At 66.2% G+C, this 112,727-nt stretch carries 105 protein-coding genes (1 of these 105 running past the window's edge); 50 read left to right on the plus strand and 55 right to left on the minus strand.

The features are described 5' to 3' along the window. Nucleotides 1-3,096, minus strand: the 5' portion of a protein-coding gene (gene putA, locus NV401_RS02250) for a trifunctional transcriptional regulator/proline dehydrogenase/L-glutamate gamma-semialdehyde dehydrogenase (RefSeq protein WP_261292740.1). The gene continues 516 nt to the left of window position 1, outside the view; only the first 3,096 of its 3,612 coding nucleotides appear in the window; its start codon is at nt 3,094-3,096; its stop codon lies off the left edge, out of view. Between the two features lie 103 nt (nt 3,097-3,199). Here putA and NV401_RS02255 point away from each other — a divergent pair, with 103 nt between their 5' ends. From NV401_RS02255 to NV401_RS02265, 3 genes are all read left to right on the plus strand, one after another. Beyond that, nucleotides 3,200-3,676: an Lrp/AsnC family transcriptional regulator gene (locus NV401_RS02255; protein WP_261292741.1), complete on the plus strand. Its 477-nt coding sequence runs from the start codon at nt 3,200-3,202 to the stop codon at nt 3,674-3,676. Between the two features lie 147 nt (nt 3,677-3,823). Beyond that, nucleotides 3,824-4,690, plus strand: coding sequence for a UTP--glucose-1-phosphate uridylyltransferase GalU (gene galU, locus NV401_RS02260; protein WP_261292742.1), 867 nt, complete (start codon nt 3,824-3,826; stop codon nt 4,688-4,690). Nucleotides 4,691-4,717: 27 nt separating this feature from the next. Then, complete coding sequence (locus NV401_RS02265) at nt 4,718-6,031, plus strand: UDP-glucose dehydrogenase family protein (RefSeq protein ID WP_261292743.1); 1,314 nt, start codon at nt 4,718-4,720, stop codon at nt 6,029-6,031. A gap of 18 nt (nt 6,032-6,049) precedes the next feature. Here the strand turns inward: NV401_RS02265 and kynU are convergent, their stop codons facing one another. Further along, nucleotides 6,050-7,282, minus strand: coding sequence for a kynureninase (gene kynU / locus NV401_RS02270; protein WP_261292744.1), 1,233 nt, complete (start codon nt 7,280-7,282; stop codon nt 6,050-6,052). Between the two features lie 201 nt (nt 7,283-7,483). Between kynU and NV401_RS02275 the strand changes: the two genes are divergently transcribed. The 8 genes from NV401_RS02275 (at nt 7,484) to NV401_RS02310 (ending at nt 14,601) form a co-directional block, all read left to right on the plus strand. After that, nucleotides 7,484-8,986: a CoA-acylating methylmalonate-semialdehyde dehydrogenase gene (locus tag NV401_RS02275; protein WP_261292745.1), complete on the plus strand. Its 1,503-nt coding sequence runs from the start codon at nt 7,484-7,486 to the stop codon at nt 8,984-8,986. A gap of 10 nt (nt 8,987-8,996) precedes the next feature. Beyond that, nucleotides 8,997-9,521, plus strand: coding sequence for a hypothetical protein (locus NV401_RS02280; protein ID WP_261292746.1), 525 nt, complete (start codon nt 8,997-8,999; stop codon nt 9,519-9,521). A gap of 55 nt (nt 9,522-9,576) precedes the next feature. Continuing rightward, entirely contained in the window at nt 9,577-10,044 is a 468-nt protein-coding gene (locus NV401_RS02285) for a hypothetical protein (protein WP_261292747.1), read from the plus strand. A gap of 18 nt (nt 10,045-10,062) precedes the next feature. Then, nucleotides 10,063-11,208, plus strand: coding sequence for an acyl-CoA dehydrogenase family protein (locus NV401_RS02290; RefSeq protein ID WP_261292748.1), 1,146 nt, complete (start codon nt 10,063-10,065; stop codon nt 11,206-11,208). A 151-nt stretch (nt 11,209-11,359) separates the two neighbouring features. Further along, nucleotides 11,360-12,400 (plus strand): enoyl-CoA hydratase/isomerase family protein, encoded by a 1,041-nt coding sequence (locus NV401_RS02295; protein WP_261292749.1) that lies wholly within the window; start codon nt 11,360-11,362, stop codon nt 12,398-12,400. Nucleotides 12,401-12,513: 113 nt separating this feature from the next. Next, the gene (locus NV401_RS02300; protein ID WP_261292750.1) at nt 12,514-13,290 is read left to right on the plus strand and encodes an enoyl-CoA hydratase; all 777 of its coding nucleotides are present in this window, start codon (nt 12,514-12,516) and stop codon (nt 13,288-13,290) included. Between the two features lie 120 nt (nt 13,291-13,410). Further along, the gene (gene mmsB / locus NV401_RS02305) at nt 13,411-14,292 is read left to right on the plus strand and encodes a 3-hydroxyisobutyrate dehydrogenase (RefSeq protein WP_261292751.1); all 882 of its coding nucleotides are present in this window, start codon (nt 13,411-13,413) and stop codon (nt 14,290-14,292) included. Nucleotides 14,293-14,337: 45 nt separating this feature from the next. Further along, entirely contained in the window at nt 14,338-14,601 is a 264-nt protein-coding gene (locus NV401_RS02310) for a hypothetical protein (RefSeq protein ID WP_261292752.1), read from the plus strand. A gap of 172 nt (nt 14,602-14,773) precedes the next feature. On the opposite strand, the gene NV401_RS02315 is transcribed toward NV401_RS02310, so the two are convergent. Next, the gene (locus NV401_RS02315) at nt 14,774-15,103 is read right to left on the minus strand and encodes a DMT family transporter (protein ID WP_261292753.1); all 330 of its coding nucleotides are present in this window, start codon (nt 15,101-15,103) and stop codon (nt 14,774-14,776) included. Nucleotides 15,104-15,199: 96 nt separating this feature from the next. Between NV401_RS02315 and NV401_RS02320 the strand changes: the two genes are divergently transcribed. Together NV401_RS02320 and NV401_RS02325 are read left to right on the plus strand one after the other, a co-directional pair. Further along, the gene (locus tag NV401_RS02320; RefSeq protein ID WP_261292754.1) at nt 15,200-16,822 is read left to right on the plus strand and encodes an MFS transporter; all 1,623 of its coding nucleotides are present in this window, start codon (nt 15,200-15,202) and stop codon (nt 16,820-16,822) included. Between the two features lie 33 nt (nt 16,823-16,855). Beyond that, nucleotides 16,856-17,881, plus strand: a complete 1,026-nt coding sequence (locus NV401_RS02325; protein WP_261292755.1) for an alanine racemase — start codon at nt 16,856-16,858, stop codon at nt 17,879-17,881. Here the strand turns inward: NV401_RS02325 and NV401_RS02330 are convergent. The 4 genes from NV401_RS02330 to NV401_RS02345 form a co-directional block, all read right to left on the minus strand. Continuing rightward, nucleotides 17,871-18,851 (minus strand): prolyl hydroxylase family protein, encoded by a 981-nt coding sequence (locus NV401_RS02330; protein ID WP_261292756.1) that lies wholly within the window; start codon nt 18,849-18,851, stop codon nt 17,871-17,873. The genes NV401_RS02325 and NV401_RS02330 overlap by 11 nt on opposite strands. A 63-nt stretch (nt 18,852-18,914) precedes the next feature. Then, nucleotides 18,915-22,160, minus strand: coding sequence for a TonB-dependent receptor domain-containing protein (locus tag NV401_RS02335; RefSeq protein ID WP_261292757.1), 3,246 nt, complete (start codon nt 22,158-22,160; stop codon nt 18,915-18,917). A 214-nt stretch (nt 22,161-22,374) separates the two neighbouring features. Next, entirely contained in the window at nt 22,375-23,547 is a 1,173-nt protein-coding gene (locus NV401_RS02340) for an acetyl-CoA C-acetyltransferase (protein ID WP_261292758.1), read from the minus strand. A gap of 29 nt (nt 23,548-23,576) precedes the next feature. After that, complete coding sequence (locus NV401_RS02345) at nt 23,577-24,572, minus strand: alpha/beta fold hydrolase (protein WP_261292759.1); 996 nt, start codon at nt 24,570-24,572, stop codon at nt 23,577-23,579. A 95-nt stretch (nt 24,573-24,667) separates the two neighbouring features. On the opposite strand from NV401_RS02345, the gene phaR reads away from it, so the two are divergent. Both phaR and NV401_RS02355 read left to right on the plus strand, forming a co-directional pair. Then, complete coding sequence (gene phaR, locus NV401_RS02350) at nt 24,668-25,249, plus strand: polyhydroxyalkanoate synthesis repressor PhaR (protein WP_261292760.1); 582 nt, start codon at nt 24,668-24,670, stop codon at nt 25,247-25,249. 64 nt (nt 25,250-25,313) lie between these two features. Then, on the plus strand, nt 25,314-25,457 hold the full coding sequence (locus NV401_RS02355; RefSeq protein WP_261292761.1) for a hypothetical protein: 144 nt from the start codon (nt 25,314-25,316) through the stop codon (nt 25,455-25,457). 4 nt (nt 25,458-25,461) lie between these two features. On the opposite strand, the gene NV401_RS02360 is transcribed toward NV401_RS02355, so the two are convergent. The 9 genes from NV401_RS02360 to NV401_RS02400 form a co-directional block, all read right to left on the minus strand. Further along, on the minus strand, nt 25,462-26,256 hold the full coding sequence (locus NV401_RS02360; protein ID WP_261292762.1) for a class I SAM-dependent methyltransferase: 795 nt from the start codon (nt 26,254-26,256) through the stop codon (nt 25,462-25,464). Between the two features lie 55 nt (nt 26,257-26,311). Then, on the minus strand, nt 26,312-27,469 hold the full coding sequence (locus NV401_RS02365; protein ID WP_261292763.1) for a retropepsin-like aspartic protease: 1,158 nt from the start codon (nt 27,467-27,469) through the stop codon (nt 26,312-26,314). Nucleotides 27,470-27,590: 121 nt separating this feature from the next. Continuing rightward, complete coding sequence (locus NV401_RS02370; RefSeq protein ID WP_261292764.1) at nt 27,591-28,106, minus strand: hypothetical protein; 516 nt, start codon at nt 28,104-28,106, stop codon at nt 27,591-27,593. 70 nt (nt 28,107-28,176) lie between these two features. Further along, nucleotides 28,177-29,709 carry a CpaF family protein gene (locus NV401_RS02375; RefSeq protein ID WP_261292765.1) on the minus strand — a complete coding sequence of 511 codons (1,533 nt, stop codon included), beginning with the start codon at nt 29,707-29,709 and terminating at the stop codon, nt 28,177-28,179. A 136-nt stretch (nt 29,710-29,845) separates the two neighbouring features. Beyond that, nucleotides 29,846-30,097, minus strand: a complete 252-nt coding sequence (locus tag NV401_RS02380; RefSeq protein ID WP_261292766.1) for an ATP synthase F1 subunit epsilon — start codon at nt 30,095-30,097, stop codon at nt 29,846-29,848. A 116-nt stretch (nt 30,098-30,213) separates the two neighbouring features. After that, complete coding sequence (gene atpD / locus NV401_RS02385) at nt 30,214-31,689, minus strand: F0F1 ATP synthase subunit beta (RefSeq protein ID WP_261292767.1); 1,476 nt, start codon at nt 31,687-31,689, stop codon at nt 30,214-30,216. Nucleotides 31,690-31,710: 21 nt separating this feature from the next. After that, nucleotides 31,711-32,592, minus strand: coding sequence for a F0F1 ATP synthase subunit gamma (locus tag NV401_RS02390; RefSeq protein ID WP_261292768.1), 882 nt, complete (start codon nt 32,590-32,592; stop codon nt 31,711-31,713). Between the two features lie 109 nt (nt 32,593-32,701). Next, a complete protein-coding gene (gene atpA / locus NV401_RS02395) occupies nt 32,702-34,231 on the minus strand; it encodes a F0F1 ATP synthase subunit alpha (protein WP_261292769.1) in 1,530 nt (509 codons plus the stop codon). Between the two features lie 3 nt (nt 34,232-34,234). Continuing rightward, nucleotides 34,235-34,789 (minus strand): F0F1 ATP synthase subunit delta, encoded by a 555-nt coding sequence (locus tag NV401_RS02400; protein ID WP_261292770.1) that lies wholly within the window; start codon nt 34,787-34,789, stop codon nt 34,235-34,237. A gap of 316 nt (nt 34,790-35,105) precedes the next feature. On the opposite strand from NV401_RS02400, the gene NV401_RS02405 reads away from it, so the two are divergent. The 5 genes from NV401_RS02405 (at nt 35,106) to NV401_RS02425 (ending at nt 39,920) form a co-directional block, all read left to right on the plus strand. Next, on the plus strand, nt 35,106-35,537 hold the full coding sequence (locus NV401_RS02405) for a MarR family winged helix-turn-helix transcriptional regulator (RefSeq protein ID WP_261292771.1): 432 nt from the start codon (nt 35,106-35,108) through the stop codon (nt 35,535-35,537). 33 nt (nt 35,538-35,570) lie between these two features. Next, entirely contained in the window at nt 35,571-36,245 is a 675-nt protein-coding gene (locus NV401_RS02410) for a dienelactone hydrolase family protein (protein ID WP_261292772.1), read from the plus strand. A gap of 57 nt (nt 36,246-36,302) precedes the next feature. Beyond that, nucleotides 36,303-37,793, plus strand: coding sequence for a tetratricopeptide repeat protein (locus NV401_RS02415; RefSeq protein WP_261292773.1), 1,491 nt, complete (start codon nt 36,303-36,305; stop codon nt 37,791-37,793). 64 nt (nt 37,794-37,857) lie between these two features. Beyond that, nucleotides 37,858-38,892, plus strand: coding sequence for a bifunctional DNA-binding transcriptional regulator/O6-methylguanine-DNA methyltransferase Ada (gene ada / locus NV401_RS02420; RefSeq protein ID WP_261292774.1), 1,035 nt, complete (start codon nt 37,858-37,860; stop codon nt 38,890-38,892). A gap of 128 nt (nt 38,893-39,020) precedes the next feature. Then, nucleotides 39,021-39,920 (plus strand): CPBP family intramembrane glutamic endopeptidase, encoded by a 900-nt coding sequence (locus tag NV401_RS02425; RefSeq protein WP_261292775.1) that lies wholly within the window; start codon nt 39,021-39,023, stop codon nt 39,918-39,920. On the opposite strand, the gene NV401_RS02430 is transcribed toward NV401_RS02425, so the two are convergent. Continuing rightward, nucleotides 39,896-41,407 carry a trypsin-like peptidase domain-containing protein gene (locus tag NV401_RS02430; protein WP_261292776.1) on the minus strand — a complete coding sequence of 504 codons (1,512 nt, stop codon included), beginning with the start codon at nt 41,405-41,407 and terminating at the stop codon, nt 39,896-39,898. The genes NV401_RS02425 and NV401_RS02430 overlap by 25 nt on opposite strands. A gap of 48 nt (nt 41,408-41,455) precedes the next feature. Next, nucleotides 41,456-43,627 carry a primosomal protein N' gene (locus tag NV401_RS02435; protein ID WP_261292777.1) on the minus strand — a complete coding sequence of 724 codons (2,172 nt, stop codon included), beginning with the start codon at nt 43,625-43,627 and terminating at the stop codon, nt 41,456-41,458. Between the two features lie 59 nt (nt 43,628-43,686). On the opposite strand from NV401_RS02435, the gene NV401_RS02440 reads away from it, so the two are divergent. Continuing rightward, a complete protein-coding gene (locus NV401_RS02440; protein ID WP_261292778.1) occupies nt 43,687-44,163 on the plus strand; it encodes a hypothetical protein in 477 nt (158 codons plus the stop codon). Nucleotides 44,164-44,188: 25 nt separating this feature from the next. On the opposite strand, the gene NV401_RS02445 is transcribed toward NV401_RS02440, so the two are convergent. Continuing rightward, nucleotides 44,189-45,652: a sensor domain-containing diguanylate cyclase gene (locus NV401_RS02445; RefSeq protein WP_261292779.1), complete on the minus strand. Its 1,464-nt coding sequence runs from the start codon at nt 45,650-45,652 to the stop codon at nt 44,189-44,191. A gap of 128 nt (nt 45,653-45,780) precedes the next feature. On the opposite strand from NV401_RS02445, the gene NV401_RS02450 reads away from it, so the two are divergent. Beyond that, on the plus strand, nt 45,781-46,665 hold the full coding sequence (locus NV401_RS02450; protein ID WP_261292780.1) for a tyrosine recombinase XerC: 885 nt from the start codon (nt 45,781-45,783) through the stop codon (nt 46,663-46,665). Nucleotides 46,666-46,865: 200 nt separating this feature from the next. On the opposite strand, the gene NV401_RS02455 is transcribed toward NV401_RS02450, so the two are convergent. The 5 genes from NV401_RS02455 to rsmI all read right to left on the minus strand — a co-directional run bounded on the left by NV401_RS02455 (nt 46,866) and on the right by rsmI (nt 50,595). Next, nucleotides 46,866-47,381, minus strand: coding sequence for a hypothetical protein (locus NV401_RS02455; protein ID WP_261292781.1), 516 nt, complete (start codon nt 47,379-47,381; stop codon nt 46,866-46,868). A gap of 276 nt (nt 47,382-47,657) precedes the next feature. After that, the gene (locus NV401_RS02460; RefSeq protein ID WP_261292782.1) at nt 47,658-48,260 is read right to left on the minus strand and encodes a DedA family protein; all 603 of its coding nucleotides are present in this window, start codon (nt 48,258-48,260) and stop codon (nt 47,658-47,660) included. 148 nt (nt 48,261-48,408) lie between these two features. Continuing rightward, nucleotides 48,409-49,362 carry a glutathione synthase gene (gshB, locus tag NV401_RS02465; protein ID WP_261292783.1) on the minus strand — a complete coding sequence of 318 codons (954 nt, stop codon included), beginning with the start codon at nt 49,360-49,362 and terminating at the stop codon, nt 48,409-48,411. Nucleotides 49,363-49,411: 49 nt separating this feature from the next. Then, nucleotides 49,412-49,765, minus strand: a complete 354-nt coding sequence (locus NV401_RS02470) for a YraN family protein (protein ID WP_261292784.1) — start codon at nt 49,763-49,765, stop codon at nt 49,412-49,414. Then, nucleotides 49,762-50,595 carry a 16S rRNA (cytidine(1402)-2'-O)-methyltransferase gene (gene rsmI / locus NV401_RS02475; RefSeq protein WP_261292785.1) on the minus strand — a complete coding sequence of 278 codons (834 nt, stop codon included), beginning with the start codon at nt 50,593-50,595 and terminating at the stop codon, nt 49,762-49,764. The genes NV401_RS02470 and rsmI overlap by 4 nt, the downstream gene beginning before the upstream one ends. Nucleotides 50,596-50,606: 11 nt before the next feature. Here rsmI and NV401_RS02480 point away from each other — a divergent pair, with 11 nt between their 5' ends. Next, nucleotides 50,607-51,809, plus strand: coding sequence for a penicillin-binding protein activator (locus tag NV401_RS02480; protein WP_261292786.1), 1,203 nt, complete (start codon nt 50,607-50,609; stop codon nt 51,807-51,809). 103 nt (nt 51,810-51,912) lie between these two features. Here the strand turns inward: NV401_RS02480 and hemW are convergent, their stop codons facing one another. After that, nucleotides 51,913-53,082 (minus strand): radical SAM family heme chaperone HemW, encoded by a 1,170-nt coding sequence (gene hemW, locus NV401_RS02485; RefSeq protein ID WP_261292787.1) that lies wholly within the window; start codon nt 53,080-53,082, stop codon nt 51,913-51,915. Between the two features lie 38 nt (nt 53,083-53,120). Here hemW and NV401_RS02490 point away from each other — a divergent pair, with 38 nt between their 5' ends. Beyond that, complete coding sequence (locus tag NV401_RS02490) at nt 53,121-53,663, plus strand: CAP domain-containing protein (protein ID WP_261292788.1); 543 nt, start codon at nt 53,121-53,123, stop codon at nt 53,661-53,663. Nucleotides 53,664-53,721: 58 nt separating this feature from the next. Here NV401_RS02490 and NV401_RS02495 read toward each other — a convergent pair whose 3' ends face one another. The 3 genes from NV401_RS02495 to NV401_RS02505 all read right to left on the minus strand — a co-directional run bounded on the left by NV401_RS02495 (nt 53,722) and on the right by NV401_RS02505 (nt 55,561). After that, nucleotides 53,722-54,117 carry a VOC family protein gene (locus NV401_RS02495; RefSeq protein WP_261292789.1) on the minus strand — a complete coding sequence of 132 codons (396 nt, stop codon included), beginning with the start codon at nt 54,115-54,117 and terminating at the stop codon, nt 53,722-53,724. Next, complete coding sequence (locus NV401_RS02500; protein WP_261292790.1) at nt 54,114-54,653, minus strand: DUF3617 domain-containing protein; 540 nt, start codon at nt 54,651-54,653, stop codon at nt 54,114-54,116. The genes NV401_RS02495 and NV401_RS02500 overlap by 4 nt, the downstream gene beginning before the upstream one ends. Before the next feature lie 89 nt (nt 54,654-54,742). Next, nucleotides 54,743-55,561: a ferredoxin--NADP reductase gene (locus NV401_RS02505; protein ID WP_261292791.1), complete on the minus strand. Its 819-nt coding sequence runs from the start codon at nt 55,559-55,561 to the stop codon at nt 54,743-54,745. Between the two features lie 232 nt (nt 55,562-55,793). Here NV401_RS02505 and uvrB point away from each other — a divergent pair, with 232 nt between their 5' ends. Beyond that, entirely contained in the window at nt 55,794-57,995 is a 2,202-nt protein-coding gene (gene uvrB / locus NV401_RS02510; protein WP_261292792.1) for an excinuclease ABC subunit UvrB, read from the plus strand. Between the two features lie 45 nt (nt 57,996-58,040). On the opposite strand, the gene NV401_RS02515 is transcribed toward uvrB, so the two are convergent. Both NV401_RS02515 and NV401_RS02520 read right to left on the minus strand, forming a co-directional pair. Then, a complete protein-coding gene (locus tag NV401_RS02515; protein ID WP_261292793.1) occupies nt 58,041-58,448 on the minus strand; it encodes a PRC-barrel domain-containing protein in 408 nt (135 codons plus the stop codon). A 12-nt stretch (nt 58,449-58,460) separates the two neighbouring features. Beyond that, nucleotides 58,461-59,765, minus strand: coding sequence for an MFS transporter (locus tag NV401_RS02520; protein ID WP_261292794.1), 1,305 nt, complete (start codon nt 59,763-59,765; stop codon nt 58,461-58,463). Between the two features lie 112 nt (nt 59,766-59,877). On the opposite strand from NV401_RS02520, the gene NV401_RS02525 reads away from it, so the two are divergent. Then, nucleotides 59,878-60,396: a hypothetical protein gene (locus tag NV401_RS02525; protein ID WP_261292795.1), complete on the plus strand. Its 519-nt coding sequence runs from the start codon at nt 59,878-59,880 to the stop codon at nt 60,394-60,396. A 479-nt stretch (nt 60,397-60,875) separates the two neighbouring features. On the opposite strand, the gene NV401_RS02530 is transcribed toward NV401_RS02525, so the two are convergent. Beyond that, nucleotides 60,876-61,337 (minus strand): DUF2721 domain-containing protein, encoded by a 462-nt coding sequence (locus NV401_RS02530; RefSeq protein WP_261292796.1) that lies wholly within the window; start codon nt 61,335-61,337, stop codon nt 60,876-60,878. A 79-nt stretch (nt 61,338-61,416) separates the two neighbouring features. Here NV401_RS02530 and NV401_RS02535 point away from each other — a divergent pair, with 79 nt between their 5' ends. Next, nucleotides 61,417-62,547: a GNAT family N-acetyltransferase gene (locus tag NV401_RS02535; protein ID WP_261292797.1), complete on the plus strand. Its 1,131-nt coding sequence runs from the start codon at nt 61,417-61,419 to the stop codon at nt 62,545-62,547. Here the strand turns inward: NV401_RS02535 and NV401_RS02540 are convergent. Beyond that, nucleotides 62,510-65,041 carry an ABC transporter permease gene (locus tag NV401_RS02540; RefSeq protein ID WP_261292798.1) on the minus strand — a complete coding sequence of 844 codons (2,532 nt, stop codon included), beginning with the start codon at nt 65,039-65,041 and terminating at the stop codon, nt 62,510-62,512. The two genes, NV401_RS02535 and NV401_RS02540, sit on opposite strands and share 38 nt — an antisense overlap. After that, nucleotides 65,038-65,736 carry an ABC transporter ATP-binding protein gene (locus NV401_RS02545; RefSeq protein WP_261292799.1) on the minus strand — a complete coding sequence of 233 codons (699 nt, stop codon included), beginning with the start codon at nt 65,734-65,736 and terminating at the stop codon, nt 65,038-65,040. The genes NV401_RS02540 and NV401_RS02545 overlap by 4 nt, the downstream gene beginning before the upstream one ends. 65 nt (nt 65,737-65,801) lie before the next feature. On the opposite strand from NV401_RS02545, the gene NV401_RS02550 reads away from it, so the two are divergent. Then, a complete protein-coding gene (locus tag NV401_RS02550) occupies nt 65,802-66,473 on the plus strand; it encodes an arylesterase (protein ID WP_261292800.1) in 672 nt (223 codons plus the stop codon). Nucleotides 66,474-66,479: 6 nt separating this feature from the next. Here the strand turns inward: NV401_RS02550 and trmB are convergent, their stop codons facing one another. Further along, nucleotides 66,480-67,160 carry a tRNA (guanosine(46)-N7)-methyltransferase TrmB gene (gene trmB, locus NV401_RS02555; protein WP_261292801.1) on the minus strand — a complete coding sequence of 227 codons (681 nt, stop codon included), beginning with the start codon at nt 67,158-67,160 and terminating at the stop codon, nt 66,480-66,482. 74 nt (nt 67,161-67,234) lie between these two features. Between trmB and NV401_RS02560 the strand changes: the two genes are divergently transcribed. Then, on the plus strand, nt 67,235-67,837 hold the full coding sequence (locus NV401_RS02560) for a phosphatase PAP2 family protein (protein ID WP_261292802.1): 603 nt from the start codon (nt 67,235-67,237) through the stop codon (nt 67,835-67,837). Here NV401_RS02560 and metK read toward each other — a convergent pair. Both metK and lnt read right to left on the minus strand, forming a co-directional pair. After that, complete coding sequence (gene metK, locus NV401_RS02565) at nt 67,818-69,035, minus strand: methionine adenosyltransferase (RefSeq protein ID WP_261292803.1); 1,218 nt, start codon at nt 69,033-69,035, stop codon at nt 67,818-67,820. The genes NV401_RS02560 and metK overlap by 20 nt on opposite strands. Nucleotides 69,036-69,110: 75 nt before the next feature. Continuing rightward, entirely contained in the window at nt 69,111-70,682 is a 1,572-nt protein-coding gene (gene lnt, locus NV401_RS02570) for an apolipoprotein N-acyltransferase (RefSeq protein WP_261292804.1), read from the minus strand. A 221-nt stretch (nt 70,683-70,903) separates the two neighbouring features. Between lnt and NV401_RS02575 the strand changes: the two genes are divergently transcribed. Both NV401_RS02575 and NV401_RS02580 read left to right on the plus strand, forming a co-directional pair. Beyond that, entirely contained in the window at nt 70,904-71,320 is a 417-nt protein-coding gene (locus NV401_RS02575; protein WP_261292805.1) for a VOC family protein, read from the plus strand. Between the two features lie 10 nt (nt 71,321-71,330). Continuing rightward, on the plus strand, nt 71,331-71,633 hold the full coding sequence (locus NV401_RS02580) for a polyhydroxyalkanoic acid system family protein (protein WP_261292806.1): 303 nt from the start codon (nt 71,331-71,333) through the stop codon (nt 71,631-71,633). 92 nt (nt 71,634-71,725) lie between these two features. On the opposite strand, the gene NV401_RS02585 is transcribed toward NV401_RS02580, so the two are convergent. The 14 genes from NV401_RS02585 to NV401_RS02650 all read right to left on the minus strand — a co-directional run bounded on the left by NV401_RS02585 (nt 71,726) and on the right by NV401_RS02650 (nt 84,971). Then, on the minus strand, nt 71,726-73,051 hold the full coding sequence (locus NV401_RS02585; RefSeq protein WP_261292807.1) for a PQQ-dependent sugar dehydrogenase: 1,326 nt from the start codon (nt 73,049-73,051) through the stop codon (nt 71,726-71,728). 89 nt (nt 73,052-73,140) lie between these two features. Next, nucleotides 73,141-75,387, minus strand: a complete 2,247-nt coding sequence (gene katG / locus NV401_RS02590; protein WP_261292808.1) for a catalase/peroxidase HPI — start codon at nt 75,385-75,387, stop codon at nt 73,141-73,143. A 123-nt stretch (nt 75,388-75,510) separates the two neighbouring features. Then, on the minus strand, nt 75,511-76,431 hold the full coding sequence (locus NV401_RS02595; RefSeq protein ID WP_261292809.1) for a hemolysin family protein: 921 nt from the start codon (nt 76,429-76,431) through the stop codon (nt 75,511-75,513). A 9-nt stretch (nt 76,432-76,440) separates the two neighbouring features. Next, nucleotides 76,441-76,953, minus strand: coding sequence for an rRNA maturation RNase YbeY (gene ybeY / locus NV401_RS02600; protein ID WP_261292810.1), 513 nt, complete (start codon nt 76,951-76,953; stop codon nt 76,441-76,443). Continuing rightward, nucleotides 76,946-77,944, minus strand: coding sequence for a PhoH family protein (locus NV401_RS02605; protein WP_261292811.1), 999 nt, complete (start codon nt 77,942-77,944; stop codon nt 76,946-76,948). Before NV401_RS02605 ends, ybeY begins: the two co-directional genes overlap by 8 nt. Before the next feature lie 217 nt (nt 77,945-78,161). Further along, nucleotides 78,162-79,481 carry a tRNA (N6-isopentenyl adenosine(37)-C2)-methylthiotransferase MiaB gene (gene miaB, locus NV401_RS02610; protein WP_261292812.1) on the minus strand — a complete coding sequence of 440 codons (1,320 nt, stop codon included), beginning with the start codon at nt 79,479-79,481 and terminating at the stop codon, nt 78,162-78,164. Nucleotides 79,482-79,590: 109 nt separating this feature from the next. Next, the gene (locus NV401_RS02615; RefSeq protein ID WP_261293063.1) at nt 79,591-80,499 is read right to left on the minus strand and encodes a lysophospholipid acyltransferase family protein; all 909 of its coding nucleotides are present in this window, start codon (nt 80,497-80,499) and stop codon (nt 79,591-79,593) included. Between the two features lie 131 nt (nt 80,500-80,630). Then, on the minus strand, nt 80,631-81,053 hold the full coding sequence (locus NV401_RS02620) for a Fur family transcriptional regulator (protein ID WP_261292813.1): 423 nt from the start codon (nt 81,051-81,053) through the stop codon (nt 80,631-80,633). 167 nt (nt 81,054-81,220) lie between these two features. Next, nucleotides 81,221-81,637, minus strand: coding sequence for a MucR family transcriptional regulator (locus tag NV401_RS02625; RefSeq protein WP_261292814.1), 417 nt, complete (start codon nt 81,635-81,637; stop codon nt 81,221-81,223). A gap of 108 nt (nt 81,638-81,745) precedes the next feature. Then, complete coding sequence (locus tag NV401_RS02630) at nt 81,746-82,222, minus strand: GNAT family N-acetyltransferase (RefSeq protein WP_261292815.1); 477 nt, start codon at nt 82,220-82,222, stop codon at nt 81,746-81,748. Beyond that, nucleotides 82,219-82,857: a tRNA (adenosine(37)-N6)-threonylcarbamoyltransferase complex dimerization subunit type 1 TsaB gene (tsaB, locus tag NV401_RS02635; RefSeq protein ID WP_261292816.1), complete on the minus strand. Its 639-nt coding sequence runs from the start codon at nt 82,855-82,857 to the stop codon at nt 82,219-82,221. Before tsaB ends, NV401_RS02630 begins: the two co-directional genes overlap by 4 nt. A 16-nt stretch (nt 82,858-82,873) precedes the next feature. Next, complete coding sequence (locus NV401_RS02640) at nt 82,874-83,467, minus strand: malonic semialdehyde reductase (protein WP_261292817.1); 594 nt, start codon at nt 83,465-83,467, stop codon at nt 82,874-82,876. A 25-nt stretch (nt 83,468-83,492) separates the two neighbouring features. After that, nucleotides 83,493-84,065 carry a NifU family protein gene (locus NV401_RS02645; protein ID WP_261292818.1) on the minus strand — a complete coding sequence of 191 codons (573 nt, stop codon included), beginning with the start codon at nt 84,063-84,065 and terminating at the stop codon, nt 83,493-83,495. Nucleotides 84,066-84,140: 75 nt separating this feature from the next. Continuing rightward, the gene (locus tag NV401_RS02650; protein WP_261292819.1) at nt 84,141-84,971 is read right to left on the minus strand and encodes an aspartyl/asparaginyl beta-hydroxylase domain-containing protein; all 831 of its coding nucleotides are present in this window, start codon (nt 84,969-84,971) and stop codon (nt 84,141-84,143) included. 173 nt (nt 84,972-85,144) lie between these two features. Here NV401_RS02650 and NV401_RS02655 point away from each other — a divergent pair, with 173 nt between their 5' ends. Further along, nucleotides 85,145-88,126 (plus strand): M16 family metallopeptidase, encoded by a 2,982-nt coding sequence (locus tag NV401_RS02655; RefSeq protein ID WP_261292820.1) that lies wholly within the window; start codon nt 85,145-85,147, stop codon nt 88,124-88,126. Between the two features lie 107 nt (nt 88,127-88,233). Here the strand turns inward: NV401_RS02655 and NV401_RS02660 are convergent, their stop codons facing one another. Then, nucleotides 88,234-90,018 (minus strand): AMP-dependent synthetase/ligase, encoded by a 1,785-nt coding sequence (locus NV401_RS02660; protein WP_261292821.1) that lies wholly within the window; start codon nt 90,016-90,018, stop codon nt 88,234-88,236. A 182-nt stretch (nt 90,019-90,200) separates the two neighbouring features. On the opposite strand from NV401_RS02660, the gene NV401_RS02665 reads away from it, so the two are divergent. After that, entirely contained in the window at nt 90,201-91,943 is a 1,743-nt protein-coding gene (locus tag NV401_RS02665; RefSeq protein ID WP_261292822.1) for a gamma-glutamyltransferase family protein, read from the plus strand. Here NV401_RS02665 and NV401_RS02670 read toward each other — a convergent pair. After that, nucleotides 91,940-92,977 carry a quinone-dependent dihydroorotate dehydrogenase gene (locus NV401_RS02670; RefSeq protein ID WP_261292823.1) on the minus strand — a complete coding sequence of 346 codons (1,038 nt, stop codon included), beginning with the start codon at nt 92,975-92,977 and terminating at the stop codon, nt 91,940-91,942. The genes NV401_RS02665 and NV401_RS02670 overlap by 4 nt on opposite strands. Before the next feature lie 242 nt (nt 92,978-93,219). On the opposite strand from NV401_RS02670, the gene NV401_RS02675 reads away from it, so the two are divergent. The 8 genes from NV401_RS02675 to NV401_RS02710 all read left to right on the plus strand — a co-directional run bounded on the left by NV401_RS02675 (nt 93,220) and on the right by NV401_RS02710 (nt 100,063). Continuing rightward, nucleotides 93,220-94,077: an AraC family transcriptional regulator gene (locus tag NV401_RS02675; RefSeq protein ID WP_261292824.1), complete on the plus strand. Its 858-nt coding sequence runs from the start codon at nt 93,220-93,222 to the stop codon at nt 94,075-94,077. 97 nt (nt 94,078-94,174) lie between these two features. Beyond that, complete coding sequence (locus NV401_RS02680) at nt 94,175-94,681, plus strand: SUF system Fe-S cluster assembly regulator (RefSeq protein WP_261292825.1); 507 nt, start codon at nt 94,175-94,177, stop codon at nt 94,679-94,681. After that, complete coding sequence (gene sufB / locus NV401_RS02685; protein WP_261292826.1) at nt 94,681-96,165, plus strand: Fe-S cluster assembly protein SufB; 1,485 nt, start codon at nt 94,681-94,683, stop codon at nt 96,163-96,165. The genes NV401_RS02680 and sufB overlap by 1 nt, the downstream gene beginning before the upstream one ends. Before the next feature lie 160 nt (nt 96,166-96,325). Continuing rightward, on the plus strand, nt 96,326-97,069 hold the full coding sequence (gene sufC, locus NV401_RS02690; RefSeq protein ID WP_261292827.1) for a Fe-S cluster assembly ATPase SufC: 744 nt from the start codon (nt 96,326-96,328) through the stop codon (nt 97,067-97,069). Between the two features lie 126 nt (nt 97,070-97,195). After that, nucleotides 97,196-97,981, plus strand: coding sequence for a SufD family Fe-S cluster assembly protein (locus tag NV401_RS02695; RefSeq protein ID WP_261292828.1), 786 nt, complete (start codon nt 97,196-97,198; stop codon nt 97,979-97,981). Continuing rightward, nucleotides 97,981-99,240, plus strand: coding sequence for a cysteine desulfurase (locus tag NV401_RS02700; RefSeq protein WP_261292829.1), 1,260 nt, complete (start codon nt 97,981-97,983; stop codon nt 99,238-99,240). The genes NV401_RS02695 and NV401_RS02700 overlap by 1 nt, the downstream gene beginning before the upstream one ends. Continuing rightward, nucleotides 99,237-99,710: an SUF system Fe-S cluster assembly protein gene (locus NV401_RS02705; RefSeq protein ID WP_261292830.1), complete on the plus strand. Its 474-nt coding sequence runs from the start codon at nt 99,237-99,239 to the stop codon at nt 99,708-99,710. The genes NV401_RS02700 and NV401_RS02705 overlap by 4 nt, the downstream gene beginning before the upstream one ends. Continuing rightward, complete coding sequence (locus NV401_RS02710) at nt 99,710-100,063, plus strand: HesB/IscA family protein (protein ID WP_261292831.1); 354 nt, start codon at nt 99,710-99,712, stop codon at nt 100,061-100,063. Before NV401_RS02705 ends, NV401_RS02710 begins: the two co-directional genes overlap by 1 nt. Before the next feature lie 40 nt (nt 100,064-100,103). On the opposite strand, the gene NV401_RS02715 is transcribed toward NV401_RS02710, so the two are convergent. Next, on the minus strand, nt 100,104-100,619 hold the full coding sequence (locus tag NV401_RS02715) for a MucR family transcriptional regulator (protein WP_261292832.1): 516 nt from the start codon (nt 100,617-100,619) through the stop codon (nt 100,104-100,106). Nucleotides 100,620-100,987: 368 nt separating this feature from the next. Here NV401_RS02715 and NV401_RS02720 point away from each other — a divergent pair, with 368 nt between their 5' ends. The 9 genes from NV401_RS02720 to NV401_RS02760 all read left to right on the plus strand — a co-directional run bounded on the left by NV401_RS02720 (nt 100,988) and on the right by NV401_RS02760 (nt 110,838). Further along, complete coding sequence (locus tag NV401_RS02720; protein ID WP_261292833.1) at nt 100,988-102,499, plus strand: hypothetical protein; 1,512 nt, start codon at nt 100,988-100,990, stop codon at nt 102,497-102,499. Nucleotides 102,500-102,849: 350 nt separating this feature from the next. Next, complete coding sequence (locus NV401_RS02725; RefSeq protein ID WP_261292834.1) at nt 102,850-103,635, plus strand: HpcH/HpaI aldolase/citrate lyase family protein; 786 nt, start codon at nt 102,850-102,852, stop codon at nt 103,633-103,635. 31 nt (nt 103,636-103,666) lie between these two features. Then, nucleotides 103,667-104,356 (plus strand): SDR family NAD(P)-dependent oxidoreductase, encoded by a 690-nt coding sequence (locus NV401_RS02730; RefSeq protein ID WP_261292835.1) that lies wholly within the window; start codon nt 103,667-103,669, stop codon nt 104,354-104,356. Then, on the plus strand, nt 104,340-105,491 hold the full coding sequence (locus NV401_RS02735; RefSeq protein WP_261292836.1) for a 3-dehydroquinate synthase: 1,152 nt from the start codon (nt 104,340-104,342) through the stop codon (nt 105,489-105,491). Before NV401_RS02730 ends, NV401_RS02735 begins: the two co-directional genes overlap by 17 nt. Then, nucleotides 105,488-106,528: a glycosyltransferase family 2 protein gene (locus NV401_RS02740; protein WP_261292837.1), complete on the plus strand. Its 1,041-nt coding sequence runs from the start codon at nt 105,488-105,490 to the stop codon at nt 106,526-106,528. Before NV401_RS02735 ends, NV401_RS02740 begins: the two co-directional genes overlap by 4 nt. Before the next feature lie 106 nt (nt 106,529-106,634). Further along, nucleotides 106,635-107,675: an NAD-dependent epimerase/dehydratase family protein gene (locus NV401_RS02745; RefSeq protein ID WP_261292838.1), complete on the plus strand. Its 1,041-nt coding sequence runs from the start codon at nt 106,635-106,637 to the stop codon at nt 107,673-107,675. Then, complete coding sequence (locus NV401_RS02750; RefSeq protein WP_261292839.1) at nt 107,672-109,489, plus strand: thiamine pyrophosphate-binding protein; 1,818 nt, start codon at nt 107,672-107,674, stop codon at nt 109,487-109,489. The genes NV401_RS02745 and NV401_RS02750 overlap by 4 nt, the downstream gene beginning before the upstream one ends. Before the next feature lie 22 nt (nt 109,490-109,511). Further along, on the plus strand, nt 109,512-109,937 hold the full coding sequence (locus NV401_RS02755) for a GtrA family protein (protein ID WP_261292840.1): 426 nt from the start codon (nt 109,512-109,514) through the stop codon (nt 109,935-109,937). Beyond that, nucleotides 109,930-110,838 carry a class I SAM-dependent methyltransferase gene (locus NV401_RS02760; RefSeq protein ID WP_261292841.1) on the plus strand — a complete coding sequence of 303 codons (909 nt, stop codon included), beginning with the start codon at nt 109,930-109,932 and terminating at the stop codon, nt 110,836-110,838. Before NV401_RS02755 ends, NV401_RS02760 begins: the two co-directional genes overlap by 8 nt. Before the next feature lie 10 nt (nt 110,839-110,848). On the opposite strand, the gene rfbG is transcribed toward NV401_RS02760, so the two are convergent. Together rfbG and rfbF are read right to left on the minus strand one after the other, a co-directional pair. Continuing rightward, nucleotides 110,849-111,922, minus strand: a complete 1,074-nt coding sequence (rfbG, locus tag NV401_RS02765; RefSeq protein WP_261292842.1) for a CDP-glucose 4,6-dehydratase — start codon at nt 111,920-111,922, stop codon at nt 110,849-110,851. Next, on the minus strand, nt 111,919-112,689 hold the full coding sequence (rfbF, locus tag NV401_RS02770) for a glucose-1-phosphate cytidylyltransferase (protein ID WP_261292843.1): 771 nt from the start codon (nt 112,687-112,689) through the stop codon (nt 111,919-111,921). Before rfbF ends, rfbG begins: the two co-directional genes overlap by 4 nt. Nucleotides 112,690-112,727: the final 38 nt, after the last annotated feature.

The raw sequence follows: 112,727 nt of genomic DNA on the forward strand, positions 1-112,727 counted from the left end.
GGTGGCAAAGGAGACCAAGGCCGGATCACCGGTGCCGCCCGCCGCGCCGCCATCCCAGCTGTGCGGTGCGACCAGCTTCGAGAGATAGAGCGGCCCGCCGGCCTTGGGTCCGGTGCCGGAAAGGCCCCGCCCACCGAACGGCTGCACGCCGACCACCGCGCCGATGATGTTGCGGTTGACGTAGAGATTGCCCGCCTCGACCTTGCGAGTCACCCGTTCGACCGTCGCATCGAGCCGCGTGTGCAACCCGAAGGTCAGGCCGTAGCCGGTGGCGTTGATCGCCTCGATCAGCGCATCGAGCCCGCCGCTAGGGAAGCGCAGGACGTGCAGCACCGGGCCAAACACTTCGCGTTGCAGCGAATCGATCCGGTCGATCTCGATGATCGTCGGGGCGACGAACGTGCCCCGCGCCGTCTCGCGGCCTAGCGGGGTCTGCACCACCGCATGGCCGGCTGCGCGCATCGCGGCGATATGGGCATCGATCCCGTCACGTGCCTCGGCGGTGATCACCGGGCCGATATCGACGCGCAACTTGTCGGTCACGCCGACCGACAGTTCCGCCACCGCGCCCTGCAGCATCGTCAACGTGCGATCGGCGATGTCCTCCTGCAGGCACAGCAGCCGCAGCGCCGAACAACGCTGCCCGGCGCTGTCGAACGCTGAGGCGATCACATCGGCGACGACCTGTTCCGCGAGCGCCGAGGAATCGACGATCATCGCATTCTGCCCGCCGGTTTCGGCGATCAGAGGTATGGGTTGGCCGTCGGCGGCAAGACGACCGGCGAGCTGGCGCTGGATCAGCCGTGCGACATCGGTCGAGCCGGTGAACATCACGCCGGCGGTGGCGTCCGCGCCGACCAATGCCGCGCCGACGTCGCCCGCGCCGGGGACCAGCCGGAGCACGTCCCGTGGCACGCCCGCTTCGTGCAGGATGCGCACTGCCTCGGCGGCGATCAACGGGGTTTCCTCGGCCGGCTTGGCGAGCACGGGATTGCCCGCCACCAGGGCGGCGGCGACCTGCCCGGTGAAGATCGCCAGCGGGAAGTTCCACGGGCTGATACAGACGATCGGCCCCAGCGGTCTGCCGCTGCCGAGCGTCTGACGCGCCTGCGCCGCATAATAGCGCAGGAAATCGACCGCCTCGCGCACCTCGGCCACCGCATTGGCGGCGGATTTGCCGGCTTCGCGGATGATCAGGCCGAGCAGCAGCGGCATGCGCTGTTCGAGCAGATCCGCGGCGCGCTCCAGGCAGACGGCGCGGGTCGCGACCGGTACGGCGGCCCAGCTTCCGGCCGCCGCCAATGCCGCGGCAACGGCTGCGCGCGCCTCCGCCTCGTTCGCCTCGGCAACTTGGCCGACGACGTCGCGGTGATCCGCGGGGTTCAACACCGGACGGAATTGGCCCGTGCCGGCCGCCCAATCGCGGCGCGTACTTTCGGTCAGCGCGTGGCCGAGCAGCGCCAGCGCGGCCTCGTCGCTCAGGTCCAGCCCGGCCGAATTGCGCCGCGCGCCGTAGATCGCGGCGGGGAGCGCAATCTGCTCGTGCGGCTGGCCGGGGATGCGCATCGCGGCGACGCGCTCGACCGGATCGGCGATCAGCTCGGCGATCGGCACGTCCGGGTCGCCGATCTGGTTGACGAAGGACGAGTTGGCGCCGTTTTCGAGCAGCCGGCGGACCAGATAGGCCAGCAACGTCTCATGCGTGCCGACCGGCGCATAGACGCGACACGGGCGATCGAGCTTGTCCGCCCCGACGACCTGATCGTAGAGCGGCTCGCCCATGCCGTGCAGGCACTGGAATTCGTAATCGCCGATCACGAAATCGGGGCCGGCGAGCGTGTGGATCGTCGCCAGCGTCTGCGCATTGTGCGTGGCGAATTGCGGGAATACCGCATCCTTGGCAGCGAGCAGCTTTCGCGCACAGGCGATATAGGCCACGTCGGTGTAGATCTTGCGCGTGTAGACCGGATAGTCGGCCAGGCCATCGACCTGCGCGCGCTTGATCTCGGCATCCCAATAGGCACCCTTGACCAAGCGGACCATGATCCGCCGGTCGGTCGCCCGGGCGAGCGCAACGATAAAGTCGATCACCAGCGGACAGCGCTTGCCATAGGCCTGCACCACGAAGCCCAGGCCGGCCCAATCGGCGAGCGCCGGATCCTCGGCCAGCGACTGCAGGATATCGAGCGACAGTTCCAGCCGATCGGCTTCTTCAGCGTCGATGTTGAAGCCGATATTGTAGCCGCGCGCGAGGATGGCGAGCCCGCGCACGCGCGGCAGCAATTCGTCCATCACGCGCTGTTGCTGCGCGCGGTTGTAGCGCGGGTGCAGCGCGGAAAGCTTGATGGAGATGCCGGGGCCGGCGAAGATCCCGCGCCCAGCAGAGGCCTGGCCGATGGCGTGGATCGCCTGCTCGTAATCGTTCAAATAACGCGCGGCATCGGCCGCGGTAGTCGCCGCTTCGCCCAGCATGTCGTACGAAAAGGCATAGCCACGCGCTTCGCGGTCGCGCGAGCGCTTGAGCGCCTGGTCGATCGTCTGCCCGGTGACGAACTGCTCGCCCATCATGCGCATCGCGATATCCACACCACGTCGGATCACCGGCTCGCCGACGCGCGCGACCAGACGGGTCAGCGCATGGCCAAGTCCACGATCGTCGGCACGATCGGTCAGCTTGCCCGTGACGACCAGACCCCAGGTCGCGGCATTGACGAACAGCGAGCGACCGTCGCCGAGATGCGATGCCCAGTCGCCGCCGGCAATCTTGTCGCGGATCAGTGCGTCGCGTGTCGCGGTGTCGGGAATCCGCAGCAACGCCTCTGCGAGGCACATCAGGGCGACACCTTCCTGGCTCGACAGCGCATATTCCTGCACCAGCGATTGCACACCGCCGCGCTTGGGCATCGCGCGCAACCGCTCGATCAGGGTGCGCGCTGTGGCTGCCGCAGTAGCGCGCAGGGCAGGGGACAGGGTTGCGGCCTGGACCAGTTTCGGCACGCATTCGGTTTCCGGCGTGCGCGCCGCAGCAGTGATTGCGTGGCGCAGCGCATCGCTGGGCCGCAGCGATGGGGCGAAATCGGCAAAGGAGACGGGCATGCATGATCCTCGGCAAGAAATACGTCCCATATAGGAACTTGCTGCGTGGCGATCTGCCCTAATCGGCTTGACGCGCGACGCACTTTGCCCGCAATTCGACTTCATGCCAGCCAAAGAGCCCGAAAACGACGGTCGTATTGATCGTTTCGACCGCGCCATCCTGCAGGCGCTCGGCGAGGACGGCCGCATGACGGTCACCGATCTGGCCGAACGCGTCGGCCTGTCCAAGACGCCGGCGCAGGTGCGGCTGCGTCGCCTGATCGCCGACGGCTATATTCGCGGTTTCCGCGCCATCATCGATCCTGCGAAGCTCGGCATGGATCATGTCGCGTTCACCGAGGTGAAGCTTTCCGACACGCGCGAAGCGGCGCTGGGCGAGTTCAACGCCGCCGTCCGCCGCATTCCCGAGGTGGAGGAATGCCATATGATCGCCAGCAGCTTCGATTACCTGCTCAAGGTGCGGACGTCGGATATCCGCCGCTACCGGATCGTGCTCGGCGAGAAGATTTCGAGCCTGCCGCACGTTGCCAGCACCTCGACTTTCGTGGCGATGGAAACGGTACGCGACGTTTACAGCTGAGCCGATCAGTACGCTTGGCGTCGTTGCATGATGCAACGCAATAATTGTAAAGTTCCGACTGTGATCGGCCGGCTTTCGGGCCGGGACGCGCCTTGTTTCGCCAAGGTGATGTCGATAGAGCGACCGCAGAATTTGAGGGGTTTTCGAATGATCAAGCGTCTGCGCAAGGCCGTGTTTCCGGTGGGCGGTCTCGGCACGCGCTTCCTGCCCGCCACCAAGGCAATGCCCAAGGAGATGCTTCCGATCGTCGATCGCCCGCTGATCCAGTGCGCTGTCGACGAGGCGCTCGAGGCCGGGATCGAGCAGATGATCTTCGTCACCGGGCGCGGCAAATCGGCGATCGAAGACCATTTCGACATCGCCTATGAGCTCGAGGCGACGATGACGAACCGCGGCAAGTCTCTTGATGTGCTCGACAGCACGCGGCTTCAGCCCGGTGCAGTTGCCTATGTGCGGCAGCAGGAGCCGATGGGGCTCGGCCATGCGGTCTGGTGCGCGCGCGACATCGTCGGCGACGAGCCCTTCGCGGTGTTGCTGGCGGACGATTTCATGCTCGGGACGCCAGGCTGCCTCAAGCAGATGGTCGACGTCTACAACAAGACCGGCGGCAATCTGATCTGCGCGATGGAAGTCGGTGACGATCAGACCGACAAATACGGCATCATCACGCCCGGCGCGCGTGACGGCGCGCTGACCGAAGTCACCGGCCTGGTCGAAAAGCCCAAACGGGGCAGCGCGCCCTCGAACCTGGCGGTGATCGGGCGCTACATCCTGCAACCCGAAGTGATGCGTGTGCTCGAAACGCAGGGCAAGGGCGCCGGGGACGAAATCCAGCTGACCGATGCGATGGCGCGGATGATCGGCGACCAGCCGTTCCACGGCGTGACGTTCGAGGGTACGCGCTACGATTGCGGCGACAAGGCCGGCTATATCCACGCCAATCTCGCCGTCGCGCTGGCCCGCGAGGATATCGGCGCGTCGGTTCGCGCCTTCGCGGTCGATCTGCTGCGCTGATCTTTCAAATCTCTCAAGGATATCTGCATGCGTATTACGATGATCGGTTCGGGCTATGTCGGCCTTGTCTCCGGCGCCTGTTTTTCGGATTTCGGCCATGACGTGATCTGCGTCGACAAGGACGCGAACAAGATCGCCGCGCTGGAAGCCGGCAAGATGCCGATCTTCGAGCCAGGCCTAGACACGCTGGTGGCGACCAATGTCGCCGCCGGCCGGTTGACCTTCACCACCGATCTGAAGAGTGCGGTAGCGGGGGCGGATGCCGTGTTCATCGCGGTCGGCACGCCCTCCAGGCGCGGCGACGGCCATGCCGATCTCAGCTTCGTGTTTGCCGCCAGCAAGGAGATCGCCGCGGCGGTGACCGGGCCGATCGTGATCGTCACCAAATCGACCGTGCCGGTCGGCACCGGTGACAAGGTCGAGGAGATCATGACCGAGGCCAATACCGGCCACGACATCGCGGTCGTCTCCAATCCCGAATTCCTGCGCGAAGGCGCCGCGATCGGCGATTTCAAGCGCCCGGATCGCATCGTCATCGGCACCGAGGACGAGCGCGCCAAGCAGGTGATGCGCGACATCTATCGCCCACTCTACCTCAACGAGAGCCCGATCCTGTTCACCGGACGGCGCACGTCCGAGCTGATCAAATATGCCGCCAACGCGTTTTTGGCGACCAAGATCACGTTCATCAACGAGATTGCCGATCTGTGCGAGGCAGTCGGCGCGAACGTGCAGGATGTCAGCCGCGGTATCGGGCTCGACAACCGCATCGGCTCCAAGTTCCTTCATGCCGGACCTGGCTATGGCGGCTCGTGCTTCCCCAAGGACACGCTGGCGCTGCTCAAGACCTCGGAAGATTACGACACGCCGGTGCGGATCGTCGAAGCGGTGGTGCAGGTCAACGACAACCGCAAGCGTGCGATGGGCCGCAAGGTGATCAAGGCCTTGGGCGGCACCGGCAGCGAGGGCGTCAAGGGTAAGACGGTGGCGGTGCTAGGGCTGACCTTCAAGCCGAACACGGACGACATGCGCGACGCGCCGAGCCTGTCGATCGTGCAGAGCCTGATCGATGCCGGCATCAAGGTCCAGGCGCACGACCCCGAGGGCATGGAAGCGGCGAAGGCAATGATGCCCGACATCGGCTATTGCAACGATGCCTATGAAGCGGTGACTGGTGCCGATGCGGTCGTGATCGTCACCGAATGGGACGTGTATCGCGCGCTCGATCTGAAGCGCGTGGCCAAGGCGATGAACGCGCCGGTGATGGTCGATCTGCGCAACGTCTATCCGCCGTCCGATGCCGAGAAGGCCGGCTTTGCCTATAGCTCGATCGGGCGGTGAACGCTCGCGGCGGTCGCCTCAGGTGACCGCCGCCCGGCGGCGATACGTGTCGCTGTCCCAGCTTTTGCTGGTCAGCACGTCGCGCAGTATTTCGACGGCGCGCCACACATCCTCATAGCCCACGTATAGCGGCGTGAAGCCGAAGCGCAGGATGTCGGGCGCCCGGAAGTCGCCGGTCACGCCGTGCGCGATCAGCGCCTGCATCACGGGATAGGCGTCGCGGTGGGCGAGTGAAATGTGGCTGCCACGCGCCTGCGGGTCGCGCGGCGAGGCGAGGGTCAGGCCCAGCCCGGCGCAGCGTTCCTCCACCAGCTCGACGAACAGCGAACATAGCGCACGCGACTTGGCGAACAGCGCGGTGCGATCCGCCTCGAGGAACAGGTCGATGCCGATCTCCAACGCGGCCATACCGAGGATCGGCGGCGTGCCGCACAGGAAGCGATCCATGCCGGGAGCAGCTTCATAGGCATCGTCGAAGTCGAACGGCGCGGCATGGCCCATCCAGCCGGTCAGCGGCGAGCGCAGGCTTGCCTGGTGGTGCTCGGCGACGAACAGAAAGGCCGGTGCGCCGGGGCCGCCGTTGAGATATTTGTAGCCGCAGCCGACCGCCAGATCGGCGTTGGCAGCGGCGAGATCGAGCGCGACCGCTCCGGCGCTATGGCTCAGATCCCACAGCATCAGCGCGCCCTGCGCCTGCGCCATGCGGGTCACGGCGGGCATGTCGTACATGGCGCCGGTTTTGTAATGGACATGCGTCAGCATGACGACCGCGACATCGGCGTCGATCGCCGCGGCGATTTGCGCGCGCGGCACGGCGCGCACTTCCACGCCGGGAAGATAGGCCGCAACGCCCTGCGCGACATAGAGGTCGGTCGGGAAGTTGCCCTGTTCGGTCACGATGACTCGGCGGTCGGGCTGGGCGGCGCAGGCCGCCGCGAGCAATTTGAACAGGTTGACCGAGGTCGAATCGGCCGCGATCACCTCGGTCGGCGCGGCGCCGATCAGCCGCGCGATCTTTGCGCCGATGCGTTGCGGCGCTCCGATCCATCCGGCCGCGTTCCAGCTGCCGATCAGCCCCTGTCCCCATTCGCGGGTCACCGTATCGGCGAGGCGCGCGGCCGTGGCGCGCGGCAGCGCGCCGAGAGAATTTCCGTCGAGATAGGTCTGCCCATCGGGTAGTACGAAGCGCGCGCGAAATGCGGCCAAGGGGTCGGCGGCGTCCAATTGCCGTACGGTAGCGAGATCGGTCATGGCCCGTCAGTGCCACCGATCGGAGGGCCACGACAATCCCCGCAGTCGCCAACGTTCGGTCTGCCGCCTCATCGTACCGCACTGGCTTGATCGGTGCGACCGGCATGCCGGCCGGTCGTAAGTAGGTGCACGCCCGTCCGCTACATCTTGCCTGCACAGGGCGGGGATGGGATAGGGCCGCAACGATAAACGGAGAGTGATATGCGCGTCATCGACCATCTGATCGCCGGGCACGCCGGCGGTGGCGCCGGTGCGCGCACCGGCGACGTGTTCGATCCCAATACCGGGCAGATCCAGGCGACGGTCAATCTCGGCGACCAGGCGCTGCTCGACACGGCGGTAGCGGCGGCGCTGAAGGCGCAGCCGGGCTGGGCGGCGACCAACCCGCAGCGCCGCGCGCGCGTGATGTTCAACTTCAAGGCGCTGGTCGAGGCGCATATGGACGAACTCGCGGAACTGCTCTCGTCCGAACATGGCAAGGTGATCGCCGATTCGAAGGGCGACATCCAGCGCGGGCTCGAGGTGATCGAATTCTGCTGCGGCATCCCGCATGTGCTCAAGGGCGAATATACCCAGGGCGCGGGCCCCGGTATCGACGTCTATTCGATGCGCCAGCCGCTCGGCATCGGTGCCGGCATCACGCCGTTCAACTTTCCGGCGATGATCCCGCTGTGGATGTCGGGCGTGGCGATCGCCACCGGCAACGCCTTCATCCTGAAACCCTCCGAGCGCGATCCGTCGGTGCCGGTGCGGCTTGCCGAACTGTTCCGCGAAGCAGGCCTGCCCGAGGGCATCCTCCAGGTCGTTCATGGCGACAAGGAAATGGTCGACGCGATCCTCGATCATCCCGCGATCTCGGCGGTCAGCTTCGTCGGCTCGTCCGACATCGCGCATTACGTCTATCGTCGCGGCGTCGCGGCGGGGAAGCGCGTCCAGGCGATGGGCGGCGCCAAGAACCACGGCATCGTCATGCCCGATGCCGATCTCGATCAGGTCGTCGCCGACCTGTCGGGCGCGGCGTTCGGCAGTGCTGGGGAGCGTTGCATGGCGCTGCCGGTGGTCGTGCCGGTCGGCGAGAAAACTGCGGTAGCGTTGCGCGAGAAATTGATCCCGGCGATCGCCGCGCTTCGCGTCGGCGTGTCGACCGACAGTGACGCGCATTATGGCCCGGTGGTCAATGCGGCGCACCGCAGCCGGATCGAGCAGTGGATCAAGACCGGCGTCGACGAAGGCGCCGAGCTCGTTGTCGATGGCCGCGGCTTCGAACTGCAGGGGCATGAGAAGGGCTTCTTCATCGGGCCGTCGCTGTTCGATCACGTCACGCCCGACATGTCGGCGTACAAGGAAGAGATTTTCGGTCCCGTGCTGCAGATCGTGCGCGCCGATGACTTCGAGCACGCATTGCGCCTGCCAAGTGAGCATCAATACGGCAATGGCGTCGCCATCTTCACGCGCAACGGCCACGCCGCGCGCGAATTTGCCGCACGCGTCAATGTCGGGATGGTCGGCATCAACGTGCCGATCCCGGTTCCGGTCGCCTATCATACGTTCGGCGGGTGGAAGCGCTCGGCCTTCGGCGATACCAACCAGCACGGCATGGAAGGCGTCAAGTTCTGGACCAAGGTCAAGACCGTGACGCAGCGCTGGCCCGACGGCGGCGTCGGTGACGGCGCGAACGCGTTCGTCATCCCGACGATGGGCTAGGGGATAGCGTATGAAGATCGTCGCCCTTACCACGCTGGCGCTGACGCTGGCCGCCTGTTCCGGCCCGACCGAACCCCCCAAGGCCAGCAACGAGACGCAGGCCGAGGTCGCGCCGACCGGCGACGTGGGCATCGTCGCACCGACTGGCGTGACCAATGCAACTTTGCCGAGCCCGCGCCCCACGCCGACGCCGTCACCCCAAGCGACCATGACAACGGCGGCGCCACGCACCTTCCCGGTCGCCTTCCGCGGCCGCTGGGGCATGAACGCCAATGATTGCGACCCCAAGCGGGACGACAACAAGGGGCTGATCACCATTTCGGCCGACGCGATCCGGTTCTATGAATCGCGCGCGACGATCGCCAAGCTCGATGTCTCCTCGCCGACGCGGATCGGCACCGATCTGTCGTTCAGCGGCGAGGGGCAGACGTGGCAGAGCCGAAGCGTGTTCGATCTGAGCGGTGGCGGCACGAAACTGGCGCGGACCGAAGAAGAACCGGCCGGCGCGTTTGTTTATGCCCGATGCCCGGCGTGAACCGTTCGCGCCCGGCACGCGTTGCGCTCTCGTAATGTTTACGAAAGGCATCTCGATGCGGCGCTTGGTACCCCTCGGCTTGTTGGCGCTTGGCGCCTGTTCGGGCAGTGATGCGCCTACCGTCAACGAAGCGCAGGCCGCGGCGGCGATCGATACCGTGCAGCAAGCGCCGGAGCGCAACGTCCCCCGCGGATTGCCGATCAGCGAGGAGCGCGCCGCGCCGCCGGGCGCGTTGCCGCCGCAGTTCGAAGGGCGCTGGGGCATCACGCCGGCCGATTGCGATGTCGCGCGCAGCGACACCAAGGGGCTGCTGGTGATCCGCGGCAGCACCCTGACCTTCTATACGGCAAGCGCCGTTGCCAAGGTGATCGGTGGTCCCTCGCGCTACAAGGTCATCGCCGACCTGACCTTTACCGACAAAGGCGTCGCGCCGCGCCGCGACCAGCTCGAACTCACTTCCGCCGGCACCGTGCTGCAGCGGGCCGAGCCGGGCGGCAAGACCTACCGCTACGGACGCTGTTGACCTCAAGACGAGACTATTATGACCAACCAGTTCGACCTGACCGACGAGCAGCGCGAGATCCAGGATCTGGCGCGCAAGTTCACCGCCGATCGCATTACGCCGTTCGCGGGCGAATGGGACGAGAAGCGCCATTATCCCGTCGATGTCTGGAAGGCCGCTGGCGAACTCGGCTTCGGCGCCATCTATGTCGGCGAGGAGAGTGGCGGGATCGGGCTTGGCCGGCTCGAGGCGGCGCTGATCATGGAAGCAATGGCCTATGGCTGCCCGGCGACCAGCGCCTTCATCTCGATCCACAACATGGCGACCTGGATGATCGACCGCTTCGGCGCGCAGCAGATCAAGGATCGCCTGCTGCCGTCGCTGGTCGGGATGGACAAGATCGCCAGCTATTGCCTGACCGAGCCGGGCTCGGGTTCCGACGCTGCCGCGCTGAAGGCCAGCGCGCGGCGTGATGGCGACCATTATGTGCTGAACGGCACCAAGCAGTTCATCTCAGGCGCGGGCTATAACGATCTCTATGTCTGCATGGTGCGGACCAGCGAGGAAAAGTCGAAGGGCATTTCCTGCATCGTGGTCGAGAAGGATACGCCGGGCCTGTCATTCGGTGCGCCCGAGCGGAAACTGGGCTGGAATGCCTCGCCGACCGCGCAGGTAATCTTCGAGGATTGCCGCGTGCCGGTCGAGAATCTCGTCGGCGCGGAAGGTGACGGGTTCCGCTTCGCGATGGCCGGGCTGGACGGCGGGCGGCTCAATATCGGCGCCTGTTCGCTTGGCGGCGCGCAACGCTGCCTCGACGAATCGATCGCCTATACCAAGGAGCGGCAGCAGTTCGGCCAGGCGGTGAGCGACTTCCAGAATACGCAGTTCACGCTCGCCGACATGGCCACCGATCTCGAGGCGGCACGCGCGCTGCTCTACATCGCCGCCGCCAAGGTGACCGCGAATGCGCCGGACAAGTCGCGCTTCTCGGCGATGGCCAAGAGGCTGGCGACGGACAATGGCAGTTCGATCGTCGATCGGGCGCTGCAACTGCATGGCGGGTACGGATATCTGCAGGATTATCCGATCGAGCGCTTCTGGCGCGACCTGCGCGTGCATTCGATCCTCGAGGGCACGAACCAGGTGATGCGGATGATCGTCGGGCGGGAGCTGACGCGGCAATGAGCGACATGCGCTTAAAATCCCTCTCCCGTCGGGAGAGGGAAGGGGCCCGCTGCGAAGCAGTGGGAAGGGTGAGGGCGACTTCGGTTACGCGCATCGGCCTCACCCTTCCGTCGCTTCGCTCCTCCCTCCCTCTCCCAATGGGAGAGGGGATTTGACCGACGTCCTTATCCTTGCCGAAGGCCCCCTCGGCCGCCTCCGCCTCAACCGGCCCAAGGCGCTGCATGCGCTCAATACCGACATGTGCGAGGCAATGCTCGCAGCACTCGACGCCTGGGCGACCGATCCCGCCATCGAGGCGATCCTGATCGATCATGCCGAAGGACGCGGCCTCTGCGCCGGCGGCGACATCCGCATGCTGGCGGAGTCCGGCGCGACCGACGGCGTGGCGGCACGTGCCTTCTTTCATGTCGAATATCGCCTCAACCACCGGCTGTTCAGCTACGCCAAGACGACGGTCGCGTTCATGGACGGGATCACGATGGGCGGCGGCGTCGGCCTGTCGCTGCCGTGCGACTTCCGTATCGCCACCGAGAACACCAAGTTCGCCATGCCCGAAACCGGGATCGGCCTGTTCCCCGACGTCGGGGGCGGCTGGTATCTGTCGCGGCTGCCGGGGCGGACCGGGCAGTATCTGGCGCTGACCGGGCATCGGTTGGATGGCGCCGAGTGTCTGGCTTTGGGGCTGGCGACGCATTATGTGCCGAGCGCGACGCTCGACGAGGCCAAGCGGCGTATCGCCGCGGCACCACAGGATATCGCGGCGATCCTCGATGATCTTGCCGTGCCCGCGCCCGATGCCCGCATCCTCGCCCAGCGTGAGGTGATCGATCGGCTGTTCGCGTCGGATGCGCTGGAGGATATCTATGCCGCGCTTGCTGGCGACGGTGGCGAGTGGGCTGCGCAGCAACTGGCCACACTGCGAACCAAATCGCCGCAGACGATGAAGGTCTCGTTGCGGCTGCTTCACGAAGGGCGGCAGATGGCGACTTTCGAGGACGAGATGCGCCAGGAATATGCCGTCGGCGCGCATGTCGTGCAGCGGCACGATTTCCTCGAAGGCGTACGCGCGGTGATCGTCGACAAGGACAATGCGCCGCGCTGGAGCGCCGATGGCCCCGAGGGGGTAAGTGATCACGTGATCGACCAGATCTTCGCGCCACTGCCCGATGCGGAGGCCTGGACGCCCCACTAAACCCGCCGGCATGCTGAACTCGATTCAGCATCCATCGTGCCGCAATGGCGATGGAACATGTCGCGCGATGCACCCTGAAACAAGTTCAGGGTGACGGAAGAAGGAACATAATCGTGGCAGAATACGAAACCATCCTGGTCGAGCAGCGCGGCCCCGTCACGCTGATCACGCTCAACCGGCCGCAGGCACTTAATGCGCTCAACGCACAGGTGCTCGCCGATCTGCTCGCCGCGCTCGCTGCGTTCGACGCGGATGACGGTCAGGGCTGCGCGGTGCTCACCGGCAGCGAGAAGGCGTTCGCGGCCGGCGCGGACATCAAGGAAATGTCGTCGCAGGGCTTTGCCGAAATGTACGGCACCAACCATTTCGGCGGCTACGAGACGCTCGCCCGTACGCGCAAGCCGATCATCGCCGCGGTCGCCGGCTATGCGCTCGGCGGCGGGTGCGAACTGGCGATGATGTGCGACTTCATCCTCGCCGCCGACACCGCCAAGTTCGGCCAGCCCGAGATCAAGCTTGCGGTCAGCCCGGGCATGGGCGGCTCGCAGCGGCTGACGCGCGCGATCGGCAAGGCCAAGGCGATGGAGATGTGCCTCACCGGGCGGATGATGGGGGCGGAGGAAGCCGAGCGCGCGGGGCTGGTCTCGCGCATCGTGCCCGCCGCCGAGCTGATCGAGGATGCGGTCAAGACCGCGACCACGATCGCCGGCATGGCACCGCTGGCGGTGAAGGCGAACAAGGAAATGGTCGACGCCGCGTTCGAGACTGGCCTCACGATGGGCGTGCAGTTCGAGCGCCGCCTGTTCCACGGTCTGTTCGGGACGGCGGATCAGAAGGAAGGCATGGCCGCGTTCGTCGAGAAGCGCCCGGGGGTGTGGACCGGGAAATAAGCAATCCCCCTCCCGCTTGCGGGAGGGGCTAGGGGAGGGGCTGTTACCCGAAAGTCGTGAGAAACAGGCCCTCCCCCGACCCCTCCCGCAAACGGGAGGGGAGACGCATAGGAGAGAAGAATGGCACGCATCGCCTTTATCGGGCTCGGCAATATGGGCGGCGGGATGGCCGCCAACCTGGCGAAGAAGGGGCATGACGTCCGCGCCTTCGATCTGTCCGCCGAGGCGCTGGCCCGCGCCGAGGCGGCCGGCTGCCTCCCGGCCGAGAGCGCGCTTGCCGCGCTCGACGGCGCCGAAGCGGTGATTACCATGCTGCCCGCGGGCACGCATGTCGAAAGCGTCTATACCGATGCCGTGTTCGCCGCCGCACCGGTCGGGGCGATCCTGATCGATTGCTCGACGATCGACGTCGCCACCGCGCGGCGCGTCGGCGAAGCTGCGCAGGCCAAGGGCTTTACCGCGGTTGACGCGCCGGTCTCGGGCGGGATCGCGGCGGCCAATGCGGGGACGCTGACCTTCATGGTCGGCGGCAGCGCGGAAGGCTTCGATCGCGCGCAGCCGTTCCTCGCCGACATGGGCAAGGCGGTGATCCATGCCGGGTCGGGCGGGAGCGGGCAGGCGGCGAAGATCGTCAACAACATGCTGCTCGGCGTGACGATGGTCGGCACGTGCGAAGCCTTCCTGCTGGCGCAGAAACTGGGGCTCGATCCGCAGACCTTCTTCGATATTTCCAGCGTTTCCTCCGGCCAGAGCTGGTCGATGACGAGCTATGCGCCGCTGCCCGGCGTCGGCCCGGAGACGCCGGCGGACCACGATTATCAGGGCGGCTTCGCGACGGCGCTGATGCTCAAGGACCTGCGGCTGGCGATGGAAGCGGCGGCCGGCGCCCGCGCCGATACGCCGATGGGGATGAAAGCGGCGGAATTGTACGAGCGGTTTGCCGCGGCCGGGCAGGGGGGCACGGATTTTTCGGGCATCATCCGCATGCTGGACGGCCAATGAGCATTCCACAGTGGCGCCGCGCCGCCCGCTCGGTTAGGCGATCGCATGGGTGATCTGGACCGCTTAGTACCGTCGGGCATAATCGAGCAGTGGGTCTTCCATCTGCGCCGCCAGCGTTCGCGCGCGGCGGACGCAATCTGGTTGATCGATCAGGGCTATACGCTGCACGACGGCCGCCATGGCGAGCCGATCGAGGACGCCACGGCACGCTGGCGCGCCGAGCAGGAAACGGTGATCGCCGAGGTCAATGCGTTGCTCGCGCTCTACGACAATATCAATCTCGGCCAGGCGGACTCTGAGACGGTCTGAGCGGCGCGACGGTTACCACCGTCACTCTGAACTGGGTCCAGGATCCATCGTGCAACACGGATGAACCGTGCGGTTCGACCGGCATGGTGGCAATCGCAGGATGGCACGATCGCCGTCGGACCTGCGGCACGATGGATGCTGAACCACGTTCAGCATGACGGCAGCGTGGGGCTCAGTGCCCGCTCACCTTCGACAGGGTGTTCATCACGATCACCCCGGCGACGATCAGCGTCATGCCCGCGATCGCCGCCGCGTCGAGCTTCTGCCCCTGGAAGATCCACGCCACCGCGGCGATCAGGATCACGCCCACGCCCGACCAGATCGCATAGGCGATGCCGGTCGGCACCGTCCGCAGCGTCAGCGACAGGCAGTAGAAGGACAGGGCATAGCCAAAGGCGGTCGCGATCGCGGGCAACGGTCGGGTGAAACCGTCCGATGCCTTGAGGAACGAGGTCGCGCAGACCTCGGCGACGATCGCGATGAGCAGGAAGACATAGGCCATGGCTGAGCGCTAGCCCAAGCGACGCCGGTCCGCCATCGCGCAACCCGCTTGCCGCCCCTCCCAATCGCGTTACACCTGCGCACAGGGGAGACGGGCATGGCGATCACACAGGCGGCAGGCGGCATGGTGGGCGAGGCAGCAAGCCCTCCGACGCGCAAGGAAATCCAGCTCGTCATCACCGCCTCGTCGCTCGGCACCGTGTTCGAATGGTACGACTTCTTCATCTACGGCACGCTCGCCGCTTCCGGTATCATCGGCCGCACCTTCTTTCCCGGCGGCTCGGAAATGTTGCAGACGCTGTTCGCCTGGGCGGGCTTCGCGGTCGGCTTCGGCTTCCGTCCGCTGGGGGCGGTGTTGTTCGGCTTTCTCGGCGATCGGCTGGGCCGCAAATATACGTTTCTCGTCACGATCACGCTGATGGGCATCGCGACCGCCGGCATGGGCCTCGTCCCGTCTGCCGCGTCGATCGGTCTCGCGGCACCGTTGATCCTGATCTTCCTGCGCATTCTGCAGGGTCTGGCGCTGGGCGGCGAATATGGCGGTGCCGCAATCTACGTCGCCGAGCATTCGCCGCCGGGCAAGGCCGGCTATTTCACCAGTTTCATCCAGGCCAGCGTGGTCGGCGGGTTCATCCTCAGCCTGGCCGTCGTGCTGATCACCAAGCTCGCGCTGCCTGGCGGCGTGTGGGACGCATGGGGCTGGCGGCTGCCGTTCCTGTTCTCGCTGCTGTTGCTCTGCGTATCGCTGTATATGCGGCTCAAACTGTCCGAGAGCCCGGTGTTCAAATCGATGAAGGCGGCGGGCGAGACGGCGAAGAATCCGTTCACCGAGAGCTTCACCTATCCGGGCAATCTCAAGCGCCTGTTCGTCGCGTTGTTCGGCATCGCCGCCGGGCTGACGGTGATCTGGTATACGGCGATGTTCACCGTTCTCTCCTTCCTGCAGACGACGATGCGCGTGCAGGAAACCGCGGCGCAGCTGATCGTCGGCGTCGGGGCAGCATCGGGGCTGTTCTGGTTCGTGTTCTTTGGCCGGCTGTCCGACCGCATCGGGCGCAAGACCCCGATCGTGCTGGGGTACGTTGCCACGCTGGTGCTGCTCTTCCCGCTTTTCTGGGTGATGGGTAGCGCCGCCAATCCTGCGCTGGCGGAGGCGGCACGGCGCGCGCCGGTGATCGTGTCCGGCCCGGTCTGCTCCTATGATCCGTTCGCCACCAAGCAGATCGATCGTTGCGGCCAATTGCTCGATTACTTCTCCAAAAAGGGCGTGGAATATACCAAGCAACACACGCCGGCGACGGTGGTGCGGATCGGTGGCCTGGCGGTGACCGACACGACACCGGCCGGGCTCGACACGGCGCTGACCGCGGCTGGCTATCAGCTCGAAAAGATCGTGCCCGCGCCGCTCAACATCGCCGTCATCCTGTTTGCCATCCTGCTGCTCGGCGCGCTTTCCGGCATCACGTTCGGGCCGGTGGCGGCCTTGCTGTCGGAGATGTTCCCGCCGCGCATCCGATACAGTTCGATGTCGATCCCCTATCATATCGGCACGGGCTATTTCGGCGGGTTCCTGCCGTTCATCAGCCAGTATATCGTGGCGCGGACCGGCGATCCCTATGCCGGCCTGTGGTACACGTGGCTCGTGGTGGCGATGGCGCTGGTGGTGACGCTGGTCGGACTGGAGAGCCCGCGTATCGCAGCGGCGGCACGCGCCGACTAGCGCCGCGCGGCGCAGGCCGCTAACCGCACGAGCGTGACCGCACCCTTACGCCTCCGCCTCGATGGCCAAGCCCTGACCGACAATTGGCGCACGCTCGCCCGCATGAGCGGGCGCGCCGCTTGCGGCGCGGCGATCAAGGCCGACGGCTATGGCCTGGGTGCGATCGGCGTGGCGATCCGCCTGGCCGATGCCGGCTGCCGCGACTTCTTCGTCGCGACCTGGGCGGAAGCGGCCGCGTTGGCGTCGCTCGCCTTGCCGGTTTCGGTGCTGCACGGGGTGCGCGAAGAGGATATGGCGCTCGCCCTGACCGGCGTCGCCCGCCCGGTGCTCAACACCGCGGCGCAGGTCGCGCGTTGGAAAGCAGCCGGCGGGGGCGCCTGCGATGTCATGATCGATACGGGCATGAACCGCTTGGGGCTGTCGGTCGACGCGCTGGGGCTGCTCGAAGGGCTCCGCGTCGATACGCTGATGAGCCATCTCGCCTGCGCCGACGAGGACAGCGTGATGAACGCGCGCCAACTGGCGGCGTTCGCCGCGCTGGCCGGCCGCACTCGGGCCCGGCGGCTGAGCCTGGCCAATTCGGCGGGCGTCGCGCTCGGCAGCGACTATGCCTTCGATCTGACCCGCCCGGGGCTGGCCCTGTACGGAGGCATTCCGCGCGCGGAGATGCGCGATCTGCTGGCCCAAGTGGCCATGCCCGAAGCGCAGGTTCTGCAGCGCCGCCGGGTGTCGGCCGGCGACACGGTCGGCTATAACGCGACCTGGACCGCGGCCCGGCAAACCGAGGTCGCGATCCTCAATATCGGCTATGCGGATGGCTATTTCCGCGGCTTTTCCGATGCGGGATCGGCCGGTGGCGGCCGGTTTCCGGTCATCGGACGCGTGTCGATGGATCTGGTCGCGCTGGATGTCACCGCGGCGCCGATGGCCGAGGGCGACTGGGTGGCGCTCGATTACGCGTTGCCGGAGGCCGCCGCTCTGTCCGGCATGAGCCAGTATGAACTGCTCACCGGGTTGGGTGCTAGGTTCGAGCGGCGGTGGATTTCGGCTACAGTCTAGGGGCGTTCCAGGCATCGTATGGCGTGGCGCGAATCCAGCGTGTCGCCAGCCACTTGGCGCCGCGAGTGACCGGCAGCCCGGCATGTTCGGCACTTCGATCCGGCTGGCCGTTCTCGAGCACGTTGCTGAACACAATGGCATCGCCGGGTTGCGGCGCGATCGTTAATCCGGTCGCCATGAACCGTGTTTCTCCGCCAACAAAGCCGTGGTTCAGATATACCAATACGGTTTTGATCCGCTGATTGATGGCGCCAGCAATACTGTCGAGATGCGGCCGATATTGCTGGCCCGGCGTATAGCGCAGCACGGCCAGCGGCTCGCCTTGTGCGATCATCGTTCCGCTGATGGCCGCGAGCCGGTGATTTAACGCGCGCGTAGGCAGGCTTTCCTTCGCCGGGCCGATCACCGCGCCGTAAGACGTGCGGACCGGATGTGCGATCGGTGCACCGGTGGTCGGATCGAGGACGGATGCAGGCTCCAGCATATCCGCTGCGATACCCGCGATGTGTGCGCATTCCTGCGGGGTCAGCAGGGCACGATAGCGGACCAGATCAGGGGCGTCGCTCAGCCTTTCGGGCTCGGGGATATTGCGGGGCATCCCATCGGTATCGATGTCCATTGCGCCCACCAAGGCGAGATGCTCCGCCGCCAACGGGTCGTTCCGCGCGGCGATACGCAATAGCGCCAATGCGGCTGGCCAATTTGCCACGCCGCCAGACCCGTTGGCGGTCAACGCTATCTGCATCAATGCGGCGTCGACATGACCGATCGCCACGGTGCGCGCCAGCAGGGCACGCGCGAGCGGCAGGTCGCGGGGCACAGGCGCTCCAATCAGGCGCCACGTCGCCAGGCGCATCAACGCATCGACGTTTCCGGCCGCTGCCGCACCGTCGACAAGCGCAATCGCCTCTTGTCGCGCACCAGCGGCCAGCAGCGCTTCCGCTCTCGCGACAGTGTTATCCGCAGCCATGTCAAAGTTTCACAAAAAAAGGGCCGGGGATCAACCCGGCCCTTAGGATTACCTCGCTTAGTCTCAGAACTTCGCGACGAAGCCTGCATAAGCGTAACGGCCGCGAACGTCATAGATGCCACCACCTTCGGTAACACCGGTGAGGCCGAACGGCGGCTGCTTGTTGGTGACGTTGTCCACACCGAGATAGAAATTGAACTTGTCGTTCACATCAACGTCGGCACGAAGATCCTGATAGAATGCAACACCGTACTTTTTGACCTCGGCATAATCCGTGTTCTGCGGCGGCAGGCCGTTCAACGAGTTATAATCCTCGTACGTGTTGAGATACATCTTCCCGATCCAGCGCGCCTGACCACCCAAGGTGAACGCGCCAATCTTGACGCTGGCGTTCACGTTGACCTGATCCTGCGGATCGCCGAGCTCGTTGGTGAGCACGTTGGCGAAATTGGGGTCGGCAGGATTGGTGAACTCGTCATTCTGCAGGGTGTGCGTCCAGACAGCACCCAGATTTACCGTGCCGAAGTTAAACCGGTGACGGTACGCGATGTTCGTGTCGATACCGCGGACCTGCAGCGCGGCGAAATTCGCCGACGACTGCAGCAACGATCCCTCAAGCACGCGGAACTGCTGTTCACCACGCGGCCCGCCTGCGGCGCCTGCACGCTCAAACAGCGAGCAGAACGCGTTGTTGAGCGTCGGGGAGTCGTAGCAGAGATTGAGGATCTGCTGCGGCGTTCCCGTCGCGGTGATCACGTCCTTGACCTTGATATTGTAGTAATCGACCGAAATCGACAGGCCGGGGACGAACGACGGCTCCCAAACACCACCATAAGTGTAGGAATCGGACGTTTCCGCCCGCAGATTGGGGTTGCCACCGCTAACCGTCTCAAGCGAGGCGGTGTAGACATAGTCGTAGCCTGCCGGGCGGCCGGCGGCCGCACAGTTTGCCGCGCGCGTGGCGGAACCGGTACCAATGTTCCGCTCCGAGCACGGATCGTTCGGCGCTGGAGTGAAGTTCTGGCCCTGTTCGGAATAGAGCTCCGACAGGTTCGGCGCACGCACCGAGCGGTTGTAGGCTGCACGGAAGCGCAGTTGGTCCACCGGACGCCATTCGCCGGTGAAGCCGTATGCGTACACCGTGCCGGTCGCACCCTTGTAATCGGCAACGCGGCCCGAGGCGCCGAAGGTCAGTTCCTGGAGCAGGAAGACGTCCTTAACCAGCGGCACGCGAAGCTCGCCATAGGCTTCCTTCACCGCGAAGGCCGGCGCCCTGAAGGACGGAATCGCGTTGTAGAAGGCATAGCCGGCCTGAGTCAGGTCATCCAGATCGTAGCTATTGGTCTCGCGGCGATATTCGCCACCGACCGAGAACGCGACCGGGCCACCGGGCAACTCGAACAATTGGCTGAGATCGCCCGACACGAAGGCGGAGCCAACGAACTGGGTGATCTTGCCCGTCGCTTCCGACTGGACCGTCAGATAGTCACGTACCGCTTTGGTAACGGAGCCCGTGCCAAACGGGTTGAGCGGAACGCAGGCCGCGATATCCGCCGCCAACTGGGCCGGATTGCCGCCAACATCTTCACCGGCATAGCGCGGGTCGATCTGCGAGCGGCAGACAATCTGGCCAGCCGCGTTGCGGGCCGTGTCGTTCGCCAGCAGGAAACGCTGGGTGTTGATGTTGCCCTGGATAACGTTGCGTTCCTTGTAAACGCCGTAGTTGGCCGAGGCCTCATAGTTCCAGTCGTCGTTGAACGTGCCGCGGATGCCGACGACGCCGCGATACGTCTCGCGCCGGATGCGCTCGTCGCGAATGCCGAGATCGACATAGTTGCGGCGATTGCTGAAGCGGAACGAGCCGTCGTTGATCTGCGCGATGATACGCGCCCGCTCGGCCTGGCTAGCGGGCGTATCAGTGAAGGCCGCGCCGGTGTTGGGGTTCAAGCCGTTTGCGCTGCTGTTCACGGCCGCCAGCAGCTGCTGCTGCAGCGTGGCACGTGCCTGAGCATTCAGGAACGGGTTGTCGAGACGGATGCCTTCGCGGTTGACGTTGCCGGCCGCGCCGCCAGTGTTGAAGTATGACGCGTCACGGAAGCCATCGACGGTGAAGTTGTCGGCGAGCGTCTGCCCCTGCGAGAACAGCGGGCCGCTGACCGAACCGAACGCTTCGGTACGGACATATTTGGCTTCGAAGAACGGCACGAAGGCGGGCGAAACCTCGAAATGGCCGATCGCATTGGCCGAATAGCGATCGAGCTGGGGCGACAAAGTCAGCAACTGGCCTTCGCGACCGGTCTGGCCGTTGCCGCCAATGAAGCTGCCATTCGGGCCGAGGCCGACGCGCGTGCCGGTCTGCTGCACCAGCGAGCCATCCGGCTGGAAAAGATAGGCGCACGTGAAGGCACTGCCGACGGCGTCACGACCGCACGGAGCGGACGCGTTGTTGGCATAACGGATACCGACCTGGCCGCCGGGCGAGATCGTCGTCGAGCGGATGTCCCGGAAGAATTTGCGATCGAATACGCCGTCCGAGCCGTTGGTCGTGCCAGCCGGATCGGTGTCGACGACAAGGAAGCCATCTGCCTGGCGGAGGTTGGGTCGGCCCGAACCGAAATAGCGGCTCTGATGCGCGTATTCCAGGTTCAACGCGATGTTGCCGCGGCCATCGGCAAAGTTCTTGCCGCCGAGTGCCGAGACGTACTGGTTGCCGGCATCGCCGTACTGGCTGATGCCCGACTGGCCACGGATCTGCAGGCCGTCAAAGCTGTCCTTGAGGATGAAGTTGACCACACCCGCAATCGCGTCTGACCCGTAGACGGCAGAGTTACCGCCAGTCACGATTTCGACGCGTTCGATCAGGTCCGTCGGGAAGGTGTTGGTATCTGGCGAGACGCCATTGCTCAGAATGTCTGCCGCGACATGGCGGCGGCCGTTGACGAGGACGAGGGTACGTTGCGTACCCAGGCCGCGCAGATCGAGCAGGTTAAGCCCGCGGGTCCCGAGGAAGCGAGTCGAATTCTGCTGGCTGAACGTGTTGCGAAGCTGCGGCAGATCATTGAGTACGTCACCGATCGACACGCGTCCGGTCTGGAAGAACTGCTCGCCGGCCACGACCGTGACGGGCACAGCCGATTCCAAATTCGGGGCGCGAATACGCGAACCGGTTACCGTGATCTCCTGCGAAGTTTCTTCGGTTGCCGTGTCATCGGGAACGGTCGGCGACGATACCTGTGCAAAGGCAGGCGTCATGGAAGCAATCGCGAGCGGCACTAGCGCAGCTGCAGCGAAAAAGCGGGAAAGTTTCATTCGATACCCCTAAGACACGGTTCGTTATTGACCTGTGTCACGCTTAAAGGGGCTGAACCACGACGTCGCAAGCGCAAGATGAAGCGAAGATGAACGTTTTGTTGCAACGTTGCAAAAATGCGACACTATCGGTCGCCAATTTTAGCACCGTAAGATCGCCTGACTACGGGCAAGATACATCAGATGCGTCTTGCCCGGAGCGGCCTCAGAAATCTCACCCCCGCTCGAGGCACATGGCGATCCCCATGCCGCCGCCGATGCACAATGTCGCCAGGCCCTTCTTGGCGTCGCGCTTGCCCATTTCGTAAATCAAGGTGGTCAACACGCGCGCGCCGCTGGCGCCGATCGGGTGGCCGATGGCGATCGCGCCGCCATTGACGTTGACCTTCTCGGCATCCCAGCCGAGCTCCTTGCCCACCGACAGCGCTTGCGCAGCGAACGCCTCGTTGGCTTCGATCAGATCGAGGTCAGCGATCGTCCAGCCGGCCTTTTCCAGCGCGCGGCGCGTCGCCGGGACGGGGCCGATGCCCATGATCGAGGGATCGACGCCGGCCGACGCCCAGCTCTTGATCGTGGCGAGGATCGGCGCGCCACGCTTCTCGGCTTCCTCGCGGCTCATGATGACGAGCGCGGCGGCACCGTCGTTGAGGCCACTCGAATTGGCGGCGGTGACGCTGCCGTCCTTCTTGAACGCGGGCTTGAGGCCCGAGACGCTGTCGAGCGTCGCGCCGTCGCGGATATATTCGTCGTCGGAAACCACGGTTTCGCCCTTGCGGCCCTTAATCGTAACTTCTGCAATCTCGTCCTTGAACCGACCAGAAGAGCGCGCGGCGGAGGCGAGATTCTGCGAGCGGACCGAGAAGGCGTCTTGGTCGTCGCGCGTGATCTGATACTGTTCGGCGAGATTCTCCGCCGTGATGCCCATGTGATAATGATTGAACACGTCGGTCAGGCCGTCGCTGATCATCGTGTCGACCAGCCCGACATTGCCCATCTTCGTGCCGGTGCGCAGCGTCTGGGCATGCGCCGACAGCGACATGGATTCCTGGCCGCCGGCGACGACGATCGTCGCATCGCCGGACTGGATCGCCTGGCATGCCAGCGCGACCGCGCGCAGGCCCGAGCCGCATACCTGGTTGACGCCCCAGGCCGGCACTTCCTTGGGCACGCCGGCGGCCATCGATGCCTGGCGCGCGGGGTTCTGGCCCTGCGCCGCCGTCAGCACCTGGCCCATGATGACTTCGGATACGTCCTCGCCCGCGACGCCGGCCTGCGCCAGCGCCGCTTCGATCGCGATGCGGCCGAGCTCGTGCGCCGGGGTGGCGGCAAACGCGCCGAGGAAGCTGCCGACCGGCGTGCGCTTGGCGGCGGTGATGACGATATCCATGGGAGATGCTCCTGCAAATGTCTTGCGCGCTATCTAGGGCGGGGCAGGGCGCTTAGCCAGTGGGCCAGCGGCTCCCACAATTGCGTGCGGCCGCCCCGGCCGACGATCATGCCGACATGGCCTGCGCCGAGATCGCGCCGATCAGACAGGTCTGCGGCGCTGGCGGCGGGAACGATGCGATCGCTCATCGAGACGAAGTCGATCGCCGGGCAGCGCAGCGCGGCGGGATCGGCGGTGTGTCCGCCGACGCGCCACGCGCCGAGGCCGGTCTGGTTGCCGGCGATGAATTCCTCGAACAATTGCCGGCCGGCCGCATAGCTGAGCGGCGCGCCGGCATTGGCCCAATCCTCCATCGCGACGAACAAGCGCGCCGCCGCACTGCCCGGGGCCATCGCCGCAAACGCTTCATATTTCGCGATCGTGCGCGCGGGATCGAGCCGCCAGAATCCGGATTGCAGCACTTCCATCGGCACCATGCCGATCGCCTCGCAAGCCGGCTGCGCGGCCTGCCACAGCGCGGCGATCTCGGCGCGTGCGGCATCGCCGAACCCGTCGAAGCGCCACGGCGCGGCGATCAGCGCGAGCCCGGCGACCGGAGTGGCGCATGCGGCAGCCAGGGCGATCGTTCCGCCGAGGCAGTATCCGACGAGCACCGGCGGCTCCGGCAGTTTGGCGATCAAGGGCAGCAGCAGCCGCTCAACATGGGCGGTGATGTCCATGCCGCGGTCGGTCGGGCCGGGGCTGCCCCAATCGAGCAGGTATGGGTGGAGCCCTTGCGCGGCGAGCCAGCGCAGCAGCGATACATCGGGCGTCAGATCGAGGATGAAGGGCGGGTTGATCAGCGAGGGGATGAGGACCACCGGCCGCCCGTCGCCGCCATAATCGCGCAGTCGAGCGCCCCCCTTGCGGAACCGCGCCGGCGCTGGCTTGCGCGCCCTGCCGCGAGGTGCGTCCTGATAGGCGCGCAATCCGTCGAGCGCGGTGGCCTGTCGTTCCGGCGCGCCCGCGGTTTCGCTACGCAACATGTCGAGGAACAGGGGCAGCGGTCGCGGACCGTGTTGCGGCGCGGCATGAAAGGATGGTACAGGCCGATCAAACAAGGGTCGGGGAGCCTTTCAGGATGAAGAAGCAGAACACGGGCGACGGCCCGGTCATCATCAAGAAGTACGCCAATCGGCGCCTCTATAATACCGAGACTTCATCCTACATCACATTGGAACACTTGGCCGCGATGACCCGCGAGGGGCGCGACTTCAAGGTTGTCGATGCCAAGACCGACGACGACATCACCCACAACGTGCTGACGCAGATCATCATGGAAGAGGAAGCCCGCGGCACGTCGATGCTGCCGGTCAACTTCCTGCGCCAACTTATTGCGATGTATGGCGATTCGATGCAGGCAATGGTGCCGGGCTATCTCGAGGCGTCGATGGACAGCTTCCGCCGCAACCACGAACAGTTCAAGACCGCGGTGGAGGGCGCGTTCGCCAATTCGCCGTTCGCCGAGATCGCCAAGCGCAATCTCGAAATGTTCGACGTGGCCGCCAAGGCATTCAAGCCCGGCGCGATGCCGGGGATGCCTGGTGCGCCGACGCCCACGCCGACCGCGCCGGCCAGCGCCGCCAGCAAGGACGACGAGATTGCCGCGCTGAAGGCCGAACTCGGCAAGCTCAACGAAAAGATCGAGAAGCTGCATAAGTAATCTGACCGCATGGCTGGCGGACGACGCGACGCCGTATTGGGGCGCCGCGGCGGTCGCGCTGTGCGTGGCGATCGGCGCCGGCATCGGCGATTGGCGGCGCAAGCGACGCGTCGATCTCGACCGGGTCGGGCTGATCGACTGGCCGACGCTGCAGATGCTGGCGCTGATCGGCAGCGCGATCCTGGTGATGATCGCGCTGCACGATTAAGCGCTCAGCGTGGCTTGACGAATTTCAGCGTCATCCGGTCGCTCTCGCCAATCGCCGCGTATTTCGCGCGGTCCTTGTCCTTCTCGGCATAATTGGGCGGCAGCGTCCACACGCCGCCCGGATAATCATGCGTATCCTTGGGATTGGCGTTGACTTGGCTTTCGCCGGCAAAGGTGAAACCGGCCTTTTTGGCAAAGGCGATGACCGAGGAACGCCGCATATAGCCGCTCTTGCCTTCGAGCGCGGTGTCCATCGTTTCGGGCAGACGATGCTCCTCGACGCCGAGCGTGCCGCCGGGCTTGAGCATCGCGAACATCTGGTCGAAAGCTGCCTGCGTCTGATCGGTCGCGCCGAAGCGCCAATTGTGCACGTTGCGGAAGGTCAGCACGACGTCCGCGGTGCCGGCGGGCACGCCCGGCTGGCCGGCGACGGCCGGGAAGATCGCGGTCTTGACCTTGGCATAGACCGAAGGGTGCGCGGCGCGCAGCTTGGCGACACCGGCCAAGCCCTTTTCGCTCGGCCCGGCGGCATATAGCGTTCCGCGGCGCAGCGTATAGGGGGCGAGGATCTCGGTGTACCAGCCGCCGCTCGGCCAGATCTCGACCACCGTGTCGGTCGGCTTGACGCCGAAAAAGGCGAGCGTCTCGGCCGGATGGCGATATCGGTCGCGCGCGACATTGGCGGGCGTGCGGCTCGGTGCCTTGACTGCGGCGATCAGCGCCGGTGACGGTGCGGAGGGTGCCGCCAGCGCAAGGCCGGCCGGGAGAGTCAGGAGGGCGGCAAGGGCAATCGGGCGCATGGCGTGGCTTTCGTCGTGGCGGGATGGCGCATCCTGCCGCGCATTGCCGAGCGTATCAATAGAAGTGCCGCAGCGTGAGTGCGCGGCGTGAACCGTCGCACATGTCAAACGCGACGATCCGGCCGGTCTCGCCGATCGACCAGCCGGCATATTTGCTGCCGGCATAGGTTGCCGGGATCGGCACGCCATCGACCATGCAGATCGTGTCGCCGCTCTTCCACCCGCCCTGCGCGGCCGGGCTGCCGCGCATCACATGCAGTATGCGCAGCCGATCCGCCTCCGCGGCGACCAGCAAGCCGCTGGTGGAGCGCAATGGCGGTTTCCCCGCCCCGGCGCCGGGCTTCAGGATCATCCGGCCGGCGGTGGGATCGAGCAGCACGCGATATTGTTGCAAAAAGCCCGAACCGATCCGCCCGGCCATGCCGAGTTGCTGCGAGAAGCCGTCCGTGGCTTCGATCTGGATTTCGACATTGGTGGCGCTCAGCGTCCCGGTTTCGAGTGTGTCCAGAATTGCCAGGTCGGACACGATCGGGCCGCCCAGCCCGTACGAGATGGTCGAGGTGCGCGCCCGCGGGATGAGCTTTGCGCTGGCCCAGGCCTCAGCCGAGAAGGTGATGGCATTGCCATCGCCCGTGTCGACGATCATCGGTCGCAACCGGCGACCGTTGAGCGTCACTTCGCCGGTATAGACCAGCCGGGTCGACGAGATGCTTAGCGGCGCGGTGGCGCCGGTGAAGGGCATGCGGCCGCTGGGCAGCAGGCGGAAGCGACGCGCATCGTAATCGATGTCGAGCGCATAGCCGGCGGTGAGGTCGCGGCCGACCAGCATCTCGATCGGTGCCCTGCTGCCGGTGGCCGAGGCGGGCAAGGTGGCGACGCTGATGCTGCCGCCGGTGCGGGTGAGGCCGCCAAACCGGATCGTGCCGGTATCGATCCAGCCGATCGGCACCAGCCCGCCAATCGCGCTGGCGCTGCCGCCACTGCGCACTTTCAATTTATGCGCGGTGACATAGGCGCGCGAGAGCGCGGTAAAGCTGACCCCGGTATCGAGGATGGCGGCGATCGGCCGGCCATCGACCGTGACCGTGAAGCGGATCTGGTTGCCGGGGGTGAGATCGAACGGGATCCAGCGCGCTTCGGTATCGGCAGCGAGGATGTCGGCGGGCGGGGCGGCCGCGGTCAGCAGCAAGAAGACGAAGGAAAGGATACGCATGCGATCGCCGTAGCGCGTGCCACAGCGTTCACCTAGTCGCAGCGTTGTGATCGGGTGGCGCCGCTACCTTTAGCTCGCTGTCTCGTGGCGGGGTTGTATCCGCCCCCTCGGCCGCCCCGGCTCAGCGGCGATGCAGGCGTATGGTCAGCCCGGCATCTCCCTTCAGCGTGATCGTCTGATCCGGCGCCAAGGTAATCCGCTCGCTCAGCTCGACTGTGCGGCTACTATTCCGATAGGGGCATGTCCCAGGCAGCGAACGCCCCCAGCGCAGCGTGACGTTGAAGATACTGTCGTCGTCTGCATTAGACCTCGAGGTCATCTCCATCGACAGCGAATCCTGGCGATGGTCGCCATAATTACGCGGCATGCAATCGGCAGGCGGCGGCTCGGAGAGCTGACGGCTAAAGGTCGATGCCTGCTGGTTCGAGACGATCATCGTTCCGGCCCACAGTATTTCGGATGCAGCACGGATCTCCACATCGATCGTGTCGCGCCGTGGTGTCGCGCGGTCTGCGACCGGCAGATACGAAGCCATACGCTGCGCAACGAGCGGCGGGGTCGGGACCGGCCCGGTGATTGCGGGCGGTGGGGTGATCACGATGGCCTGCAACAATCCGGCGAATATCAATAGCTGCACGTGGCACCTCCAAACCTGTTCGACGTTTCGTGAAAATAGACGCGTACAGGCAACGGAGGCGCGTTACCGACTACAGACAGGCCTCTAGAAACGCGTGATCGAAGCCGAACTGGCGGGCTTTCTCCAGCGTATACGGCCGCAGTCCCATCGCGCGATACTCACCGATGATCTTGCCGTCGGCACTTTCGTCGAGATATTCGAACTTGAACAGTTCCTGCGTGACGATCACCGGGCCTTCCATGCCAATCACTTCCGTGACGTTGGTCACGCGGCGCGAGCCGTCGCGCAAGCGCTTGACCTGGATGATCAGCTCGACCGAGTCGGCGATCTGGCGGCTGATCGCCTCCTTGGGAACCTTGATGTCCGACATCATCACCATGTTCTCCATACGCGCGAGCGCCTCGCGCGGGGAGTTGGCGTGGAGCGTACACATCGAGCCGTCGTGACCGGTGTTCATCGCAGCGAGCATGTCGAAACATTCGGACCCACGAATTTCGCCCAGGATGATGCGATCCGGGCGCATACGCAGCGCGTTCTTGACGAGATCGCGGATGCTGATTTCGCCCTGGCCTTCGAGATTGGCGGGGCGGGTTTCGAGCGGGAGCCAGTGCGGCTGCTGCAGGCGAAGTTCGGCGGCGTCCTCGATCGTCAGCACGCGTTCGCCCGGATCGATCATTTTCGACAGCGCGTTGAGCATCGTCGTCTTGCCCGACCCGGTACCGCCCGAAATGACGATGTTGAAGCGGCTGGCACCGGCGATCTTGAGCGCTGTCGCCATCTTCGGGCTCATCGAACCGAACCCCGCCATCATGTCGAGCGTGATCGGCTTGTCGGAGAATTTACGAATCGAGATGGCGGTGCCGCGCAGGCTGAGCGGCGGCACGATGACGTTGACGCGGCTGCCGTCCTTCAGGCGGGCATCGGCGAGCGGCGTGGTCTGATCGACGCGGCGGCCGACCGAGTTGCAGATGCGCTGCGCGATCTGGAACAGATGCTCCTCGTCGCGGAACTGGATGTTGGCGAGGACCAACTGGCCCTTGCGCTCGACATAGGTCTGATCGGGGCCGTTGACCATGATGTCGGTGATCGACGGATCGGCGAGCAGCTCTTCGAGCGGCCCCAAGCCGAGCAGTTCGTCGACCAGCACCTTTTCCAGCGCGAACTGTTCGCGGCGGTTGAGCGTGAGTTTCAGCTCGGCAAGCACCTCGCCGATGATCGGGCGGAATTCCTCGGCCAACTCGTCCTTGTCGAGCGTCGCGGCCGCCTCGGGGTCGACGCGTTCGAGCAGGCGCGGCAGCACCTGTTCCTTGATCTTGTGGATCGAGGTCTCGAACCCCTCCACCCGGCTGTTGCCGGCATCGCCCGACGTTGCCTGCCGGTCGGCGAGACGCTGCAATGCATCCTGATTGGCGCCGGGCATGGTGCCGGTCTGCGCTGTGCTGTCGAGCGCGGTGGTTTCGCCGGGCAAGGGCAAGGGCGGGAACTGCTCGCCGCCGGATTCGCTCTCGACCGGGCGCGCCGCACCGCCTTGCATCGGTCGCGCAACGCCGAACGCGGGACGGGTGCCCGATGTCGTTCCCGGGCGACGCCCAAATGCACTCATGCCACTCTATCCCTCATGCTCAGGCGGAGGGATAACGGCCAAGGTTTGACAATTAACTAACCAAGTCCGCGCCGTGGCGGGAAATAGTTGCGCGCGATACTGCGTCCGCGGTGAACGCCGCCGGAAATGCGCTAGCTCAGGTGACGCTCTCGGCAAGAACGGTCAGGCCGGTTTCGCTGACCTCGGCAAAGCCGCCGACGATCGCGATCGTCTCGGGCTCGCCCTTTTCGGTACGATAGATCGCCAGCGCGCCATCGCGGATCGTCGACATCAAGGGCGCATGGCCCTCAAGCACGCCGAAATCGCCCTCGCTGCCGGGGACGACGACCATGTACACGTCCTCGCTGCGGACGAGCTTTTCGGGCGTGACGAGTTCGAAGTGGAGCATTTCATGTCTCACTCCCCTCCCGCTTGCGGGAGGGGCTGGGGGAGGGCCTGTGGGGGAGGGCCGTCGTTGGACAGGCCTTCCCCCAACCCCTCCCGCAAGCGGGAGGGGACTTTAGCTTACGCTTCCTGCGCCATCTTTTCGGCCTTGGCGACGACTTCGTCGATGCCGCCGACCATGTAGAAAGCGCTCTCGGGCAGGTGATCATATTCGCCGTCGACGACCGCCTTGAACGAGCGGACCGTGTCCTCGACCTGGACGAACTTGCCGCTGATGCCGGTGAAGACCTCGGCGACGTGGAACGGCTGCGACAGGAAACGCTGGATCTTGCGCGCGCGGCTGACGACCTGCTTATCTTCTTCGCTCAGTTCGTCCATGCCGAGAATGGCGATGATGTCCTGCAGCGACTTGTACTTCTGCAGCGTCTCCTGGACCCGGCGGGCGGTGTCGTAATGCTCCTGGCCGACGATCGCCGGGGTCAGCACGCGCGACGTCGAATCGAGCGGATCGACCGCCGGGTAAATGCCCAGCTCGGAGATCGCGCGGTTGAGGTTGGTCGTCGCGTCCAAATGCGCGAACGAGGTCGCCGGTGCCGGATCGGTAAGATCGTCTGCCGGAACGTAGATCGCCTGCACCGAGGTGATCGAACCCTTGTTGGTCGAGGTGATGCGCTCCTGCAGTGCGCCCATGTCGGTCGACAGCGTCGGCTGATAGCCCACGGCCGACGGAATACGACCGAGCAGTGCCGACACTTCCGAACCCGCCTGGGTGAAGCGGAAGATGTTGTCGACGAAGAACAGCACGTCCTGGCCTTCGACGTCGCGGAAATATTCGGCGATCGTCAGGCCCGAGAGCGCGACGCGGGCACGCGCGCCGGGGGGCTCGTTCATCTGGCCGAACACGAGAGCGACCTTCGAGCCCTCGGGCGTCGGGTTGCCGTCGGCATCCTTGGCGATGACGCCTGCATCGAGGAATTCGTGGTACAGATCGTTACCCTCGCGGGTGCGCTCGCCGACGCCGGCGAACACCGAGGTGCCGCCATGGCCCTTGGCGATGTTGTTGATCAGTTCCTGGATCAGCACGGTCTTGCCCACGCCGGCACCGCCGAACAGGCCGATCTTGCCGCCCTTGGCGTAGGGCGCGAGCAGATCGATGACCTTGATGCCGGTGACGAGAATGGCGCTCTCGGTCGACTGGTCGACGAAGAGCGGCGCCTGCGCGTGGATCGGCATCGTATCGGCATGGCCGATCGGTCCGCGCTCGTCGATCGGCTCGCCGATTACGTTCATGATGCGGCCGAGCGTCATCGGGCCGACCGGCACGCGGATCTGTGAGCCGGTGTCGGTGACGGTCTGGCCGCGGGTCAGGCCATCGGTTGCGTCCATCGCGATCGTGCGAACCGTGTTCTCGCCGAGGTGCTGAGCAACCTCGAGCACCAGGCGATTGCCGTTGTTGTCGGTTTCCAGCGCGGCGAGAATCGCCGGCAGTTCACCCTGGTTGAACGTCACGTCGACGACGGCGCCGATGACCTGGCTGATGCGACCGACGTGGTTGGTCGTCGCGGTGGGGGCGAGAGTGTCTGCGGCGGTTGCCATGTTGTGCTTCCTTGCTTCGAACTACTTGAGCGCTTCGGCGCCGGAGATGATTTCCACCAGTTCGGTCGTGATCGCGGCCTGGCGGGCGCGGTTGTATTGAATGCTGAGACGCTTGATCATGTCGCCGGCATTGCGCGTGGCGTTGTCCATCGCGGTCATGCGGCTGCCCTGTTCCGAGGCGGCGTTTTCGAGCAAGGCGCGGAAGATCTGGATCGCGATGTTGCGCGGCAGCAGATCGGCGAGGATCGATTCCTCGTCGGGCTCGTAGATCACCGCGGCGTCGGACGCGGTTGCCGTGGCCGATGCGGCGGGCAGGGCGACCGGGATGATCTGGCGGCCGGTAGCCTCCTGCACCAGTGCCGACTGGAAGCGGGCATAGAACAGGTGGGCGATGTCGAATTCGCCGGCTTCGAAGCGCGCGGCCACGTCGTCGGCGATCTCGCGGGCGTCGCTGAAGGCGAGCTTCTTGATCTGGCTCATCTCATGGTCGTGCGCGATCTGCGTCGGGAAGAAGCGGCGCAGCACGCGTCCCTTCTTGCCGGCGATGTAGAACTTGACCGTCTTGCCCGCGGCTTCAAGCTCCTGCGCCTTCTTGCGCGCGGCACGAACGATGTTCGAGTTGAACGCCCCGGCGAGGCCACGCTCGGACGTCGCGACGATGAGCAGATGGACCTGATCGCTGCCGGTGCCGGCAAGCAACTTAGGCGAGCCTTCGCTGACGCCGACCTTCGACGCCAGGCTGGCCATCACGGCTTCCAGACGCTCGGCATAGGGACGACCGGCGACGGCCGCTTCCTGCGCCCGGCGCAGCTTCGCGGCGGCGACCATCTTCATCGCCTTGGTGATCTTCTGCGTCGACTTCACCGAGCCGATGCGGACCTTTAGGGCCTTCAAACTAGCCATCTATAATCCTCTTTCGTCATGCCGGACTTGATCCGGCATCCCGCTGCTTCTTTTCCTGCCGTCCAAGAAGCAGCGGGACCCCGGCTCAGGGCCGGGGTGACGGGTGTGTTCAGGCGAAGGTCTTGGCGAATGCGTCGAGCGCCGACTTCAGCCCCGACTTGGCCTCGTCGCCCAGATCGCGCGTATCGCGGATCTTGGCCAGCACCTGCGGGTGATTGGCGCGCAGATCGGCGAGCATCGCCTGCTCGTAGCGCACCACCGCATCGACCGGCACCGTATCGAGATAGCCATTGGTGCCGGCGAAGATCGACGCGGTCTGCTCCTCGAACGGCATCGGCGCGAACTGCGCCTGCTTGAGCAGTTCGGTCAGGCGCGCGCCGCGGTTGAGCAGCTTCTGCGTGCTGGCGTCGAGATCCGAGCCGAACTGCGCGAACGCAGCCATTTCACGATACTGGGCGAGCTCGAGCTTGATCGAGCCCGACACCTTCTTCATCGCCTTGGTCTGCGCGGCCGAGCCGACGCGGCTGACCGACAGGCCGACGTTGATCGCCGGGCGGATGCCGGCGAAGAACAGATCGGTTTCGAGGAAGATCTGGCCGTCGGTGATCGAGATCACGTTGGTCGGGATGTAGGCCGAGACGTCGCCGGCCTGGGTTTCGATGATCGGCAGTGCCGTCAGCGAACCGCCGCCATTCTCGTCGTTCATCTTGGCCGCACGCTCGAGCAGGCGGCTGTGCAGATAGAAAACGTCGCCGGGATAGGCTTCGCGGCCCGGCGGGCGGCGCAGCAGCAGCGACATCTGGCGATAGGCGACCGCCTGCTTCGACAGATCGTCATAGACGATCAGCGCGTGCATGCCGTTGTCGCGGAAATATTCGCCCATTGCCGCACCGGTATAGGGGGCAAGGAACTGCATCGGCGCCGGCTCGGACGCGGTGGCGGCGATGACGATGGAATATTCCATCGCGCCATTCTCTTCGAGCGTCTTGACGATCTGCGCGACGGTCGAGCGCTTCTGGCCGACTGCGACATAGATGCAGTACAGTTTCTGCTTCTCGTCGGTGCCGGCATGTGCCGCCTTCTGGTTGATGAAGGCGTCGATCGCGACGGCCGACTTGCCGGTCTGGCGATCGCCGATGATCAGCTCGCGCTGGCCGCGGCCGACGGGAACGAGCGCGTCGATCGCCTTGAGGCCGGTCTGGACGGGCTCGCTGACCGAGGTGCGCGGGATGATGCCCGGCGCCTTGCGCTCGACGCGGCTGCGCTCGTCGGAAACGATCGGGCCCTTGCCGTCGATCGGATTGCCGAGGCCATCGACCACGCGGCCGAGCAGGCCCTTACCGACGGGGACGTCGACGATCGTGCCGGTGCGCTTGACGACGTCACCTTCCTTGATCTCCGAATCCGAGCCGAAGATCACGACGCCGACATTGTCGGCCTCGAGGTTGAGCGCCATGCCCTGCACGCCATTGGCGAATTCGACCATCTCGCCGGCCTGGACATTGTCCAGCCCGTGGATGCGCGCGATGCCGTCGCCGACCGACAGCACCTGGCCGGTTTCGGAGACTTGCGCCTCGGTACCGAACGAAGCGATCTGGTCCTTGATGACCTTCGAGATTTCAGCGGCGCGGATGTCCATGGGTTAGCCTTTCATCGCATGCGCGAGGGTATTGAGACGGGTTTTGATCGAGCTGTCGATCATCTGCGAACCGATCTTGACGACCAGCCCGCCAAGCAGGGAAGGATCGACCGACAGGTCGACGGCAACGTCACGGCCGACCCGGGCGCGCAGCTGATCCTTCAGCGCATCGACCTGGGTCTCGGAAAGCGGGTGGGCCGACACGACTTCCGCCGTGGTCTCGCCGCGATGATCGGCGGCGAGGCTGCGGAACGCGCGGATCACGGCGGGGAGCTGCGCGAGGCGGCGGTTCTGCGCGAGCACGCCGAGGAACTTCTCGGTCGTCGCGTCGATATCGATCAGCTCGGCCGATGCGGCGATCGCCTTGGCAGCGGCACCGCGCGATACGATCGGGCTGGCGATCAGCTCGGCGAATTCGGGCGACTGATCGATCGCGGCGCGGACGCGCGTGAGGCTCGCCTCGACCATGTCGATCGCCTTCGCATCGCGCGCGAGCTCGAACAACGCGGTGGCATAGCGGCCGCTTAAGCTTGCTTGAATACCGCCGGAATGCTCCACGCGATCGATTTCCTCAGATAGTCGGACAGATGGCCCCATGGGGAATGAGGGCACCGCAGACGGTGCCTTCGATGGGTTGGCCGGGCGGTTAGCATTGGGGCGGGGGGGATGCAAGAGGATGAACGAGGTTGGTTGACTAGGAAACATGTTTTGGGGGAGGGAGGGGTATGGTTTGTGCGAGCCGTCTCTGTTGCTGTCATTCCGGTCTTGGTCCGGGATCTAAAGTGCGGCAAGCGATGGGGGCAGTGGTTCGCGCATTGTGTTCGCGGCACGTTCAATCCCGGACCAAGTCCGGGATGACGGGGGGGCGGGGATAGTGCCGACCTCCGACGCCGAGCTCGCCGACCTGCTCCGTGCCGCCGCCAACAGCGCGCACCAGTCCCTGTCCCGCGCGCTGCTCGCGCACGGCGTGACCGCCGCGGAATGGAGCTTGCTGCGCGAGCTGCGCGCGGCCGGCGCGGTGCCGCAGACGCGGCTCGCCGAACGGCTCGGCATGACGCGCGGCGCGATTTCCAAGCTGGTCGATCGGCTGGTGGCCAAGCGGCTGCTGGTGCGCGGGCGGGGCGGTGGCGGGGATCGACGCGTCCAAATCATCGGACTGACCGGCACCGGCGTGCTGCTCGTGCCGGAACTGGAGCGGCTCGCGGTGGCGGCAGAAGCGGCTTTGTTCGCGGGACTGTCGCCACGCGAGCGCAGCACGTTCGATGGCGCCTTGCGCAGGGTTGCCGGTCGCCCGCCCGAAGGTTAGCGGAAGCGTGATCACCATAGGGGAGCCGAGACGATGGGCGCATTCGAACAGATGACGATGTCCGACGGGGCAGCGATCGCGGTCTATCATGCGCAGCCTGCGGGAGCGCGGCGCGGCGGGCTGGTGCTGGTGCAGGAGATTTTCGGCGTCACCGGTCACATTCGCGACCTCGCCGAGGAATATGCCGCGGACGGGTACGAGGTGCTGGCGCCGGCGCTGTTCGATCGCGAGCATCCGGGGTTCGAAGCGGGCTATGACGCCGACGGTCTGGCGCGCGGCGTCGAACTGGCGCGGCAGGTGCACCCGTTCGATCTCAGCCTGGCCGACGTGCAGACCTGCGTCGACGCGCTGAAGGCTGAAGGGCCGGTGTTCGTCGTCGGCTATTGCTATGGTGGCTCGGTCGCCTGGTTCGCGGCGACGCGGATGACCGGCGTGGCGGCGGCGAGCGGCTATTATGGCAGCATGGTCCCCGCCGCGGCGGACGAAGTGCCCAAGGTACCGGTGATCCTGCATTTCGGACGGCACGATCACGGCATCCCGATGGAGGGGGTGGAGAAGGTGATCGCGGCGGATCATCCGAAGGCCACGGTCTATGTCTACGAGGCGGGCCACGGCTTCAATTCGGACCGGCGCAAGGATTATCACGAGGCGAGCAGCGAGCTTGCCAAGCAGCGGACTTTAGAGTTGTTTGAGGCGCTTGGGGGCTGATCAATGCCGCCTACATAGTGGGGGCACGGCATGATCGGACGGCGATGGATACGATATTTGATTGGCGCGACAGCACTGGCGGCTATGCCCGGCGGTGTTGGGGCCAGCGACGGTGCGAAAAAGGCGGATAGAAAGCAGGAAGCCGCACTCGCCAAGCTGCAAGCGGCGGCAAGCGCGGCCGAGGCGGGAGATTGCCGCAAAACGGCCAAGCTGGCGGGAGAAGTCATCGACAAGGACGCTTCGGTCTTACCGCCTAATCTGCGCGCCGCTGGGTACACGATGGCGGCATCGTGCGAAGTGGCATTGGGGGATCAGGCCAACGCCTATCGCCACGCTGTGTCGGGAACCGCGCTGATCGAGAGTCCGGATGAACTGTGGCACCTGCGCCTCAGCTTCGAGCTGGAGGGCCGGCGCTACGGCGATGCCGTCACCACCGTGGAAGTGATGATGCAGGGCAGGGGGGCGGCGCTCAATTCGGTGCCCGAGCAATGGTTTTATCAAATGGACAATGCGCTCAAGGCGGACGGGCCAAAGCCGTTGCGCCGGCGATTGCTTGCCGTCTTGGCGAGCGGCAGCTATATTCCCGATACGCCTGCTGCTTCGGTCGATCCGTTCCGCATCCGGTATGCCCGATTGCTCGACGAAGCAGGCGACGCCGCGGCGGCCAAGCACACGATCGAACAGATCGAAGACCCGAGCACGTTGCTGGATGCCAGCCTCGATCCGCGTCTCCGGAAATTTGTGCCTGCCGATCTCGATCTGCGCCGCCAAGTGGAGCTTAAGTTGGCAGAGTTGAGGACCGTGATGCAGCTCCGATCCGAATTCCTTGGGCCGTTAATCTATGCGGCGACCTATTTGCGTGTTTTAGGCAGACCGGCTGAAGCGCTTGCGCTGCTCGATTCCGTGAAAAGCAAGACGGCCGATCCCAAGGCGTTCATCGATCGTGACAAACAATTGCCCTGGTGGTGGGACGCCCGCGCGCGCGCCTACACTATGCTGGGCCGCTACGATGATGAAGTGGCGGCCTATCGCTCGGGCGCTGGCGTAAACGAAAATGGTGGCGTGAATGTCAGCCAGACGGTCAACCTGGCACAAACGCAGGTGGAGATAGGGCGACCGGCCGACGCACTCGATACACTGAAGGTATTCGATGACGCCGCGCCGAATGCGAGTCCGTTCGGCATCATGCAGATCCGCTTCACCAGGGCGTGTGCGCGGATGTTGCTTGGCAAGCTGGCCGAGGCGGATCAGGACGTGCAGTTCGTGCGCGATCACGAAAAGGATGCGCCGCAGACGGTGACGGAAACGCTGTTGTGCATCGGCGATCTTGACGGAGCGGCTGCGTCGCTTGTCCGGCATCTGGATGACCCAGAAGAACGCGCCAGTGCGTTGAGGTACGTGAGCGAGTTCGATGTTCCCCCGGTTACGCCGCCGCCAAGCCCGATTGTCGTGAATTTGCCGAAGATAAAGGCCCGTGCAGACGTGAAGGCTGCGATCGTGCGTGCGGGCGGCGCACGGCAATTCAACATCCAGCAGGTCTCATTCTGACGTCTGGCGCTTTGGCGGCAAGGCACGGGATGTGCGGGATGCACCGAACGCCTATGTTCAGCGCATGACCCAGCCCCTTATCGATCCCGACACCGCCTGGGCGGCGTTCGCCGCGCGCGATCGGGCATATGATGGCCGGCTGGTAATCGCGGTGAAGACCACCGGCATCTACTGCAAGCCGAGCTGCGCGGCGCGGCATCCGCGGCGCGAGAATGTCGAGTTCCATGCCGATGCGACGTCGGCACGGGCGGCGGGCTTTCGCGCATGCCTGCGGTGCCTGCCGGACGATATCGGGCGCGATCGGATCGCGGTGGCGCGCGCGGTCGCCCTGCTCGAATCGGCCGAGGAGATGATCGGGCTGGAGGCGCTGGCCGCCGATGTCGGCTATGCGCCGCATCATTTCCATCGGCTGTTCAAGCGCGCGACCGGGGTGACGCCGGCGGCCTATGCACGCGGGCTGAAGGCGCGGGCGGCGGCGGCGGCGTTGACCGCGGAGATCAGCGTGACGGCGGCGATCTACGAAGCGGGCTATTCTGCGCCGAGCCGCTTCTATGCCGATGCCGCGCCGCGGCTGGGGATGACGCCCTCGGCCTGGCAGCGCGGCGGGGCGGGGGTGACGATCCGCTGGACGCTGGCGGATACCAGCCTGGGGCCGATGCTGGTCGCGGCGACCGACAAGGGGCTGTGCCGGATTTCGTTCGACGAGGACGAGCATGCCTTGGCGCTGCGGTTTCCGAAGGCGGAGATCGTGCGAGGCGGCGCGGCGCTGGCGGATCTGGCGGCGGACGTGGTGGCCAGCGTCGAATCCCCCCAGCGTGATCTCGATCTGCCACTCGACGTGCGGGGCACGGCGTTTCAGGAGGCGGTTTGGCAGGCACTGAGGCGCATCCCGATCGGGGAGACATTGTCCTATGCCGAACTGGCGGCGGCGGCGGGGGCGCCCGGCGCGGTGCGCGCGGCGGGAACGGCGTGTGGGGCGAATCCGGTGGCAGTTGCGGTGCCGTGCCACCGCGTGCAGCGCGCGGACGGCGCGATCGGCGGCTATGCCTATGGCGCGGATCGCAAGGCGGTTCTGCTAAAGCGCGAGGGCGTCGAGTAGCGCTGCGCTTCCCCGGTAAATCGTGTCGCGATTGGCCCGGCGTCCGCCGAGGAAGGAATAAGCTATAGACTGTGGCCGGTTCTCTTTATCGGCAATGCAGCTAAGACCCCGCGTCAAAGGGGATCCCGATGCTACCGTCCGAACCGACCACGCCGCCGAACAGCCTCGTCTGGCGCATCATCCATTTTCCGCTCGTGCTGCTGGCGCTCGGCATCGTGACGATCGCCGCGGCGGGCGCTCTTGCCAGCCTGATCCGCCCGTTCTTTCCGGTCGAGCGGACCGGGCCGCTGGCGATCCTCTTCTCGCTCATCGTCGCGGCCATTTTCATCGCGGCATACAGCCTGTTCGTGCGCTGGATCGAGCGTCGGCCGGTGGACGAGTTCGGCGCGAAGGGCTGGTCGCGGGAGCTTGGTGGCGGGCTGCTGGCAGGACTGATCCTGTTTTCGATCGTTATCGGCATCATCGCCGCCCTGGGCGGGTACCGCGTTATCGGCAGCAATCCGGCGACGGCGCTCTATCCGGCGATCGCCATCGCGATCACCTCCGGCGTGACCGAGGAAATCGTGCTGCGCGGCCTGTTCTTTCGGCTGATCGAGCGGCTGGCGGGCAGCTGGATCGCGCTGATCCTGTCGGCAGCGCTGTTCGGCGCGTTGCATCTCGGCAATGCGAATGCGACCTGGTTCGCCGGCCTGGCAATTGCGCTGGAGGCGGGCGTGATGCTGGCGGCGCTGTACATGCTGACGCGGCGGTTATGGGCGGCGATCGGGCTGCACGCCGCGTGGAACTTCACGCAGGGCGGGATCTACGGCGTGGCGGTGTCGGGGTTCGACATGGGCGGCCTGCCACGTGCCCGGATCTCCGGACCGGATCTGCTGACCGGCGGGGCGTTCGGGGCGGAGGCCTCATTGCCGGCGATCGTCGTGTGCACCGCGTTCGGCATCGTGCTTTTGATCGTCGCGCATCGCCGCGGCCGGTTCGTCGCGCCGCTATGGGTGCGGCGCCGTCAGGGCGCCGGCTTGCACGAATAGACGATCCGCTCGTTCGGCAGCGGCGGCAGCGTGGCGCGGATCGCCGCCTGCTGCGTCGAGAGATTGGCGCGGGCCGCGATGTCCGGCGAGCAGGCCTTGACGCTCACCTGGCTGCGAATCTTCCGCGCCGCGTCCATCTGCGCGGCGCCGAGCAGGTAGCGCGTGTTGGTGTAGCGCTTCGTCGCGGGATCGAATTGCAGCACCGAGACGGTCTGGTCCTCCGACGGCACCAGGATGCGATCCCATTTGCTGCCATTTTCCGCATATTGCGTACGACCGTTCATGCAGCCGCCCTGCTGCCAATCGAGCGCGACGTCGTCGAGCGACGAGACGGTGACGCGACTGCGCGCCGGGACGACGGTGCACACCAACTTGCCGAGCGCGGCATCGCTGTTGACCGTGGGCGCGATCGCCGGCGCGGCGGGGGGCAGGATCGGCTCGCCGCTGGGACGCGTGACGAACACGGCGAGCGCAGCGACGAAGGCCAGTGCGGCGCCGGCGGCCACCCAGATCGCCGGCTGGCGCTTCCCGCGGAGTTCCAGGAAGCCGGCGGCGCCGATCGCAAGCACCCCGGCCGCGAGCAGGACGGCGGCGAGCGCGATGATATTCTCGCGCGTGCGCTGTGCGTCGTCGCGCGCTTTCACCAAAGCGGCGGCGCGCGCTTCGGCGGCCTTGGTCGCGGCGTCGTTCTTGGCGCGCGTGGCATCGGCCGCGGCGAGCGCATCGGCATCGCTATCCTGGCGCAATTGTTCGGCTAGGCTGGTGCACGGCGTGCCGACCCCGGCAAACGGCTGCTTTGCAGCGTTGAGGAAGCGGATCAGTTCGACATCGGCGATGGCGAAACCGAAGCTGGTATCGCCGTCCTCGCCGCGGGTCAGCGCCGAATTGACGCCGATCACACGGCCGCACGGATCGAGCAGCGGGCCGCCGGAATTGCCGCGCGCAATGCCGGCGGTGTGCAACAGCACCTGCACGTCGGACATCACGCGCGCGCCGGAAAACACGCCTTCCGAGCGGATCGGGGAGAGCGGGCGGATATAGTCGGCGGAACTGCGCGCGGTGGCGAGATCGACGTTGCCGGGATAGCCCAGCGCCGTCACCGAGCCGCCTTCATCGACCGGGCCGGTGTACAGTGCCAATGTCGGCAGGCGCAGGCCCTGAAACTCGATCAACGCCAGATCGCGCGCCGTATCGATCGCGATCACCTTGCCCTGATAGGATTTGTCGCCTTCCGAAGGCACCACGCCGACCACGACGTTATCGGGATAGCGTGCGGCGAGCTCGACGACATGCGCGTTGGTGACGATGCGGTTGGGCGCGACAGCGAAGCCGCTGCCATGGCCGAACCCGACAACCTCGTTATCGACGACGGCGATCGTCACTACCCGGACCACGCCGCGCGCGGCGGCCGAAATATCGTCGGCGTGAGCTGGCGCGGCGATGCCGAGCAGGCAAGTGAGCAACAGGAGCAAGCGCGTGAGGGTCATGGCAGCGACTCTCTCAGCAAACGCCGTGCGCATCAAGGACGGCCGGGCTCAAACAAAGCTGTATGGGTCTATATCCACCGTGACGCGTACCTTGCTCGACCAGTCGAGCGCACCGAGCCAAGTGCGGATCACATCCTGCACGTCGAGCGCGCGGCGCGCGTGGACCAGTAGGCGGAAGCGGTGACGGCCGCGCAGCATGGCGAGCGGGGCGGGGGCGGGGCCGTAGGTTTCCATGCCGTCGACCTGCGGTGCGGTACGTCCGATCAATGTAGCGATCTCTTGCGCGGCGGCCTTATCCTCGCTCGACACGACGATGCCGGCGAAGCGCCCGAAGGGCGGCGCGCCGGCCTCGCGGCGGGAGTCGGTTTCGGCGGCGTAGAAGGCTTCTGCATCGCCGGTGATCAGCGCGCGCATCACCGGCGTGTCCGGGCTGTGGGTCTGGATATAAACGTGACCGGGCTTGGCACCGCGGCCGGCGCGGCCGGCGACTTGCATGATCTGCTGGAAGGTGCGCTCGCTCGCGCGCAGATCACCGCCATTGAGCCCAAGATCGGCGTCGATCACGCCGACCAGGGTGAGGTTGGGGAAGTGATAGCCTTTGGTCACGAGCTGCGTGCCGACGACGATGTCGATATCGTGCGCTTCCATCCGCGCGACGAACTCCGCCGCCTTGGCTGGTGACCAGATCGTGTCCGACGTGACCACCGCCGTTTTCGCTTCGGGGAATAGCGCCTTCACCTCATCTGCAATCCGCTCCACGCCGGGGCCGACCGCGACCAAGGTGTCCTCGTTGCCGCATTCGGGGCAGGCGCGCGGGGTGGGTTCGAGATGCCCGCAATGGTGGCACGTGATGCGCTGGATCAGCCGGTGCTCGACCATCCAGGCGGTACAGTTGGGGCATTGGAAGCGATGGCCGCAGGTGCGGCACAAGGTGAGCGGCGCATAGCCGCGGCGGTTGAGGAACAGCAGCACCTGCTCGCGGCGGGCGAGCGTTTCTTCCATCGCCTTGACCAGCGGCGGCGCGATCCACCGGCCGCGATCCGGCGGCGACTGGATGAGGTCGATCGGTTCGATCGCGGGCATTTCGGCGGCGCCCCAGCGGCCGGGCAGCTTGAGCTCGGCGTAACGGCCCAGCGCCACCTGCTGGCGCGTCTCGATCGCCGGCGTGGCGGACGCCAGAATGACCGGGCAGCCCTCGAACTTACCGCGCATCACGGCGACGTCGCGCGCGTGATAGTGGACGCCTTCCTCCTGCTTGAAGCTGGTCTCATGCGCTTCGTCGACGACGATCAGACCGAGGTTGGCGTAAGGCAGGAACAAGGCGGAGCGCGCGCCGACCGTGACCAGCGCCTGGCCGGTGGCGATGGCGCGCCAGGCGCGGCGGCGTTGCGAGCTGCGCAGACCCGAATGCCAGGCGATCGGCTCGCAGCCGAAGCGCGCCGTGAAGCGCTTGAGGAACGGCTCGGTCAGCGCGATTTCGGGCAGCAGCACCAGCGTCTGCCGGCCTTCGCGGATCGCCTCGGCGATCGCCTCGAAATAGACTTCGGTCTTGCCCGATCCGGTAACCCCATCGAGCAGCGTGGGGTGGAATTCGTGGGCCGCGACATTGGCAACGAGCGTGGCCGAGGCGGCGCGCTGGTCGGGCGACAGCGCGGGCTGGTGATGATCCGGATCGGGTAGCGGATAGGGGCTGTCGATATCGACCTGCAGCGCCTCCAGCGCGCCGACCTTGACCAGACCGCGGATCACCGCGTCGGACACGTCGGCGACCGTCGCCAGTTCGCGGATCAGCCCCTGGCGGTCGCCGATCCGCTCCAGCGCCTGCTCACGCTGTGGGGTCAGACGATCGGGCACCTCGCCGGTGGCGCGATATTCGGTAATCGTCTTGACGCCCTCGAGTGCGGAGGAGGACGGCATCGCCATGCGCACCACCGCGGCGGCAGGCGCGAGATAATAATCCGCCGTCCATTCGATGAGGCGGCGGAGCGGTTCGCCGAGCGGCGGCACGTCGACCACGCCGACCAGATTGCGCAGCCGATTGTCGCCGACCTCGGCGTCGGACGGCATGCGCTCGGGCTCCCACACCACGCCGAGCAATTGCCGGGGCCCCAGCGGCGCGATGACGATCGAGCCCGGCTGGACGCTCATGCCGTGCGGCACGCGGTAATCCAGCGGCCCGAGCGCGGAATTGAGGACGAGGACACGGGCGCGGGAGGACATGTGGGTGCATATGGCTTCGGGCGGCGCTAGAGGGAAGGGACGCTTTCCAGGAGATGCCCGTGCCGATGTTGCTGACCGCGTTGATCCTGGCCCAGTCGGCAATGCCGATGGCGCATGGCGCCCATGGGATTGAGACACCCGAGCCGGTGTGCGTGCGCGCAGGCGACCTGCCGCCCGCGTTTCGCGGCTGGAACATGATGCCGGGGACCGTGCTGCAACCGACCGTGCCGGTGATCGCGCGCGCGCGGCCGGCGGCGCGCACGCCATGGGCGGTGCGGCCGGCCAAGCCGGGGCCGGGCGCGGTGCTGCGTTTCTCGATCGCTCGTGCCGGCGTGTACCAGATCGGGCTGAGCAACGGCGCCTGGGTCGACGTGGTGCGCGGGCGGCGCGCGCTGGCACCGATCGCGCACGGCCACGGCCCGCTCTGCACCGGCCTGCGCAAGATCGTCGATTACCGGCTCGTACGCGGCAGTTATGCGCTGCAGCTGGCGGCAATGCCGGAACCGACCACGCGCGTGATGCTGGTACGCAGATAGCGTACCGCGCCCGATCCGCGGCGGGTCAGTCCGTCACGGGCCGGGGCGGGGTGAAGGCGTGGGCGGTGCCGCGCCGGGTGCGCTTGGCCGTATACAGCGCGACATCGGCGGCGTGCATTAGTTCGCGGATCGTATCGATGCCGGGGCCGGGGCTGGCCGAGCCGATCGTGCCGGACATCTGCAGCAGCGCAGTGGCGGTCTGCACGGGGCTCTTGAGGTGTTCGAGCAGCCGTTCGATGACTGCCGGCGCGGTGGCGACGAGATCGGGATCGCTCAGCAACAAGGCGAATTCGTCGCCGCCGAGGCGGGCCGCGAAGCTGTCCTTGAGGTAGGGCGCGCGCAGCCGCTGGCCGACCGCACGAAGTACGTCATCGCCGGCGAGATGCCCGAACGTGTCGTTGGTGGTCTTGAAATCGTCGAGATCGATCAACACCAAGACAAGACCGGCGCCGGCGCGCGCGGCCTGCAGTTCCGCCTCCAGCACGCGGTTGAATTCGGCTCGGTTGGCGATCTGCGTCACTTCGTCGGTGCTGGCGGATTCGCGCAGCTTGCGCTCGATATGATGCGTATCGGTGATGTCCTGGAACACGCCGACTAGCGCGACCGCCTTGCCTTTCTCGATTTCGAGCTCGCCGGAGCTGCGCATGCGCCGGCGCCGGCCCCGCGCGGTGACGAAATCGACCTCGACATTGAACATCTCGCCGGTCTCGATCGTGCGGTCCAGCGCCGTGCTGACCATGGCGCGGTCGCGCGGCGGATAGAAATCGAGCGCGGTGGCCAGATCGGGCTTATGCTCCGGCGCGATCTCGTGGATGCGATACATGCCGTCCGACCACACGATCTCGTCATTGCGCAGGTCGAGCCGCCAGGAGCCGATTTTGGACAGGCGTTCGGCTTGGCCGAAGACGCGCTCCTGCCGCCGCAGCAGGCGGGATTGCTCCTGCGCGCTTTCGGCGATCGACAAGGCTTCCTGCGCCGCGCCGCGCGCCGAGATCAACGCCTCGGCGATCAAGGCAAGGTGGGTCAGGGCCGTGATCTGGACGTCGTTCAGCGAGCGTGGCTTATCATCGATGATGCACAGCGCGCCGATCGCGTGGCGGCCGTCCGCGTCGGATACATGGATCGGCGCGCCGGCATAGAAGCGGACATGCGCATCGCCGGTAACGAACGGATTGCCCGCGAAGCGCGGATCCTTGCTCGTGTCATTGATGATGAAGGGCTGGTCGCTGCGGATCGTATGATCACAGAAGGCGATATCGCGATCAGTCTGTTCGACCTCGATGCCGCTCTTGGCCTTGATCCATTGCCGATCGCGATCGATCAGCGAGAGCAAGGAGATCGGACAGTCGAAGCGCTGCGCGGCGATCGCAACGAGCGCATCGAAGGCCTTTTCAGGCTCGCTGTCGAGCAGGTTGAGCGCGTGCAGCGCACTGAGCCGCCGATCCTCGTCGGTTGGGAACGATCCCGATATAGTCGTGAGTGCGTTCATGTGATGCAGGTTAGCCTGCCCTAGATTAACATAGTCCTTTATTTCATTGCGATGACGCATCGATTTACCATGTCGAACCGGTGTGGTGCGGCTCGCGCCGCGCGACCGCGCCTGATAGGAATCCGCGCATGAAACCGACGATCCTGGCCTGGGAGGGGCATCTCGCGCAGAACCGGCGGCGCTCGGTGCACACCGTGCGCGCCTATGTGGCCACGGCGCACCGGCTGGTTGAGTTCCTGTCCGGCCATTGGGGCGCTGCGGTGACTGGCGAGCGGCTGACGGCGCTGACTGCAGCCGAATTGCGCGCGTTTCTCGCGGCGCGGCGCGCCGACGGGCTGGGCAATGCCTCAGCCGCGCGCGAACTCTCGGCCGTTCGCGCGTTTCTCGATTTCGCGGTGGGGGCGGGGACGACACCGCGGCTGACCGGGCCGCGCGTCAAGAAAGGCGTGCCGCGGCCGATATCACCCGACGAGGCAGTGGCGCTGGCCGAGGATGTCGCGGACAGCGCCGCCGAACCGTGGGTCGCGGCACGCGACTGGGCGGTGCTGATGCTGTTGTACGGCGCCGGCCTGCGCATCGGCGAGGCACTGGCGCTGACCGGCGCGATCCTGCCGCTCGGCGCGACGCTGAGCGTGACGGGGAAGCGCCAGAAAACGCGGATCGTGCCGCTATTGCCGCAGGTGCGCGCGGGGATCGAGCACTATGCCGCCTTGTGTCCGTGGCCAATCGCGCGCGACACTCCGCTGTTTCGCGGTGCCAAGGGCGGCGTGCTGGATGCGGCGCTGATCCGGCGCGCGGTGCAGGCCGCGCGGGTGCGGCTGGGGCTTGGCGATCGCACGACACCGCACGCGCTGCGGCACAGCTTCGCGACCCACCTGCTCGGGCGCGGCGCCGATCTGCGCGCGCTACAGGAATTGCTCGGCCATGCGAGTCTCAGTTCGACGCAGATCTATACGGCGGTGGACGCGGCGCATCTGATGGACGTGTACCGCAACGCACACCCGCGGGCCTAGTTCGGATAGGCCGCCCGTTTAAGGCGCTATGGGTGTGACCCATGGGCGGAATGGCAGCTATCGCCATTTACTGCCGTTCGATTAAGGTCGTAGCGCGCCTTAAGGCGAATATTGGAGAGATCATCCCGACCTGCAGACGCATTGACGAGGGGAACACCGATTAACGGCTTCTCGCCAAAATGTCCTTTCCGTCAATTCTATCAATTCGTTCGATTAAATATCTGCTTATAAACAACCGGTGTGGAGAGCATTGGACTGATGATGGTGGTATCTTCCACCAAATCCTGACCAACGCTGCGATACGTTGAGGTCCGTTCGCTGTCGTCTCCACGGAATGTCAGAGAAACAGCATCACCATTAGCCTTTGCCGATACATAGAAAACAAGCTCTTCAATGAGCTTCCACTTGATCGGCTCTTCGCCCATCCAAACGACAATAGGTGCTTTGGCATCATACGCGATCCCCACTCGAGTTTCTGCAATCGAAATCCTAATTCTATCTACCGCCATGGACTTACGAAGCCTCATACGATCCAGAGGGCGCTTGGCATTGGAAATATCGGCGGTAGCGCGGTCGATCGCTTGGAAGGCGTTGTCGCTCCTCGCCCGGTCCAGAACATAGATGCCTGAAAGCACACCCTGCACCGGGCTCGCGGAGCCCGAGCTAGAGCTCATGATTGCGGCTCCGATCGCCGCCGACAAAGTCCAATGACGCATCACGCGCTCCCCACATACCGCTGCTCGCCGGTAGGGGTGTAGCGACGATCCGGATGAGCGCATAGGCGATGCCGCGGTCAACGGTTCGAGGGACTTGCGCCTGATTTTAGATGCACGGACTTCTGCGGGGCTTGCCGGATCAGACGGCCCAGCCTCGTGGCTGCTATTCGATCTGCAAACGCCAAAGCGGACCATTCGCTCTGCACCACTGCCACCGTGCGACCTCGCGAGAACGTGCCGCTGGTCAGGCCTGGCCTTTCTCGGCCAGCAATCGTTTCAGGACGCTCGCGGCTTCCAGGTGAAGACGCGGTAAATGTAATACACGACGATCGCGACCGTCAGCGCCACGGCCGCCGGCCCGATATAAGCATGTAATTGCTGGAAATTGCTGCCGAGATAATAGCCCGCGCCGGCCAGGATGCAGTTCCAGATCACGCTGCCCGCCGCCGTCGCCAGCGCGAAGCGCCAGTGCGGCATGCGGGCCATGCCGGCCGGGAGCGAGATGATCGTGCGACCGGCGGGCATGAAGCGCATGAAGAACACCACCCATTGCCCGTGGCGCTGGAAGAAGCGGTGGAGTTTCTCGACCTCTTCCCAGTCCATCGTCAGCCAGCGGCCATGCCGATCGACGAACGGCTTGAGCCGCTGATAGCCCATGCGGCGGCCGATCTCGTACCAGAAATAATTGCCCGCAACGGTGCCGGCGGTGCCCCACAGGATCAGCGGCACGAGCTCCATCTGCCCGCGCGCGACGGCGATGCCGCCCAGGCCCATGATCACTTCGGAGGGAATAGGCGGAAACACGTTCTCCGCCGCCATCAGCAGGAAGATCCCGAGATAGCCGCCCCAGGCGATCAGATTGATGATGAGTTCGGTCATTGCTGAGGCATTACCCCCGTCATGCCGGTCTTGTTCCGAGATCTGCCGTGCGGCCTCGGTTATCTTATCCCGCAAAATCGGGGGGCGGAGCCAGGCAACCATATCCCTGGTGCCCTGGGCCCCCGCTTTTCGCGGGGGAACGGCGTTATCAGCGCAGCGCCACCTTCGCCTCGATCGCGGCCCAGATCAGCGCGCCAGTGTCGGTGCCGTTGAAACGGTCGATCGCGACGATGCCGGTCGGCGAGGTGACGTTGATCTCGGTCAGCCACTTGCCGCCGATCACGTCGATCCCCACGAACAGCAAACCGCGCTTCTTCAGTTCCGGCCCGAGCACGCGGCAAATCTCGATTTCCGTCTCGGTAAGCTCGGTCTTCACGGCCGAGCCGCCGACCGCGAGATTGGAGCGGATCTCTCCTTCGCCGGGCAGGCGGTTGATCGCGCCGGCAATCTCGCCGTCGATCAGCACGATGCGCTTGTCGCCCTGCGCCACGTCGGGAAGGAAGGCCTGGATCATGTGCGGCTCGCGCCAGGTCATGTTGAACACTTCGATCAGCGCGGAGAGGTTGGCGCCGTCATTCCCCACCTTGAAGATCGCCTTGCCGCCATTGCCGTGCAGCGGCTTGACGACGATCTCGCCGTGCTTTGCCAGGAACAGCCGCGCTTCTTCCAGGCTGCGCGTGACGAGCGTCGGCGGCATGAACTGCGGATAATCGAGCACGAAGACCTTTTCCGGCGCGTTGCGCACGCTGGCCGGATCGTTGACCACCAGGGTCTTGTGCGCGATGCGCTCGAGCAGGTGCGTGGCGGTGATATAGCCGAGATCGAACGGCGGATCCTGGCGCATCAGTACCACGTCCGCCTCGTCGCCGAGATCGAGGTTGCGGGGCTCGCCGAAGCTGAAATGGTCGCCGACGACGTTCTGCACGGTGACCGGGTGCGCCTTAGCCCACACGCGGCCGTCGGCATAATTGAGGTCTTCGGCCGAATAATGGAACAGCGTGTGGCCGCGATCCTGCGCGGAGAGCATCAGCGCGAAGGTCGAATCACCGGCGATATTGATCGACTCGATGGGGTCCATCTGGACGGCGACGGTCAGGCTCACAGCATTCTCCCTTGGGCTTGCCCGCATGTAGGCACGCCCGCGGCGTAAGTCACCCGATCCACGCATTCTCGATATGGCGCGGGCGGGCGCCTGGGGCGATGAGAATGACGTCGACGCGGATGTCGTCACCCGGGCCGGCATAGCGCGCCATCAGCACTTCTGCGGCAGCAGCGACGCGCGACAGGCGGCGTTCGTCGATCGCGAAATCGAGCTCGGCGGCGGTCTTGCGCAGCTTGACCTCGACAAAGGCGACGAGATTGCCCTTGCGCGCGACCAGATCGACCTCGCCGGCGGGCGTGCGGACCCGGCGATCGAGGATGCGCCAGCCTTTCAGCCGCAGCCACCAGCCCGCCAGCCGCTCGCCGCGCCGGCCCGAGGCTTCGGCGACGCGGCGGTCCCTCATCCCTTCAGTTCCAGCGCGCGGGCGTAGAGCGCCTTGCGGTCAACGCCGAGCTTCTTGGCCACTTCGCTCACCGCTTTGGCCATCGGCAGGCGGGTCAGCGCCTCCTCGAGCGCCGTCTCGGTATCGTCGGCGCTGGCCGGTGCCGCCTCGCCGGGGGGCGCGATGACGACGACGATTTCGCCCTTGGGCGGGGCGTCGGCGTAGCGGGTGGCGAGCTCGCCGAGCGTCCCCGTCACCGCTTCCTCGAACCGCTTGGTGATCTCGCGCGTCACGGCCGCCTCGCGCGCGCCCAGCCCCTCGGCCAGCGCCGCCAGGGTCACGGCGAGGCGCGGGCCCGATTCGTACAGCACCAAAGTCGCGCGGACCGCCGCCACCTCGGCGATCGCCGCGGCGCGCGCCTGCGCCTTGGGGGGCAGGAAGCCGAGATAGAGGAAGCGATCGGTCGGCAGGCCGGCCAGCGTCAGCGCGGCGACGGCGGCGCAGGGGCCAGGGACCGTCACGACATTATGCCCCGCGGCGCGCGCGTCGCGAACCAGTTTGTAGCCGGGGTCGGAGATCAAGGGCGTGCCGGCGTCCGACACCAGCGCGACGGCTTCCGTGCCCATCCGCGCGATCAGCCCGGGGCGGACGCCCTCGGCATTGTGATCGTGATACGGCGTCATCGGGCGTTTGATGCCGATATGGCGCAGCAGCTTGGCGGTGACGCGGCTGTCCTCGACCGCGATGATCGCGGCGCCGGCCAGGACCTGCGCGGCACGCGGCGAGAGATCGCCGAGATTGCCGATTGGGGTGGCGACGATATAGAGGCCGGGCATAAGTTCTGAGTTCATAGGGGATAGTCATGGCAGAGGCCGCATCGATACCGCAACGAGGAAGCACGTTCTGTCGCTTCGTCGCCATCGCCGCGGCGCTCGCATTGGGCGCATGCCAATCGGTCGTGCCGCGCGGTCCGCAGCCGATCAAGCGCCCGCCGGTGACGCGCCCGCAGCCCACGCAGCAGCCACAGTTCAACCCCGGCATCCCGGTCGATACCGCGCGGCATCGCATCGCGCTGCTGGTGCCGATGAGCGGTTCCAATGCCGGTGTCGGGCAAAGCCTGAACAATGCCACGCAGCTGGCGCTGCTCGACACGCGCAACGAACGCATCCGCATCACCACCTACGACACGGCCGCGCTGGGCGCGGCGGGGGCGGCGCAGCGCGCGATCGCCGAGGGCAATCGGCTGATCCTCGGGCCGTTGCTGGCGGAAGACGTCAAGGCAGTGACGCCGATCGCCAAGCGCGCCGGCGTGCCGGTGGTGAGCTTCTCCAACGATGCCAGCGCGGCGGGCAACGGATCCTATCTGATGGGCTATGTGCCGGGCCAGTCGATCAACCGCGTGGTCGATTATGCGCGCGCGCAGGGCGTCACGGCGTTTGCCGGGCTGGTGCCGAACGGCCTGTACGGCGAGCGTGCCTCGACCTCGTTCCTGCGCAGCGTGGAAGATGCCGGCGGGCAGGTGGTGACGCTGCAGACCTATGATCGCGCGCCGGGATCGATCGCCGCAGCGGTATCGCGCATGGCGCGCAACTCGCCGTACCAGGCGGTGCTGATCGCCGATGGCGGCAGCAACGCCGCGGCGGCCGTACCGTTGCTGCGCAAGAGCGGCGGCGGTTCGGCGCGCGTGCTGGGGACCGAATTGTGGAATTCGGATTCGTCGGTCAACGCCAAGCCGGCGCTGAACGGCGCCTGGTTCGCCAGCGTACCGGACAATCTCTACCGCCAATATGCCGCGAAATATCGGGCACGCTTCGGCACGGCGCCGTTCCGCCTGTCGAGCCTCGGTTACGACGCGGTGCTGCTGGCGGTGCGGATTGCGCGGGACTGGCGTTTGGACACGCCGTTCCCCGAGGACCGGCTGCGCGATCGCGGCGGGTTCGGCGGGATCGACGGAGCATTCCGCTTCGGCCGCGACAATATCGCCGAGCGCGCGCTGGAAGTGCAGGAGATCCGCGGCGGGACGACGGTGACGGTGTCGCCCGCGCCGAGCGGGTTCGTAAAATAGGGGGCGGCGCGCCCCTACATATTGCCGTCATCCTGAACTCGATTCAGGATCCATCGTGCCTCAGGCCCGATCGTCCGAGGGGAGGAATGGATCCTGATTCTCGTCAGGATGACGGTTGGGTGGAGATCTTCACGACGATCGGCAGGATGGCATCCAGCAGGAGCGTTCCTGCTTCAGTCACCAGCAACCGATCCCCGTCGCGTCTGGCCAAGCCTTGGGTGGCGAGCCTCTCCAGCGCAGGCAGATCGATCAGCTCGGGTATCGTCGTTTCCCCCAGGCGTGCGATCCGCGCCAGATCCACGCCTTCGCGCAACCGCAGGCCCATCAGCAGCGCCTCGGTCGCGCGTGTTTCGGGGGTCAGCGGGTCTTCCAGCTCCATGCCGTGCTGGTTGCGCTCGACCGCGGCCAGGAAATTTTCCGGTTTCTTGCGCCGGACCGTTGCCAGACCGCCGCGCCGCCCATGCGCGCCGGGGCCGATCCCGGCATAATCCTGATAGCGCCAATAGACGAGATTGTGCCGGCTCTCCGAACCGAGCCGGGCATGGTTGGAGATTTCGTAGGCCGGCAGCCCGGCGGCGGCGGTGATCGCGCGGGTCGCCTCGAACAGGTCGGCGCCGCGATCGCCATCGGGGATGATGATGCGGCCGGCAGCGGCCTCGGTGGCGAAGCGCGTGCCGGGTTCGATCGTCAGCTGGTAGAGCGACAGATGCTCGGTGCCGAAGGAAAGCGCGCGGCGTAGCTCGGCTTCCCAGTCGGCGAGTGCCTGATCGGGGCGGGCATAGATCAGATCGAAGCTGACCCGGTCGAACGCCGCCTGCGCGGTGTCGAGCGCGGCCAGACCCTCGGCGACGCCATGCGCACGGCCGAGGAATTTCAGCGCGGCATCGTCGAGCGCCTGCAGCCCGAGCGACACGCGGTTGACGCCCGCCGCGGCGATATCGGCGAAGCGCGCCGCTTCCACGGACGAGGGGTTGGCCTCCAGCGTGATCTCGATATCGTCAGTGAAGGTCCAGGCTTTCGACGCGGCGTCGATGATTGCCGCCGTCGTCTCGGGCGGCATCAGCGACGGTGTGCCGCCGCCGAAGAAGATCGATCCGAGCGTGCGGCCGGGAAGGACGGCTGCTTCGTGCGCGAGATCGTTGAGGAGGGCGGTGCGCCACGCTTGCTGGTCGACGCCGTCGCGCACATGACTGTTGAAGTCGCAATAGGGGCATTTCGAGACGCAGAACGGCCAATGGACGTAGAGCGCCAGCGGTGTTTCGGCGGGGTTCATGGCGTGGCCCTATGCTCGCCTCGATGAGGAGAAGGAAGATGCGACGTCTGACATGGCCGCTGCTGCTGCTCGCCGGCTGCTCGAACGGGCCGCAGCGCGTGGTCGAGGAACGGGCCTTTACGGGCAGTGCGCCGCGCGGCGATGCCCTGCTGCGTGCGACGATGATCGAGGCGCACAATCGCGCGCGCGCCCCGGTCGGCGCGCCGCCGCTGGCGTGGGATGCGACGCTGGCGGCGGACGCGCTGCGCTATGCGCAGGAACTCGCGCGGACGCGCCGGTTCGCGCATTCCACTGGCGTGCGCGGGGCCGTGCCGGAAGGCGAGAATCTGTGGACCGGCACGCGCGGCGCCTATTCCTATGCCGAGATGGCCGGGCATTGGGTGGACGAGAAGCGCTTCTATCGTCGCGGCGTGACGCCCGATTTCAGCACCACCGGCAAATGGCAGGACGTGTCGCACTATACGCAGATCATCTGGGGCCGGACGACGCGCTTCGGTTGCGCTTTGGCGGTCAACGCATCGGACGACTATCTGGTGTGCCGCTATACGCCGCCCGGTAACGTCGTGGGCGAGGCGCCTTGAGAGCACGCCGTTTACTCCACCGTCATCCCGGACCAAGTCCGGAATGACGGTGGGGGGGCTATTCCTCGCCCGTCTTATAGGCGCAGAACTTGTTGCCATCGAGATCGCGAAAATAGGCGCCGTAGAACGCCTGGTTGCCCAGCCCGCCACGCAGGCCCGGCGCGCCTTCGTCGCTGCCGCCGAGTTCCAGCGCCTTGGCGTGCAGCGCATCGACCTGCGCGCGGCTGTCCGCCATCAGCGCGACCATCGTGCCGTTGCCGGGATTGGCGGTGCCGCCGTCATACGGCTTGGTCACCGCCAGCATCGGCTTGTCGCGGCCCGCACCATACAGCGTGAAGCCACGCGCATCGGGCATGGTCATCAGGCGCTTGCCGCCCATCACCGCAACCAGGCCGTCATAGAAGACCAGCGCCTTGTCGATGTCGTTGCTGCCGAGCGTGGTATAGCCGATCATGTCGCGGCCTTGGCAGGCGTGGCGGACTGGACCGGTGGGGTGAATTCGCCCGGCTTGCACTCGCCGTTGCGCTTGGCCGAGACGTTCATCACCAGTTTGCCGCCATCCGACGCCGCCCCGACCGATTCGATCGTCATCTTGATATCCTGCGCGGTCGCCGTGTTGGTGCCGTTGGCGGAAATCCGGACGTCCTTGCCCTTGTCCTTGCAATTGGCGGTGAAGGCCAGCGTTCCGCCCGAAATGTTCTTATCGCTGACGGTGCAGTTGCCCGCCTGGCCGCCCATGTCGGTAAGCTTCTTCTCGATGTCTTCCTGCGCCGAGGCCTCGGGCGTGACGCAGACCGACATGGCGGAAACCATGCTCATCATTTGCTGCATCTGCGTTTTCTGCGCAGCGGTGACGCCGGGGCCGGCGAATTCGACGATGTCGATCTTCTGGCTCCAGCTGCCCGGCTGGCGCTTCGGCGGCGCGGAGTTGCTCTGGCCGCAGCCAGCGAGCAGCAAGGCGGCCGCCGTGGCGGCGATGGTGATGCGCATATATTCAGGACTCCCCTATTTCGAGGGGACTGTGCCCGGGTTCGCGCCGCCGACGCAACCCGTTTCAGGTTGCGTCGGCGCGCGGGCAATCAATCGACGAAGGCGCGTTCGATCACATAGGTGCCCGGCTTGGAGTTCGAGCCTTCGACGAAGCCGAGCGCTTCGAGCCGTGCGCCGAGTTCGTGGATCATCGCCGAACTGCCGCACATCATCGCGCGATCGGTTTCCGGATCGAGATGATTGGCGCCGCCCAGCGGATGCGAGAACAAGGTGCCGTCCTCGATCAGCGTGCCGATCCGCCCGCTGGTATGGAACGGTTCGCGCGTCACGGTGGGGATATAGTGGAACTGCTTTGCGGCCTGCTCCGAGACGAGCGGGTCGTCGGCAAGCAGCGCGACCATCTCGTCGTGGAACGCGAGATCGCTGACACGGCGCACGCTGTGCACTACCACCACTTGCTCGAACAGATCATAGACCTGCGGATCGCGCATTAGGCTGAGGAACGGGGCGAGGCCCGTGCCGGTGGAGAACATGAACAGGCGTTTGCCCGGCAGCAGCGCATCGGTAACCAGCGTGCCGACCGGCTTGCGGGCGAGATACATCTGGTCGCCGGGCTGGATCAGCTGCAAGCGGCTGGTCAGCGGGCCATCCTCGACCTTGATCGAGAGAAATTCGAGCTCCTCGGCATAATCCGGGCTGGAGATCGAATAGGCGCGCATCAGCGGCTTGCCCGTCTCGGTGGGCAGGCCGACCATGACGAATTCGCCCGAGCGGAAGCGGAAGCTCGCCGGGCGATCGACCGCGAAGCTGAACAGATGTTCGTTCCAGTGGCGAACCCAGCGCACGTCGACCGTGCTGAAGGCGGTGTGATCGGGAATCGTGACGGGGGGGCGGGTTAGCGTTGTCATGGCGGCTCCCCTGCCGCGCCGATGCGCGGTTCTGCAAGATATTTTATGTGGGGGCGGGGATAGTTTGGGAAGGGGCCATCGTGTCTTTGGCTCCCCTCTCGGGAAGGGAGGGGCCGCCGGCAAGCGTGCGATCCACCCGTCCGGCAGCGACCCCGGACTTCGCCGCGGCAATGAGTGGGGAGGCGGCTCAGGACATGTTGTCCCCAGCAAGCCTCCGCCCCATATTCGCGCCATGGCAATTCAGATCCGCACCAACTTGGACGAGCCCGAGACGGGCCAGGCCTTTATCCCGCATCGCCCGGCGCGCCCCGCCAAAGTCGAGGGCGGCAAGCGCTTCAAGCTCGTTTCCGAATATACCGCGGCGGGCGACCAACCGACGGCGATCGCCGAGCTCGTCGCGCAGACCGAGGCGGGCGAGCGCGACCAAGTTCTGCTCGGCGTCACCGGATCGGGCAAGACCTTCACCATGGCTAAGGTGATCGAGGCGGTGCAGCGGCCGGCGCTGATCCTCGCGCCGAACAAGATCCTCGCCGCGCAGCTGTACGGCGAGATGAAGAGCTTCTTCCCCGAAAACGCGGTCGAGTATTTCGTCAGCTATTACGATTACTATCAGCCCGAGGCGTATGTCGCGCGGTCCGACACCTATATCGAGAAGGAAAGCTCGACCAACGAGTCGATCGATCGCATGCGCCATTCGGCGACGCGCGCGTTGCTCGAGCGAGACGATGTAATCATCGTCGCGTCGGTCTCGTGCCTGTACGGCATCGGTTCGGTCGAGACCTATTCGGCGATGATCTTCGACCTCAAGAAGGGCCAGGTGGTCGACCAGCGCGAAGTGGTGCGCAAGCTCGTCGCGCTGCAGTACAAGCGCAACGACGCCGCGTTCCAGCGTGGCAATTTCCGCGTGAAGGGCGACAATCTCGAAATCTTCCCGTCGCATTACGAGGATACCGCGTGGCGCGTGTCGTTCTTCGGCGACGATATCGAGGAGATCGTCGAGTTCGATCCGCTGACCGGCAAGAAGGTTGCGAGCCTGGACTATGTCCGCGTGTTCGCCAATTCGCACTATGTGACGCCCGGGCCGACGCTCAAACAGGCGACCGAGGCGATCAAGTTCGAGCTCGCCGAGCGGCTCAAGGAGCTGGTTCCGGAGGGCAAGTTGCTCGAGGCGCAGCGGCTGGAGCAGCGCACCAATTTCGATCTCGAGATGATTGCCGCGACCGGCAGCTGCGCGGGGATCGAGAATTATTCGCGCTTTCTCACGGGTCGCATGCCCGGCGAACCGCCGCCCACTTTGTTCGAATATCTGCCCGAGAACGCGCTTTTGTTCGTCGACGAGAGTCACCAGACGATCGGCCAGATCAACGGCATGTCGCGCGGCGATCACCGCCGCAAGCTGACGCTCGCCGAATACGGATTCCGCCTGCCATCGGCGATCGACAACCGACCGCTGCGCTTCAACGAATGGGACGCGATGCGCCCACAGACGACCTATGTCTCGGCGACGCCGGGCACGTGGGAGATGGAGCAGACCGGCGGCGTGTTCGCCGAACAGGTGATCCGTCCTACCGGATTGATCGATCCCCCTATCGAGATCAAGCCGGTCGAGGAGCAGGTGCAGGACCTGATCGTCGAGGCGCGCAAGACCGCTGAAGCAGGCTATCGCACGCTCGTCACCACGCTGACCAAGCGCATGGCGGAGGATCTGACAGAGTTCATGCACGAAGCGGGATTGAAGGTCCGCTACATGCACAGCGACGTCGAGACGCTGGAGCGTATCGAGCTGATCCGCGATCTGCGTCTGGGCGTGTATGACGTGCTGATCGGCATCAACCTGCTGCGCGAGGGCCTCGATATCCCCGAATGCGGGCTGGTCGCGATCCTCGATGCGGACAAGGAAGGGTTCCTGCGCTCCGAGACGTCGCTGATCCAGACGATCGGTCGCGCTGCGCGCAACGTCGATGGGCGCGTGATCCTCTATGCCGATCGCATCACCGGCTCGATGGAGCGGGCGATGAACGAAACGGAGCGTCGGCGCGAGAAGCAGCGCCTGTACAATGAAGAGAACGGCATCACGCCGACGACGATCAAGCGCAACATCGGCGACATCATCAAGGATGTGTCGCAGCGCGATCAGGTGACGATCGAGATCGACGAGGACCGGCCGCACATGGTCGGCCACAATCTGCGCGCCTATATCGAGGATCTGGAGAAGCAGATGCGTGCGGCGGCGGCGGACCTCGAGTTCGAGACCGCCGGGCGGCTGCGCGACGAGATCCGCAATCTCGAGCAGGAGGAGCTTGGGCTGCCGGTGGATCAGCAGAAGCTGCCGGTGATGGGCCGCAGCAACGAAGGCAAGCCGGGCACGCGCAAGACGCGCTACGGCAAGAGCCAGAAGTTCAAGAGCAGCCGGCGGAACGGCGCGGCCGTCTAACGTGTGCGCGAAGCCCGGGCCGCCCGGGCTTCGCGCAGCTGCCGCTTAGTAGCTCGACGGCGGCGGAGCGTCGGAGATGACGCTGTCGACGCTCAGATCTTCCTTGTCCGAGCCGTAATAGCTCGCCACGCGGTCGGCATAGGCCTGGTCGAACACGGGCGCGCTGTTGGCCCAGCTCGGGCCGCCTTCGAGAACGCGGCGGTCGATCGTGACGACATAGGCGTCGCCGACGGGATCGAACGATAACAGACTGAACGGCAGGGGGTAATAGGCCTTGCCCATGCCGAGAAAGCCGCCGATCGTCAGCACGGCATACATCGCCTGGCCGGTGCGCTTGTTGACCATGAAGGCGTAGACATAGCCGAGCTTATCGCCATCACGGCTTTTGACCGGCATCGAATCGGCCTTGTTCGACTGGATCAGCAACTGGGTGGGTTCTGCGGGCGTAGCCATGGTTTCGTTCCTTTATATCGCAGTCGTAACAGGCGAGCCGCCCTGCGGTTCCTGATCTTCGATCAGGCTGGTGCGTTTGGTTTCGGGGAGCATCAGGAAGCCGATCGTCGCGAGGCCGATGATGGCCGTCACGTACCAGTAGAAGCCGGATTCGGCCCCCTGCGCCTTGAACCACAAGGCGACATATTCGGCGGTGCCGCCGAATGCGGTGTTGCCGATCGCATAGGGCAGGGCGACGCCCAGCGCGCGGATATGCGCGGGGAAAAGCTCGGCCTTCACCAAGGCGCTGATCGATGTGTACGCCGACAGCAGGGTGAGCGGGATCAGCGTCAGCCAAAACGCGCCTAGCGGCGTCGCCACCGTGGCCAGCGCGCTGAACACCGGCACCGACACCGCCATGCCGCCAAAACCGAACAGTAACAGCATCGGACGGCGGCCGAAGCGGTCGGCGAGATGGCCGAACAGCGGTTGCATGAGCATATAGACGACCAGGGCGGCGGTCATGACCATGGTCGCGGTCTGGCGGTCGAACCCCGTCGTGTTGACGAGGAATTTCTGCAGGTAGGTGGTGTAGGCGTAGAAGGCGAGACTGCCGCCGGCGGTGATGCCGACGACGAGCAGGAATTCGCGCGGATGCGCGCGCCACAGCGCGACCGCACCGGATTTCGGGCGATCCTTCGCCAGCGCTTCGAACGAGGCGGTTTCCGACAGGCGGCGGCGCAGCACATAGACCGCCAGCGCCAGGATCGCGCCGAGCGCGAAGGCGATGCGCCAGCCCCAGGCCTCCATCGCCGTTTCGCTGAGGATTGCCTGTAGCAGCAGCGTCACGCCGAGCGCGGCCAACTGACCGCCAATCAGCGTGACATATTGGAAGCTGGACCAGAAACCGCGATTCTGGCGCGTCGCCATTTCCGACAGATAGGTCGCGCTCGCGCCATATTCGCCGCCGACGGACAGGCCCTGCAGCATCCGCGCCAGCACCAGAATGGCGGGCGCGGCAAGGCCGATCGTGGCATAGCCGGGGACCAGCGCGATCATCAGCGATCCGGCGCACATCAGCCCGACCGACAGGGCGAGTCCCGCCTTGCGGCCATGATTGTCGGCGTAGCGGCCCATGATCCACGCGCCGAGCGGGCGCATGAGGAAGCCGACCGCGAACACCGCCGCAGTGCTGAGCAGCTGCGCGGTACGATCGCCGTCGGGGAAGAAGGTCGGCGCAAAATAGACGGTCAGCGCGGCATACGTATACCAGTCATACCATTCGACGAGATTGCCCGCCGATCCGCCGATAATCGATTTCAGCCTCTTGGTGTCCATGTGGCGTTCGACCTCCTTGGGCGGCAACCTTGCCGATGCGCGCGACCAAGGGAAGGAATTTGTCGGCCGCGTGCGGTTGAGCCGCGGCGCCCAAGCGCGCATAGCGTCGGCCATGCGTTTGCTTGCCCCCCTGTTCGCCGCCACGATCCTGGCCAGCTGCACCGCGGTGCCCACGCCAAAGCCGGCGCCTGCGCCGCGCCCGATCCCGACCTACACCCCACCGCCGCCGCCCAAGCCGCTCGCGCAGGATTGGCGCGACTGGCCCTACACCCCAGGCGACTGGCGCTACGTCCAGGATGCGCGCGGGTCGACCGCGTCGTTCGGCACGGCCGGGACGGCACCGCTCTTCACCATCCGGTGCGATCTGGCCGCGAATAGCGTGCAACTGACACGCGCCGGGACAGCTACCGCGCCGGTGGCCGTGACGATCCGCACCTCGACGATGCTCCGCACGCTGACCCTGCAACCGAACGGCGGCATGCTGGCGGCATCGATCGCCCCGCGCGACAGCCTGCTCGAGGCGATGGGCTTCAGCCGCGGCCGTTTCGTGATCGAGCAGCTGGGCGCGCCCGCGCTGGTGCTGCCTTCCTGGGCCGAGATCGAACGCGTGACCGAGGACTGTCGGCGCTGAGGCGCCTGCCCGGCGAGGCGCGTTGCCCCATCTGAATGGTGCGGGCATCTAGGTGCGTGGGGGATGCCGTGCCGTGCCGCGTACGGCGTTTTCGACAGCACATGACTGTCTTTGAAAACATTCCGAAAAACAAGACTTGTATAGTCCCCCCGGATGACTCACATTCCGTCTCGTACCCACTGCAGGGTACGGTGTTTCAACAATGCGAAAGGAGGTGATCCGATGTCTCATGGTTCAGCAATGGGGTCGGTTCAGTTCGTTCGGAGGACGCGCCGCTAACTCTTCGGGGTAACCCGTAGGTAGAGGGACGGGGGGTATCCTCCCCCAAGCAACGTCGCCGTCTATCGGAGTTTGCGGTCCGCATGGTCCTCCAAGCTGGAGCTTCCGGCCGCTGACCATGTCAGGAGGTTGCCGGGGTGCCGTGAGGCCCCCGGCAGCCTCTTTTCATATCTAGGGCAGGCGATCGGCCGCCGCGACGATCAGTGCCGCTCGCGTTCGAGCAGTTCCGGCCGGATATGGATCGCCCGCAGCGACATGCGTACTTCGATCAGGAACCCCGCAAAGGCCGAGATCAGCAGCAGCATCGCCAGGACGAACGAGATCGCCACCGCCGTGCCGATATGCAGCTGGACGAGCTTGGCGACGAACAGCAGTGCCACGACCAGGCAGGTCATCACCGCGCTCGATACCGCCAGTACCAGCGCCGCATTGATCACCGACATGCGTCGATCGAGCAGACGCAGTTCCCAGACGTGCCGATCGTGTTCCGGCCCCGAGGAACGCGGGTGCAGCGCTTCCACCGCGCGGGCGCGGTCGACCACGCGGGACAATCGGCCGGCGAGCACGTTGAGCAATTGGCAGATGCCGGCCAGCATGAAGACCGGGCTCAGCGACAGCTGGATGGCCTCTGCGATGGTAATGACGGCGGGATAGGAAGGCATGGCGATGTTGTGGCGGCAGCGACGCGATCCGGTCAAGCGCCAACCGGTTGGTAACGCCTCCGCGTTAGGCAGCGAAGCCATGACCAAGCCGATGCTGCTCGCCGAATTCCAACGTCTCGCGCCGCTGACGCGCGCGACGACGCTCGACGGACTGTCGAGCGCGATCGATCTGGTCGCGCAGAGCGGGCCGGCCAGCCATGCATTCCTACGCTACCAATGGTTCGTCGCAGCCATCGCTGCCTATGGTGGCAATGCGCGCACGATCGTGGTGGAGGCGGACGGCGTGCCCGTGATCGCGCTACCAATGGCGCGCTTCGGCCCGAACCCGGCGCGGCTGGCAGCGGTGCCGGGCTGCTACTGGCCGTTCCGCAGCTTCCCGGCAAGCGTCGCGGCGGGCGAGGATGCCTATGCCGTACTGATCGATCAGCTGGCCGGCGAGATCAACGCGCTCCGCGTCGGCCCGGTCTATGACGGCGATCCCTCGGTCGCGCCGCTGCTGGCCGCTGCGCGCGCGAAGGGCTGGGTGACGCTCGATCGCTTCGTGGCGGACAGCTATCTGCTCGACATGGCAGGTGCGCAGACCGCGGGGACGTGGCCGCGCAATTCGACGCTGCGCAAGAACCGCTTCCATGAAAAGCATCTCGGCGAGCATGGCGCTTTGGCCTGGGATTTCGTGACCGGGGCGGGCTGGGGGCCGGGCGCGTTCGACGATCTTGCGGCGATCGAGCAGCACAGCTGGATTTCCGCGCGCACCGACGGCGCGGACGCCAAGTTCACCGTCGCCGGGCATGGCGCGTTCTGGCGCGCCGTCGCGAACGATCCGGTGCTCGCCGACATGATGTGGGCGGCCGTGCTGCGCATCGACGGCGCGCCCGCCGCCTTCTCGTTCGATATCAACGCCGGCGCGCTGAAATATGCCATCGCCAACAGCTATGACCCGGCGTTCGGCAAGCACTCGCCGGGCAAACTGCTCTATTATCGCAATTTGGTACGCGCGCTGGCGGATGGCATGACGACGGTCGACTGGGGCGCAGGGGATAGCGGCTATAAGAGCGTGATCGGTGCCGAACGGGGCCCGGCGATCCGCGACTGGCTGCTGGTTCGGCCAGGCCTGCCGGCGATGCTCGCACGGCCGTTGCGGCGCATATGGGAGCGCAGCGGGCAGACGCCGACTAGAGCTGCCGCAGCGCCCGCGCCGGACGCACGCTGAGGATCGGCCAGGCACCGAGCAGCCCGAGCGTCATCACGCTGGCCACGCCGATCGCCAGTGTCGCGGCGACCGTGCCGTAATCGGGCAGCCATTCGAATTCGAACAGTTCGACCACGACGTACCACGCGCCGCCCAGGCCGAGCAGCAGCGCCAGCACCGCGAGCGCCGCGCTCAGAAAGGCATATTCGATCGCCTGGCTGGCCAGCACCTGCGCCCGCGTCGCGCCCAGGGTGCGCAGGATGACGCTGTCATAGGTGCGCGCCTCGCGCGCGGCGGCGATCGCGCCGATCAGCACGGCGATGCCCGCGAATACCGCGACCGAAGTGGCCGCGGTGATCGCCGCGGCCATCTGGCTGACGATGTCGCGCAGCTGGCCGAGCACTTCCCGCACTTCGATCATCGATACCGAGGGGAAGGGCTTCAGCAGCGCGCGCATTACCCCGCTTTCCCCGCCCCTGGGCAGATCGATCGTGGCGGCGAGATTGTGCGGCGCATCCGAGATCGCGTTGGGCGAGAAGACCATGACATAGTTGAAGCCGAGCGTGTCCCAGCTGATGCGGCGGAACGAGGCGATGCGCGCGCTGCGCTCGACGCCGAGCAGGCTGTAGCTGATCGGATCGCCGAGCTTGAGGCCGAGTGCGGTGCCCAGCCGTTCGTCGAGCGAGACCAACGGGGGGCCGGCATAGTTTTTGGGCCACCAGCGGCCGGCGGTCAGTTCGCTGCCCTCCGGCAGTGTCTCGGCATAGGTCAGCCCGCGTTCGCCACGCAGCGCCCAAGCGCCCTCGGGCAGCGTCTTCAAGTCCGCCACGCGCGTCGCGCCATAGCCGGTGATCGTGCCGCGCAGCGCGGGCACGGTGGCGATATCCGCCTTGGGTGCGACGGCGAGGATCGTGCGGCGGAATTCGGCCTCGCGGTCGCGCGGCACGTCGAGCGCGAACAGCGCCGGGGCGCGCTGCGGCACGGTGCGGGCGATATTGGCGTCGATGCTGGTGCGGATCGCGGCGAGCAGCACGAACAGCGTCAAACCAAGGCCGAGCGCCACGACCAGCGCGCCGGTGCGCGCGCCGGGCCGGTGCAGCGCGGCGATGGCGAGCCGGAGCAGCGGGCGGCGCGCGCGGGGCAAAGCGGCGGCACCCTTGCGCACGAGCCAACCGACGCCGGCGAGCAGCAGCAATACGGCGGCAACGGCGGCGAGGAAGCTGGCGGTAAGCCCGGGCTGTTCTGCGGTAAGCAGCGCCAGCGCGACGACCGCAACGCCGGCACCCGCCATCCACGGCAGCGTACGCGCGAGCGGCGCACGGCGCTCGTCGAACACGCCGCGCAACAGCCCGGCGGCGGGGATCGTACCGGCGGCAACGAGCGGCGGCGCGGTGAAACCGAGCGCGATGAGCAGGCCGTAGCTGGCGGCGAGCGCCAGCGGCCCCCATTCGATCGCAAAGCGTGGCGCCACGGGCAGGACCTGCCCGGCAAGCGCGACGATGCCGGGAACGGCGATCACGCCGACCAGCAACCCGGCAAGGATGCCGACCAGGGCGACCGCGCCGATCTGCAGGATGTAGATCCGGGCGATCGTGCCCGAAGTCGCGCCCAATACCTTGAGCGCGGCGATGCTGCCGCGGCGGCTGGCGAGGTAGGAGGACACGCCGTTGCCGACGCCGATTCCGGCGATGACCAGCGCCGACAGCGCGACCAGCATGAGGAACTGGCCCATCCGCTCGACGAAGCGCGCCGCGCCGGGCGCGGCGCGATCGCGCGTCTTGGCCTCCCAGCCGCCGGTGGGAAAGCGTGCCTTGAAGCGGTCGGCGGCGGCCTGCGGGGTGCGGCCGGCGGCGAGCTTCACGCGGTATTTGCTCGTGTACATGCTGCCGGGCTGGATCAGACCGGTGCGGCCGAGCCCGTCGCTGGTGACGATCGCCACCGGGCCGAGCGTGAAGCCTTCGCCGAGCCGGTCGGGTTCGTTGGCGATGATCCCGCCGATCGTGAAGCTGGCGCTGCCGATCTTGAACACGCCGCCGGGCTGGAGGGCGAGGCGTTCGGCGAGCGCGGGCGCGATCCATACTATTCTCGAACCCTTTTCCCGTCCGACGCCGGGTAAAGCGCTGTTTTTCGGATCGGGACGCACGTCGAGCGACCCATATAGCGGGTACGCCGCATCGACCGCCTTCAACTCGATCGGCACGATCAGCGGATCGGCGGCGCTGCCGCCGACCGCGGTCGCCTGCATGCTGGTGGTTTCGGAGACCGTTCCCAACGACGCCATCGCGGTGCGCTCCGGCGCATCGGCCGGCCGCTGCGAGAGCGCGAACTCGACATCGCCGCCGAGGATCAGCGCGCCGCGCGCGGCCAGTTCGCGCTCGATCGCCTGGGTCAGGCTGCCGATCGCCGCCAGCGCGCCGACCCCGAGGAACAGGCAGGCGAGCAGCAGGCGCAGCCCGCGGAACTTGAGATCGATCTCGCGGCGGGCAAGGCGCCAGGCGGTGCGCCATTCGTTCATTTGGTGCGGTCCGCGACGATATGGCCGTCGGCGAGCTCGATGATGCGATCGCAGCGTGCTGCAAGGCTGGCGTCGTGCGTGATCACCACCAGCGTCGCGCCTGCCGCGACCTGGCGGGCGAACAGCAGATCCATGATCGCCGCGCCGGTCGCGGTATCGAGATTGCCGGTCGGTTCGTCGGCGAAGACCAAAGCCGGGCGCGGCCCGAGCGCGCGGGCGATCGCCACGCGCTGCTGTTCGCCGCCGGAAAGCTGCGCCGGATAGTGATCGAGCCGATGGCCGAGGCCGACCGCCTCAAGCTCGGCATCGGCGCGCGCAAAGGCATCGGCCATGCCGGCAAGCTCCATCGGCACGGCGACGTTCTCGCGCGCGGTCATCGTCGGCAGCAGGTGGAACGCCTGCAGCACGATGCCGATGCGGCCGCGCCGCGCGCGCGCCAGCGCATCCTCGTCGAGCGTGGTGAAGTCGAGCCCGGCGACCCACACCTGGCCGGCATTGGCACGCTCAAGCCCGGACAGGACTGCCATCAGCGAGGACTTGCCAGATCCCGACGGGCCGAGCAGTGCCAGACTGGTGCCGCGCGCGACGTCCAGGTCGATGCCGCGCAAAATTATGGTCGGCGTGTCGCTGGCGCCGAGCGTCAGGGTGACACCCCGGGCGGCGATCACCATATCGGCGTCGTTGAGGTCGGACATGAAGGGAGATCGCCTTGGAACGTGGTGGATACGGATATGGGGCGGGTGCGCTGGTTCTCCAAGCGATGTTGCTGAGCGGCTGCGACGGTGAGGTTGCCACGCCGCTGCCCACGCCGACTCCGACAGCGGCCGCCGCGCTGCCGACACCGGCGCCGGTGACCGGCGACGAACGGCTGATCCTGGCGTTCGGCGACAGCCTCTACGCCGGCTACGGGCTGCAGCGCGGGCAAAGCCTGCCCGATGCGGTGCAGGCGCGGCTGCGCGGGGACGGGATCAATGCGAAGATCGTCAATGCCGGGGTGTCTGGCGATACCAGCGCCGCGGGGCGACAGCGGCTGGCCTTCTCGCTCAACAATCTGCCGCGCAAGCCCGATCTCGTGCTGCTCGGTCTGGGCGGAAACGATGTGCTGCGGCAGATCGCGCCGGCGGAAACGCGCGCCAACATGGCCGCGATGCTCGACGAGCTGAAGAAGCGCAGCATTCCCGTGATGCTCACCGGAATGCTCGCGCCGCCCAATCTGGGGCCGGAATATGCGGGACAATTCAACCGCATCTGGCCGGATCTCGCTGCGCAGTATCAGACCGCGCTCTACCCCTTCATCCTCGACGGCGTGATCGGCAACCCGGCACTGATGCAGCGAGATCGCGTCCATCCGACCGCGCAGGGCGTCGCGAAGATCGCCTCGAAGGTCGCGCCGCTGGTGGCGGAGCGGCTTGAGCGGCTGGAGCGTGACTGATCGGCTTCAGGTCCGGATATAGCGGAAGTACCAGACTTCGTGCCCCTGGCGCCGCGCCTTGCGCTCGTAGCGCGTCTCGGGCCAGTCGTCGGGGCGGGTGAGGAAGTCGGCCGGCGTCTCGGCCTGCCAGACGAAGTCTTGGCGCTGGTTCATCACCATCATCGACCAGCGGCAATAGGTCGGATCGTCGGTGCCGAGACGGAATTCGGCGCCGGGCTTGAGTTTGCGCTGGATCAGATCGAGCGGGCCGTGATTGACCATACGGCGCTTGGCGTGGCGCGCCTTGCGCCACGGATCGGGGTGCAGCAGGTAGAGCCGGTCGAGCGATTCATCGGGCAGCCGTTCGACCACGTCGAGCGCATCGCCCATGTACAGCCGGACATTGCCGAGATCGCCATCGCGGACATGCGCCAGCGCGCCGACCACGCCGTTGAGGAACGGCTCGCAGCCGATGAAGCCGGTATCGGGATTGGCGATGGCCTGGCCAGCGAGATGTTCGCCCGCGCCGAAGCCGATTTCGAGTTGCAGTGGGCGATCGTCGCCGAACAGGGTGGACGCGTCGAGCGGCCCCGTATCGGGTACGCTGATGCGCGGCAGCAGTTCCTCGACAAGCTCGGCCTGGCCCAGGCGCAATTTGTGGCCCTGGCGTCGGCCATAGAGGCGGCGGGTGGTCATCGGATCGATCATCGGCGCTGCTCTAGCGCGCCAGCGCCGCGCGTCCAGTCGGCGGAGCCATTTCGCGGCGCGTTGGTTGGGGGGGAATGAGCAAAACCAGGAAAGCCGCGACCTCGGTCGTCAAGGCGGATCGCAAGCTGAGTCGCAAGGCGGCGGCGAAGCGCGAGACGCCGCTCGTGAAGGGCGTGGAGGCTGCCGGCGATCTGGCCGACCAGCCGCCGCTGATCGTCTTGAGCGTGGTCACGATCTTGGTGGGGGCGGTGCTGCGCCGCCCGGCGGTGGCCAAAAGCGGGGTGCGGATGCTGGTGAGCCATTTAGTGGCGACCGGGCTCAAGACCGTCGTCAAAAGGTCGATCGACCGCACCCGCCCAGCGAAGGCGCTCGACAGCGGCAACCATCATTTCAAGAAGGGCAAAAGCCGCGATCACGACCAGACGTCGTTCCCGTCCGGTCATACGGCGGGGGCCGTGGCGATCGCCAGCGCGGTGGCGCACGATGCGCCGGGGGCTGCGCTACCGGTCTATGCCGTGGCGGGCGCGGCGGCGGCAGCGCAATTGCCCAGCGGCAAACATTATCTGCTCGATACGATTGCCGGCGCGGCGATCGGTTATGTTAGTGAACTGGCGACGAGCGCCGCGCTCCGCGGGGCGGAGGCGGCGCTCGCCGGGATCAGGCGACGGCAGCCTTGAGAGCGTCGACCAGATCGGTCTTTTCCCACGTAAAGCTGTTCCCCTCGGGCTCACGCCCGAAATGGCCGTATGCGGCGGTCTTCTTGTAGATCGGCGCGTTGAGCTTGAGATGCTCGCGGATCCCCTTGGGGGTCAGGCGCACCAGCTGCGGCAGCACTTCCTCGATCTTGGCTTCGGGCACCGTGCCGGTGCCGTGCAGATCGACATAGAGCGACAGCGGCTCGGCGATGCCGATCGCATAGCTTAGCTGGATCGTGCAGCGGCGCGCGAGGCCGGCAGCAACGACGTTCTTCGCCATATAGCGTGCGACATAGGCAGCCGAGCGATCGACCTTCGTCGGATCCTTGCCGCTGAACGCGCCGCCGCCGTGCGGGCTGGCGCCGCCGTACGTGTCGACGATGATCTTGCGGCCGGTGACGCCGGCATCGCCATCGGGCCCGCCGATTTCGAACTGGCCGGTCGGGTTTATATAGATCTTCGTTGCGTCGGAGATGAAGCCGTCGGGCAGCACGTCCTTGAACACGCCCATCACATAGTCGTGCAGCACCGCATATTTCGCGGCATCAGCATTGTCGCCCTTCTCGCAATAGCCCGGCGCATGCTGGGTGGAGACAACCAGGGCGGTGGCGGCGACGGGAACCTCGTTCTCGTAGGACAGGGTCACCTGGCTCTTGGCGTCCGGCTGCAGGAACGGCGCGGCGCCCGAGTGACGATCGGCGGCCATCCGCTCGAGGATCTTGTGGCTGTAATACAAGGTAGCGGGCATCAGGCCGGGCGTCTCGTCGGTCGCATAACCGAACATGATGCCCTGATCGCCGGCGCCTTCGTCCTTGTTGCCGCTCTCGTCCACGCCCATCGCGATATGCGCGGACTGGCCGTGGAGGTTGTTTTCGAAGCGGAAGCTTTCCCAGTGGAAGCCGGACTGTTCGTACCCGATTTCCTTGACCGTGTTGCGGACGGCGGCTTCGATCTCGTCGAGCACGCCGGGCGCCCACTGGTCATTCTCGTAAATGCCCTTGCCGCGGATTTCGCCGGCCAGGACGACGAGCTGCGTGGTGGTCAGCGTCTCGCAGGCGATGCGTGCCTCGCTGTCCTTGGCCAGGAACAGATCGACGATCGTGTCGCTGATCTGGTCTGCGACCTTGTCGGGATGGCCCTCGGAAACCGATTCGGACGTGAAAAGAAAACTGGAACGCATGTGGTGATCCTCGTTGTGGAGGAGAGCTTCGGCCGTTGCCATGCCTGATATAAAGCTTTCCTTATATCGCACGCCCTATCGCGCGCGCCGCCGGAAGGCAAATGCCAACAGCAGCAGCGCCAGCGCGACCAAGCCGGCCATCAGGTTGCCGATGCGCGCAAACAGCGTGGGCGGGTAGGGGGCGGGCAGTGGCAATTCGATCGCGCCAGCGCGGTTGGCAGGGATGGTGGCGAGCAGCGTGCCGTCCGGCCCGATGATCGCGGAAATGCCCGTCGGCGTGGCGCGCAGGATCGGCAGGCCCTCCTCGATCGCGCGCAGCCGCGCCTGCGCGAGATGCTCGGGGGGGCCCCAATTGCCGAACCAGGCATCGTTGGATGGATTGAACAGGAAGGCCGGGCGGTGCGCGCGATCGACCGTCTGGCCGGAGAAGATGATTTCGTAGCAAATCTGCATGCCGACCGTGCCGAAGAACGGAATGGTCACGCCACGCGGGCCGGGGCCGTCGGCGAAATCGACCTCGCCCGGCACCAGGCGGTTTAGACCGATGCGCGACAGGATTGGGCGGGCGGGAAGATATTCGCCGTACGGCACGAGATGCGCCTTGTCGTAGCGCCCGATGATCCGTGCCCCTGCGTCGATCGCGAAGATCGAATTGGTCGCGGCGGCCAGCTCGCCCCCGGCATCGAACTGCATGCTGTTGCCGCCGGTCAGCACCACATCGTTGCGGCCGAGCGCGGCGGCGATGCGCATCCGTGTGAACGATGCCGTGCCGCGCCAATAAGCGGTGGCGGGATAGCCGTCCTCGAGCATGTAGCGCACCGCGCCTTCGGGCCAGACGATCAGCCGCGGAGCGGGGCCGGGCGTGCCGTTCAGCGCGAGCAGCGCCTGGAGATTGGCCTCGGCATAATCGTCCTGCGGGCGTTCTTCCTGCCCGAGATCGGGCTGGACGACGCGGACGCGGGGCGCGTTCGCCGGTGGTGGCGCCGCGGGTGTTTGCGGAAGGCGGACACCGGTGAGCGCGAGCAGGCCCGTAACCAGAACGACCGGGACGGCGAAGCGCCAGCGCCGCCCGATGGCGAGCAGCACGGCACCCGCCACGACGATGGTGAGGCCCGACAGCGCGTAGGTGCCGACCCAGGCGGCGACGTGCGACACGCCCGGGAGCGGCAACCAGACCACGCCGAGCGGATTCCAGGGATAGCCAGTGAACAGCGTGCCGCGCAGCCATTCGGTGACAATCCAGGCCGCACCGAACAGCAAGACGAAGCTCGCACCGGGCGAGCGCGTAGGCGTGCGGCCATAGCGCCAGGCGAGGCCCGCAGCAGCCATGGGATAGAGCGCGAGATACAGCGCGAGCAGGGCGACGGCGAGATAGCCGAGCCAGTGCGGCATATTATCCTGGAAGACGAAGGCGTGTTGGATCCAGTTGTTGCCGAGCGTGAAATGCCCGACGCCGAACGCCCAGCCGCGGAACAGCGCTTGTCTCAGCGTGCGGGCATCGTGAACCAGCCACATCCAGGCGGCGAGGCTAAGGAGCGCGGGCGGCCACAGGTCGAGCGGCGCGAAGCCGGTTGCGGCGATCGGGCCGAGCGCCAGGGCGAGGAGCGGGGCGTAGCGTGACGCAGCCCGGTTTCGTTCTTGGATCACCATCACCCTATTTTACTTGGTAGCCGCGGCCGCTGCATATGCGGCGCGCGACGTCGCGGGACAAGCGGGCGCTTCGACCTGCTCCGTGTTCGCCGAAGGTCAGAGCCCGCCGCGAGGGTATATGACGAGCGCAGCGCCCGTTACATCGCACCATGCCGACCCGGGGACTTCCGGGAAGGATTTGGATGACGGGGCGCAGCTTTACCGGCTATCGTCGCCGGATGATCCGCCCCTTCCATCTTGCCTTTCCCGTCCACGATCTCGCCGCGGCGCGCGCCTTTTACGGCGGCACGATGGGCTGCGCCGAGGGGCGGAGCAGCGATAGCTGGATCGATTTCGACCTGTATGGGCATCAGATCGTCGCGCATCTCGATCCGGTGGCCAAGCCGGTGGCGGTGGAGAATGCGGTCGACGGGCACAGCGTGCCGGTGCCGCATTTCGGCGTCGTGCTGACGATGGCGGAGTGGCAGACGCTGGCGGACCGGGTCGCGGCGGCGGGCGTGTCGTTCGGCATCGCGCCCTATATCCGCTTCAAGGGGCAGCCGGGCGAGCAGGCGACGATGTTCTTTCGCGATCCCTCGGGCAACGCACTCGAGTTCAAGGCGTTTGCCGATGATGCGATGCTGTTCGCGACCTAAGGAAGAGTAGATGACCGAGCCGATCACGATGGATATCCCACACAAATATGGCCGCGAGGGCGTGCGCGCCAAGCTCGATGCGGGCGTCGACAAGATCGCCGGCGTGGTGCCGGGCGGTGTGGTCAAGGATCATCGCTGGGACGGCGATACCTTGCACTTCACGATCGAGGGCATGGGGCAGCGGGTCGCCAGCCAGGTCGAACTGTTCGACGACAAGGTCCGGGCGACGATCGATCTCCCGCCGTTCCTCGCGCTGTTCGCGGCAAAGATTCGCGACAAGCTCGCCAAGGAAGCGCCCAAACTGCTGAAGTAACCAGCCGCTCCGGCGCAGGCCGGGGCGACTGGTTATGGGTAAGGCACATCGCAAAGCAAAGCCTCGGTCCCCGGCCTCCGCGGGGGCGGCGCTTACTTCCCCCGCACGCGCCAGATCACGTTGCCGACATCGTCCGCCACCAGCAGCGCGCCGCTCGTGTCGGTGATGACGCCGACCGGGCGGCCCTGTGCGTCGCCGTCCTTGTTGAGAAAGCCGGTCAGCACGTCGATCGGCTTGGCACCCTTGGCGGGATAGCCATTGTCACCGAACGGCACGTAGACGACCTTGTAGCCCGATACAGGCTTGCGGTTCCACGAGCCGTGCTCGCCGATGAACGCGCCGTTGGCGAAGCGGCCGCCCAGCTTCGCGTCACCCGCGAAGGTCAGGCCGAGCGCCGCGACGTGCGGCCCGAGCGCATAATCGGGACGCTTGGAATATTCCTGCAGCGCAGGGTTCTGCGGCTCGACGCGTTGATCCGGATAACCGCCCCAATAATACCATGGCCAGCCGAAGTGATCGCCCATCTCGATCTGCGTCAGATAATCGGGCGCGAGATCCGAACCGAGCATGTCGCGCTCGTTGACCACGGTCCACAGCCGCTTGGTGTGCGGCTCAATCGCCATGCCGTTGGGGTTGCGCAGCCCTGCGGCGAACACGCGGAAGGTCTTCGCCGCGGGATAGACTTCGAGAATGTTGGCGCGGTATTTCTCGCGCTCGATGCCGTTCTCGGCGATATTCGAGGCCGAGCCGACCGTGACGTACAGCGTCTTGCCCTCGGGATCGGCGATCACGTTGCGCGCCCAATGATTGCCGCCGCCCTGCAGCTTGACGACCAGTTCGGGCTTGGCGGTGATCTTCGTGTCGCCGGTCTTGTAGGGCACGCGGACCAGTGCATCGGTATTGCCGATATAGAGCCAGTCGCCCTGCAGGGCCATGCCGAAGGGCGAGTTGAGCCCGGTCATGAAGGCGCTCTTCTGCTCCGCCACGCCATCGCCGTTCGCGTCGCGCAGCAGCGTGATGCGGTTGGCGGAGGGCACGCCGGCGCCGGCCTTGCCCATCAGCAGCCCCATCACCCAGCCGGTGATCCCGCCGCCTTCGCGCGGCGGCGAATTGCTTTCGGCAACCAGCACGTCGCCATTGGGCAGGCGGTACAGCCAGCGCGGATGATCGAGGCCGGTGGCGAAGGCGTCGACGGCGAGGCCAGCGGCGGGGATCGGCTTGGCGCCCTGCGGCCAGCCGATCGCATCGGCGACGGCGATCGTCGGGAACAGCTGCTTGCGCGGCGCGCTGATCGTGGGGCGGGGGCCGGTGACGGCGGCGAGATCGACCCGCGCGACATCGGGGCGGGTCAACCAGAAGACGATGCCGCCGATGACCAGGACGATCAGCAGCAGGACGATGAGAATATGTTTGCGCATGCCGAGAGGATTAGCCGGGGCGGCGGGAGGGAGCAATGGCCCCCGGCCCGTCATCCCCGCTTTCGCGGCGAGGACGGGCCGGGGAGGCGTTACGCCACTGCTGGTTCACCGCGGACATGGCCCGAAGCGAGATCGAACCGATCGGCGTTCATTACCTTGGTCCATGCCGTGACAAAATCACGCACGAACTTCTCGCCTGCATCGGCCGAGGCGTAGACCTCCGCCAGCGCACGCAGCTGCGAGTTGGCGCCGAACACCAGATCGGTGCGCGAGGCGGTCCACTTCTTCTCGCCGGTCTCGCGCAGCGTGCCGAGATATTCCTCGTCGCTGTCCTCGCTGATCTGCTTCCATGCGGTCTGCATGTCGAGCAGATTGACGAAGAAGTCGTTGGTCAGCTGACCCTTGCGGTCGGTGAACACGCCGTGATCCTCGGCCTTCGGGTGGTTGGCGCCGATGACGCGCAGGCCACCGACGAGCACCGCCATTTCAGGGCTGCTGAGACCCAGCAACTGCGCCCGATCGACCAGCAATTCCTCGGTCGGAACGCTGAATTTGACCGAGAGATAGTTGCGGAAGCCATCCGCCTTGGGCTCGAGCACGTCGAAGCTTGCGGCATCGGTCTGTTCGGCCGAAGCATCGGTACGACCGGGCAGGAAGGGCACGTCGATCGTTTGCCCCGCAGCCTTCGCCGCCGCCTCCACGCCGACCGAGCCGCCAAGCACGATCAGATCGGCGATCGAGACCTTCTTAGCACCCTTGCCGTCAAAGTCGGCCTTGATGCCGTCATAGACACCGAGGACCCTGGCAAGCTGATCGGGCTGGTTGACCTCCCAGTCCTTCTGCGGCGCAAGGCGGATGCGACCGCCATTGGCGCCGCCGCGGTGATCCGACTGGCGATAGGTCGAAGCCGAGGCCCATGCGGTCGCCACCAGTTCGGCCACCGACAGGCCGGAATTGGCGATCGCCTGCTTGAGTTCGGTAATGTCGCCTGCCTCGATCTGCGGATAATCCGCCTTGGGGATCGGGTCCTGCCAGATCAGGTCTTCCGCAGGCACTTCAGGCCCGAGATACCGGACCTTCGGCCCCATGTCGCGGTGCGTCAGCTTGAACCAGGCACGGGCGAAGGCATCGGCGAACGCCGCCGGGTCCTTCTGGAAGCGCTTGCTGATCTCGAGATAGGCCGAGTCCTTCTTGAGCGCCATGTCGGCGGTCGTCATCATCGTCGGGACCTTGACGCCGGGCGTGTGCGCCTTGGGGGCGAGCGTTTCCTCGGGGTTGCCGACCGGCTGCCACTGGTGCGCGCCCGCCGGGCTCTTCACGAGCTCATATTCGTGGTCGAGCAGCATGTCCCAATAGGTCTGGTCCCAGGTAATCGGCGTCGGAGTCCAGGCGCCTTCGATCCCAGACGTGATCGTGTCGTCGCCCATGCCGGTGCCGTGCGTCGATACCCAGCCCATGCCCTGCGTCGCGATGTCCGCGCCTTCGGGCTCGACGCCGACGAGCGAGGCATCACCCGCGCCGTGCGCCTTGCCGAAGGTGTGGCCGCCGGCTGTGAGCGCAACGGTTTCCTCGTCGTTCATGCCCATGCGGGCGAACGTCTCGCGCATGTCGCGCGCCGAGCCCATCGGGTTGGGGCAACCGCCGGGGCCTTCCGGGTTGACGTAGATCAGGCCCATCTGGATCGCGGCGAGCGGGTTTTCGAACGCCTTGCCCGATTCCTCGTTGATGCGGGTTTCACCGAGCCACTCTTCCTCGGTGCCCCAGTAGATGTCCTTGAGCGGCTCGAACACGTCTTCGCGTCCGCCACCGAAGCCGAACACCGGACCGCCCATCGATTCGATCGCGACGTTGCCCGCCATGATGAACAGATCGGCCCAGCTGAGCTGCTTGCCGTATTTCGCCTTGATCGGCCACAGCAAGCGGCGTGCCTTGTCTAGGTTGCCGTTGTCCGGCCAGCTGTTGAGCGGTGCAAAACGCTGCGAGCCGGACGAGGAGCCGCCGCGGCCGTCACCGGTGCGATAGGTGCCGGCCGAGTGCCACGCCATGCGGATGAAGAACGGGCCGTAATGCCCGTAATCGGCCGGCCACCAGGGCTGGCTGTCGGTCATCAGCGCGGTCAGATCGCGCTTCACCGCGGCGTAATCGAGCGTGTTGAACGCTTCGGCATAGTCGAAGTCGTCGCCCATCGGGTTGCCCGACAGGCCGTTCTGCTGGAGGATGTCGAGGCTCAGCTGGTTCGGCCACCAATCGCGGTTGGTGCGTCCGAGCAGCGAGCGGAGCGCTGCGGGCTCCTTGCTCGGGTCGCTCAGCGGGCTGCCTGAGGTGATCGCGTCCATATCCTAACTCCTCGGATGTTCTTAATCGCTGCAATGAGTGTGGACCCCGGCGAGGCGATCCGCAATCATTTAGGCGATGACTTAATCTGATCTTGGAGAACGAGGGAGTCGATCACCGGCGGCTCAGCTCTCCACGTCTTCGGGTTCCGGGCGAGGCGGGTGCAGGCGCAATTTGGTTACACGGCGCGTATCGGCGGCGACGACCTCAAGCTTCCAACCGCTTGGATGATCCAGGCATTCGCCCTGTTGCGGGACGTGCCCGGCGAGCAGGGCGGCGAGACCGCCGAGCGTGTCGATATCCTCGTCGACCTCGGCCAGACGCTGGTCGATCGTCTCGCCGACATCCTCGAGTTCCGCGCGGGCGTCCGCGTCCCAGGCGCCGCCGTCAAGCGGGACGAGCAGCGCCTCGGGCGCTTCGTCATGCTCGTCCTCGATATCGCCGACGATCTCCTCGATCAGATCCTCGATCGTGACCAGCCCTTCGGTGCCGAAATATTCATCGAGCACGACCGCCAGATGCACGCGGCTGGCGCGCATGTCGGCGAGCAAATCGAGCACGCCGCGCGACATCGGCACGAACAAGGGCTGGCGGATCAGGCCTTCCAGCGTGACGGGATGGTCCGCGCCGGTGGCGAGGATGGCAAACACGTCCTTGAGATGGATCATGCCGATGATCGTATCGAGCTTTTCGCGGTAGACCGGCAGGCGGCTATGGCCGGCCTCGGCGAAGATCTTCACGAGCTCGGCGAACGGCGTCTGTTCCTCGACCGCGATGATGTCCGCGCGCGGCACGCCGACATCGCCGGCGTCGCGCTCGCCGAAATGCAGCAGATTGCGCACCATCGTGCGTTCCAGCGGCGAGAGATCACCCTTGGCGTCGGGCGCGGGATCATCCTCGTGCGCGTCGATCGCTTCTTCGAGCTGGTGGCGCAGCGAATCGTCGCCCTGCTCACCGAAGATCATGGCGCGCAACGAGCGCCATATAGATCCTTCGTTGGTAGTACCGGCGTCCCCGGCGTCGGTGGTACTTTGGCCCTCGGGCATAGTAAGGTGTCAGTCCTCTCGTATCAGATAGGGATCGGCCAGGCCGAGCGACTTGAGCGCGTCGATCTCGATCGCCTCCATCGCCTCGCCCTCGTGATCCTCCAGATGATCATAGCCTAGCAGGTGGAGCGTGCCGTGCACGATCAAATGTGTCGCATGCGCCTCGACGGTGATGCCTTTTTCCGCCGCCTCGGCCGCGCACACGCCGTGCGCCAGCACGATATCGCCGAGCAGCACCTCGCCGTCGTCCGAATTCTGCCCGACGGTATCGAGCAGATCGGCCTGGACCATCGGGAAGCTGAGCACGTTGGTCGGCTTGTCCTTGTGGCGGTATTGCGCGTTGAGCGTCTGTACCTCGGCATCGGTGGTCAGGCGGACGGAAATCTCGACCGTCGCCGCGCCGGTGGCCAGTTCGCCGTGCGGGGTGCGCTCGATCGCCGCGGTAGCGGCGCGGAGCGCGAGCGCGTCCCAGTCGACGCTATCGTCCCAGGGGGATTCGATGGAAAGGGCAGTTTCAAGCATCGACGCCCTCATATGCTTCGACGATCCGCCCGACGATCGGGTGGCGCACGACGTCGCCCGCGCCGAAGCGGCACATCGAGATGCTTTCCACGCCTTCCAGCCGCACCACCGCGTCGTTGAGCCCGGACGCATTCATGCCGCCGGGGAGATCGGTCTGCTTGGGATCGCCGCATACAACCATGCGGCTGTTCTCGCCGAAGCGGGTGAGGAACATCTTCATCTGCGAGGGCGTGGTGTTCTGCGCCTCGTCGAGGATGATGAACGCATCGGCCAGCGTGCGGCCACGCATGAAGGCGATCGGCGCGATTTCGATCTCGCCCGAGGCGATACGGCGTTCGACCTGCTCGGCGGGCAGGCAATCGTTCAGCGCATCGTACAGGGGCCGCAGATAGGGATCGACCTTGTCCTTCATGTCGCCGGGCAGGAAGCCCAGTTTCTCGCCCGCCTCCACCGCGGGACGCGACAGGATCAGGCGCTGCACGCTGCCGGTGATCAGCTGCGCGACGGCTTGGGCGACGGCGATATAGGTCTTGCCGGTGCCTGCTGGCCCAAGCGCGAAGATGATGTCGTTATTGACCAGCTGGCGCATGTAATGCGCCTGCGCCAGCGTGCGCGGCACGATCGTTTTCTTGCGGGTGCGGATCATGATGCTCGGGGCGCCGCCGCTGTCCGCCGAAATGATCCCGGCCAATGTCGGTTCGGCCGACATGGCGATCACCGCATCGACCATGCCCTGATCGACGCGCTCGCCGCGGGTGATGCGGTTGTAAAGGCCCTGCAGCACGTCGCGCGCCTCGGCCACCGCCTCGGCGCGGCCCTCGAGCTGGATCTTGTTGCCACGCGCGGTGATGTACACGCCGAGCCGGCTTTCGAGCTGCAACAGGTTCTGATCGAATTCGCCGAACAATTGCGACATGAGCTGGGGGCGGTCGAAGATCAGTTCGGCGCGACTGGGCTCGCCCGATTGGGCGGGGACGGGCTTGCGGCTCATGCAGTTCCTTTGTTTGAAGCGACAAAGTCGAATGTGGGGCGGCTGCCAAGTAGCGCAAGGACCGTCGCAAAAGTCGCAAAGGTCGCACGCTCACGCGCGCGAGGCCGGCGCGTCGCCGGACGAGGATGGCGGAAGGACATTCCGGTGAGACGAATCGACTGCATCCGCCACAAGTCTGGCAGAGCCGGCGCCAGTAGGACAGCGGAATTCGCCGCCGTCAGGCCGCGGCGCTGATCCGCTCCACGCCCGACAGCGAATTGGGATCGGCGCGGACGATATCCACCTCGACGAGATCGCCGATCCCGGCATCGGTGAGGAGGTGGATCGATTGCAGCCAGGGGGACTTGCCCAGCATCTGGCCCGGAAGCTTGCCCTTGCGTTCGATCAACACCTGGCAGCGGCGCCCGAGCGTGTTCGCGTTGAAGGCGGCCTGATCGCGGTTGAGCGCCGCCTGCAGCCGTTGCAGCCGCTCGTCCATTTCCTCGGGCGCGATCTGGTCGTCCATCTGCGCCGCCGGTGTGCCGGGGCGGGGGCTATATTTGAAGCTGAACGCCTGGGCACAGCCGATCTCGTCGACCAGGCTAAGCGTATCGCGGAAATCGGCCTCGGTCTCGCCGGGGAAGCCGACGATGAAATCGCCGGACAGGGCGATGTCGGGCCGCGCCGCGACGACGCGCTCGAGCAGGCGAAGATAGGAATCGCGGCTATGGCTGCGGTTCATCGACTTCAGGATGCGATTGCTGCCGGACTGGACTGGCAGGTGGAGGAACGGCATCAGTTTCTCGATATCGCGGTGCGCGTCGATCAACCCTTGCGTCATGTCGTTGGGGTGGCTGGTGGTGTAGCGGATGCGCGCCAGCCCATCGATCCGATCGAGTTCGGCGATCAGATGATGCAGGCCGCGCGGGCCATCGGTCCAGGCGTTGACGTTCTGCCCGAGCAGGGTGAGTTCGCGCGCGCCGGCATCGACCAAGGCTTTTGCCTCGTCCACGATCTGCTGCCAGCCGCGGCTGACTTCGGCGCCGCGCGTATAGGGCACGACGCAATAGGTGCAGAATTTGTCGCACCCTTCCTGCACGGTGAGGAAGGCCGAGGGCGGCACGCGGCGGCGCGCGGGCAGGGCGCCGAACTTGGTCTCGACCGGCATGTCGGTGTCGAGCGCGCTTTCGCCGCGCGCCGCCCGGGCCACGAGATCGGGCAGATTGTGATAGGCCTGCGGGCCGACGACGATATCGACCTTCGCGCGGGTGACGATCTCGGCGCCTTCGGCCTGCGCGACGCAGCCGGCAACCGCGATCATCGGGCTGCCGCCATGCTTCTTGCGCGCGTCCTTCCGGAGCCGACCGATATCGGAATAGACCTTCTCGGTGGCCTTTTCGCGGATGTGGCAGGTGTTGAGCACGATCAGGTCGGCATCGGCGGTCTCGGCCGGCGTCAGGCCCTGCGCCAGCATCAGCTCGGCCATGCGATCGCCGTCATACATGTTCATCTGGCAGCCGAATGATTTGACGGCGAAGGTCTTGGGGGCGGGTTTCATGATGGGCCTGTAGCAAATCCTCCCCGGAACGGGGAGGGGGACCATGCGAAGCATGGTGGAGGGGGTGTGCCAGCAGCGTTACGCTTGCGAAGAGGGGGCTTGTCGGGCGTTACGTTTGGGGAGAGCCCCCTCCACCATTTGCCGAAAGGGGCAAATGGTCCCCCTCCCCGTTCCGGGGAGGAGTGAATTTGACGGAGTCCACGCTGTAGGCGAACGGCCTGAGCGGCTTGCCCAGCGTCTCGATCAGCGCTTCCTCGATGCGGCGGCGGCTTTCCGCGGCGATCGACTTCCGTCCCGCAAAGTCGGCGGGGTAGAACGGCTCCAGGAAATGTACCCTCAGCGCGAAGCTGCCCTTGCGCGACAGCAGGCGCTTGGCATTGTCGAGCCCGGTCTCCTCGCCGATCCAGCCGATCTCCTCCGCCACCGCGCCGTAATCGAGCAGCACGGGCTGGACCAGCACGCCGGGCGGCGGCGGCTCCAGCACGCGCAGCATCGGCGTCTTGAACGGGAGCAGCGACTGGCCGTCGGTCGTCGTGCCCTCGGGGAAGACGGTGACCGACCAATTGTCCTCCAGCGCATCGCGCAACAGGTTGATCTGCTCGGCCACGCCGAGGCGGTTCTCGCGCTTGACGAACACCGTGCGGTTGAGCGTCGACAGCCAGCCGACCACTGGCGCGTCGCGGATTTCCTGCTTGGCGACGAACGCCGTGCCGCTCTGCCCGGCCATGCCGAGGATATCGATCCAGCTGAGATGATTGGCGATGTAGAATACATCGCGTTTCAGCGGCGTGCCGACGCGGGTGACGCGGGCGCCGGCGAGCCGTGCGGCCCAGCCGAGAAAGATACGCGGCCAGGGCGAGGACTGGCGCAGCAGCCGCCAGAGATAATGGAGCGGCACGGTGAGCAGCAGCGCCAGCACCAGGCCGGTGGCGCGCAACGTGATGCGGAGGCGGCCGAGCGCGTCGATCGGGGGCGGGGTGCCGGCGGCGGCGGCGGCGCGGTGCGCGGCGCTCAGCATGATGGCGATCGTGGACGCATCGGCATGCTGCTCTCCGGCGAATTTCAACAGTGTGTTGCGTCTACATCTTTCTCGTTCTCCCGCTTTCGCGGGAGAACCGAAGGATACGGGGCGACGCGATAAACTGCGCGTCAGACCTTGCGGTCGAGCGTGACGCCGTAGAGCTCCATGCGATGGTCGACCAGGCGGAAGCCCAGTCGTTCGGCGATCGCCTTCTGCAATTGTTCGAGTTCGGGATCGACGAATTCGATCACCTTGCCGGTCTCGACATCGATCAGGTGATCGTGATGCGCTTCCGGTGCCGGCTCGTAGCGCGCGCGACCATCGCCGAAATCGTGGCGGTCGAGGATGCCGGCTTCCTCGAACAGGCGCACGGTGCGGTAGACGGTGGCGATCGAGATGCCAGGATCGATCGCGGAGGCGCGCGCATAGACCTTCTCGACGTCGGGATGATCCTCCGCCTCGGACAGAACGCGCGCGATGACGCGGCGCTGCTCGGTGATGCGCAGCCCTTTTTCAGCGCACAGGGCTTCAAGATCAATTTTTCGGGCCATGCCGCCGCCATAGGCGCTTCCGGCTTATTGATAAAGCGAAGAGTGATTCGCAATAAGCGGAAGCTGCGGCCGATCGGGCGGGCGCGCATACGACAATGCCGGCCGGGACAAGCCCGGCCGGCATTGGTCGTCAGTGGCCGCCGCGCGATCCGCGCGGTGGCGCGGGATCAGGCGACCTTGCGGCGCTTGGTGCCGAGGCCGATCTTCTTGGCCAGCGTGCGACGCTGTTCGGCATAATTCGGCGCGACCATCGGGTAATCGGCAGGAAGATTCCACTTCGCGCGATATTGTTCCGGGGTCATTTGATAATGCGTCATAAGATGACGCTTGAGCATCTTCAGCTTCTTGCCGTCTTCGAGGCAGACAATATAGTCCGGCTTGATCGACGATCGGACCGAAACGGCCGGTTCTTGCTTGACGTCGGGGGCGATTACGGGGCTGCCGAGGCTGGCAAGTGCGCCATGAACGTTGCCGATCAGGACCGCGAGGTCGGAAACCGCAACGCTATTGTTGCTGACATGTGCCGCGACAATATCCGCGGTCAGGGTGATCAGGGAATCACCCATCTCTGTTTCGATATCCATTGTAGTTCCTTCGACCCATTATCGGCGGGACTGGAATTCCCGCCGTGACTGTGCCTATCCTATGCGAAGCGATTCGGCGCAAGTAACAAAAGTTAAATGTTTCTCCGATCAGGCTAAACTACGACGGTACGTAAACGCGTCGGTCATCAGGCCATTGTTGCCTCGATAATAGCCCCGACGTTCGCCGACCTTTATGAACCCAGCCTTACTATACAATTTGATCGCTTCATTGCCGTCGCGCACCTCGAGATGCAGCGTGACTGCCTGGCGATCGCGGGCATCGGCGATGGTCGCGAGCAGCAAGGCCGCGCCGACGCCGCGGCGGCGGCAGGATGGCGCGGTGGCCAGCAGCAGCAATTCGGCCTCGTCGACGATCAGCCGCGACAGGGTAAAGCCGGCGGGCTGGCCGTCGAGCGTCGCCACGGTCAGCCACACGCCGGGCAAGGACATGATGCCGAGGCACTGGCCGCGCGTCCATGCTTCGCCGAAGCGCGGATCGAAGGCCTCGGCCATCAGCGTCTCGACCATGGCGAGATCGGCGGTGGAGCCGGCGCGCAGCTCGATCATGCTGAGCACGGTGCTCATGCCGGCACCAGCTGCCGCGGGCGCGGCGGCGTGGCATCGGGCGCGCGACCGTAGATCGGGCGCGGCGGCAGCGTGGCGAACTCGGCCAGCAGGCGGATCGCGTCGGCGGCATCGGGGAGCCGTTCTCGCAGCGGCAGCGTGTCGTCGAGCGCGGCAAGATGGCGGATGCCGTTGCCGAACGCCGCGCGCGCGCCGAGCGCGTCGCGCGCCGCTGCCGGCTTGAGCGACGCGAAAGCATCCGTCGCGGCGAAAGGCGCGGCGGCAAAGCCCTGCATGAAGACCTCGCCATGCCCGCCCTCCAGCACCACGGCGAGATCGGCAAGCGCGGGATCGGCGGCGAATGCCGCGGCGGCGATCAGCGACAGGGCGGAGAAGCCGTGCAGCTCGGCATCCCAGCCGAACGCCAAGCCACGCGCGGCGGCGATGCCGACGCGCACGCCGGTAAAGCTGCCCGGGCCGCAATCGACCAGGATGCGCGCGGCGCGGCCGCCGCCGGGCAGTTCGGCGATCATCGGCACGAGCCGCTCGGCATGGCCGCGATTGACCACTTCGTGCGCGGCGGCGATCACCGCGCCGGCCTCGATCAGCGCGACCGAACAGGCCGCGGTGGAGGTTTCGATGACGAGGGTGCGCAAGGCTAGGCCGCTCCCGTCACGCGACGCGGTTGAACTTCTCGAACCCCGGGCGGGGCGAGCGATCGAAGATCGACGCCGGATCGCCATGGCCGAGCGTGGCAATGAAATTGCTGCGCACCGCGGGCGTATCGGCGAAGAACGCCGCATCGACCTTGCCATTGTCGAAGCCGGACATCGGCCCGGTATCGAGCCCCAGCGCGCGCGCGGCGATGATGAAATAGGCACCCTGCAGTGTCGAATTGCGCATCGCCGACACCGCGCGCAGCTCGGCATTGCCGTCGAACCATGCCTTGGCATCGGTATGCGGGAACAGTTCGGGGAGATATTCGTGGAAATTCTCGTCCATGCCGATGATCACGCTGACTGGCGCCTTCAGGATCTTGGGCGCATTCTGTTCGCTGGTGCACTCGGCGAGCTTCTGCTTGGCCGCATCGGACACGCACCAGATCAGCCGCGCGGGCAGCTGGTTGGCGGAGGTCGGGCCCCATTTCATCAGATCCCAGATCGCGTGCAGCTCGGCGTCGCTGACCGGTTGATCGGTATAGCCGTTATAGGAGCGCGCGGTGCGGAAGATCGTATCCAGCGCCGCGTCGGACAGCTTTTCGGTCATGACAGAACCCTTGTTACGCTAACATTCAGACGGCGCGGACCTCGGTGACTTCCGGCACGTAATATTTGAGCAACTGCTCGATCCCGTTCTTCAGCGTCGCGGTGGACGACGGGCAGCCGGCGCACGCGCCCTGCATGCGCAGGAACACCTTGCCCTGATCGAAGCCGCGATAGACGATGTCGCCGCCATCGTTGGCGACCGCGGGGCGGACGCGCGTTTCGATCAGATCCTTGATCTGCGCGACGATGTCGGCATCCTCGGGATTGTCGGCGAAGGCGTCGTCGGCCGGCACGCTGATGCCGCCGGCGGTGCCGGGCTTGAACAGCGGGATCTGCGCGCTGAAATGATCGAGCAGCAGGGCGAGCACATCACCCTTGAGGAACGACCAGTCGACGCCCGGCGCCGCAGTGACCGAGATGAAGTCGCTGCCGAAGAACACGCCGGTGACATCGCCGAGATCGAACAATTGCTGCGCCAGCGGGCTGGCTTCGGCTTCCTCGGGCGTCGCGAAATCGCGCGTGCCGGCGTCCATTACGGTGCGGCCGGGGAGGAATTTGAGCGTCGCCGGGTTGGGCGTGGTTTCGGTTTCTATCAGCATGCCCCGCATGTGGCGCGCATGGGCGGCCGGCGCAAGGTTAGAGCGGGAAACGGAGCGTTGCGCGCGCCGGCGGGATCAGGCGTCCAGCCGCCGGATCGCGGCGTTCCACTTGTCGATATTGCTGCGCGCCTCCTGCACGAACGCCGAGCGGCGCACGAAGCCCAGGAAGAAATCGGCGATCGCCTTGCCCGGCTGGCGCAGCGGCCGCGCGAACTGGATCAGCAGCACCACGCGGGTGCCGCTGGTCTCGTTCCACACTTCGTGCTGGTAGGTATCGTCGAACACCAGGGTCTCGCCCTCGGCCCAGCGCACGATCCGATCGCCGACGCGCATCCGCACGTCGCCATCCTGCGGCACGATCAGGCCGAGATGGCAGGTGATCAGCCCCTTGGTCACGCCGCGGTGATCGGGGATGTGCGTGCCCGGCGCGAGGATCGAGAAGAACGCGCTGTTGAGCCCGGGAATGCGTTCGACCAGCCGCTGCGTCTCGGGACATCGGGCGAGATTGTCCGCGATCGGAAAGCCATAGCCCCACAGGAAGAAGGAGCGCCATTTGTCCACCTCGGCAATGGCGCGGTGATCGGGCGAGATCGTCGCCAGGCTGGGCGCGGCGGCGCCGTGCAGCGCGACGGCGACCGCTTCGTCGCGGATCGTCTGCCAATGGTCGCGCAGCATCGCCGTCCAGGCAAAGCCGCGCACATCGAGCACCGGATCGTTCGAGACCAGCGAGAAGCGCGCGATCAGCCGATCGACCGGGCCGCGCAGATGCTTGCCGAGGCGGATCTGCCACGGGCGATTGCCCTCCTGCGCCAGCGGCGCGCCCGGGGCGGGGGCGCCGGAAATGACGTTGAGATCGGGCACGCGCGGTGCCGCACGATCACCGTGCTCGCCCGATTTTTGCCGCATTCGGCCTGGTGCGCCAATAACTTGCCCGTTCACGATCCGCTTCCTGCCAGTTCCGCAACTCACGCGTGGCGACTCGGCCCCGCGGCCCGCGTGGCATTGGCGGATAGCCAAAATCTTGGACCAAAAGATGACGTTACTGGCGGGTTCAGCTTTCCCGCGCTACGAAGCGGGCCATGCATGCCCTATCGCGCGCCTCGCGCCGTCCGCTGATCCTTGCCCTTTTGCTCGGACTTGCCCTGCCTGCCCAGGGGCAGGATACCGCACCGCAGACCGCGGTCGCCGCCGCGCAGGCGCCCGTCCCGGGCCAGGTCGATCGCAAGAACTGGCTGTTCGTCGACAGCGACATCACGCCCGATCCCGAATGGCGGTACGGCACGCTGCCCAACGGGCTGCGCTATGCCGTGCGCCGTAACGGCGTGCCGCCCGGCCAGGTCTCGGTCCGCGTGCGGATGGATGCCGGCTCGCTGATGGAGACCGACAGCGAGCGCGGCTATGCGCATATGATCGAGCATCTCTCGTTCCGCGGCTCGCAGTTCGTTCCCGATGGCGAGGCCAAGCGCATCTGGCAGCGCATGGGCACGACGTTCGGCTCGGACACCAACGCGCAGACCACCGCGACCCAGACGGTCTACAAGCTCGATCTGCCCAGCGCGAACGAAGCGCGGCTCGACGAGAGCCTGAAGATCATGGCCGGCATGGTCAGCAAGCCCAACATCACCGACGCGGCACTCGCCGCCGAGCGCCCCGCGGTGCTGGCCGAACAGCGCGAGGCGCCGGGCCCACAGGTCCGGTTCAGCGAAGCGCAGCTCAAGACCTTCTTCGCCGGACAGCCGCTCGCCAATCGCTCGCCGATCGGCACGATCGATATGCTCAACGCCGCCGATGCCGGCAAGGTCAAGGCGTTCCACGATCGCTGGTACCGCCCCGAGCGCGCCGTGGTGGTGATCTCGGGCGATTTCGATCCGGCGATGTTCGAACGGCTGGTGATCAAGAATTTCTCCGACTGGCGCGGCACCGGCAAGAATCCGGCCGATCCCGATTTCGGCAAGCCCGATCCCAAGCAGCCGGCGACGGCGGTGATCAGCGAGCCGTCGCTGCCGCCGGTGGTGACGATGGCGGTGGTCAAGCCATGGAAATACCAGTCCGACACGATCGTCATGAACCAGAACCGGCTGGTCGATTCGGTCGCCGCGCGGGTCATCAGCCGGCGGCTCGAGACGCGGGCCCGCGCCGGCGGCAGCTTCATCCGCGCCAGCGTCAGCACCAGCGACGAATCGCGCTCCGCCTCGCTGACCTTTGTCTCGATCCTGCCGATCGGCAATGACTGGGAGGCGGCGCTCAAGGATGTCCGCGCGGTGATCGCCGATGCGCAGAAGACTGCGCCGAGCGAGGCCGAGGTGCAGCGCGAGCTGGCCGATTTCGACACGATCATGCGCACCAGCGTGGAAACGCAGCGCGCCGAGCCGGGCGCCGGCCAGGCCGACGACATGGTCCAGGCGGTCGATATCCGCGAGACGACCACCGCGCCGGCGACGATCTATGCCGTGCTCAAGGATGCCATCGCCAAGAAGATGTTCACGCCGCAGACCGTCTTGGCCTCGACCAAGCGGATCTTCTCCGGCGACGTGACGCGCGCGTTGATCAACGTGCAGACGCCCGAGGACGGCGCGGTGACCAAGCTGAATGCGGCGCTGAAGAGCGACGTCTCCGGGCTTGCCGGCAAGCGCAACGTGCAGGGCAAGGTGACGTTCGCCAACCTGCCCAAGCTCGGCAAACCGGCGTCGATCGTCAGCCGCGAGAAGATCCCCGAATTCGATGCCGAGAAGGTCGTCTTCTCCAACGGCGTGCGGCTGATGCTGCGCGTCAGCCCGGCGGAATCGACGCGCGTCTATGTCCGCGTGCGCTTCGGCGGCGGTTACAACGCGCTGCCGGCCGATCGCGACACGCCGGTCTGGGCCGGCGACATGGCGCTGGTCGCCGGCGGCATCGGCAAGCTCGGCCAGGGCGATATCGAGCAATTGACCGCCGGACGGCGCATCGGGCTCGATTTCGACGTTGGCGAGGACGCCTTCGTCTATGGCGCGATGACCTCGCCCGGCGATCTCGCCGACCAGCTGAAGCTGATCGCCGCGCGGATGGCGGCGCCGGGCTGGGATCCCAATCCGGTGGCGCGCGCCAAATCGATGGCGCTGGCCGGTTATGCCGGGTTCGACGCGTCGCCGGACGGCGTGCTCGCGCGCGATCTCGAACGGCTGCTGCACGACGGCGATCCGCGCTGGGGCACGCCGACGCGCGAGGAAGTCACCGGCACCACGCCGGCCAATTTCCGCGCGCTGTGGGAGCCGGTGCTGGCCGAGGGGCCGATCGAGGTCCAGGTGTTCGGCGATATCGATGCCGAAGCCGCGATCAAGGCGGTCGCCGCAAGCGTTGGCGCGCTGCCGCCGCGCCCGGCATCGACCAGGGCCGCGCCGCCGATCAAGTTCCCGCCACACAATAGTTCGCCGTTGCTGCTGACGCATGGCGGGCCGGACAACCAGGCCGCGGCAGTCATCGTCTGGCCGACCGGCGGCGGGATCGACCAGGTCGCGGACAGCAATGCGCTCGACGTGCTGGCGGCGGTGTTCAGCGACCGCCTGTTCGATCGGCTGCGCTCCGAGGCAGGCGCGAGCTATTCGCCGAGCGTGCAGAGCCAGTGGCCCGAGGGCCTGGCGTCCGGCGGGCGGCTGTTTGCGATCGGGCAGGTCGCGCCGAACAATGTCGGGCTGTTCTTCAAGATGTCGCGCGAGATTGCGGCGGATCTCGTCGCCCGCCCGATCGGCGACGACGAACTGCAGCGCACGATCACGCCGATGAAGGAATTGATCCTGCGCCAGGCGACGGGCAATACCTTCTGGCTCAACCAGCTGCAGGGCGGCAGCTATGACGAGCGGCGGATCGAGGCAGTGCGCAACATGTTCCGCGGCATCGGCGGCATGACCGCGGCACAGCTGCAGCAGACCGCGATCAAATATCTGCGCCCCGAGGCAGACTGGACGATGGCGGTGGTGCCACGCGGCAAGGACGGCAAGGCGGTGAGCATCGCCGAAGCGCCGGTCGCCCCACCGGCTGCGACGCCGGCGGCGCCGGTGGTGAAGAAGAAAAAGAGCGGGCGGTAAACCCAGCCGAAGGCTGACGAAGGGAGTGGGCCGGCAACGCGACGGTGGCGTCGCCGGCCCACCCCCTCCACCAGCTTCGCTGGTCCCCCTCCCCGTGCCGGGGAGGATCAGCTCTTGTACAGCCCGTCCAGTCTGGCCCCGTAGACCTGCTTCAGTACGTGGCGGCGGATCTTCAGCGACGGCGTCATCTGCTCGTTGTCGATGCCGAAGGCGGTATCGGCCAAGATGAATCGGCGGACGCGTTCGGTCACCGCCAGGTCCTTGTTGACCCGCTCGACCGCATGGCCGAGCGCGGTGCGATATTCGCTATTCTCGGCCAGGCGCCGGAAATCGCATGAATCGCCGTTCCTGGCGCACCATTCCTGCGTCCATTCGGGATCGGGCACGATCACCGCGACCATATACGGCTTGCGGTCGCCATAGATCATCGCCTGGGCGATCTCGTTCTGCAGCGTCAGCATCCCCTCGACCTTTTGCGGCGCGACATTCTCGCCCTTGTCGTTGACGATGATATCCTTCTTGCGATCGGTGATCTTGATCCGGCCCTTGTCGTCGATCTCGCCGATATCGCCGGTATGCAGCCAGCCGTCGTGCAGCACGCGCGCGGTTTCCGTCTCGTTGCGCCAGTAACCGTGCATGACGAGTTCGCCGCGCACCAGGATCTCGCCATCCTCGGCGATGCGCACCTCGGTATTGACCAGTGCCGGGCCGACCGTGTCCATCTTGAGCCCGGCCTTGGGGCGGTTGCACGAGATCACCGGCGCTGCCTCGGTCTGGCCATAACCCTGCAGCACGGTGACGCCGATCGCCTGGAAGAAGATGCCGACTTCGGGCGTGAGCGGCGCGCCGCCGGCGACCAGCGCCTTGATCCGCCCGCCGAACTTCTTCTGGATCTTGGGGCGCAGCGTGGCCTTGAGCAGCAGGTTCATCGGCTGATCGAGCAGCGACAGGCCGCCGCCTGCCTCCTTGGCGCCCAGCGTCTGCGCGCGGCCGAGCAGGAAGCTGGACAGCTTGCCCTGTTTCTCCACGCCCTTGACGATGCGCTGGCGCAGCACCTCGAACAGCCGCGGCACGACGATCATCAGCGTCGGGCGGACCTCCTCGATATTGCTGGCGAGCTTGTCGAGCCCTTCGGAATAATAGATCTGCCCGCCGAGGCCGATCGGGAAGAATTGCCCGCCGGTATGCTCATAGGCGTGGCTGAGCGGCAGGAAGGACAGGAACACCTCGTCCGCCCAGCCGAAATCCTCCTCGATCACGGTGCAGCAGCCATTGACGTTGTGCAGGATCGCGCCGTGATGCTGCATCACGCCGCGCGGCGATCCGCCGGTGCCGCTGGTATAGATGATGCAGGCGAGATCGTCGCGCTGGAACGTTGCCTTGGCCGCGGCGGTTTCCGCACTGGTTGGATGATCGGCGATCAACGCGTGCCAGCTATGGCTTTCCAGCCCTTGCGTGACGCGCAGATCGTCGATGCCGATGACGATCTTGGCGTCGACCGATCGCACCGCGGCGGGGAGCAGGGTCTTGGCGAGCTTGGCGTTGGAGACGATCACCGCCGCCGCGCCGCTATTCTCGATGATGTGCGCGTGATCGCGCTCGGTATTGGTGACGTAGGTCGGCACGGTGACGCAGCCGGCGGCCATGATCGCGAGATCGCTGATGCACCATTCCGGGCGGTTCTCGCTGACCAGCATGACGCGGTCGCCGGGCTTGAGCCCGATCGCGGTGAGGCCGGCGGCGAGGCTGGCGACCTTGGCCGCCGTCTCGCGCCAGCTGAGCGAGACCCAGGCGCCGTTTTCCTTGTGCCACAGGAACGGCTTGTCGCCTTCGCTCGCGGCGCGCGTGAAGAACATCGTCACAAGGTTCGGAAAATGTTCGAGTCTGCGCATACACCTCTCCTGGGGCCTCGCTCGGGCTGCCTGGGCTACTGCCTTAAGCGGGGATGGCGGGTTCCGCCAGTGAGGTCAGCACGCGCCCTGTCCGCGCTATCGTCGCTCGAATGTCGCGCCAACCGTGGACGCCCCCGCCGCGACCCGGTACGCGCGGGGCCTGTGATCGTTGGAGCGTAAACTTGAAGCTGATCCGAAACCTGCTGGTCGCCAGCGCCTCGTTCGCGCTGGCCGCCTGCGCCACCGCCCCGCTGCGCGACACCGCCCCCACCACCGTAGCCGCGCCGGCCAAGGGCCAGATCTTCGCCGTTGCCGCCAACCCGCTGGCGAGCGAGGCGGCGATGGCGGTGCTGCGGCGCGGCGGCAGCGCGGTCGACGCGACGATTGCGATGCAGGCGATGCTGTCGCTGGTCGAGCCGCAGAGCTCGGGCATCGGCGGTGGCGGTTTCATGACCTATTACGATGCGGCGACCAGGCGCGTGACCATCTTCGACGGGCGCGAGACGGCGCCGGCGGGCGCGACGCCCGACATGTTCCTCGACGATTCGGGTCGCCCGCTGCCGTTCGGTGAGGCGGTGCTGAGCGGCCGCTCGACCGGCGTGCTCGGCGCGGTGCGGATGCTCGCGCTGGCGCACCAGCGGCACGGCAAGCTGGCGTGGCGCACGCTGTTCGGCGATGCCGCCCGCACCGCGCGCGACGGCTTCATCGTCTCGCCGCGGCTGGGCCGGTTCCTCGCCAGCGGAGCCTTTCCCGAGAGCAATGCGCCCGACGTGCTGGCCTATTTCGCGCGGCCCGGCGGGGGGCTGCTGCAGGCCGGCGATCGGCTGCGCAACCCGGCCTATGCCGCGTTCCTCGCGCGGCTGGCGGCGCAGGGGCCGGACGCGCTGTACAAGGGCGAGACGGCGCGGCGGATCGTCGCGCGGGTCGGGCAGGGCGCGCATCCGAGCAGCATGACGCTGGCCGATCTCGCAGGCTATCGCCCGATCGAGCGCGAGGCATTGTGCGGGCGCTACCGCGTCTATGTCGTCTGCGCGCCGCCGCCGCCGGCGAGCGGAGTCGGCATGCTGCAACTGCTGATGCTGCTCGAGCGCACTGACATTTCGACGCGCGGCCCCGGCGATCCGCAGGCCTGGTTCACGTTCGCCGAGGCAAGCCGGCTGATGTACGCCGATCGCGATCGTTATGTCGGCGATCCGGCGTTCGTGTCGGTGCCGGTCGCGGGGCTGCTCGACCCGGCCTATGTCGACGGGCGCGCGACGCTGATCGGGGCGCGCGCCGGCGCGGCGCCGGCCGCGGGCGTACCGGCGGGCGCACCCAAGGTCGCGCTGGACCGGACGCTGGAGCCGATCGGCACGTCGCATTTCGTGATCGGCGATGCGCAGGGCAATGTCGTGTCGATGACCACCACGGTCGAATCGATCTTCGGCTCGGGGCGGATGGTCGACGGCTTCTTCCTCAACAACCAGCTGACCGATTTCTCGTTCAGCCCGCGCGATGCCGCCGGACGGCCGGCGGCCAATGCGGTGGCACCGGGCAAGCGCCCGCGCTCGTCGATGACGCCGCTGATCCTGCTCGATGCCGATCGCCGCTTCGCCGGGGCACTGGGCTCGGCGGGGGGCAATTCGATCCTCGCTTATGTCGGCAAGTCGATGGTCGGCGCGGTCGACTGGCGGCTGCCGATGCAGCAGGCGATTGCGCTGCCCAATCTCGTCGCGCGCGGCGGGGCGTTCCAGGGCGAGGTGACCAAGTTCACGCCGCAAGTGCTGGCCGGGCTGGCAGCGCTGGGCGTGAGCCTGAAGCCGGGGCAGGGCGAGGATTCGGGGCTGCAGGGCGTGATCGTGCGGGGTGGCGTGATCGACGGCGGCTACGATCCGCGCCGCGAGGGGCGCTTCCTGGTCGAACCGGCGCCGGCGGCCCGCCGCTAGGCGGTGCCGACAGCGTCGCCGACCGAAGCGAAGCCGTCGCGCTTCAGTCGTTCCGCCAGACCTTGCGCGATACGCCGCGCGAGCCCCGGTCCCTCGAACACCAGCGCCGAATAGAGCTGGACCAGGCTCGCGCCGGCGCGGATCCGGGCATAGGCCTCGTCCGCGCTGTCGATCCCGCCGACCGAGATCAGCGGCAGCGCCGCGCCGGTCGCGGTGCGGAAATTGGCCAGCCGCGTGCGCGCCAGCGCGGCGAGCGGCGCGCCCGACAGGCCGCCGGGCTCCTTGGCGTTGGACGATCTGAGCGACGGCCGCGACAGCGTGGTGTTGCTGACGATCAGCGCATCGACGCCCTGGTCGAGCGCGGCGCGGGCAATGCCGTCGATTTCGCGCGCATTGAGGTCCGGCGCGACCTTGAGGAACAGCGGCGGGCGCTTGTCGCCGATGCGCCGCGCGGCATCGGCCGCGGCGAGCAATTCGGTCAGCGCGGCGCCATGCTGCAGATCGCGCAGGCCCGGCGTGTTGGGGCTGGAGATATTGATCGTCACGTAATCGGCGATCGCCGCCGCCTTTTCCACGCCGGTGGCGTAATCGCGCACGCGGTCACTCGCGTCCTTGTTGGCACCGACATTGATCCCCAGCCGTCCGGCGCGTGCCGCCGCGGCGGCGCGCGGCAGCGCGGCGTCGATACCGCCATTGTTGAAGCCCAGGCGATTGATGATCGCGCGGTCCTGCGGCAGGCGGAAGATGCGCGGCTTGGCGTTGCCGGGCTGGGCCAGTGGGGTCAGCGTGCCGATCTCGACGCTGCCGAAGCCGAGCCCGAAAAAGCCGTCGATCGCGCGCCCGTCCTTGTCGACGCCGGCGGCCAGCCCGACCGGGTTGGCGAAATCGAGCCCGGCGACCGAACTGCGCAATATCGGCGCGTCGACCGGTCCGCGCCCGCGCCCGCCCCAGGCGGCCAAAGCGGTGATCGTCAGGCCGTGTGCGCGTTCGGCATCGAGCGCGAACAGCGCCGGGCGGAGGAGGGGAAACAGCATGACGCGCCCATGGCATTCCTCCGGCGTGCGGTCAAAGCAGCACGACCCCGCCGCTCGTGGCGATTTCGTCCAATACAACCGCATCGGTTTGGCTCTAAAGCCGCATTGCGACCCAAGGAATCCTTCCTCAACAGGGGGGTTCTTCCCCTAACGGCCCGTGCGGCTTGCCGCGCGGGCCGCTTTTCTTTTGCGCTGATTATGTATAGCTAGTGCGATAAGGAACGGAAACGGGGGCGTTTTCCTTGGCGGATATTAAGCTGGACTATGCAATCCCGCCGAGCGATCTTGGCGATTATATCTCGTTATTCTATCTCTTCGTCGCCGATACGCCGTTGTTCGAGGATGTCGAGCGCGCGGATCGCGCACAATTTCGGTTCCGTCTGACGCCTGGTGGTCACACCTATCGCTTCGTCGACGGGACGGCGCAGTCGCCGCCCGACGCCCATGTCATCGGGCCGACCAGCGGACCGAGCAGCGTTTCCGCGCCAGGCCCGGTGCGCGTCTTCGGCATGGGGCTGACCCCGCTCGGCTGGGCGGCGATGATCGGCCGCGACGCATCGACCGTGCTCAACCGCACGCTCGATGCCAATCTGCTGTTCGGGGCAGGGCGGATGCGCAAGGCGACCGCGGCCTTGGCGAAAGCGCCGGACTTGGCGACGTGCCTGAGAATTGCCGAGCCGCTGGTCCGTGATTTGCTGCAGCGTGGCGACGGCGCGGCGTGCGGCTTCGTGCAGCAGGTCGACCGCTGGCTGTCCGGCGCGCCGTCGCCCGATATCGCGCATCTCGTTGCCGAGACAGGCCTGTCGCGGCGGCAGGTCGAGCGCAAGTGCAACATGCTCTACGGCGCGCCCCCCAAATTGCTGGCGCGCAAATATCGCGCGTTGCGCGCGGCCGTCGCACTGCACAGCTCGGACGATCGGCTCGACGACGTGATCGATCGCGGTTTCTACGATCAGTCGCACCTGATCCGCGAGGTGAAGCAGTTCACCGGCCTGACCCCGCGGCAGATCCGCGCCGATCCGGGCGCGTTGCAGCAGCTGACGATCGCGCAGCGCACGGCGCTGGGCGGCCGCGTCAGCCCGCTGATCAGCGAGACCTGACGGGCGGCGCGCCCGCCGAAGGTGGTTGACTAAACCGGGCTCATCCCCAAATAGGCAATCGGAACAATTCAGTCCGATTTGAGAACGCTTCGCAACTATGCGCCTGTCGAGCCTTGCCGATTATGCCGTCGTGATGATGGCCGCCGCCGCGCGCCGCTGCGGCGGGGCGGCGCGGCTCAATGCGACCTTGCTTGCCGAGGAAACCGGCGTGCCGCTGCCCACGGTGCAGAAGCTGGTCAGTCGGCTCTCCGCGGCGGGACTGATCGAAAGCGCGCGCGGCACCGGCGGCGGGTTCCGGCTGGCGCGGCCGGCGGCGGCGATCAGCCTTGCCGATATCATTGAGGCGATCGAGGGGCCGATCGCGCTGACCAGCTGCGTCGAGGCCAGCACGCATGACTGTGCGCTCGAGGGCGACTGCCGCGTCAAGCCGCATTGGGGCATGGTCAACGGGGCGGTGCGCGGCGCGCTCGACGGCATCTCGCTGGCGACGTTGGCATCCATCCCATCACTTTCCCGCGACGGCGGGAGCGCAGGCGCCGCTGGCGCGGCGTCCGGAACGCAGGATCCCCGCGTGCGCGGGGAAACGATGAAGGCACTAGTATAATGGCCACCAAGAACGCCGAAGCTTATGAAGCCGTCAGCAAGACGTACGAATGGGGCTTCCATTCGGACATCGAGCAGGACTTCGCCCCCAAGGGGCTGAGCGAGGATACCGTCCGCTTCATCTCCGCCAAGAAGGGCGAGCCTGCCTGGATGCTCGACTGGCGGCTCAAGGCATTCCGCCTGTGGCTGACGATGGAGGCGCCCGACTGGGCCAAGCTCCAGATGGATCCGATCGACTATCAGGACGCCTATTATTACGCCGAGCCCAAGGCCAAGCCCAAGCTCGGCTCGCTCGACGAGGTCGATCCCGAGATCCTGCGCGTCTATGAGAAGCTCGGCATCCCGATCGAGGAGCAGAAGATGCTCGCCGGGGTCGAGGAGCTCGATGCCGAGGGCAACCCCAAGCGCCGTGTCGCGGTCGATGCGGTGTTCGACAGCGTCTCGGTCGCGACCACCTTCCGCAAGGAGCTGGAGGCCGCGGGGGTAATCTTCCGGTCGATCTCCGAGGCGATCAAGGAATATCCCGATCTCGTCCGCAAGTGGCTCGGCAAGGTCGTGCCGCAGCACGACAATTATTTCGCGACGCTCAACTGCGCGGTCTTCAGCGACGGAACCTTCGTCTACATCCCCGAGGGCGTGCGCTGCCCGATGGAGCTGTCGACCTATTTCCGTATCAATGCCGAGAATACCGGCCAGTTCGAGCGCACGCTGATCGTTGCCGACAAGGGCGCGTACGTCTCCTATCTCGAGGGCTGCACCGCGCCGATGCGGGACGAGAACCAGCTGCATGCGGCGGTGGTCGAGCTCGTCGCTTTGGACGATGCCGAGATCAAATATTCTACCGTGCAGAACTGGTATCCCGGCGACGAGAACGGCAAGGGCGGGATCTACAATTTCGTCACCAAGCGCGCGCTCTGCCAGGGCAAAAATTCGAAGGTGTCGTGGACGCAGGTCGAAACCGGCAGCGCGATCACCTGGAAATATCCCAGCTGCGTGCTCGCGGGCGAGAACAGCGTCGGCGAATTCTATTCGGTCGCGGTGACCAACAATCGCCAGCAGGCCGATACCGGCACCAAGATGATCCATCTCGGCAAGGGCTCGCGCTCCACCATCGTATCGAAGGGCATTTCGGCGGGGCGCTCGGACAACACCTATCGCGGGCTGGTGCGCGTGGCGCCGACCGCGGAGGGCGTGCGCAACTTCACCCAGTGCGATTCGCTGTTGCTCGGCGACCAGTGCGGCGCGCATACCGTGCCGTATATCGAGGTGCGCAACCCGTCGGCGCAGATCGAGCATGAGGCGACGACCTCGAAGATCTCCGACGACCAGATGTTCTACGCGATGCAGCGCGGGCTCGACCAGGAGGCGGCGGTGGCGTTGATCGTCAACGGCTTCGCCAAGGAAGTGCTGCAGCAGCTGCCGATGGAGTTTGCGGTCGAGGCGCAGAAGTTGCTGGGCATCAGCCTCGAGGGCTCGGTGGGGTAATGGCGAACGGCCGTCCCACTATTCGCCGTCATGCTGAACTTGTTTCAGCATCCATCGTGCAACACGTCCCGTCCTTCCAAGGGGAGGAATGGACCCTGAAACAAGTTCAGGGTGACGGTGGATTTGTTGATCGTCTGACTGAAATCGAATTGAGAACCTGATGCTGAAAATCACCGACCTTCACGCCGAAATCGACGGCAAGGAAATCCTCAAGGGCCTGTCGCTCAGCGTCAATGCGGGCGAGGTCCATGCGATCATGGGCCCGAACGGCGCGGGCAAGTCGACGCTCGGCTATGTGCTCGGCGGGCGGCCCGGTTATGAGGTCACCGGTGGCGCGGTTGAGTTCGACGGGCAGGACCTGCTCGAGATGGCCCCGCACGAGCGCGCCGCCGCTGGCCTGTTCCTCGGCTTCCAATACCCGGTCGAGATTCCGGGCGTGTCGAACGTGCAGTTCCTGCGCGAAGCCTTGAATGCGCAGCGCCGCGGGCGCGACGAGAAGCCGCTGTCAGGCGCCGAGTTCCTCAAGCTCGCGCGCGGGCAGGCCGATGCGCTGAGCATGGATCAGGAGATGCTCAAACGACCGGTGAACGTCGGCTTCTCGGGGGGCGAGAAGAAGCGCAACGAGATGGTGCAGATGGGCATCATCAATCCCAAGCTGGCGATCCTCGACGAGACGGACAGCGGGCTCGACATCGATGCGCTGCGCGTCGTCGGCGACGGCATCAACCGCATCATGCGCGCGCCCGACAAGGCGGTGATCCTGATCACGCATTACCAGCGGCTGCTCGATTACGTGAAGCCGGATTTCGTCCACGTGCTCGCCGGCGGGCGGATCATCCGCAGCGGCGGCGCGGCGCTCGCGCTCGAGCTGGAGAGCGAAGGCTATGCCGGGGTGATGGCGTGACCTTGCCCCAAATCCGTCATGCTGAACTTGGTTCAGCATCCATCGTGCCGCCACGGCTGGCCGAGTTTGTGGAGGGATGGATCCTGAAACGAGTTCAGGATGACGGAGCTTTTTGTGGCTGAGGTTATGAAACTCCCCACGCGCCGCGACGAAAGCTGGCGCTACAGCGATCTGGAGGCTGTCGCTTCCGTCTGGCCCGTGCCGGCGGCAGAGATCATCGACGTCCCCGCGGGTACCCACGTGTCGCGCGTCATCGTGCAGGACGTCGCGACCGATGCCGTGGCGATCCGCGATTACCGCGTGATCCTGCGCGCCGGGGCGACCGCGACGTTTCACGTGCTCAACGTGGGCGGAACGCTTGGCCGCGTGACGATCGACGTCACCTGCCACGAAGGCGCGCATTTCGAGCTAGGCGGCGCGATCCTCGGTGGCGACGAGCAGACGCTCGAGATCGTCACGGTGCTCAACCATATCGAACCCAACGCCACGTCGAACCAGGTCGTGCGCTCGGTGCTCGCCGGTCGCGCGACCGGCTCGTATCTCGGCAAGGTCGCTGTCGCACGGCATGCGCAGAAGACCGATGCGTCGCAGTCGGTGAAGGCGATGCTGCTCAGCCGCACCGCGACCGCCAACGCCAAGCCGGAGCTCGAGATCTTCGCAGACGACGTGAAGTGCGCGCATGGCGCAACGGTCGGCGAGTTGGATGCGAATGCGCTGTTCTATCTCGCGTCGCGCGGGATCGCGCCGGCCGAGGCCAAGGCGATGCTGCTGCGCGCGTTCATCGGGTCGGTGTTCGAGGGGATCGAGGATGAGGCCGAGCGCGCGGCGGTAGAGGCGGCGGCGCAGGCGGCGCTGGAGCGGATGCTCGCTCCCCTCCCGCCTGCGGGAGGGGCTGGGGGAGGGCCTGTCTAATGGCTGACGTCGAATTCCTGCAACAGGCCCTCCCCCAAACCCTCCCGCACGCGGGAGGGGAGACTCGTCCGCTCGACCATGTCGGCGATTTCCCAGCAATCCCGTACGGCTGGGCGTATCTCGACACCGCCGCCACCGCGCAGAAACCGCAAGCCGTGATCGACGCGATCACGCGCGGCTATGCTACCGATTACGCCACGGTGCATCGCGGCGTATATCAGCGGTCGGCCGACATGACGCTGGCCTATGAGGCGGCGCGTCGCAAGGTGGCGACGTTCCTGGGCGCCGGTTCGGAAAACGAGATCGTCTTCGTCCGCGGCGCGACCGAGGGGATCAACCTCGTCGCACACAGCTGGGCGGGGACGCAGCTCAAGGCGGGCGACCGTATCCTGCTCTCCGAGCTCGAGCATCACAGCAACATCGTGCCGTGGCAGATGGTTGCCGAGCGCGTCGGCGCCGAGATCGACGTGATCCCGCTGACCGCCGACCATTGCATCGATCTCGATGCGATGCAGGCAATGATCACGCCGCAGCACAAGCTGGTCGCGCTGGCGCATGTCTCCAACGTGCTCGGCTCGGTGCTCGACGGCCGCCGCGCCGCTGATATCGCGCATAGCGTTGGCGCGAAGATCCTGCTCGATGGCTGCCAGGCGGTGCCGCGGATGGCGGTCGACGTGGCGGCGCTCGATTGCGACTTCTACGTCTTTTCGGGCCACAAGCTCTATGGCCCGACCGGGATCGGCGTGCTGTGGGGCAGGGGAGAATTGCTCGACGTAATGCCGCCGTACCAGGGCGGCGGCGCGATGATCGACCGCGTCAGCTTCGCAAAAACCACCTATGCCCCGCCGCCGGGGCGCTTCGAGGCGGGTACGCCGCACATCGTCGGCGTGCTCGGTCTGCATGCGGCGATCGATTATGTCGAAAGCATCGGTCTCGATGCGATCCACGCGCACGAAACCGCGTTGGTCGCCCGGACGCGCGCGGCGCTCGGCCAAATCAATTCGGTCACGCTGTTCGGGCCGGAAGACAGCGCCGGGATCGTTTCGTTCAGCATCAAGGGGGTGCATCCGCACGACATCGGCACCATCTTGGACGAAGCGCAGGTCGCGATCCGCGCCGGGCATCATTGCGCACAGCCGCTGATGCAGGTGCTGGGCGTCGACGCAACGGCGCGCGCCAGCTTCGGCGTGTATAATTCGGCCAGCGACGTGGATGCGCTGGTCGCGGGTATCGAACGAGTAACGAGGATCTTCGCATGAACGAAGAACGCAGCATTGCCATCGAGGAAGTCAGCGCGGTCGACGCGCCGCCGCGCGCGCGCGTCGACGTGCCGGATCCCTTTGCCGCACCGGCCGAGCGCAAGCGCGATTATCTCGAAGGGTTCCTGGCACAGAAGCCGGCCGGCGACACGCCGGGCGAACCCGGCGGCGTGCTGTACGAAGCGGTGGTCGATGCGCTGAAGGAAATCTACGACCCGGAAATTCCGGTGAACATCTACGATCTCGGGCTGATCTACGGCGTCGACGTGACGGCCGACGGCCATGCGGTGGTGACGATGACGCTGACCACGCCGAACTGCCCGGTCGCGGAATCGATGCCGATGGAAGTCGAACTGCGCGTCGGCGCGGTGCCGGGGATCGGTTCGTCCGAGGTCAATCTGGTCTGGGATCCCGCCTGGGACCCGCAAAAGATGAGCGACGATGCCAAGCTCGAACTGGGGATGCTGTGATGGCCACGATTGCTCGCCCGCGCCCTGCGGCGCTCAACCTCACGCCCTCGGCGCACGCGCGGATTGCCGAACTGATGGGTCGCGCGCCGGCCGATGCGGTCGGCGTCAAGCTGTCGACGCCGCGCCGGGGTTGCTCGGGCCTGGCCTATTCGGTTGATTACGTTACTGAGGCGAAGCCGTTCGACGAGCGCATCGACACACCGGGCGGCACGCTGTTCGTCGATGGCGGCTCGATCTTGTATCTGATCGGCAGCACGATGGACTGGGTGGAAGACGATTTCGCCGCCGGCTTCGTGTTCCAGAACCCCAACGCCAAGGGCGCGTGCGGCTGCGGCGAAAGCTTCACCGTCTAGCAACCGCGCGGCCCCGACCGGGACCGCGCGGCAGGGTTGGTTATTCGGCTGCCGTGGCCGGGCGACGGCCGCGCTTCGGCTTGTCGGTCGCCGCGGCGGCTTCGGACGATGCGGCGCGCGCCGCGCGGCCCTTCTGACCCAGCCCGATGCGGTGCGCCATCGCGCGGCGCTGTTCGGAATAGGTTTCGGCGACCATAGGATAGTCGGCCTTGAGATTGTAGCGTTCGCGATATTGCTCGGGCGTCATGCCGTGCGTGGACAAATGCCGGCGCAACGTCTTGTAAGGCTTGCCATCGATCATCGAGATGATGTGATCCTTGGAAGCCAGCGATTTGCGCGCCGTGACCGCAGGAATATATTCCTGCTCCGGCGGCGTTTCTTCGCTGGCGGAATCCGTAGCGGCACCGGCACCGGAAAGCTCGCTGACCGTTGCATGCATCGTGCGCAGGAACGCCGGCACATCTTCGGCCGAAACGCGGTTGTTCTGGTTGCTCAGCCACGCGATGGTGAGTTCAGTGGCAAGTTCGACAGCGTCGAGTGTTGTATCGTCAGACATGGTAGCTCCTATTGACCCAAGGGCGCCGCCGTTTCCGACGTTGCACTCCCGTGACAGCTATATAATCTGTAGTTGCGCAGTGTCGACCATTGAGCCGGTAAATTTTCAACATCATCGCGCCGCGTCGACAAGTTGCGTAGCGCTGTTCCCGCCGCATCTTATCTGTCCGGTGCGAGAACAAGCTCGCAACATATGGCAACATCTGCAGACTCGTTACACGGCCGGCTGTCGCACGAGGTTCGTGCCGTCTGCGATGATCGACCGACTGCGCGATGATCAAAATGGATAGCGATGAAGTGCAGCGCAGATGGTTTAGCCTTTGCTAACCAAGTTCGTGCGACACCGGCTTGTGCGACGCGGGAGCCGGGATGCCAGCCACCAATCATGACGGAAGGTATGGCGGTGCCGGTGCGGCGCCGGTCACGGCGCGGGCGGCGTTGCCGACCCGGGTCGGCTGGCGTGCGCCGCTCGTCGTGGCGGCGCTGATCCTGGGCGTGACCGGGCGGATCACCTATGGCTGGCAGGCGCCGTTGTGGTTCGACGAAACGTTCAGTGCGGTGATCGCGACGCAGCCGAGCGCTGCCGCGCTGCTGCATTGGTGCCTCAACGAGATGACCGGCCCGGCATTCTACATGCCGTTATGGCTGTGGGTGAAGCTCGCCGGATCGAGCGACATGGCGCTGCGCGTGCCCAGCCTGATCCTGTCGATCGCGGCACCCTTGCTGATCCTGTGGAAAGGCGCTGCCGATCGCGACCTCCGTTTGTGGTGGGCGGTGTTCGCGCTGCTATGGGTGCCGATGTTCGCCCTGGCCGGGGAAGCGCGGCCCTATCCGCAATTGTTCATGCTGGGCGTGGTGCAGGCGATCCTGTTCGTCCGGTTGCTCGCCGCGCCGGGCATCGCCCGGGCGAGCGGCTGGGTAGCGGTGTCGGTGCTGTTGATCCTGACGCACTATTGGGGCGCGGTGCCGTGCCTGGTTCAGGGTCTTGCCTATCTTGCCTGCCACCGGCGCCGCGCCGTGGCGACCTGGCCCGCACTGCTACTGCTGCTGCCGCTGATCGGCTGGGCCTATGTCCACCTGCCGCTGGTGCTGGCGATCACGATGCCCGCCGATCCGGTCTATCCCGATCCGCTGCGCACCGCGCTGACCGCCATTCCCGCCATGCTGCTCGGCGTACCGCTCGGCGCGCTGATCGTCCTTGCGGTGGTGATCGGCACGTTCGCGCGCCATGCTGGGCGGCGCGATGGCGGACGGGGCGCGTGGAGCCCGGAAACCGTGCTCGGCCTGTGCGGCACGGCCAGCCTGGCGCTGATCGTCGCGTTCATGCTGGTGCGGCCCGGCTTCGCGCCGCGCTATGTCACCCCGGCCATGCCGTCGCTGCTGTTCGGCCTGGCGCTATGGGCGCGGTGGATGGCGGTGCGCGATGCGCGGATGGTGATCATCGTGGTGGCGGTGCTGCTGTCGACCGCGGCAGGACTCGTCCTGGCGATGCTGACCCAGCCGGACCGCGATGCGCGCCATTTGTTCAACCTCGAACGGCCCTCCGCCTGGCTTGCCGAACGCCGGCCGACGCGGCTGGTAATGTTCTGGGACGGGCCGATCGGGGCACTGACGCCTGACGCCGCGCTCGATGCGGTGGGCGGCTTCTTCCTGCGCCGCGGCGGGCGGCCGCTGACGGTGGTCGTCGCCCGCGCCACGCCGGCGCAGGATCCCAATCGCGCGGTGCTCGCGCGGGCGACGCCCGGCAGCGTCATCCTTTGGACCGCTAATGACAGCCTGCCGGACGACCGCCGGCCGCGTATCGCGCACTATGATGCCGGCTACGACTGCCGGGATTTCGGCGGCGGCCAGCTCACCATGACCGCGTGCCGGCCGAAATGACGCCGGTCCGGCGATTTCAATCCGCGGTGCGACGCGGTACAGCGGCGCCGGACGGCGTTCCGCCGACCGCGCCGGGCGCGTCGGGTCGTCTTGCTCGTTGCCGGACCTGGAGCCACCGGCCGCCCCAGATCTGTTCCTATTCTGCAAGACTAGCTTGCGCTGCCCAAGTCCTCGGGATGAATGTTACAGAAGTGAAATATAGCAACGTGCAGAGATGAGAAGAGTTTTTGCCTTTGATAGCCTGTTGCGGCATGAGCCACTCGGTTGGTTTCCCGGCGCGGCGACTTCAAGACATCGTGGCAATGGCGACAGCAAACTGAGGGGTTCCTGTGAATACGACTGAACGAAAGATGCTCGACCTGTTGAAAAAGGGGCGGGATCAGTATGGCGTCGTTGCGGTGAAGGCAGAATTCGAAGCCGAAGGCACGCGTCCCGACGAGTTCCACCGCCTGCTTGAACTTGCGCAGCGCGCGGATCTTAAGGTGGCGTTGAAGATCGGCGGGTGCGAGGCGGTATCGGATCTGCTGTCGACCTCCGTTTACGGCGTCGATTACGTGATCGCGCCGATGGTCGAGACAGCCTATGCCTTAACCAAGTTCGTCGCTGCCAAGAACAAGACGCACGGATCGGCCAAGCAACGGACAGAATTCCTGTTCAACGTCGAAACCGAAACCACGTTACGCAATCTCGACGAGATGATGCCGATCGCCAAGGCCGGCGTCGATGGCATCGTCTTCGGCCGCGTCGATTTCACCTTGTCGCGCGGGCTGCCGCGCACGGCGATCAACGACGGCGCGATCACCGAAGCGGTGCTGCAGGTCGCGCGGGCGTGCGTCGATGCCGATCTGGAGCTGGTCGTCGGCGGCGCCGTCTCGATCGACGCGGTTCCCGCGCTCGAGGCATGCCGCGCGGTCCGGCTCGATCGTTTCGAGACGCGCAAGGTCGTGTTCGACGGGGCTGCGCTCGCCGCCGGTGCGATCGAGGCCGGGATCGCCAATGCGGTCGATTTCGAACTGGCATGGCTGGCGAACAAGCGCGATTATTACAGCCGCATCGCGCAGGAGGATGCGGTGCGCATCGACATGATGGAAGCGCGTCTGGCGACCCTGGCGGCCGCGGCCCCCGAGCCGGTCTGAGCTGACCGTGACGGGGCCAGGACGTCTGCTGTTGTTTGGTGCGTCGGGCGCGATCGGCGGCAACGTGGCCGCGCGCGCGCTGGAACGCGGCTGGACGGTCGTCGCCGTATCGCGCGCCGCGGCGCCGGCCGATCGCGCGGGGATGGAATGGCTGCGCTACGATCCGCTCGACGATACCGACGGGCAGGCGCTGGATGGGCAGGCGCCGTTCGATGCGGTGTGCTGGGCGCAGGGCGCCAATATGGCGGATTCGCCCGCGGCGTTCGATATGGAGCGCCATCTCGACTTGTACCGCGCAAATTGCCTGACCGTGCTGGTGGCGCTGGCCGCCTTGCTCGATCGATCGCTGTTGCGCGCGGGCGGTGCGCGGCTGGTGGTGCTGAGTTCGATCTGGCAGGAGCGCGCTAGGGGCGACAAACTGTCTTACACGATGACCAAGGCGGCGATCGGCGGGCTGGTGCGCGCGGCCAGCGTCGATCTCGGCCCCGCCGGGCATCTGATCAACGCGGTGCTGCCCGGGGTGATCGATACGCCGATGGCGCGCGCCAATCTGTCACCCGCGCAGATCGAGGGGATCGCGGTGCGGACCAGCGCCGGGCGGCTGGCCGACATGGCGACGGTCGCCGAGGCGATCCTGTTCCTGTGCTCGGCGGCGAACGGCAGCATCACCGGGCAATCGATCACGGTGGATTTGGGAATGAGCAATGCCATCCTGGTCTGAACCCGCAATCCGCTTCGATATCGCGGCATCGACCGGCAATTACGGCGTGGCGATCGCGCCGGGGCTGATGCGCGACCTGGTCGCCCGGCCGGGCGAGCATGTGTTCATCGTCGATGCGCGCCTTAAGCAGCCGCTGCTGGATGCCGGCATCGATCCGATCGTGATCGTCGCCGACGAACCGGCCAAGACGCTGGATCGCATGACCGACATCGTCGTCCAGTTGCGCGAGCGTCGCGCGACGCGCGGCACCACCCTGGTCGCGGTCGGCGGCGGGGTGGTGCAGGATATCGCCGCGTTCGTCGCCTCGATCTACATGCGCGGGATCGACTGGATCTACGTGCCGACGACGCTGCTTAGCATGACCGACAGCTGTATCGGCGGAAAGTCGTCGATCAATGTCGGCGCCTACAAGAATATCGTCGGCACCTTCCATCCGCCGATCGAGGTGCTGATCGATCCGCATTTCATCGCCACGCTGTCGGCCGAACAGAAGGCCGCCGGCCTGTGCGAGGCGGCCAAGATCTGCCTGTGCCGCGGGCTCGACCAGTTCGATGGCTATGCGGCGGAAGCACCGGCGGTCGACAGCGCCGATGTCGCGCTGGTGCCGGTGATCGAACGCAGCCTGCGCGCCAAGAAATGGTTCATCGAGATCGACGAATTCGATCAGGGCGAACGGCTCGTGCTCAATTTCGGGCATACGTTCGGCCATGCGATCGAGGCGGCGAGCGGCTTTGCGGTGAGCCACGGCATCGCCGTCGGCCTGGGCATGATCGCCGCGCTCGACCTGGGGCGCGCGCTGGGCCGGGACTATGCCGCCGTGCCGCAGATCGCGCGCTTCCGCGCGCATATCGGCGATCTGCTGCGGGCGGTCGACGATCTGCCGGCGGCGCTGTCCTCGGCCAGTGTCGATGCGCTGATGGACGCGTTTCAATCCGACAAGAAGCACAGCCGCGAGACGTTCGCGGTGATCGTGGTGACGGCGGCCGGCGCGGTCGAGCGGCTGCTGCTGCCGCGCGACGCCGCCAGCGATGCGATGATCCGGCGCGCGTTCCAGGCGATGCTGGCTGAATATCGGGTCAATCCTGCGCCGCGCATCGCGTCGGTCGCCTCATCCCCGGCCGGAGCCATGGCATGACGTACATAGGCGAGCCGATCCACGCTGCGCGGAGCGACAGGGCGCATCCCGTGCCGCCGATCGAAATCTCGTTCGCCATTCCGTGCTACAACGAGGAGGATAATGTCGTTGCGATGTACGAGGCGGTGACCGCCGAGGCGGAGCGCCATGCGTCCTCACACGAGATCATCTTCATCGACAATGCCTCGACCGACCTTACGCGCGAGCGGCTGCGCGAGATTTGCGCCCGCGACGGTCGCGTGCGCGCGATCTTCAACAACCGCAATTACGGCCAGATGCGATCGCCGACCCACGCCATTTATCAGGCAGAGGGCGCGGCAGTGATCGCGCTGTGCTGCGATTTCCAGGATCCGCCGGCGCTGATCGGCGAGATGATCCGGCAATGGCGCGCCGGCGCGCAGATCGTGATGGGCCAGCGGCGCAAGGAAAAGGTATCGCCGATGCTCGGGCTGGCGCGGCGCGGCGGCTACAGCTTCCTGCAGCGCTTCGCCGATTACCCGGTGATCCCGGGGGCTACCGGCTTCGGCCTGTACGACCGCGAAGTGGTCGACATGCTGGCATCGTGGAACGAGCCCGAACCGTTCTTCCGCGGCATGGCGGTGGAAAGCGGCTATCGCGTCGCGCTGATCCCGTTCGATCGGCCGCTGCGTGCGGGCGGCACGACGAGCAACAATTACTGGTCCTTGCTCAACTTCGCGCTGTCCGGCCTGGCCGGATCGGCCAAATCCTTGCTGCGGCTGCCGCTGGTCCTGTCGATCTATATCGGCCTGTTCACGATCCTGCTTGGCATCGCCACCGTCGTGCGCATGTTCTTCGTCGGCTATACGCCGCTGATGATCTCGGTGACGGTGATCCTCGGCATGTTCTCGACTCTGCTGCTGTTCATCGGGCTGATGGCCGATCAGATGCGCCTGCTGGTCGAGCGCTCGCGCAACATGCCGCTGGTGATCGAGCGGGAGCGGGTGAACTTTCCCGACGAGCGCGCGCTGCCGGCATCCCGCGCGGTCAATCGCCTGCATCTCGACGGGCGTGCATGAGCCTTCGGGCCCGTCCGATCTGCGCCGCGCAAAATGCCGGTCCAATGTCGATGGTAATTGCGCCGGCTGCGGCACCTGAGCCGATCCGACCCGGGGCAGCTGCGGCATGAGCTGGACGTTCGACGACGATCTCGCCGCCATCTACGCGGCGCTCGCGCCCGACTGGGCGCGGCTCGCCGGTGCGCGGATCTTCATGACCGGCGGCACGGGTTTTATCGGTCGCTGGATGCTGGAAGCGCTGCGCGATGCCGACCGGCGGCTCGGGCTCGGCATTCACGTCACCGTGCTCAGCCGCGATCCCGCGGCGTTCGCCGCGCGCGTGCCGCAGCTCGCCGCCTGGCCCGCGCTGACGCTCGTCGCCGGCACGATCGATGCGCTCGAGGCCGATGGGACGCGCTACAGCCATGTGATCCACGCCGCGACCGACGCCAGTGCCGATCTCAATCTCAACAATCCCCGGGCGATGTTCGATACCGTCGTCACCGGCACGCGCCGCGCGCTCGATTTCACCGTGGCGAGCGGCGCCGGCCGCTTCTTCTTCCTCAGCTCCGGCGCGGTCTATGGCGCGCAGCCGTGGGACGTTGCCGAGGTCGGCGAGGATTGGCGCGGCGGGCCCGATCCGCTCGACCCGCGCGCCGCCTATGCCGAGGGCAAGCGCGCGGCGGAGATGCTGTGCGCGATCTATGCCAAGCAGTTCGGGCTGCCGTTCGTCAGTGCGCGGATCTTCGCCCTGCTCGGGCCGTTGCTGTCGCTCGACATCCATTTCGCCGCCGGCAATTTCATCCGCGATGCGCTGGCCGGGCAGACGATCCGGGTGGAAGGGGCGGGGACGGCGGTGCGCTCCTATCTCTATGCCGGCGATCTTGCCGCCTGGCTGTGGAAGATCCTGCTGACGGCGGCCGATGGCGCGGTGTACAATGTCGGATCGGAAGAGGCGGTGTCGATCGCCGCATTGGCCGAGCGCGTGTCGCGCGTGCTGGGCAATCCCGGTGGCTTCGAGATATTGGGCCGTCCCGATCCGGGCTGGAATCCGGGGCGCTATGTGCCTTCGACCGCCCGGATCCGGCGCGAGCTTGCGGTACGGTCGACGGTGGACCTCGATGAGGCTATCCGCCGCACCGCCTATTGGAACGGATGGAAGCCATGACCAGAATGAAATTGAGCGCCTGGGTCACCGAGCAGCTGGTCGAGCACGGCATCCAGCATGTCTTCATGCTGACCGGTGGCGGCGCGATGCATCTCAACCATTCGTTCGGCACCGATCCCCGGCTGCAGACCGTGTTCACGCATCACGAACAGGCGCTGGCGATGGCGGCGGAGGCCTATTACCGGCTGACCAACCGGCTGGCGGTGGTCAACGTCACGTCCGGCCCGGGCGGGACCAATGCGATCACCGGCGTCTATGGCGCATTCGTCGATTCGATCGGCATGCTGGTGATTTCGGGGCAGGTGAAGATCGAGACGACGGTGCGCTCGACCGGGCTGGCGCTGCGCCAATATGGCGATCAGGAGCTCGATATCGAAGAGCTTGTCCGGCCGATCACCAAATATGCGACGATGGTCACCGATCCGCGCTCGATCCGCTATCATCTCGAAAAGGCGATCTATCTCGCGACGAGCGGGCGGCCCGGGCCAGTGTGGCTGGATATCCCGCTCGACGTGCAGGCAGCGCAGATCGATCCCGACGATCTGCTGCCTGGCTTCGATCCGGCCGAGCTGGACGAACCGTGGAAAGCGACCGATCTCCACGCGGCGGCCGCGGCGATCATCGCCAAACTGAGGCAGGCGAAGCGCCCGGTGGTGTTCGCCGGCGGTGGCGTGCGGCTCAGCGGCGCCCATGCGCAGTTCATCGACCTCGTCGAAAAGCTCGGCATTCCCGTGGTCACCGCGTGGAACGCGCATGACGTGATCTGGAACGATCACCCGCTCTATTGCGGCCGTCCCGGCACGATCGGCGACCGGCCCGGCAATCTCGTCACGCAGAGTTCCGATTTCCTGCTGGTGCTCGGCAGCCGCCTGAACATCCGGCAGGTCAGTTACAATTGGGCGACGTTCGCGCGCGCGGCGTACAAGGTGTGGGTCGATATCGATCCGCTCGAACTGCAGAAGCCGACCGTGACGCCCGACATGCCGGTGGTCGCCGATCTCAAGGATCTGATCCCGGCATTGCTGGCGCAGGATTATGACGGGCCGAGCGCCGACCAGCGCGCGTGGCTCGATTGGTCGCTGGAGCGCGGCCGGCGCTTCCCGGTGCTGCTGCCCGAATATCAGCACAACCAGGTGGTGCACCCCTATGTCGCGATGGACACGCTGTTCCAGGCGCTCGACCAGGACGATGTCGTGGTCACCGGCAATGGCAGCGCCTGCGTGGTCAGCTTCCAGACCGCGACGCTGAAACAGGGCCAGCGGCTGTGGACCAATTCGGGCTGCGCGACGATGGGCTATGATCTGCCCGCAGCGATCGGCGTGGCGGCGGCGCGCGGGTTCGACAAGCGCGTGATCTGCATCGCCGGCGACGGCAGCATCATGATGAACATCCAAGAGCTGCAGACGATCGCCGGCTATCGCATCCCGGTGAAGATCTTCCTGCTCAACAATAACGGCTATGTCTCGATCTTCCAGACGCACCGCAACTTCTTCAATGGCGTCGAGGTCGGCGGGGGGCCGAAGAGCAACGTGACCTTCCCCGATTTCGGCAAGGTTTCGCAGGCGTTCGGCTTCAGCTATCTGCGCGCCGCACGGCACGAAGACCTGGCCGCGACGATCGCCGCCGCGCTGGCGACCGAGGGGCCGGTGCTGTGCGAGATCATCATCGACGAGCATGTCGCGTTCGCGCCCAAGCTCAGCGCCAAGCAGCATCCCGACGGGCGCATCACTTCGCCGGCGCTGGAGGACCTGTCACCCTTCCTCAGCCGCGAGGAACTGCGTGACAATATGCTGATCGATCTGATCGAGGAATGACAGGGCGATGGGGGCTGGCACGATGAGGCGGCTGCCCGCGCTGCTGGCGCGCCACGAGAAGCAGGTGCGCTTCCTCGTCGCAGCCGGCGTCAACACCGCCTTCGGCCTGTCGATCTACCCCGTCCTGCTCCTGTCCTTCGCGGCGCTCAATCGGCATTATCTGCTGGCGCTGGCGATCGCCCAGCTGCTGAGCCTGTCTTTTGCATTCGCCGTCTACAAGCTTGGCGTGTTCCGCACGCAGGCGGGGATCATTGGCGAGTTCGGCCGGTTCGCCAGCTTCTATCTGTTTCACTATGCGGCGAACTGGATCGCGCTGCCGGTGCTGGTGGAAGCGGCGGGCATCCCGCCGATCATCGCGCAGGTCGGTTTCTCGCTCGTCTTGATGGCCAGCAGCTGGTTCTGGCATAGTCGCATAACATTCAAATCACGCGAGAAAATCGATGAGTGAGCTGTTCCAGCACCGCGGCTGCCCGGCCTGTGGGGCAGATCGTCCCAAGGAGGAGATGCATAGCGAACAGCGCGCGGAAGCCATGACGCTGGACGCCTTGCGGCCGTATTGGAGCGGTCTGTTCAAGGAAAAGGTGTTCTTTTCCTACGCGCGATGCCCGTCCTGCGGCTTGCTGTTCGCGCCGACATTCTTCACCGGGCCGCAGCTCGGGGAGCTGTATTCGGCGATGGCGCCGAACATGGAACTGGTGCCGACCGACGCGCTGGACGCGACCCAGCGTGGCTATTGGGATATTGCCAAGCAGGAGGGGCCGCTGGACGGCGGCTATCTCGAGATCGGCCCCGATATCGGCTTCATCGTCCGCCTTGCCGCAGAGCAGGGCTCGTTCGATCATTTCTGGCTGGTCGAGCCCAACCGGCTGGTTCACGCGCCCTTGGCCGCAGCGACCGGCGGCAGGCCGCACGACATCATCACCGACATGGACGATCTGTCGCCGGTGCCGGACGGGTCGGTCGGGCTGGCGGTGATGGTCCATGTGCTCGATCACCTGCTCGATCCGCTCGCCTCGCTCAAGAACATCCGCCGCAAGCTCAAGCCGGGCGGGCGGCTGGTGATCGTGACGCACAACGAGGCGTCCGTGCTGCGCACCGCGATGCGCCGCAAATGGCCACCCTTCTGCCTGCAGCATCCGCAATTGTTCAATCCGGACTCGATCACCGATCTGGCCAGACGCGTCGGGTACAGCACGGTGACGGTGGAGCGCAGCAAGAACTATTTCCCGATCGCGTTCATGGCGCAGCAGGCCGCCTATACGGTCGGGCTCGACATCAGCAAGGTGCCGCTGCCGACTACCGCGATCGGGCTTAAACTGGGCAACATGATCACAGTGGCGCAGCGCTGACGGGCCGGTGTCACAGGCCGGCGCGAGCGCGATATTCGGCGATCTGGTGCAGCGTGATGGCCCGCGCGTCGCCGCCGGCGCCGACCGTCCGGTGCCAGTCGACGATCCAGTCGAGCGCGTCGGGTAGCGGCAGCGACGGACGCCAGCCGAGCAGCGCGCGCGCTTTCGAGCAATCCAGCCGCAGCAGCCCGGCCTCGTGCGGCACCGCGCCGGTGAACGGCACCGGATCGGTCGCGTTGCCCCAGGCCGCTTGCAGCCGCGCGACGATCCACGACACGGGGCGCGCATCCTCGTCCGCCGGGCCGAAGTTCCACGCATCGGCGATTGTCCGGTCGCCGGCAATCAGCCGATCGGCAATCATCAGATAGCCGCCCAGCGCTTCCAGCACATGCTGCCACGGGCGCACGGCGTCCGGCGCGCGGATCGCTGGTGCCACACCCTGCTCGAACGCGCGGACCAGATCGGGGATCAGCCGGTCTGCCGCCCAGTCGCCGCCGCCGATCACGTTGCCGGCGCGGACCGAGGCGAGGGCGGGTCCCTGTTCGAAGAACGAGCGGCGATAGGCCGAGATGACGAGTTCGGCAGCGCCTTTGCTGCTGCTATAGGGATCGTGGCCGCCCATCGGATCGGTCTCGCGGTAGGGCCAGACCCATTCGCGGTTTTCATAGCATTTGTCGGTGGTGATGCAGACCGCCGCCTTGACCCCGCCGATCTGCCGCGCCGCTTCCAGCACGTGTACCGTCCCCATCACGTTGGTGGCATAGGTCTCGACCGGCTCGTCATAGGAAAGCCGCACCAATGGCTGGGCGGCGAGATGGAAGATGATTTCCGGGCGTGCCGCCGCCATCGCCGCCCGGACCGCGGCGAGATCGCGAATGTCGCCTTCGACATGATGGACGAGCTCGCCGATGCCGGCGGCGTCGAACAGGCTGGGATCGGTCGGGGGCGGCAGGGCGAAGCCGGTTACCTCGGCCCCCAATTGGTGCAGCCACAAGGCAAGCCAGCTGCCCTTGAAGCCGGTATGGCCGGTGAGAAAGACGCGTCGGCCGGTCCAGTCGTTCAGGCGCTGTACGGGCGGGGTCACCAGCATTTCCACGGCGCCGCGCCGCTGTTCCACAAGTCTTCCAGCAGGATCTTGTCGCGCAACGTATCCATCGGCTGCCAGAAGCCGGTGTGGCGATAGGCGGCAAGATCGCCGCTCTTCGCGAGCGCCTCGAGCGGTTCGGCTTCCCAGACCGTCTCCGGGCCCTGGATCAGATCCAGCACGCTGGGATCGGCAACGAAGAAGCCGCCGTTGATCTGCCCGCCATCGCCGACCGGTTTCTCGCGAAAGCCGATGACGCGATCGCCATTGATCTTCAGCGCGCCGAACCGGCCCGGCGGCGCGACCGAGGTGATCGTCGCGCGCCGCCCATGCGCCTTGTGGAACGCGATCAGCGCGGCGATGTCGATATCGGCGACGCCATCGCCATAGGTGAAGCAGAACGGTTCGCCCTCGGTGAGGTACGGCCGGATCGCCCCCAGCCGTCCGCCGGTCATCGTATCCGCGCCGGTATCGACCAGCGTGATGCGCCAGGGCTCGCTGCGCGAGCGATGGATTTCGATGCTATTGTTTGCCAGGTCCACCGTGACGTCGGACGTGTGCATGAAGTAATTCGCGAAGAATTCCTTGATCACATAGCCCTTGTAGCCGAGGCAGACGATGAATTCGCTGATATCGGCGGCGGCATAGATCTTCATGATGTGCCACAGGATCGGCATGCCGCCGATCTCGATCATCGGCTTGGGCCTGATCGTGGTTTCTTCGCCAATGCGGCTACCGAGCCCGCCCGCCAGAATAACCGTCTTCATGTGGCACTCGTCGCCTTCTGTTGTTTTGCGGATATCGT

The sequence above is a fragment of the Sphingomonas hylomeconis genome, from assembly GCF_025370105.1.
GTDB lineage: Bacteria > Pseudomonadota > Alphaproteobacteria > Sphingomonadales > Sphingomonadaceae > Sphingomonas > Sphingomonas hylomeconis.

What these genes read in the sequence shown, in the direction of transcription:
- NV401_RS02360 (WP_261292762.1), bottom strand. Translation starts at nt 26,256, where the DNA reads ATGCGCCCGATTGCCCTTGCCGCCCTCCTGACTCTCCCGGCCGGCCTT.
- NV401_RS02390 (WP_261292768.1), bottom strand. Translation starts at nt 32,592, where the DNA reads ATGGCTAGTTTGAAGGCCCTAAAGGTCCGCATCGGCTCGGTGAAGTCG.
- NV401_RS02695 (WP_261292828.1), top strand. Translation starts at nt 97,196, where the DNA reads ATGAAACTCCCCACGCGCCGCGACGAAAGCTGGCGCTACAGCGATCTG.
- NV401_RS02310 (WP_261292752.1), top strand. Translation starts at nt 14,338, where the DNA reads ATGGGTGATCTGGACCGCTTAGTACCGTCGGGCATAATCGAGCAGTGG.
- NV401_RS02585 (WP_261292807.1), bottom strand. Translation starts at nt 73,051, where the DNA reads ATGCGCAAACATATTCTCATCGTCCTGCTGCTGATCGTCCTGGTCATC.
- NV401_RS02545 (WP_261292799.1), bottom strand. Translation starts at nt 65,736, where the DNA reads ATGTCCGACCTCAACGACGCCGATATGGTGATCGCCGCCCGGGGTGTC.
- NV401_RS02575 (WP_261292805.1), top strand. Translation starts at nt 70,904, where the DNA reads ATGATCCGCCCCTTCCATCTTGCCTTTCCCGTCCACGATCTCGCCGCG.
- NV401_RS02315 (WP_261292753.1), bottom strand. Translation starts at nt 15,103, where the DNA reads ATGGCCTATGTCTTCCTGCTCATCGCGATCGTCGCCGAGGTCTGCGCG.
- NV401_RS02445 (WP_261292779.1), bottom strand. Translation starts at nt 45,652, where the DNA reads ATGAACGCACTCACGACTATATCGGGATCGTTCCCAACCGACGAGGAT.
- NV401_RS02275 (WP_261292745.1), top strand. Translation starts at nt 7,484, where the DNA reads ATGCGCGTCATCGACCATCTGATCGCCGGGCACGCCGGCGGTGGCGCC.
- NV401_RS02750 (WP_261292839.1), top strand. Translation starts at nt 107,672, where the DNA reads ATGACCAGAATGAAATTGAGCGCCTGGGTCACCGAGCAGCTGGTCGAG.
- NV401_RS02330 (WP_261292756.1), bottom strand. Translation starts at nt 18,851, where the DNA reads ATGGCTGCGGATAACACTGTCGCGAGAGCGGAAGCGCTGCTGGCCGCT.
- NV401_RS02515 (WP_261292793.1), bottom strand. Translation starts at nt 58,448, where the DNA reads ATGGCTACGCCCGCAGAACCCACCCAGTTGCTGATCCAGTCGAACAAG.
- sufB (WP_261292826.1), top strand. Translation starts at nt 94,681, where the DNA reads ATGGCCACCAAGAACGCCGAAGCTTATGAAGCCGTCAGCAAGACGTAC.
- metK (WP_261292803.1), bottom strand. Translation starts at nt 69,035, where the DNA reads ATGCGTTCCAGTTTTCTTTTCACGTCCGAATCGGTTTCCGAGGGCCAT.
- NV401_RS02605 (WP_261292811.1), bottom strand. Translation starts at nt 77,944, where the DNA reads ATGAGCCGCAAGCCCGTCCCCGCCCAATCGGGCGAGCCCAGTCGCGCC.
- NV401_RS02285 (WP_261292747.1), top strand. Translation starts at nt 9,577, where the DNA reads ATGCGGCGCTTGGTACCCCTCGGCTTGTTGGCGCTTGGCGCCTGTTCG.
- NV401_RS02710 (WP_261292831.1), top strand. Translation starts at nt 99,710, where the DNA reads ATGGCCACGATTGCTCGCCCGCGCCCTGCGGCGCTCAACCTCACGCCC.
- NV401_RS02630 (WP_261292815.1), bottom strand. Translation starts at nt 82,222, where the DNA reads ATGAGCACCGTGCTCAGCATGATCGAGCTGCGCGCCGGCTCCACCGCC.
- NV401_RS02335 (WP_261292757.1), bottom strand. Translation starts at nt 22,160, where the DNA reads ATGAAACTTTCCCGCTTTTTCGCTGCAGCTGCGCTAGTGCCGCTCGCG.
- miaB (WP_261292812.1), bottom strand. Translation starts at nt 79,481, where the DNA reads ATGAAACCCGCCCCCAAGACCTTCGCCGTCAAATCATTCGGCTGCCAG.
- NV401_RS02560 (WP_261292802.1), top strand. Translation starts at nt 67,235, where the DNA reads ATGAGCAAAACCAGGAAAGCCGCGACCTCGGTCGTCAAGGCGGATCGC.
- katG (WP_261292808.1), bottom strand. Translation starts at nt 75,387, where the DNA reads ATGGACGCGATCACCTCAGGCAGCCCGCTGAGCGACCCGAGCAAGGAG.
- rsmI (WP_261292785.1), bottom strand. Translation starts at nt 50,595, where the DNA reads ATGAACTCAGAACTTATGCCCGGCCTCTATATCGTCGCCACCCCAATC.
- NV401_RS02540 (WP_261292798.1), bottom strand. Translation starts at nt 65,041, where the DNA reads ATGAACGAATGGCGCACCGCCTGGCGCCTTGCCCGCCGCGAGATCGAT.
- ada (WP_261292774.1), top strand. Translation starts at nt 37,858, where the DNA reads ATGACCCAGCCCCTTATCGATCCCGACACCGCCTGGGCGGCGTTCGCC.
- NV401_RS02255 (WP_261292741.1), top strand. Translation starts at nt 3,200, where the DNA reads ATGCCAGCCAAAGAGCCCGAAAACGACGGTCGTATTGATCGTTTCGAC.
- NV401_RS02745 (WP_261292838.1), top strand. Translation starts at nt 106,635, where the DNA reads ATGAGCTGGACGTTCGACGACGATCTCGCCGCCATCTACGCGGCGCTC.
- NV401_RS02460 (WP_261292782.1), bottom strand. Translation starts at nt 48,260, where the DNA reads ATGACCGAACTCATCATCAATCTGATCGCCTGGGGCGGCTATCTCGGG.
- NV401_RS02500 (WP_261292790.1), bottom strand. Translation starts at nt 54,653, where the DNA reads ATGCGCATCACCATCGCCGCCACGGCGGCCGCCTTGCTGCTCGCTGGC.
- NV401_RS02620 (WP_261292813.1), bottom strand. Translation starts at nt 81,053, where the DNA reads ATGGCCCGAAAAATTGATCTTGAAGCCCTGTGCGCTGAAAAAGGGCTG.
- NV401_RS02425 (WP_261292775.1), top strand. Translation starts at nt 39,021, where the DNA reads ATGCTACCGTCCGAACCGACCACGCCGCCGAACAGCCTCGTCTGGCGC.
- NV401_RS02480 (WP_261292786.1), top strand. Translation starts at nt 50,607, where the DNA reads ATGGCAGAGGCCGCATCGATACCGCAACGAGGAAGCACGTTCTGTCGC.
- NV401_RS02700 (WP_261292829.1), top strand. Translation starts at nt 97,981, where the DNA reads ATGGCTGACGTCGAATTCCTGCAACAGGCCCTCCCCCAAACCCTCCCG.
- NV401_RS02450 (WP_261292780.1), top strand. Translation starts at nt 45,781, where the DNA reads ATGAAACCGACGATCCTGGCCTGGGAGGGGCATCTCGCGCAGAACCGG.
- NV401_RS02345 (WP_261292759.1), bottom strand. Translation starts at nt 24,572, where the DNA reads ATGTTGCGTAGCGAAACCGCGGGCGCGCCGGAACGACAGGCCACCGCG.
- NV401_RS02340 (WP_261292758.1), bottom strand. Translation starts at nt 23,547, where the DNA reads ATGGATATCGTCATCACCGCCGCCAAGCGCACGCCGGTCGGCAGCTTC.
- NV401_RS02625 (WP_261292814.1), bottom strand. Translation starts at nt 81,637, where the DNA reads ATGGATATCGAAACAGAGATGGGTGATTCCCTGATCACCCTGACCGCG.
- sufC (WP_261292827.1), top strand. Translation starts at nt 96,326, where the DNA reads ATGCTGAAAATCACCGACCTTCACGCCGAAATCGACGGCAAGGAAATC.
- NV401_RS02375 (WP_261292765.1), bottom strand. Translation starts at nt 29,709, where the DNA reads ATGAGTGCATTTGGGCGTCGCCCGGGAACGACATCGGGCACCCGTCCC.
- NV401_RS02650 (WP_261292819.1), bottom strand. Translation starts at nt 84,971, where the DNA reads ATGCGGCAAAAATCGGGCGAGCACGGTGATCGTGCGGCACCGCGCGTG.
- NV401_RS02495 (WP_261292789.1), bottom strand. Translation starts at nt 54,117, where the DNA reads ATGATCGGCTATACCACGCTCGGCAGCAACGACATCGACAAGGCGCTG.
- NV401_RS02280 (WP_261292746.1), top strand. Translation starts at nt 8,997, where the DNA reads ATGAAGATCGTCGCCCTTACCACGCTGGCGCTGACGCTGGCCGCCTGT.
- NV401_RS02525 (WP_261292795.1), top strand. Translation starts at nt 59,878, where the DNA reads ATGCGTTTGCTTGCCCCCCTGTTCGCCGCCACGATCCTGGCCAGCTGC.
- NV401_RS02530 (WP_261292796.1), bottom strand. Translation starts at nt 61,337, where the DNA reads ATGCCTTCCTATCCCGCCGTCATTACCATCGCAGAGGCCATCCAGCTG.
- NV401_RS02645 (WP_261292818.1), bottom strand. Translation starts at nt 84,065, where the DNA reads ATGCTGATAGAAACCGAAACCACGCCCAACCCGGCGACGCTCAAATTC.
- uvrB (WP_261292792.1), top strand. Translation starts at nt 55,794, where the DNA reads ATGGCAATTCAGATCCGCACCAACTTGGACGAGCCCGAGACGGGCCAG.
- NV401_RS02655 (WP_261292820.1), top strand. Translation starts at nt 85,145, where the DNA reads ATGCATGCCCTATCGCGCGCCTCGCGCCGTCCGCTGATCCTTGCCCTT.
- NV401_RS02290 (WP_261292748.1), top strand. Translation starts at nt 10,063, where the DNA reads ATGACCAACCAGTTCGACCTGACCGACGAGCAGCGCGAGATCCAGGAT.
- atpA (WP_261292769.1), bottom strand. Translation starts at nt 34,231, where the DNA reads ATGGACATCCGCGCCGCTGAAATCTCGAAGGTCATCAAGGACCAGATC.
- NV401_RS02720 (WP_261292833.1), top strand. Translation starts at nt 100,988, where the DNA reads ATGCCAGCCACCAATCATGACGGAAGGTATGGCGGTGCCGGTGCGGCG.
- mmsB (WP_261292751.1), top strand. Translation starts at nt 13,411, where the DNA reads ATGGCACGCATCGCCTTTATCGGGCTCGGCAATATGGGCGGCGGGATG.
- galU (WP_261292742.1), top strand. Translation starts at nt 3,824, where the DNA reads ATGATCAAGCGTCTGCGCAAGGCCGTGTTTCCGGTGGGCGGTCTCGGC.
- NV401_RS02490 (WP_261292788.1), top strand. Translation starts at nt 53,121, where the DNA reads ATGCGACGTCTGACATGGCCGCTGCTGCTGCTCGCCGGCTGCTCGAAC.
- NV401_RS02505 (WP_261292791.1), bottom strand. Translation starts at nt 55,561, where the DNA reads ATGACAACGCTAACCCGCCCCCCCGTCACGATTCCCGATCACACCGCC.
- rfbF (WP_261292843.1), bottom strand. Translation starts at nt 112,689, where the DNA reads ATGAAGACGGTTATTCTGGCGGGCGGGCTCGGTAGCCGCATTGGCGAA.
- NV401_RS02755 (WP_261292840.1), top strand. Translation starts at nt 109,512, where the DNA reads ATGAGGCGGCTGCCCGCGCTGCTGGCGCGCCACGAGAAGCAGGTGCGC.
- NV401_RS02595 (WP_261292809.1), bottom strand. Translation starts at nt 76,431, where the DNA reads ATGCCCGAGGGCCAAAGTACCACCGACGCCGGGGACGCCGGTACTACC.
- NV401_RS02265 (WP_261292743.1), top strand. Translation starts at nt 4,718, where the DNA reads ATGCGTATTACGATGATCGGTTCGGGCTATGTCGGCCTTGTCTCCGGC.
- NV401_RS02615 (WP_261293063.1), bottom strand. Translation starts at nt 80,499, where the DNA reads ATGCTGAGCGCCGCGCACCGCGCCGCCGCCGCCGCCGGCACCCCGCCC.
- NV401_RS02705 (WP_261292830.1), top strand. Translation starts at nt 99,237, where the DNA reads ATGAACGAAGAACGCAGCATTGCCATCGAGGAAGTCAGCGCGGTCGAC.
- NV401_RS02320 (WP_261292754.1), top strand. Translation starts at nt 15,200, where the DNA reads ATGGCGATCACACAGGCGGCAGGCGGCATGGTGGGCGAGGCAGCAAGC.
- NV401_RS02410 (WP_261292772.1), top strand. Translation starts at nt 35,571, where the DNA reads ATGGGCGCATTCGAACAGATGACGATGTCCGACGGGGCAGCGATCGCG.
- NV401_RS02520 (WP_261292794.1), bottom strand. Translation starts at nt 59,765, where the DNA reads ATGGACACCAAGAGGCTGAAATCGATTATCGGCGGATCGGCGGGCAAT.
- trmB (WP_261292801.1), bottom strand. Translation starts at nt 67,160, where the DNA reads ATGATCGATCCGATGACCACCCGCCGCCTCTATGGCCGACGCCAGGGC.
- phaR (WP_261292760.1), top strand. Translation starts at nt 24,668, where the DNA reads ATGAAGAAGCAGAACACGGGCGACGGCCCGGTCATCATCAAGAAGTAC.
- NV401_RS02430 (WP_261292776.1), bottom strand. Translation starts at nt 41,407, where the DNA reads ATGACCCTCACGCGCTTGCTCCTGTTGCTCACTTGCCTGCTCGGCATC.
- NV401_RS02680 (WP_261292825.1), top strand. Translation starts at nt 94,175, where the DNA reads ATGCGCCTGTCGAGCCTTGCCGATTATGCCGTCGTGATGATGGCCGCC.
- NV401_RS02550 (WP_261292800.1), top strand. Translation starts at nt 65,802, where the DNA reads ATGTTGCTGAGCGGCTGCGACGGTGAGGTTGCCACGCCGCTGCCCACG.
- NV401_RS02670 (WP_261292823.1), bottom strand. Translation starts at nt 92,977, where the DNA reads ATGCTGTTTCCCCTCCTCCGCCCGGCGCTGTTCGCGCTCGATGCCGAA.
- NV401_RS02455 (WP_261292781.1), bottom strand. Translation starts at nt 47,381, where the DNA reads ATGCGTCATTGGACTTTGTCGGCGGCGATCGGAGCCGCAATCATGAGC.
- NV401_RS02715 (WP_261292832.1), bottom strand. Translation starts at nt 100,619, where the DNA reads ATGTCTGACGATACAACACTCGACGCTGTCGAACTTGCCACTGAACTC.
- NV401_RS02640 (WP_261292817.1), bottom strand. Translation starts at nt 83,467, where the DNA reads ATGACCGAAAAGCTGTCCGACGCGGCGCTGGATACGATCTTCCGCACC.
- hemW (WP_261292787.1), bottom strand. Translation starts at nt 53,082, where the DNA reads ATGAACCCCGCCGAAACACCGCTGGCGCTCTACGTCCATTGGCCGTTC.
- NV401_RS02740 (WP_261292837.1), top strand. Translation starts at nt 105,488, where the DNA reads ATGACGTACATAGGCGAGCCGATCCACGCTGCGCGGAGCGACAGGGCG.
- NV401_RS02365 (WP_261292763.1), bottom strand. Translation starts at nt 27,469, where the DNA reads ATGCGTATCCTTTCCTTCGTCTTCTTGCTGCTGACCGCGGCCGCCCCG.
- NV401_RS02660 (WP_261292821.1), bottom strand. Translation starts at nt 90,018, where the DNA reads ATGCGCAGACTCGAACATTTTCCGAACCTTGTGACGATGTTCTTCACG.
- NV401_RS02470 (WP_261292784.1), bottom strand. Translation starts at nt 49,765, where the DNA reads ATGAGGGACCGCCGCGTCGCCGAAGCCTCGGGCCGGCGCGGCGAGCGG.
- ybeY (WP_261292810.1), bottom strand. Translation starts at nt 76,953, where the DNA reads ATGCTTGAAACTGCCCTTTCCATCGAATCCCCCTGGGACGATAGCGTC.
- NV401_RS02380 (WP_261292766.1), bottom strand. Translation starts at nt 30,097, where the DNA reads ATGCTCCACTTCGAACTCGTCACGCCCGAAAAGCTCGTCCGCAGCGAG.
- atpD (WP_261292767.1), bottom strand. Translation starts at nt 31,689, where the DNA reads ATGGCAACCGCCGCAGACACTCTCGCCCCCACCGCGACGACCAACCAC.
- NV401_RS02435 (WP_261292777.1), bottom strand. Translation starts at nt 43,627, where the DNA reads ATGTCCTCCCGCGCCCGTGTCCTCGTCCTCAATTCCGCGCTCGGGCCG.
- NV401_RS02760 (WP_261292841.1), top strand. Translation starts at nt 109,930, where the DNA reads ATGAGTGAGCTGTTCCAGCACCGCGGCTGCCCGGCCTGTGGGGCAGAT.
- NV401_RS02535 (WP_261292797.1), top strand. Translation starts at nt 61,417, where the DNA reads ATGACCAAGCCGATGCTGCTCGCCGAATTCCAACGTCTCGCGCCGCTG.
- NV401_RS02580 (WP_261292806.1), top strand. Translation starts at nt 71,331, where the DNA reads ATGACCGAGCCGATCACGATGGATATCCCACACAAATATGGCCGCGAG.
- kynU (WP_261292744.1), bottom strand. Translation starts at nt 7,282, where the DNA reads ATGACCGATCTCGCTACCGTACGGCAATTGGACGCCGCCGACCCCTTG.
- NV401_RS02735 (WP_261292836.1), top strand. Translation starts at nt 104,340, where the DNA reads ATGCCATCCTGGTCTGAACCCGCAATCCGCTTCGATATCGCGGCATCG.
- NV401_RS02725 (WP_261292834.1), top strand. Translation starts at nt 102,850, where the DNA reads ATGCTCGACCTGTTGAAAAAGGGGCGGGATCAGTATGGCGTCGTTGCG.